The sequence below is a fragment of the Acidimicrobiia bacterium genome (genome assembly GCA_030584185.1).
GTDB lineage: Bacteria > Actinomycetota > Acidimicrobiia > Spongiisociales > UBA11373.
Map to the genome: position 1 here is coordinate 1,817,790 of CP129495.1, position 112,687 is coordinate 1,930,476.

The following is a 112,687-nucleotide window of genomic DNA, read 5'->3' on the forward strand; positions in this document are numbered from 1 at the left end:
CGCGATCGCAGACCGGCTCGTCTCGCTGGGCAGTACTCGTGACTGACGAAGTCGCTCCGGACGAGGGCAACGCCGCAAGATCTTCGAGCGAATCGAAAACCGCCTACAGCCCTTCGGTGGTGATGCGGTTGAATCGCTCTCTGAGCCCAGTGTTCGGCCTGTGCCGGTCTTTCTGGTTCAACTCGAGGATCCGGATTCCTGAACGGGAGACCCTCGTGGCCGATTGGTCGACTGCGCTCGACACCAAGGAGGCTCAGGCCAGGCGAGCCGTCACAATCGGACGCGCCTACGACGACGCGGTAACCAGAGGTATCCGCGTCGAGGCAAAGGCAGTCGGCCTCCTCCAGGTCATTGCGATCGCCTTCGCCGTGGTCACCCTCGTGTTGAGTCGGCAGGACCTCGTGATCCGCGGTGTAGCGCTAGCAGCGCTCGTCTTTCTCACCTCAGCCACGTGGGGCGCACTGGAGGCACTCCGCGCTCGACCGCGACCGCAGGCCCTGGTGCGGACTGCGCTAACAGCCTCCGACGGACTCGTGGAGACAGCGGCCGCGGCCGAGCAACTCGAGTCCCTTCACCTGTACTCATCCAACTTCCTCGCGGGCGTGGTACGAGATCTGGCCGTCGGTGGAGCAATCGCCCTACTGGCGTTGGTACTCGTCGGACTTGGGAGAGGAGATGCGGAACCCGTGCCGCTGCCAGCACAGACGACGACGATTCCAACCTCTACGACGGAGGCCGGTGCTCTTGGCGGCGACCATGGCGAGGTCGGCCAGCTCGGCCCCCTGGAACTCGCCGGAGAGGCTCAACCCGTGTTGGCGGTCACGGTTCGGTGAGCCACGACCAGACGAACTCGCAACGCCATGATCTCCATCCAGGTGATGGGCCGTAGGATTCGGTGCCCCGCGTGACAGGTCCATTCGACATGGCTCATGGGTTGAACGAGTTCTCAATCGCCGGAAAGCGCTACCTGCTCGTCGGTGTTTCCGCCAGCCACCTTGCGGGTCTCGCCGGTGGCGACGTGCCGGGGCGTGGCGCACTGGCGGAATGGCGCACCGGGGTGGAACCCTGGGCCGCCTCGTACAATCTCGATTCGCTCCGGGATCCGATCTGGAACCTGAACCTCCCCGGGTTTCTTGGAGGCTCCGACCTTTGGGAGGATGGAGCCATGACACGGAGACAGCAGGGGAAGTATCCGAACGAGGTGCGCCGTCGGACGGTGCGTCTGGTGTTGGAGCATCGTGACGAGTACGCCTCGGAGTGGGCGGCGATCACGTCGATAGCGGCCAAGTCGGGGATGACGGCTGAGACGTTGCGCAAGTGGGTGCGCCAGGTCGAGGTCGATGAGGGCCGGCGGCCGGGGGTGACGTCGGAGGAGTCGGTGCGGGTCCGGGAGCTGCAGCGCGAGAACCGGGAGCTGCGTCGGGCGAATGAGATCCTCAAGGCGGCGTCGGCTTTCTTCGCGGCGGAGCTCGACCGCCCACAGCAGAGATGATCGGGTTCATCGACGCTCACAAGGGGCGTCGCACTGAGGGTCTTGTTTGGGGAGTCGAGCCGATCTGCGCGGTGTTGCCGATCGCTTCTCAGACCTACTACGCGGCCCGGTCCCGGCCGGCTTCGGCGAGACGGCTGCGCGACGAGGCCCTCGAGGCCGAGGTGCTGCGGGTATGGGAGCAGAACTACTCGGTGTATGGGGCCCCGAAGATCTGGGCGCAGCTGAACCGAGAAGGCATCATCGTGGCCCGTTGCACGGTGGAGCGTCTCATGCGCCGGTTGGGTATTCGCGGCGCCATCCGTGGCGGAGGACCCCGGACCACGAGAAGCGACCCGGCCGATGAGCGTCCCGCCGACCTGGTGGATCGGGACTTCACCGCCGAGGCTCCCGACACCAAGTGGGTGGCGGACTTCACCTATGTGCGCACCCGTTCGGGGTTCGTGTATGCGGCGTTTGTCATCGACTGCTACGCACGAGCCATCGTGGGCTGGAACGTGGCGCGGCGCATGACCACCGACCTGGTACTCACCGCACTCGAACAGGCCATCTGGGACCGACTCGGAGCCGGCGTCGTGGCCGGTCTCGTCTGCCACACCGACGCCGGAGCGCAGTACTTGTCGATTCGTCACACCGAACGACTCGCTCAAGCCGGCATCGACCCGTCGGTGGGATCCATCGGCGACAGCTATGACAATGCCCTGGCGGAGTCGATCATCGGGCTCTACAAGACCGAGCTCGTCTCGAACCTAGGACCCTGGCACGGCTGCGACGATCTCGAACTCGAGACCCTGCTCTGGGTCGACTGGTGGAACCACCGTCGACTCATGGGCACCTCCACCCCCGACGAAAAGGAGGCCACCTACTACCTTCAGAACACCACCATCGAAGCGATGACACTCAAGACATGAAGCCTCTACCAAACCCGGGGAGGTTCATCGAGGCTCGGCAGTGCCCACCCCTCCGATTCCCCTCCATCGCACATCCATCGCACAAGAGAGTGTGATGGGACGGTGGAGAACGCGAAATGACGCGAACCAAGAACGCCGTCTGAGCAGGCATTTCGCCCGTTTCCCCAGGTCGGCGGCTAACCCGGACTCGGGCTCATAATTCGAAGAGGTGCTGTTGGGGTCACCCGGCTGCGCGGGGCGCGTACATGATGACGGCGACACCGATGAGACAGATGCCCGCTCCGATGATGTCGTATCGGTCGGGCCGGAATCCGTCGAAGATGATCCCCCAGGCGAGGCTGCCAGCGACGAAGACTCCGCCGTAGGCGGCAAGGATCCGCCCGAAGTGGGGGCTGGGCTGGAGGGTGGCGACGAACCCGTACAGGCCGAGAGCGATCACGCCGGCCCCGACGAACACGAGGCCCCGTTTCTCGCGCACTCCCTGCCAGACGAGCCAGGCACCGCCAATCTCGGCGATGGCGGCGAGGACGAACAGGCCAATAGAGGTGAGGACGGTCATGATGTCGACTCTATGGTCGGGGCATCCTGTGCGTTCTGTTTAGATCATTTCGGGGGATTGGCCGTCGAGTAGGCTTTGTGCGTCCTCTCTGAGGACTACTCCGAGCAGGTTCCCTTGTGGTGTTGCGGCGATGACCATTTGTGTCGGACGGGGCTCCATCCGTTGCACAAGCTTGTCGAGGGCACCGTTTGGTCCTCCGGTATCTTGGAGGACGACGTCACCTGTCGAGCCGGTAGTTGGGGCACAGCTCGATCTTCTGACCTGATAGGGCCAGCAGCTCTTCGGCGGACCGTAACGCTGCCACCACTTCGGGGGCGGAGATCCGGTAGAAGATTTGTCGCCCTTCGGGGCGGTCATCCACTAGCCCACAGTCCTTGAGGCAGGCCACATGTCCCGAGATGTTCGACTGTGATCCGCCCAGCCGGTCGACTAGGTCCTTGACCCGCAGTTCGCCCGCTTCGGCTAGTTCTTCGAGGATTGACAGACGTGTCGGGTCGCCAAAGCCCCGGAACAGTTTCGCGGCGAGCTGCACTTCCATCCTGGTCTCAACACCCACGGTGTGACGTCTCCTCTTCTGAACGGCCGGGAGCGATAATAGCTGTGGTCGGCGATATCGGGCTGGGCTGCGTGTCCACTCTCTGTTGTCGAATGCGACTCGGTGGCATCTGCCTACACATTGCTGAGAGCCTTGATTGATGCGGGTTCAGAGGTCGGCTTCATAAGTGTGACTCGTGATGGGTTGGTGGGGGTGGGGCCGGGTTTCGGGCGCGGAGTCCGTTGAGGACGGCGATGATTTCGGAGACTTCGTGGACGAGAACGGCTCCGGCGATGGAGAGCCACCCGGTGACGGCGGATGGTATGAGGACTGCGAGGATGAGCACGGAGAACACGATGTTCTGACGGCTGATGTGCCGCGTTTTGCGTCCGAGGGCTACGGCGTATGGAAGGGTGCGGAGGTCGTCTCCCATCAGTGCCACGTCGGCGGCTTCGATGGCGGCGTCGGTGCCGGCCGTTCCCATGGCGATCCCGACGGTGGCGGTCGCCAGGGCGGGTGCGTCGTTGATTCCGTCGCCAACCATCGCCACTGGGCCGAGGGTGGTCTGTAGTTCGGTGACGGCCCGGCTCTTGTCGGCTGGTTTCAGTTCGGCGCGGACCTGGTCGATGCCGAGATGACCGGCGATGGCGGCGGCGGTGCGGGTGTTGTCGCCGGTGAGCATCACGATGTCGCGGATCCCGCTGTGGTGGAGACCCTGTATGGCTTGGGGTGCCTCGGGGCGGTATTCGTCGCGGAGGGCGACGAGGCCGATCACCTGGTCGGGGTGCCCGACCAGGACCACGGTCTTGCCTTCTTCTTGCAGCCCATCGATGATCCCGCGTTTGTCTTCGATGGCGGCTCCAATGTCTGCGAACAGGGTGGCACTGCCCACGTAGACGTCCTTTCCGTTGAGTTGGGCGCGGGCGCCGGCGCCGGTGAGGGCTTCGAAGGTGTCGGCCCGGCGCACCACGATGCCGTCGGCTTCGGCCCGCCGCACGATGGCTTGGGCCAGGGGATGTTCCGAGGAGGCCTCCACCGCGGCCGCGACGCGCAGCAACTCTTCTGGGTCGCTTGTGGCGAATGGGATCAGGTCGGTGACTTGGGGTGTCCCCCGGGTCAGGGTGCCGGTCTTGTCCATCGCCAGAACATGGACCAGGCCCAGGTTCTCGAGGTGGATCCCTCCTTTGATTAGCACCCCTCGCTTGCCGGCGGAACCGATTGCTGCGGCGACCGCGACCGGGGTGGACATGACCAAGGCACAGGGGGCGCCGGCCACCGCCAGGGTGACGGCCCGCCGAACCCACACCGACGGGTCACCACCAAGCAGCGTCGGCACTACCGCCAGCAGGGCGGCGCCGGCGAGGATGGCGGGGCTGTAGTAGGCGCCGAAACGGTCGATGAGCCGTTGTGTCTGGGTCTTTTCCTCTTGGGCTTCATCGACCAGGTGGATGATTTGGGACAGGGTGTTGTCGGCGAATGTCCGGGTCACGGTGACCTCGACCGCTCCGGTCAGGTTCAGTGTGCCGGCGAACACGTCGCTACCGGGTCCCTTCTCCACCGGTACCGATTCGCCGGTTACCGGGGATTCGTCCAGGCTCGTTGCACCGGAGAGGATCGTTCCGTCGGTGGCCAGGCTCTCACCTGGTCGCACCAGCATCACATCGCCAACGGCGAGCTCTTCTGCGGGCACGATGGTCTCGACACCGTTGCGGACCACGGTGGCTTCCTTGGGGGCCAGGTCGAGCAACGCTCGGATCGCGCCTCGGGTGCGGTCGTAGGTGAACTCTTCCAGACCCTCGGCGGCCCCGTACAGGAACGCCAAGAACGCGGCCTCCTCCCACAGACCCAACGCGGCAGAGCCAACGGTGGCGACTGCCATCAGCACGTCGATGTTGACCCGGGGTCTGGCAATCGCCTCGACCGCCTCGCGGCCCCAATGCGACGCCCCCAACAACGCAGCCACCACATACAGGCCGATCGCGATTCCCACCGGGATGACCTCGATGCGCTCCAGCACAAACGCCGTCGCCAGTACCAGACCAGAGATCAGAGCGTTGCGCAACGGCGGGAAGGCCCACCACCGACCCCGATACGGCTCCTCGTGCTCTGCGGTGTCGTCGTGTCCGGCTGCGTCCGGTTGCGTCATCACGTGGTCCTCGCCGATCGGCTCGCCAATATCAAACTGTCAGAAGCGATGATATCGGAAACTGCCGAACAATCGTGTCCTTCGCCGGACCGCCAGGGGCGAGATCGTCGACGGAGCGGAAGGGGAGTACGCCGACTCGACTCCGCTACTTCGGACCCGACCACGGCGCCAAGTTCCGCGACCACGCCAATGCCAACTTCAAAGGCATGGCCCGCATCAGGGTCAAACCCGACTGGGTCGAACTCATCGACCTTCAAACCGATATCCCAGCACCTAATGAGGCCCAGAAGCCAGGGTCGGCCGAGAGGATATCCGAATATCTGAGCTTGTATTCAGATGTTCGAAGTCATACTCTGGACAAGGTGGAATCTCGAGCTCCCGACTCTCATGGGCATGGCCCCCTGCCGGAAAGGCTGTTGGGTCTGGATGAGGCGCAACACCTCGCTGAGCGGTTCAAGCTGTTGGCGGATCCGAGCCGGCTGCGGATGATCTACGCGCTCTTGGAGGCGGGGGAGGTGTGTGTCAGCGACCTGGCCCGCCTGGTGGAGGTGAGCGAGTCGGCCACCAGCCACCAGCTTCGGCAGCTGCGGTTGGCGGGGCTGGTCCGGGCCCGCAAGCAGGGCAGGGAGGTGTTCTATCGGGTGGCCGACACCCACGTGCGGCTTCTTCTGGATGTGGCGGTCGAGCACTACCTCCACGGCCACGGCACAGACAGATGACCGCGGCTCACACCCATGTGCCCCGGGCGGGGCGTCGTCATCTCCGACCACTCGCCATCGCCTTCGGGCTGGTAGTCGTGTTCATGGTGGTCGAAGCCGTGGCCGGGTTCCTCACCGGGTCGTTGGCGTTGGTCTCCGACGCCGGGCACATGGCAACCGACGCACTCGGCCTTGGTATGGCGTTGGCGGCGATCGTCGCCGCCGACCGGACTTCAGCAGGGAACGGACGCACCTACGGTCTCTACCGGTTGGAGATCCTCGCCGCACTGGCCAACGCGGTGCTGCTGTTCGCCGTCGCCGGGTACGTCCTCTACGAGGCCGTCCAGCGCTTTCGGGAGCCGCCCGATGTAGCGACTGTGCCGATGCTGGCAGTGGCGGTCGCCGGGCTCGTCGTCAACATCATCGGATGGCGGCTCCTCCGCACCGGTGCCCAAGAGTCGCTCAACGTCAAGGGCGCCTACCTCGAGGTGCTGGCCGACCTAGCAGGGTCGGTCGGAGTCATCGCCGCCGCGCTGATCATGATCTCCACCGGCTGGGCATACGCCGATCCGCTCTTCGCTGCTCTCATCGGCCTCTTCATCCTTCCCCGGGCCTGGCGGCTCGGACACCAAGCCCTCCGCATCCTCGTCCAGGCTGCACCGCCCGGCCTCGATCTCGACCGGCTCCAATCCGAACTCGGCTCAATCCCAGGAGTGGTCGACGTGCACGACCTCCACGTGTGGACACTCACCTCCGAGATGGATGTCGCCACCGTCCACCTCATGACTACCGCCACCACAGATCCCCACTCGGTTCTCGACCAAGCCCGCGGCCTCCTTCAAGACGACTACCGGATCGACCACGCCACCCTCCAGGTGGAACCCGACACCCATCAAGGCTGCTCCGAAGTCAGCTGGTAGAGGGGGGCGAAACACACGGACCCTGATTGGGCAGGCGAACCTTGGCTATCAGTCGTGGTTGCCTTGCAGGCCTCTCTGCCTTCTCGAAGCACCAGATAGGCGATGCCCAGCGCGGCTATGGGATCGGCCCACAACCAGCCGAGCGTCGTTTTGAGAACCAACCGTCCCGGGAGGACCGCGGACAGCCAGGCGCAAAGAAACGTCTCGGCCGAGTCGGCGTCAGGGTCGCTCCTCGATCAGTTCGGTGTCGGGTCGGAAGGTCGACCAGGAGAACCAAAAGGTCCTGAGGTGGGTGATCGGCTCCAGAGTCTCACCGGTGAGAGGGCCGTCTGTGGCTTCACCGAGAATGTTCCAGGTGCTGCCGGTCTCCTCGTCGATGAAGCTGTCGCCTTCTGCCTGGAAGGTGAGCGTCTGGTCCTCGACGACGGGCGAGAAGACTCCTACGGTTCCCACTTCGCGTCCGCTCGCCACCGATGAGGTTTCGAGGGCGGACGCTTGTCCGGGCTTCCAGAATATGACGATCGGTTCACCGGCGAACTCGCCGACCGTCACGGTGGCCGTGTCTTCGTCTTCCCGGAGCGAGTCGAGGGTCCAAGCGACAGCGTCGTCTCCTTTCTCCATCGCCACCACTCGTTGCATTGCCTTCGCCCGCACGTCGACGTCACCGCGGAAGAGGAAGGGTTGGCCGTCGGGGTCGTCGAGCCCGGTGTATGGGTTGGTTCCGTAGGCCCGTTGAGCTCCGGTGCGGTTTCTGTCGAGGACCTTGGCATCGGGTTTCGACTCTTTGAAGTCGCCCCAGGCGACCATTCCCGATGGGATGAATGAACCTCCCCGGGTTTGGTAGAGGCTTCATGTCTTGAGTGTCATCGCTTCGATGGTGGTGTTCTGAAGGTAGTAGGTGGCCTCCTTCTCGGTGGGGGTGGAGGTGCCCATGAGTCGACGGTGGTTCCACCAGTCGACCCAGAGCAGGGTCTCGAGTTCGAGATCGTCGCAGCCGTGCCAGGGTCCTAGGTTCGAGACGAGCTCGGTCTTGTAGAGCCCGATGATCGACTCCGCCAGGGCATTGTCATAGCTGTCGCCGATGGATCCCACCGACGGGTCGATGCCGGCTTGAGCGAGTCGTTCGGTGTGACGAATCGACAAGTACTGCGCTCCGGCGTCGGTGTGGCAGACGAGACCGGCCACGACGCCGGCTCCGAGTCGGTCCCAGATGGCCTGTTCGAGTGCGGTGAGTACCAGGTCGGTGGTCATGCGCCGCGCCACGTTCCAGCCCACGATGGCTCGTGCGTAGCAGTCGATGACAAACGCCGCATACACGAACCCCGAACGGGTGCGCACATAGGTGAAGTCCGCCACCCACTTGGTGTCGGGAGCCTCGGCGGTGAAGTCCCGATCCACCAGGTCGGCGGGACGCTCATCGGCCGGGTCGCTTCTCGTGGTCCGGGGTCCTCCGCCACGGATGGCGCCGCGAATACCCAACCGGCGCATGAGACGCTCCACCGTGCAACGGGCCACGATGATGCCTTCTCGGTTCAGCTGCGCCCAGATCTTCGGGGCCCCATACACCGAGTAGTTCTGCTCCCATACCCGCAGCACCTCGGCCTCGAGGGCCTCGTCGCGCAGCCGTCTCGCCGAAGCCGGCCGGGACCGGGCCGCGTAGTAGGTCTGAGAAGCGATCGGCAACACCGCGCAGATCGGCTCGACTCCCCAAACAAGACCCTCAGTGCGACGCCCCTTGTGAGCGTCGATGAACCCGATCATCTCTGCTGTGGGCGGTCGAGCTCCGCCGCGAAGAAAGCCGACGCCGCCTTGAGGATCTCATTCGCCCGACGCAGCTCCCGGTTCTCGCGCTGCAGCTCCCGGACCCGCACCGACTCCTCCGACGTCACCCCCGGCCGCCGGCCCTCATCGACCTCGGCCTGGCGCACCCACTTGCGCAACGTCTCAGCCGTCATCCCCGACTTGGCCGCTATCGACGTGATCGCCGCCCACTCCGAGGCGTACTCGTCACGATGCTCCAACACCAGACGCACCGTCCGACGGCGCACCTCGTTCGGGTACTTCCCCTGCTGTCTCCGTGTCATGGCTCCATCCTCCCAAAGGTCGGAGCCTCCAAGAAACCCGGGGAGGTTCACTGCTTCAGCCTGCATCCCGGGGAGGATGTGCTGATAGGTGGCCATGGTGAAGGCGGGACTGGAGTGCCCGAGTCGTTCCGATACCACCTTGAGTGGCACTCCGGCCTTGAGGAGGAGACTGGCGTGGGTGTGTCTGAGGTCGTGGAGGCTGATCCGGGGCAGCGTGGTCTTTGCGACCGCCCGTTCGAACGCCTGGGACAGTGAGTGGGGATGCATGACGGTCCCGTCCGGTTTGGTGAACACGGGCCCTTCCTGGTCGTGGCCTCCGGTTTCGTTCTGCTGGTGGTGTTGCCACCTCACAAGCATTTCGATGGTGTTCGGATCCAGGTCGACGGTGCGCCGCGAGCTCCGGGTCTTGCCGGGACTCTCATGGACCTCGTATCCGATGGAGACGACGGACCGGCAAACCGACAGGCGACCGGCGTCGAAGTCGACCTGACCCCACCGCAAGCCGAGGATCTCGGATCGTCGCATACCAGTGTGGGAGGCGAGCCAGAACGTGGGGTGGTGCCGTAGCCCAGAGGTCTGTTGGAGGAAGCAGCGGAGTTGTGCGGCGGTCCACACCCGGTGTGCTCTGTTCGTGTTGCGTCGGTGTTTGGGGGCGTTGGCGGCAGAGGCCGGGTTGTCCCGCAGTAGGTGTTTGCGTACCGCGTCCCCGAAGGCGGCTCGCAGGATGACGTGGATTTCGAGGACTGTCTTCGGTGAGAGTCCTCCTCTGTGGTCGGACCGTCCCTCTTCGAGGAGCAGGTTGTAGAGCTGTTCGAGCTGGTCGGGTTGCAGCTTCCGTAGCACCACGTCTCCGATGTGGGGGATCACGTGGAGGCGAACCATCCGCTGGTATCCGGCGAAGGTGACCGGTGCGAGTTGGAGCTGTTTGGCGGGCAGCCAGTAACGGAGGAGGAACCCGGCGACGGTCATCTGCGATCTGCGACCCGATCTCCGTTCCTCCTCTCTGGCTCCGAGTTGTGCCGCAAGCGCTTCAGCCTCGGCGCGGTCGGTGCCGGCCGGCACCCAGCGTCGACGCTCCTTGCCGGTCTCGGGATCGACACCTTCGTAGACCACCGCATACCAGCGGTGACCTTTTCGAGCTATGTAGCCGTTCATCCCTGTCTCCTTTCCTTGTTGATGGGGAAGGCGGCGACGCTATGAGGCGCCGGGCGTCTTCGGGTTGGTGACCGCGTCACTCTTGATGCGACGCGTGTCCTCGACCGAGGCTGAGTGGATGCGGCCCGGAGGCATCTGGAGGCGGTGGCCCGGTCTCGATGGTGGGCGTGTTCTGAGGGGCGGCTAGTGGATCTTCTCCAACAGCTCGAGGAGAGCGACTACCGGGTCGGAGAACTGTGTGACTCGATACAGATCGTGGTGGGCGTGGAGGTGGCTACGGATGAAAAGGGCCGTGTCCCCAAGATGGATCGTCAGTGCTCGTGTCTCGTGTCCGTGTCCGGCGAAGACGACCAGCCGTACTCGAGCAGTCGGGGTGGTCGATGACCCCTCGGCGATCAGCTGGTCGACCACTTGGTCGAGAGGTGTGGTGTAGAGGTCCCCGGTGCGGCGGAGGGCGGCGTGGAGGGCCCCGGGGGTGCGTAGCGCGGGGTTGAGTTCGGCTTCGGCGGTCTTGACTTCGCCGACAATGACGTCGAATCGGCTGGTGTCGACGTCGAGCCCGGTGTCGACGTCGGTGACGATGAGGCATTCCTCGACTCCCTGACCGAGACGATGGTGGTCCGGTCCGGGAGCTGTGGGTGGTCGTAGGGCGAGGATGTCGATATCGGTGAGGGTCCGGTACCCGGCGGACTCCCGGATGTGGAGTTCTTGTTCGGTGAGGAGGAAATACCCGTTGAGACGCAGGTAGGCGACGGCCAGGGCGAGGGCGGGATCAGCGGACATCGTTGATCATGCGTTCCGTGGCGCCGAGGCGCGGTGGAAGATGGCTGCGGCGGCGGCACCGAGACCAAGGAGCCACACCAGGGCGAGCGCGAGGCCGCCGAACTCGTCGAAGGTGGGAGTGAAGGCTCCGTCGATCAGGACCCGGACCGCGCCGTGGGCGGGCATCCAGACCGCCCAGGCGGGTGGAGCGGCGTCGAACATGATGTTCTGGGCGAGGCCGACGTCGAGGAAGGGGAGGAGGAACATCAGGTAGAGGCCGCCGAGTCTTCCGACGAGTGGCCCCAGGATCACCCCGATCATGGCATACGTGATCGCGATGGTCAGGGTCGCTGCAGCGAAGGTGACCCACACCGATGGACTGAAGCTGAAGGCAGTGACGGCGAGGGAGACGGCACTGACCAGTACGGCGGCGAGGGTGATGACGCCGAGGCGGGAGGCGAGGACTTCCCTCGGTTTGAACCCGGCGAGGACGAGGCGGCGGTCGGCTTCGGCGGAGCCGAGGACGACGAACAGTCCGGCGAGGCCGGCGAGGAAGGCGACGGTGATGGCGACCATGATCGCCCCGTGGACGTCGGTCATCGACAGGATGGAGATGCCTGCCTTTCCGCTCTCGACCAGCTCGACGGGCGCCGGGTCGTCGGGGGTGACCGCGATGGACAGGGTGATGAAGAAGAGGGGGAGCCCGACCAGCAGGACCCAGAGGGCGATGTTGCGCCGGTACTCCTTCCAGGCGTAGTCCAGCCCGGTCCGGGTTCGACCCCAACCGCCGATCGCCCCGGTGTGGTGCCCGTTTCGGACGGGCCGGGTGGTCACTAGAAGTGACAGGGCGGCGACGGCGAGCACACCGACCGTCCACGCCAGCGACGCTCCCATGTCGCCGAGAGGTCCGGCGTGGGTGGTGGTGGCGTCCAGCATGACCAGCGTGGGGAAATGGGAAGGGAAGAACCGGGTGAGGAGTGACTCGGTGCGTCCCATGGCCGGACCGAGGAACACGTCGAACATCCAGATGAAGATGATCAGCAGCGACCCGTTGACTTCGGAACGGACCCAGGCGCCGACGGTGACCCCGATCGCCAGGTAGATGACGGCGAACATGATGGTTGAGCCGACGGCTCTCCCCGGGTCGGTGAGGTCGGTGCGGACTGCGAGGGCGAGCAGAGCTCCGGCCGACGCCACGACGGCCAGTACGGCTGAGGACGACATGCGGGCGGCAACCACCCGGATGGTGTTCGACCCGGCGGCGGCGAGACGCCGGTCGGGGTCCCGGGAGCCGGTGACGTGGAAGAACCCGGCGACGCCGGCGAGGAACGCCGCGGCCCACCCGGCGGTGGCGGCTTCGAGCTGGCCAAGGCTGGATTCGCCGCCGAGGATGCGGGCGAAGTCTGCGATGGCACCGGCCGACAGGGCGACGAAGACGACGGGTACAACGGCGAGCAGCACGAGGTTGAGGGGCCGCCGGGCGTACTCGGTCAGGTAGCGCCAGGTGAGCACGCCGGTCATCGCGGCACCGTCCTGCCGTCGACCAGGTCGTAGATCCGGTCGAACCGGTCGGCGTCGGTGATGAAATGACTGATGATCAACAGACTCCTGCCGCGATCGCGCCGTTCCCGGGTCAGCTCCCAGAACCGCTGGTAGGTGTCCCAGTCGAACCCGGCGTACGGCTCGTCGAGGAGGAGCAGGTCGGGGTCGGGCAGCAGCGCCAGACCGAGGTTGAGTTTGGCTCGGGTACCCCCGGACAGTTCCTCGACCCGCGCATCCCGCCATTCGCCGAACCCGAGCGTCTCATAGATCTCGTCCCGGGCATCGGCAACCCTTTGATCGGTCATGCCGTAGGCCCGGCCGAACAGCTCGAAATGCTCGTCGCAGGTGAGCCGTTCGTAGAGGATCGGGTCCTGGGGGCAGTAGCCGACGGAGCCCGACTTGGTGATTGAGCCTTGGTCACGATCGATGCTTCCGACGAGGATCTTCATCAGCGTCGACTTTCCCGAGCCGTTCTCCCCGACGAGTCCCACGATCTCCCCGGGTTGGAGTACCAGGGCGGCGCCGCGGAGGACGGGCAGGGAGCGTCTACGGGGCCACAGTCCCCGCCGGTACGTCTTGGCGATCTCGGAGGCGGCCAGGAGGTGGCCTACCGGATCGTGGACAACCTCTCTTCCGGGTCCGTCGTCGACGGCCTGGCTGGAGCCATCGGGCTGTTGGGTGATCGTCTCCATCGTCGACCTCGATTCCGATGCTGGTCTCATGTCACCAACGTACGCCTTCCAGTCGGCTGGAAGGTCAATAGGGTCAAAGGTCCCGATCGGTCAGGGCACCTGCCGGTGAGCGGAGGGCCCCGATCTGGCCGGGCGGGGGGAGGAGGGGCCAGATCGGGGCTGACGTTTCAGCGGCTCGGCCGACGCCTCACCTGGTCGATGAGCCGGTCGGTGGTGCGTGCGGTGTGTGCGTCGAGCCAGAAGGCGGCTCCGCACACTGCCAGACAGACCACGACCAGGGCACCGATGGTGTATCCGGCGATGCGAGGGTCGAGGCGGTAGACGGCGACTATGGCGAGGACCATGAAGGCGACTCCGATCGCCGCCCACATCACCGGGCTGAACCGGCGGTGCTGCGAATCCGGGTTCATGACACGACGACCTTGCCTCGAAGCATTCCCATCTGGCAGGCGAACTCGTATTCACCTGGCTCGGTGGGGGTGAACTCGATTGGGACGTTGGAGCCTTCGGGGAGGTCGGCGGAGACGCCGAAGGCGTCGAAGACGACCTTCTCCGAGCAGGGATCGGCCTCCTGGCGGTTGAAGACCAGCTTGACCGGTCTGCCGGCTTCGACCCTGATGGTGTCGGGGGTATAACCGCCCTTGACGACGATGAACGCTTCCTGCTTGCCCCCGGCACCGACCGCAGCCGGCGCTCCTTGGGGTTTGGAGAGCCAGAAGTACCACACGATGAGCCCGATGAGGGCCAGACCGACCAGGTTGACGATGAGGACGGTCATGCGGTTCCTCCTTTTCCACCAGACGGTTTCCAGCGGCGAAGCCGGTTGGCGTTGGAGACGACGGTGACCGAGGAGAAGGCCATCGCCGCCCCGGCGAGCATCGGGGAGAGCAGGATCCCGAAGAACGGGTAGAGAATCCCGGCGGCGACGGGGATACCGAGGGTGTTGTAGGCGAAGGCGCCCACCAGGTTCTGGTGGACGTTTCTGATGGTTGCGTTGGACAGCTCGATGGCAGTGACGATCCCGCTGAGGCTGCCTTTGACCAGGGTGACGTCGCCGGATTCCATGGCGACGTCGGTGCCGGTGCCCATCGCCATCCCGACGTCGGCTTGGGCGAGGGCGGGGGCGTCGTTGATCCCGTCCCCGACCATGGCCACCTTCTTGCCTTCCGCTTGGAGCAGTCTGACCTGGGTTGCCTTGTCTTCGGGGAGGACCTCGGCGAGGACCCGGTCGATGCCGACCTGGCGGGCGATGGCTTCGGCGGTGCGTTGGTTGTCGCCGGTGATCATCACCACCTGGAGGTCGAGTTCGTGGAGACGGCGGATGGCGGCGGCGGAGTCGTCTTTGACGGTGTCGGCGACGGCGATGGCTCCGGCCAGCTCGCCGTCGATACCGATGACCATGGCGGTCTTGCCTTCGTCGGCGAGTCGCGCCAGGGTCTCCTCTGAGGGGCCGGCGGCGATGCCGCGGTCGGCCATGAACTTCAGGTTGCCCAACACCACGTGCCGGCTGTTCACGGTGGCTTCGATGCCGTGGCCGGGAACCGCATCGAAGTCAGCGGCTTCGGCCACCTCGAGGTTCCGGGTTCGAGCGCCGGTGACGATCGCCTCACCGAGCGGGTGCTCAGAACCGGACTCGGCCGCCGCAGCGAGGGACAGCACCTCGCCTTCATCGAAGCCGTTGAAGGCGACGACGTCGGTGAGCGCCGGTTCACCCTTGGTGACGGTGCCGGTCTTGTCCAAAACCACGGTGTCTATCCGGTGGGCGGTTTCCAGGGCGTCGCCCGACTTGATCAGGATCCCGTTCTCAGCTCCTTTGCCGATGCCGACCATGAGCGAGGTGGGAGTGGCCAGGCCGAGAGCGCATGGGCAGGCGATGACGAGGACGGTCACCGCGGTGATCACTGCATACACCAACGCCGGGGTCGGCCCGAAGGTGAACCACACCATGAAGGTGAGCACGGCGGCGATCATCACGGCTGGCACGAAGTAGGCGGCCACCTTGTCCACGGTCCGCTGGATCGGCGCCTTCGACCCTTGCGCGTCCCGCACCATTTCGATGATCTGGGCCAACATGGTGTCCCGACCCACCCGGGTGGCTCGGAAACGGAAGAAGCCGGTCTTGTTGATGGTGGCGCCGATGACGGTGTCACCTTCGGACTTCTCCGACGGGATCGGTTCCCCGGTGACCATCGACTCGTCCACCGCGGACACTCCGGAGACGACGATGCCGTCGACAGGGATCTTCTCCCCAGGCCGAACCACCACGATGTCGTCGACTGCGACCTGTTCGAAGGGGAGCTCCACTTCGGAGCCGTCGCGGAGCACCCGGGCGGTCTTTGCCTGGAGTCCGATGAGCTTCTTCAGCGCCTCCGAGGTGCGGGCCCGAGCCCGGATCTCCAGCGCCGATCCCAGGACGACGAAAGCGGTGACCACGGTGGTGACGTCGAAGAACACGTCACGCAGCTGCGCTTCGGGGAAGAACCCGGGGAACAACAACGCCACCGTCGAGTACAGCCACGCTGCGGAGATGCCGATGGCGATCAGCGTGTACATGTTCGCCGCCCGATGCTTGAAGGCGGCCCAGGCGCCAGTAAAGAACTGCGAACCGGAATAGATCATCACCGCCAGGGAGGCCACCGCCATCGCACCCCAGATCAGATCCAACTCGGACGACCCCTTCTCCGGCACACCGGGGAAGATCTCCGGGTAGGAGAAGTAGATGATCGGCAGCGACACGATGGCGGCGAACCAGAACTTGCGGAGCAGACCGCGATACAGCCGCTCTCTCCCCTCCTGCTCGGCGTCGCCTGAATCGTCGGCGAGGGGGTGCGCCGAGTAGCCGGCCGCCGACACCGCTGTCATCAGAGCCTCAGAGGTGACCGGCCCTCCCACGTCGACGGTGGCCTCGTCGGTGGCCAGGTTGACCCGAGCGTCGACGACGCCGGGGACCGACGTCAGCGCCGACTCCACCCTGGAGACACAGGAGGCGCAGGTCATCCCCTCGACGCCGAGGCGTACCGTCGAAGTCGCCACTCCACCGGATCGGCCCGGCACCGCCAAGTGTTCGGCTTCTTCGTCGTCCTCGTCGCCCTCGCCGTCCGACGCTTCACCGCCGCCGGGGGTGGTGTAACGCTGCGGGTCGGCGAGGAAGCTCTGCCGGCAGTGCTCGGAACAGAACCCGAAGTCCGGGTACCCATCCACCCGTAGCGCGTCTGGTCCGACGGTCATCCCACATACCGGGTCTCGCATCTCGACTCCTTTCAGTAGCGGTGCCATGTCACAACACCACCGTACGCCTTCCAGTCGACTGGAATGTCAAGGGGGGTAGAGTCAGGGATATGCAGATCGGAGAACTGGCGCGACGCACCGGTGTTCCCACCAAGACGATCCGGTACTACGAGGAGATCGGTGTGCTCCCCGAACCCGAACGCGACCACAACGACTACCGGAACTACCCCGACGACGCGGTCGATCGGCTCGAGTTCATCCGGGAGGCTCAGGCCACGGGGCTGACGCTCACCGAGATCGGCTCCATCCTCGACCTGCGTAGCCAGGGTGAAGCTACCTGCCGACACGTCGTCGACCTGTTGGAGCGCCACCTCGACGCCCTCGACCGCCACATCACCTCCCTGCGGCGGACTCGCCGCAAACTGGCGTCGCTCACCGAACGGGCCCGCAACCTCGACCCGGCCGACTGTCGGGACCCGAACCGGTGCCAGACCATCTCTGGCGCCGATGTCGCCGAGCTGGGATCGGTGAAGACGGGACGCCACCTGCACGCCGCCCCATCCGGCCACCACCACTGACCATGGAGGTTCAGGCTCCGGCGGCGGCGTCGAGCTCGGCGAGCAGCGCATCGGCGGGGACGAACATCTCGGCATAGTGCCGTACCCACGCCACTTCGCCGTTCTGGCGGACTAGGGCGAAGCTGTGGCTGGGCCGGTCGCCGTGCCCGTAGATCCCCATCATCCCGTAAGCGTCGGACACGTCACGGTCGGAGTCGATGAGGATGGGACGGGTGATGCCGAAGCGGGCGGCTTCGGTGTCGACCGTCTGGGCCGGGTCGACCATGATCGGTACCAGGTTGATGCCGCGCTCGGCCAGCAACGGCTCCAGTTCGGGGATCTGGGCGAAACAACCGTCGCAGCCGACCCCCATCGAGAAGTACAAGAGGGCGTCACCTTGCGCCAGGGTCTGGTCAAGGGACACCGTGGACCCGTCGCTGGCGGCCAGTTGGAACGGTGGTGCTTGGCTGATGGTGGTTTCGTCGGTGGGGGTGAACGATCCGACGGTGACGACGGCGACGAGGACAGCGGGAACGGCGATGAATCCGATCCACTTCCACATCGAGCCGCGCCGCCGCTTACTGGCCTGGGCTCGCTGCGATGTTCGCTTGTTCGTGGCCGGTTTCTTGGTGGTGGTCATGGCAGGCAGGTTCTCCTTGTTGTTGAGATGCGGTGTGGTGTCGACGACGCACTGACAGGTAGATGGCCCCGGCGGCGACAGCGATGAGCAGCGCACCGATCACCGGGTCGGGGATCCATGCCAGACCGCTCACCAGTCCGGCCAGGCTGTCCTCGATGCGGGCCCCGACGCTGGCGGTGAAAGCGGGTGCCAGCGAGGAGCCGGTGACGGCGACGACGGCGAGCACGCCGGCCATGACGAGGAACATCAGGCCTGCCGCAGCGCCGGCGACGGTGGTGGCGACCCGGATCCGACCGATCCCGAACGACACCTTCCTCGATCCGAGCTGGGTCTTCTGCGGGCCGAGCCGGTCCCATGCCACGGTGAGCACGACGAGGGGGAACACCATCCCGAACACGTAGGCGAGGCCGATGCCGACGCCGCCGATCAGGCCCGGGGAGATGGCGGACAGGGTGAGGACCCCGGCGAGGACCGGCGCACAGCACGCCGATGCGGCGCCGGAGAAGACACCGAGGGCGTAGACCCCGGCTGAGTCGGTGCGGGAGATGTCCGGTGAACCCTGCAAGAACGGCAACGACCAGTTCCGTCCGGTCAGAGAGAGCACCGCCAAACCCAACAAAAGGGCAGCTCCGATCCCGTACACCGCGGTATGGAACCGGAGCAGGCTCTCGGTGAGCAAACCGAGCCCGAGGGTCACCGGGACGAGGACGGTGGCCACCCCCGCAGCGAAGATGAACGTCAGCGGGACCAGACGCCACCGATGGTTCCGCACCGCAGCGGCGAGGAACGACGGGAACATGACGACGATGCAACAGGGTGCGAACAGGGCGACCGCCCCGGCGACGAACGCCGCCAGCAGCGACCCTCCGAGGAATAGCCCCTCCACGTTCATCCCTCCCCGACCGAAGCGGCTCGTTGGGTGAGGCGACGCTCCAACTTCTTGAGGCTGATCCGACCGAACCCGAAGAACTCGCCGTCGACGATGACGAGCGGCGGGAACCCTGCCCGGTGGGTCACCATGAGCGCCAGACCTTCGTCTGATGACAGGTCCACGGTGGTCACCGCAAGCGGCACCGTTTCACCAAGCGTGTCGAGAACCTGTTGTGCGTGGTCGCAGTAGTGACAGCCGGCGGCGGTGACCACGACCACGCTGACCGGTTCGGATTCAGACACCAGCGGCGACTCCGGCATGCGTCGCCTCGTCGTGGCACCGATGTCCGGCTCGGCCGGAGGTCGGAGCGGACCCGAAGGTGGCGGCGAGCAGTTCGTCGACGACGTCGTCGACCCGGCCCTCAGCGACCGCTTCGGGGACGCAGCCTCGCAGGTGCGCTTCGAGGATCTGGCGGCGCACACTCTCGAGGGCGCCTTGCACCGCGGAGAGCTGGTGGAGCACGTCGATGCAGTAGCGGTCGTCGTCGACCATGCGGATCACCCCTTCGAGGTGACCGACGGCAGACCGGAGGCGGAACGCCACCGCGGTGGACTCCGCTCTCATCGCCTTATCTCCGGATCTTCGACGAGCAGGGCGCGCCGGGCCTCGAACTCGTCACGGTCGATCTCGCCTGCGGCGAAGCGACGCTCCAAGATGTCGAGCGCACCAGAGCGGCTCTCCGAGGGGCGGGTCCTCGTGGAGCGGATCGCCCACACCGCCAGGGCGACGACCGCACCCCAGAAGACGACCATCATCGTCCAACCGAAGAACCCCATCGTGTTCCAGTCACACCACATGACGTATCACCTCGACGGGATCTTCCCCCACCCCGGGTGGGGTGGGCCAGGGTCGAAAGACCCTGGCCTGTGGGGCGTCCGGCACGACCCGGCGCGCCGGTCAGTCGTCGCTCGGGGTCTCCTGCCAGGTGACCTGCCATTGGAACGCCCGTTCTTCGGGGCCCCACGTGGTCTTCAGGTACTCGACGATAGAGAGCACCTGCTCGACGCTGAGATCAGAGAACGTCGGCATCCGACTCTGCTCGAAGCCCGAACCGTTGCGGACGATGTCGACGAGCAGCCGGTCGGAGTGGTGCCAGGTGTGACCCGTCGAGTCGTGCGGCGGTGGCGGATATGACCCGTCCGGATTCGGGGTCTTCCAGTGGGGATCACCCGCCAGGTCGGCACCGTGGCAGGAGGCGCAGCGTTCGGCGTAGAGGACCTCTCCGACCGCGACACGGTCGCTGTCGAGGTCGGGCGGTGCCGGAGCGTTGCCGAGATCGCCGATCCTGGGCGGAGTCTGGCCGCTGCTGCTGGCAGCGTCCGAGCATGCCGAGCTCAGCGCCGCCAGCACGGCGATCAGGGCAACGCCCTTACGGAGCGCAGTCACGACCCGACTGTGACCGTGCCCTTCATCCCGGCCGCGTAGTGACCTGGCTGGTGGCATCCGATGAGAACCGGCCCCTCCTCGGTGAATCGCCATGTCAGCTCTTTGGTTTCGCCGGCGGCGATGGCGACAGCGTTGGCCTCGTCGTCCATCATCATCCCGCCCATCTCCGCCATTTCCTCGTCGTGTTCGTCTTGAGTGGCTTGGTCTCCTAGCGTGAAGTCGTGGGGAACCTGGCCCGCGTTGACGATCCTGAAGGTGATCGTCTCGCCGACGTCGACGGTCACGGCGTCCGGCGTGAACCGGAAGTCGTCGCTGGCGACGATCTCCACGACTCGGTCGGCGTCGCCGGCATCGGCCGGCTCCCCGAACCCGAACTCCATCGGATGGTCATCGCTGATTGTGGTGGTGGTGGCGGCCCCTGAATCGCTGCAGGCAGCCAGAAGTAATGCTGCTGCGACGGCGATCGGCGCAGCCTGACGAAGACTGAAAAACATGGGCGTCCTCCTGGACTCTCCGGTGAATGAACCGCGGGAGAAGGCCAGGCTCAGGTTCGAAGGACGCAGAGTTCGAAGAGTCGGAGCCTGCCCGACGAAACCCAGGCGGCGTCGATCGCTCCTGGGATCGTCGCGGACATCGCGGCTCGAGGGTGGTGTCGTGGCCGGGACCGGCGCCCGCCATCGACCATGGCGACGATGCTCATCACGAAGACACAAAGGCCGACCAGCCCGTGGATCCCCTCCGAATCCACGGGCGAGGCGTTGTGATGCGCCGACCCGACGATATCGGCGGCGGCAGCGTCGAGTCCGTGCATGAGGACCACACCGGCGACGGCGAGGGCTGCCAGAAAGGTCGTCCACGCAAGGCGTCGCGGTTCGGTGATCGTCCTCATCGCTTGGCGGCTCACTGTATCGACCGGCATAGGGCACCGCCATCGCCTGGCGACCAGTGCGGTCGGCTGTCCGACGGCCGGCAGCGACCGCGCTAGGACCGCTGCGGGCGCGATCCTTGAGGAACCGTCAGGACGAACGTCGAACCGTGCCCGATGCCAGGGGAGGATGCAGTGACATCACCGCCTTGGAGACGGGCGAGGCTGCGGGCAATGGTGAGCCCGATCCCGGTGCCGCCGACGGCGGTGCGGTCGACCCGGTAGAAACGATCGAACACCAGCTCGAGCTGGTCCGCGGAGAGGCCGCGACCGGTGTCGCTCACCTCGATATGAGCGGTATCCGCCGCCCGAGCCGCCGTGATCCGGACTCGACCTCCCGGCGGGGTGTAGGTCAGGGCGTTGCCTACGAGGTTGGTCAACACCTGCGCCATCCTGTCCCGGTCCACCAACACCGGCAATGACGGGCCCGCTTCGATGTCGAGGTGGACTTCCTGAGCATTGAACTGGGGGCGAAGCCGTTCGGCGGCGTCGCGGGCCAGCTGCGCCAGATCGGCTTCTTCGAGGTGGAGCTCGACCCGGCCTTCCTCGGCCCGGGACAGTGCCGAGAGGTCGTCGGCGAGTCGTTCCATGCGACGCGCTTCGCCGATGGCGGAGGCCAACGTTTCGGTGTCGGGTTCGAACACGCCGTCGAGGAGACCCTCCAGGTAGCCCGTGAGTGTGGCCACCGGCGTGCGCAGTTCATGAGCCACCTCGGAGACGAGGCGAAGGCGGCGCTGCTCGGTCGCCTCGAGGGCGGCGGCGAGCTCGTTGACGTCGCTGGCGAGCGCGGCGAGTTCCTCCTCCTCGGGCAAGGGGACCCGCTCGTGGTAGGAGCCGCCGGCGAGCCGTCGAGCCACGCGTCTCACGTCTTCCAGGGGCCGCAGCAGCCGCAGAGCGGCGAAGGTCGAGACGGCCACGGCCACCGCACCGCTGATGATGGCCGCCACCACCAGTGCCCGGTTGAACGCTGCGGTGATCCCCTCCTCGAGCTGGCCCGCTTCTGCTGCCGACATGCCACCCATCATGTGGTTCATGGAACGCAGGTGATCGTGGATGAAGACATCCCCGAGGCTGCGACCGGCGACGAGCAACACCACCACCCCAACCGCGACCACGGCCAGGTGTGAGAGGAGGAGCCGACTTCGAAGCGTGCCGAACGGTCGTCTCATCGTGGTTCTGCCACGAACTTGTATCCGACTCCGCGGACCGTAGCGATGAACCGCGGGTTGGAGGCGTCGTCACTTAGCGCCTTGCGAAGGTTTCCGACGTGGACGTCGACCACGCGATCGGCTCCGAAGTAATCCCAGCCCCACACCCGCTCCAACAGCTGAGCACGAGTGAACACTCGTCCCGGCGCTGACGCCAGTGCGGCGAGGAGGTCGAACTCGAGGGTGCTCACCCCGACGGTCCCCGATTCGGTGACGACCTGGCGACCCGCCAGGTCGACGCTGATCCCGTCGAATTCCAGCACATCGGCAGCGCTGCGGGTCTGTCCGCCACGTCGCAGCACCGCACGGATCCGTGCGACCAGCTCCCGGGGACTGAACGGCTTGGTGACGTAGTCGTCGGCGCCGATACTGAGACCCACGACGCGGTCCACCTCCTCGGTACGTGCGGTGAGCATGATCACTGGAACGTCGGAGTGGCGGCGGATCTCTTGGAGCACCTCGAATCCGTCGATGCCCGGCATGGCGACGTCGAGCACGACCAGATCAGGGGTCGAACCGCCCAATCGGGACAACGCATCGCGTCCATCGCTCGCCTCGACGACCTCGAAGCCCTCGGCTTGCAGATAGCGGCGAACCATCCGCCTCAGTTCAGGCTCGTCGTCGACAAGGAGAATCCGTCGCAGATCCACCTCAGCCATGGTAAAGAGGCACCCGGCCGGCACACGTGTCCGGCCGTCGCACGGCGATCACCTACCTGGCGATCCGCCCATCATCCCGTTGCCGCCCATCATGTTCCCTGAGCCCATCATGTTCCCTGAGCCCATCATCCCAAGGTGAGCCGACATCGAGCTGTGCATGGCCGATTGGTCCGCAGACGCCATCCAGTCATGGTGCTGCGCCGAACCCATCCCGTCGGCCATGTCGTCGTGCGGCATAACCGCGGAGTCGTGGTACGGGCATGCCACCTCCGGGCCGGGTTGCGGGTCTTGCGCCAAGGCCGGGACGGCAGCCAGGACGGCCACCCCGAGCGCAGCAGCGACCACAGCGATCGTGATTCGTTTCATTATCAGTCCTTTCCCATCGCGCACCGTCATCGACCGGCCAGTTCTCTGCGGCGCGCAGTGAACTCGTCGGCGTCGACCTCGCCGCGGGCAAAGCGCTCTTCGAGGATGCTCAACGCGCTGGGTGGGCTCTGCGGTCGGTCGCTGCCCTCTCGCACAGCCCAGACCACGAGCAGGATCACTCCGACCCAGAACAACGCCATCCACAGAAATCCGAATCCTTCGAAACCCCACATCATGGGGACTATCTCCTTTCCTTACCTGAGCACAGTCAACGACAGCGGCATCAAGGCTGGTTGCTCGCCCATATCAAGCTTCTGTGAAGATCACACACCCCTGTACCGGTCCGGGGCTTGACATTCCACCCGACTGGAAGGAGTAGAAGTCTCCTGAACAAGCAGGAGACGACCGGAGGAGTGAGTCGATGACCAATACAACAGGGAAGCGCCGCCGATGACCCACACCCACACCCACACCCAGGAACGCCACGACACGGTGGTCCTCCAGGTCGGAGGGATGCAGTTCGCTTCCGAGAAGAACAAGGTCGAGTCGTTCCTCGGCCGCATGAACGGGGTGGTCGCCGTCGACGCCAACCCGGTGGCGCAGACAGCGACGGTCACGTTCGATCCTTCTGTCGCGACCGCCGAGCAGCTGCGGGAGTGTGTCATCGAATGCGGATACCACTGCGCCGGCGAGTCGGTCCCCGCCCACGTCTGCTACGAGGAGGCGCCCCAGGCCCATCCCGGCGAGGAACGATCACCCCATGCGGTGATGGGCCACGGCAGCCACGGCGAGATGTCGATGGACGCCATGGTCACCGACATGCGCAACCGCTTCCTGGTGGCGTTGCTCTTCACCATCCCCATCGTCTTGTACTCACCATTGGGACGCGACACCCTCGGCTTCACTCTGGGCACCCCGTTCGGACTGCGCGACGACGTGTTCGCCCTGCTCCTCAGCCTTCCGGTGGTCTTCTGGGCGGGATGGATCTTCTTCGACGGCGCTGCCGCCGCGCTGCGTCGTCGCACCCTCGACATGATGGTTCTCGTCGCCGTCGCCATCGGCGCCGGATGGCTCTACTCCCTGGCGGTCACCCTCACCGGAGGGGGCGAGGTGTTCTACGAGGCGGCGGCGATGCTCGCCGTGTTCGTCCTCCTCGGCCACTGGTTCGAGATGCGGGCCCGGGGCGGCGCCAACGACGCCATCCGAACCCTGATGAGCCTGGCACCACCAATGGCCCTCGTGATCCGCGACGGAGCCGAGGTCGAGATCCCGACTGCCGACGTCGTCGTGGGTGACCTGCTGTTGATCCGACCCGGTGCCCGCATCCCGGTTGACGGCGCTGTCGTCGAAGGCGAATCCGAGGTCGACGAGTCGATGGTCACCGGCGAGAGCCTCCCCGTGGCCAAACGTACCGGGAGCGAGGTGGTTGGCGCGACCATCAACACCACAGGCACCCTTCGAGTCGAAGCCACCCGGGTTGGTGCGGACACCGCCCTCGCCCAGATCGTCGATCTCGTCCAGGAGGCACAGAACTCCAAAGCGCCCGGACAGCGCCTCGCCGACCGCGCCGCCTTCTGGCTCGTCCTCGTCGCCCTGCTCGGTGGTGCCCTCACCCTCGCCGGCTGGATGATCGCCGGCGAGGACTTCTCCACCGCGCTCCTGTTTGCCATCACCGTGGTGGTGATCACCTGCCCAGACGCCCTCGGCCTGGCCACCCCCACCGCGGTCATGGTCGGGACCGGCATGGGCGCCCGCCGCGGGGTGCTGTTCAAGAACGCCACCGCCATCGAGACCGCCGCCCGCATCGACACCGTGGTCATGGACAAGACCGGCACCCTCACCAAAGGCGAACCGGAGGTGACCGACTTCATCACCATCGGCCAACCATCTGATGCGTTGCGGCTCGTCGCAGCAGTAGAACGAGAGTCGGAACACCCGCTCGCCCGGGCCGTCGTCCGCTACGCCGAAACCCAGGGCGTCGACGCCGCCGCGGCGGAACGTTTCGAAAACGTCCCCGGTCACGGTGCCATCGCCACCGTCGACGGACACCGAGTGGCGGTGGGCAACGTCCGGTTCATGGAGCGAGAAGGCGTCCACCTCGGCAGCCTCGGTACGAGCCGCGCGGAGATCGCCGCCGGTGGCCGCACCGCGGTGCTCGCCGCCGTCGACGGGGCGGCAGTCGCGGTGATCGGCCTCGCCGACGCGCCCCGGGACACGTCCGCTGAGGCGATTCGCGACCTCCACGATCTCGGTATCGAGGTGGTCATGCTCACCGGCGACAACCAGGCCACCGCCGACCGTATCGCCGCCCAGCTCGGCATCGACACCGTCATCGCCGAGGTCCTTCCCGAAGACAAGGCCGCGAAGATCAGCGAGCTCCAAGCCCAGGGCAAGACGGTGGCCATGGTCGGGGACGGAGTCAACGATGCACCGGCCCTGGCCACGGCCGACCTCGGTATCGCCATCGGAGCCGGGACCGACGTCGCCATCGAGACCGCCGACCTCGTCCTGATGAGATCCGACCCGCTCGATGTGCCCATCGCCATCCGTATCGGCCGAGGCACCCTGCGCAAGATGCGTCAGAACCTGGGATGGGCCGTCGGTTACAACAGCCTGGCTCTTCCTATCGCCGCCGGCCTCCTCTACCCGTCCCTCGGTGTGGTGCTCCGACCCGAGTGGGCCGCCCTCTCCATGTCCGGCTCCAGCTTCCTCGTCGCCACCAACGCCGTACTCCTCAAACGACTCCGTCTCCCCAGCGAGGGAGACAGCGCGAAACCAACCAGTGGCGGCCCAACGTGACGATCGGGCAGCCGACGACGAACACACGGCCGGTACTCTCGCCGACGGTGCCTAGCTTGCTCACTACGAGGACAGGGAGACGGCAACCCGTGCGGACAAGCCGTATGGCTGCTGTCGTCGTGCTGACGTTGTCCGTGGTGCTGGCGGCGTGTGGGGGCGACAGCTCAGAAGGAGGCATTCCGACCCAGGATCCCGACCTGGTGGCCGCCGGTGCCGACCTCTACGCCGCCAACTGCGCCGAATGCCACGGAACGGACCTGCGAGGCACCGACAAGGGCCCGTCACATCTCTCCGAGGTGTACGAACCAAACCACCACGCCGACGGGGCCTTCCTCTTTGCCGTCCAGGCCGGTTCTCGCGCCCACCATTGGCGTTTCGGCGACATGCCCCCCGTCGAAGGGCTCTCCACCGAAGACGTCGAGGCCATCGTCGCCTTCGTCCGTGAACAGCAACGCATCGAAGGCTTCGAGCCATATCCACCCTGAACTCGCGGAGACGCCGCACCGAACCGCGACCCACGGTCAATGGGCCCGGCCCAGCTCCTTCGAGACTCCAAGCTGGATTGTGTTGAGATGGGTCAGCGCATTGGCGTACAGCGGCATCCGCAGCGGGGCACAACACCCCACCTGGAGGCGACCGATCGCCGCACCGACCTCCTCGGCGCCCCGCAGCGCCCGACCGAGCGATCCCTGGTCCTCGGAGTCGAGGTCGCGACGAACCTCGATCAACGCCTGCTCGATGGCGGCCATGCGCGGACTGCGTTCGGGGTCACAGCACATCTTGTGCAAGCGGTCAACCACGGTCTGGCACTGGGCGATAGCCGATCGTGCGTCGACGAGCGCTGAATCTGACACGCTGCGAGGGTACGACACGCGGAGGCTCACCGGATCGCAGGTTCCACTCGGCATCGCGGCAGGACGAGCTGCTCCATCGCGCGAGAGGGTGCGATGGGATGGTCAAGACGCGAGATGACGCGAACCAGGGCGGTCGGCTTCGGAACCACCACGCCCTCTTTCTCGTAGAAACGCAGCGCTGACACCGTGAACCCGGTGTCTCGGGCCGCTTCGGAGATCTTCAAACCATCCATACCAGCCACCCTAAACTCTCGACTCGGGTCGAAGGTCAAGTGGCTTTCTCAACGGTCGCCCATCGCCCAGGGCAGCAGTCACAGTCCCGCCAGATCCGCTGGGGCGGCTCACCAGCGAGCAGTCGGTCCGCCTCGTCTCGGACCAGTATCCCGATAAGTCTGCCCTGCGGTGTTGTGACGATCACATTGGGTGCGTTTCGTCGGTGCATGCGTTCCACCAGTGGCTGTAGCTGCTGGTCTGGTCGGACGGTGCTCGGACCGGGCTCCATCACCTCGACGGCCCGCATGTCTCCGTCGGTGTCGAGTTCTTTCCCGCGGATGCGGCCGACGGCCATCCCGTCACAGTCGAGGACCACACACACATCCCAGCCTGCGTCGACCACGGTGGATCTGATCTGACCGATGGTGTCGTCGAGCTGGCAAGTGGGCACGTCGGATCGGGTGGCGTCGATGACACGCTGGCCGAGCTCCGCGTTGCCTTCGATAGCCAGTCCGGCTGCCTTCCAGTCTGCGATGCCATCCACATAGTCGAAAACCCGAAAGCCGATAGCTTCGAGCCGGCACGCGGCTCGTGGTGACATGTCTCACAATCCGTCGTGGCAGTAGACCACCACCGGTCGGGATATGTCGAGGACGCCTGCAGCCTTGGCGGTGAGCTGTTTCAACGGAATATTCACCGCATCAGGGAGGTGAGCCTCGGTGTAATCGGGTTCGGGGAGAACGTCGACGATCTGGGCGTCCTCAGCTTCGATGAGATCCAGCAGTTCGGTGCGGTCGATACCGGTGACCATGGTTCAGCTCCTCTGTTCTGCGGAGGCGATGACGGCTCGTAGCTGGTCGAGGGACGGCGACCCGGCGTAACCGTCTTCGGTCTGATATACCCGACAGGCCAGCCCCACTGGCGCGTCGTCTTCGGAGAAGGCGTCGACGCCGTCGATGAGAACGGTGGGTGACCCGTGAAAGTTTCGGGCGACGGCCAGCTCGTGGGTGTCGATCAGCTCGTAGTCGATGGTGGCGTCCAACCCCTCGCCGACCAGGGTGTTGAGGTGTGCGGCTGTGGTCTTCCAGTTGGGACAGTCGTCGAAGTACTGGATCGTGATCTCCATCAGCGTCGACCTCCGTCGACATCGTCCAGAATCGCTCCCATACGGAGACGGTTGGTGACCTGGCCCAGATGGAACGCCTCGTCAACGGTGACGTGAAACAGTCCCGGTCGGCCGTCGATCCACGGTTCGGCTGACTCGGGTGAGGCGAAGAAGTGGACCTTGTGGCAGAACCGTTGGATGGCGTCGTCGGTGAGACCATCCTCGGGGAGCAGCAGCGAGACCACGACGTCGGGTGGGTCGATTCTGACCACTCCCTCGGGCGTGACGGTAAGACTGATCGGCGTTTCTTGGTGGGGGTCGGTGGAGTTGATCTCTGTCTGTCGGCCGAGGATCTCTGTGATGAACAGGGTGTCCCAGGCGCACCGGGCGTAGACCGTGGTCCCGTCCATTTCGATAGCGTGGGTGGGCGCGATGTGGTTGGCGTGGATCCCCCAGAACCCGACCACACGATCCTGGTCGTCCCAGAGCACCAGCGGCCAGGAGTGGAGACTCTCCTCGACCCTGTCCGGAGAGACGCCGGTGGTGTCGGCGATCTGGGCGGCGGTCACCGGCTCTGCGTTGGCGGCTATCAGGTGATAGATCTGTAGAGCGATCCGCTGCTGATCGTGGTCCAGGCTCGGCGTCGCTGCGGCGAGTTGGTTGGCCCAGTCCTCGATCTTGGCGTCGATGGTCATGTCTTCTCCTGGGTGGAACGGTTGTGACAGGAACGTACAGCTTCAAGTACGGTTGAAGGTCAAGTGGTAATCTGGCCTCATGCAGATAGGTGAAGTCGCCCAAAAGATCGGTATGGCCACTTCGGCGATCCGCTTCTACGAAGAGAAAGGTCTCATCCCTGAACCGGATCGCACCGATTCCGGCTATCGGGACTATGACCCGGCAGTAGTGGACCGGATCCGCTTCATCCGAGCCGGTCAGACAGTCGGTCTCACTCTCCGCGAACTGAACCAGGTTCTGCAGATCCGAGACCGAGGCGAGTCGCCTTGTCGACATGTCGCAGACTTGTTGGACACCAGAATTCACGACGTTGACCAGCGGATCGAAGAGCTTCGACGTCTGCGGCGCGACTTGACCGCCATGCGACGAAGCGCCAGCCGCCTCGACCCGGCCGACTGTCCACCCGAGGGCGTTTGTCGGATCGTCACTGAGACCGGGTGATCGGGACGCGCCGAGAACGAGAAGGATGCACCCGTGATCCCGTTCGCCGGCGGGCGAAGGCGGCATAGTGATGACAACGAGATTCTCGGTATCACCGGAACCCTGTTCGACGGCCTCTACGCCTGGCTGCACCGACGGCACGGGTGACAGACACGCTTGATTGACAAATGCGAGCCGGTGGCAACTTCTCTGCGCCATTGGCCGTAGTTACCGTCCGTCTCATGAGCGACGGCGCGCAACCCGACCATGGTGGAGAACGTAGGTCGCATGGTCTGTGGCATCGACTCGTCCATCTGTTGAGCCACGACCATGACCACGGTTCGGCGCACAAGGTGTTGGATGCGGGAGCCGAAGGCATCCGCGCCACCAAGATCTCGCTGGTTGGTCTCGGACTTACGGCTCTCTTGCAGGCGCTCGTTGTTGTTCTCAGCGGCTCGGTTGCCCTGGCTTCCGACACCCTCCACAATCTCGGCGACGCCCTAACCGCAATCCCCCTCTGGATCGCCTTCTCCCTGGGCAGACGCAGCCCCACCCGCAGCTACACCTACGGCTACCACCGCGCCGAAGATGTCGCCGGAGTCGTCATCGTCCTCGCCATCGGCGCCTCCGCCGCGCTCATCATCTGGGAATCGGTGCAGCGTCTCCTCGAGCCGCGACTCATCGATTACATCCCCTGGGTGATCGCAGCCGGTCTCATCGGCGCCGCCGGAAACGAGCTTGTAGCCCGATACAGGATCCGAGTGGGCAGACGGATCGGATCAGAGGCGCTGGTCGCCGACGGTCAGCACGCCCGCACCGACGCCCTCACCTCGCTCACCGTCGTGGTCGCCGGAATCGGCGCCGCCTTCGGAGCAGCCTGGGTGGACCCTGTTGCCGGGCTCGTTGTCGCCCTGGTGATCCTGCGGCTGTTGTTCCGATCGGCACGGTCGATCACGCGGCGTCTCCTCGATGCTGTCGACCCGGAGCTGGTCGACGGGACCGAGAAGATCATCGCCGGGGTGGATGGGGTGCTAGCCGTTACCGATCTGAGGCTTCGTTGGCACGGACACCAGCTTCACGTTTCCGCGTGTGTGGCCGTCGATGCCGACCTCACCGTGGCCGCCTGGCCACGAAACCGCTCACGAAGTCGAACACGCACTCCACCACGCCTACAGCTTCCCGGTAATCACAATGATCCACATCGACCCAGAGGGCCAGACGAGCGCCCACGACGCCACCGCCCACCACCGGCATTGAGTAGGTTCCATCGCACATCCATCGCACAAGAGAGTGCGATGGGACCGTCAAGAACGCGAAATGACGCGAAGCGAAAATGCCGTCTGAACAGGCGTTTCGCGGATTTGCCCTGGTCAGTGGACACCCCGGACTCGGGCTCATAACCCGAAGGTCGCGGGTTCAAATCCCGCCCCCGCTACTACCGAAGGTCCTGGTCAGAGCGATTTCTGGCCAGGGCCTTGTCGCGCTGACGGCCATTCTTCTAACGGATCTTCTAACGGACGCGTCCGAAGGAGTCCGTCCTGGAGATGCGACCGGGATCGTCCCCTGCTGCGAGATCACAACGGACGACCCAACCGAGTCGGCGCGCAGGATCGCCCGTCGATATGGCCAGGCGGAGATGCCCCTTGACGACGACGCGCCAAAGGAGCTGCCTCAAGACGCATCCTGTCCGGGTCGCTATATATCACCTTCGCGCCGGCGACTGGGGCTCGTTGGTCGATCGCCATCCCGAGGGCACTGGTCACCAGCGTGGCAGTGGCCGATGAGTCGATCGACCATCCGACGACGCGGCGGCTGAACGTGTCCAACACGACGGCGCAGTAGACCTTGCCTTCGCGCGTGCGCCGCTCGTCATTCGGACTACCTCGGTTCGCTCCGGGCGCTGGCCCAGAACGCTCGGAGGATGATCATCGCCTGGTCGACGGTGGCTTCGGCAAGCCCGAGTTCGTCGGCGAAGGCGGGATAGTCCTCGGTCCAGAAGAGGGGCGGATCGGGCAGCTCGTCCGGAACCGGGTGGGTGGCCCGTACCGAGAAGACGTGTTGGGTCGCACTCATGGCTCTTCCTGCGTCGAGGCCTCCATGGATGAAGGCGACCATGTCGGCCAGGTCTTTGACCCTGGTGTTGTCTCGAGCGTCCCATGGTCGAGTCATGGCGTGGACCTTCTCGGCGAACTGCTGGGCGACGTCGGTCGCTTCGACTTCGAAGTCCTCGAACCCGGCGAAGGACAGGAGAGAGGTCAGCGGCAGCATCTCGGTGCTGGTCAGCTCATCGGTCCTGGCGACCACGTCGACCCGAACCGTGGCGAAGTTCCTGCCCGCCAGGTCGGCGGAGACACTGAAGCGCCACCCTGGCCGACCTGCCTGGTCTGTCTCGAGAGCGGTCGGTTCCGACACGTCGAACAGGAAGCCGTCACCTGCCGGATCGATCGAAACGGCAGCGGTAAGGCGCTCATGGGCTTCGATCGCACCTTCCGCGTCGGTGCGAAGGTTGAGGTCGAGGTCCTTGGTCATCCGGGCCGAGTCACCGATGCGAAGCTCGACGGCCATGCCGCCCTTGACCACCCACATCCCCGGCTGACTGGTGATCAGGCGGAGCAGGATTCGTTCGAACACCACCCGACGGCGGAGCCGATTGAGGTCCGTGCCCGTCTCGCGGGCCTGGTTGAGCAGTCGTTGCTCCAGGGCCTGGCGGAAGGCGCCGACGGACTCATAGGTCACAGCACACCTGCTTGGCGGAGAGCTCGTTCCATTCGCAGGGCCTCGCGGTGTCCTCGGTGTTCGGCCTCCCGTCGTAGTTGCTGCGGGGCAGTGTGAGGAGCAAGGTTGGAGACGTTCTTCACCACCTCGGTGAGTTGTTCCAAGCTGAGATCGCTCGCTGCGGAATCGATGGCGGTTCGGAATGGGGTTGTGATCCGATACCCCTCACGATCCCACACGTCGCCGTCGGCCAGCTCCCCGTGGTGGAGGACGACCCCCTTTGCTCTGGCGCGGAAGCCCGGCGGAACCGTGAGGTGCACCCGGCTGGGGTTCACGTCGGCGAGGTCGTGGATCGAGATGGCGGTGTCGTGGGAGACCACCCCGAGACCTCGGCTCCAGAGCGTCCACCTGACGAGGTCGTCGTGATCACCGACCGGCCACTCGGGGAGCCGGTAGATGCCGCGGGCGACACGCTGCCAGTTGCCTCTTTGCGTGTGATAGCTCTGGGCGGGGTAGGAGTAACCGAGGTCGAGCGCCTGGCCGGCGGAGAAGTAGCCGCTCTGGATGGCGGCCAGACGACGAAGCTTGTGCTGGACATCACGGCGATCGGTCGACATCCCGGGTCACCTTCGTTGAAGTTTGGTGCGTCATTATTGCACAAACCTTCAACTCTTTTGAAGGATTCTGCGGTTCAGACCGCCTGCCGGGTGGCGACCTCAGGCGCCACCAGGCATAGTGCCGAGAAACCGATCGATCCCGGACTTCTAACGGATCTTCTAACGGATGGGACGTCACGAGGGGTTACCCACAGGCATCAGCCATCACGCCGATTCCGCGAAAGCCCAGGTAGTGAGCACCATTGAGCATCAGCGAGAACCAACCAGAACCCCCGGCGAGGAACTCATAACCCGAAGGTCGCGGGTTCAAATCCCGCCCCCGCTACGGAGCAAGGACCCAGGCCGTGCCTGGGTCCTTGCTCCGTCGACACCGGTCAGTCAATCTCACCGGCTCCGCCGAACCGGCAAGACCTCCCCCTATCCGGTGCCGGTTGACCAGTCTCCTCACCTCGCGTCAGGACTTCCTTGGCCGTTGCCCCCACGTCCACGCTCGCGGCGGGTGTCGGCGCCCCCGCCCAGACCGGCGGCGTCGCGGCACATGATCGAACCGAGCAGCAGCTTGGCCGCGTAGCATGCGCCACGACCTGGAACGCCTCCAACCGTGGCGGCTGGGGCGAGCCTGGATCGGCGCCGACCAGGAGGGCACCTCATCGGCGCGGTCGTCGTGCGCTCCCCGTCATCGTGTCGTAGAGGTACTCGAAGCTCTCGTAGAGCCGAGGGTCGTCTGAACGGGCACGCGCCTCCGCCACGACGGGGGCAACCTTCTCCCAGAGCTGGCGCGCCGAGTTCCCCAGGAGCATCTCGACCAGATCCCGCTCGATCAGACCTCGTCGCAGGAGGATGCCGACCTGATCGTAGAAGGTGAAGAGATAGGTCCCGATGTGTCTCTGACCCCCTAGGACCTTCATGAGGGAGTCGTAGCCGTCGAAATCGGCCCAGTAGACCCGGTGGAACGCCTCCTGGAATTCGAGTGAGTCGAACGTCGCGTACAGTCGCATGACCAGGTCGGCCCGGCGCACCCTGGTCTGGTTCCAGATCTGGAAGCTGTAGAAGATGCTCGCCGCGATGACGCTCGCCGCGGCGATGATCACCGAGACGGTCGCCACGCTCACTCGAGCGGCTCCGGCGGTCGGCTGGCACGGGTACCGTCGCTCATGCCGCGCGACTCTAGATCGACGACCACGCCCTGGCCTGCCAGGACACTCCCGTCGACCCTCACCCTCCAGGGTCTTGTCGCTCTCGACCAACACCGACCCCGGGCGCCGGCGCGGGCCCGCCCGATGGCGGCGAACCAAACGATCCTTCTGCTCAGGCCTGCTCCTCTAGCCTTGCACCGGGTCGCAATCGGGGGTGGCCGGTGATCGTGGACGGGAGGGGTGTTGCTCCGGGGACGGTGATCGCAACCGGAGTCTGCATCGTGGGCGGTGGGGCGGCGGGGATCGCCATCGCCATGCACCTGGCGGGGCGCGGACACCAGGTGACCATTCTCGAAAGCGGGGGCCTCGACTTCGACGCCCGCACCAACGCCCTCAACCAGGGGGAACTGGCCGGCGAGGACATGACCTTCCTCGGCACCCCGCGCCCCCTGGATGCCACCAGGCAGCGGTTCCTCGGTGGCTCCACCAACTGCTGGTTTGGATGGTGCCGTCCCCTCGATCCGTGGGACTTCGTGGAGCGCCCCTGGGTGGCCCACAGCGGATGGCCGATACCCCGCAGCGAGATCGAGCCCTGGTTCCCCGATGCCGCCGCCCTGGTGCAGATCGGCCCTCCCGACTTCGGCGCCCAGTCGTGGGAGGCGCTCGGTGGAGGTCCGGTGATCGTCGACACCCCACTGATGACCACCACGATGTTCCAGTTCAGCGCTCCCACGCGGTTCGGTTCCGTCTACCGCGACGCCCTGGAGTCGAACCCCGGGATCGAGGTCTACCTGTGGTCGAACGCCGTCAACCTAGATGCCGCCCCGGCGGGCGAGCGTGTCACCGGGGTCGACGTCGCCACGCTCGACGGGGGCCGATTCCGGGTCGAGGCCGACACGGTGATCCTCGCCACGGGCGGGGTGGAGGTGCCGCGCTTGTTGCTCGCCTCCAACAACGTCGCCACGGCAGGCCTGGGAAACCAGAACGGGCTCGTGGGGCGGTTCTTCATGGAGCACCCGTACATGGTGGCGGGATACGCCCTCTTCGACCGTCCCGCCGATGCGTTGCGGCTCTATGCCATCAGCCCCTACGGCCTACCGGGTTCGGATCGAGAGGTGGCAGCCGTCGGATCGATCGTTCCCACCCTGGAGGGCCAGGCCCAGGTCGGCAGCCTCAACGTGGGGGCCATGCTCTACGAGGTCGATCCCGACACACCGGTCGACCGGGATGGTGACCTGGTGAGCCCGGCGCAGATGCGTGCCATGCTCGGCGCCCTCGAGGGTGCCGGCGACTTCACCCTGGTCGCCATCCACCTTGCCGCCGAGCAGGTGCCCAACCCCGAGTCACGGGTGATGCTGCTGTCGGACACCGACGAGCTGGGGATGCCCCGCGTCGCCGTGGATTGGCGCCACTCGGCCCTGGACCGCGACAGCCTGGCGTCGTGCCTGGGGCTGCTCGGCGGGGAGCTCGGCCGCCTCGGCCTGGGGAGGGTCCTCGTCGAGCCCGAGGGTGTGGGGCCGTGGGGGCGAGACTTCAGCGTCTCCAGCCATCACATGGGAACGGCGCGGATGTCCGCCGATCCTTCGTCGGGAGTGGTCGATGCCAACTGCCGGGTGCACGGCGTGGAGAACCTCTATGTGGCCGGGAGCGCCGTGTTTCCGACGGTGGGGAGCGCCAACCCCACATTCACGATCCTGGCGCTGGCTCTTCGTCTCGCCGAGCACCTCCACGCGGAGGTCCTCTGATGATCGACCGTCGTCAGTTCATCCGCAGCGCATCGGCCACGATCGGCTTCACCCTGCTCTGGCTCGCCGGGTGTGGCAGGAGTTCGAGCGCGCCGGACACCACCGCGACCTCCGCCACCCCCGGGTCGACGACCACGGGTGGGGGCACCACCGCCGGCACGACCACCACCGAGGGGCCCACATGGCGTCGGGTACCGGCTGGTGGCCTCGACCCGCTCCACGCAGTCGGCCAGGCGTACCTGACCGCAGTCCCCGGGGAAGGCTCGACCGAGACCCTCGCCGGGCACCTGGGCATCGCCTCCGAGGGCATCCCCGGCCTACGCGAGCGCCTCGGAGGGTTCGCCACGGCCGCCCGGGACGATCTCGGCAGTGGGCGTGTGGTCACGGCGGATGGGTGGCTGATCTCGATCACCGAGGGCCGCCTCTGCGCGTTGATCCTGCTCACGGAGTGAGCCGCGGGGAGAGCACCGCTCCCCGCTCAGGCTGGGCGTAATCGCCATGGGGCATGACACATCGCCCGACCCCGATCGTCGCCATGGCTCCCCCGAGGGCGGGCGGCGTGCGATCTCAGGGCTGCAGGACGAACTCGAACGTCGCCTGTTCCACACCGTCGTCGCCGACGAACCACGACCCCGGTGTGAAGCGGAGGGTGTACCCGCCCGAAGAACCCTCGTCGACTAGGAACCGGACGAAGAGGCCCTCGGTCCTCACTCCATCGGCCGAGCCGGAGATGTTCGGGAGGTCGGATCCGTCAGGGGCGACCAAGGTCCCGTCGGGGAGCATGAGAGCGAAGTCGTCCTCGAAGATGCTCCAACTGCCCTGCTTGCGGCTCACGACATCGAATCGCAGCATGAGCGCCTGCTTGCCGGATTCGACCTGGGTGTGGCGCTCCACGACGTCGTAACGGAGATCCCCGCCGCCGATGACGACGTCGATCAGCTGCATGTTCAGCGTGCCGCTCACGGCGATTTCGCTCGGCTCCAGCCTGACCGCCGCATCACCGCCGGCGCCGAGGGGCGCCACGGCGCGGTTCTCGTCCGCATCGCCGAAGATGATCGTGGCGGTGGCCGGGTCGAATCCCTCGTCGACCCTCAGTTCGAGCTCGATGGTGTCGCTGAGTCCACCCGGGATGTCACCGGCCTGGCTGAAGCCGGAGTCCCAGACGTAGGCGCCGGTGTTGGCGGTCACCGTCGCCGCCGGGCCGAAGAACGCCGGCTCGCTGCCGAGGTTCTCCACGGAGAGCTGCAGCGTCAGGGTGTGGACGATCTTGCCGGAGAGGAGGTTCTCTTCGGGGGTCACCGCCCCTTCGACGATCTCGACGCGGAAACCTGAGTGCCACACCTCTTCGCCGACGGTGAACTCGATCGGTCCCGCATCGGAGCCCCCCGGAGCCTGGGTCGTGGCCGTCGAACCGGCCGAGGCCAGGGTGGTGGTGACGGGATCTTCGCGCTCGACCTCGACATCACCACCACACGCCGTCGCCACCACGGCGACCACGAGTGCGATCAGTCCGATCCGGTACATTTGGCGTGACGACTCCATCGTGATCCCTCCCTCGGTGCACCTGTCACCGGTGAGGATGCACCGTTCGTCTCTGAGGCCATGGTCGACGCTAGCCGTCGCACCGATCGCCTGCAGGCTCCGATGCGTTCACCGAACCACGGCCGGGGCCACCCGTGAACGGCCCCGGCGCCGTCCGCCCGGCTCTGGCTGGCGCACCCGTCGGTCCGAGCAGAACACCCACTCGCCCGCCCCCACATCTCTGCGGCGGGGGGCACTACCGTTGGCCCGGCGGGGCGCCCCGTGCTCACCCGCAGTCGGCGGCCATGGACGCCATCAGTCGAGGAGGCGGTGTGGTGATCCACCGGAGATCCCGAAGCCACCGGGACCATCCCGAGAACGGCCGGCACTCGCCATCTCGTCTCCGCCACCCACCCCTCGCCGCCCTGTGCATCGTGCTCGCCCTCCTCGCCGCAGGGTGCTCCAACGGCGGCACCGAGACCACCTCCAGCTCCACCTCGGCGCCGTCCCAGGGCGGGATCCTCGACGACGTGGTGGCCCCGGAGTGGGAGCCTGCGACCCGCACCGAGGGGATCGCCGAACGGCTCTCGTCGGGGGAGGTCACCGCGCAGTCCGCCATCGACGCCCTTGCCCTGATCGCCGACGACGTGCCGGGCGCCACACCGAGCGACCTGCCGGTGGGGGAAGGTTTCGGCGGGTACTACACCCGGCTGCTGATCGATGCGGTGCGCCCCGACCTCACGCCCGCCCAGGCCACCTTCGTCGAGGCCTACTACATGCAGGGTCGCCTGGTGGGACGGATCGGCACCGACGGCACCATCGAGCCGGGAGACTCCCCGTCGGCGGCCGGGGTAGAGGCCGTCGCCGGTGCGAACCGGTCGACGTTCGTGGCACCGGTGGCGGTCCTGGCGGCTGCCAAGATCGGTGACCTCGAGTACCTGGAGCTGGTGGCCGAGGTGCAGCAGCGCTGGAAGGCGCACCTGGCAGACATGCCTGCGTTCGAGATCGAGCTGCACATGAGCGACAAGCCGGGCGGGATGGAGGCCTGGAACGACGGGGTGTGCCACATCGAGGTGCAGGCCGGGTTCACCAAGGAGGAGGCCTCGGCCGACCAGGTCAGGTGGTTCTTCGCCCACGAGATCTTCCACTGCATCCAGAGCACGTGGGAGGGGTCCGCCAGCCCTCCGCCCTGGGTGGTGGAGGGCGCCGCCGACTTCGCCGCCTACGACCTGTTCCGAAACGAGAAGCTGGACTTCGAGGGCGGGTCGTCCGACTGGTTCGTCAACGCCTACACCCCCCTGAAGGTCCGGGCCTACAGCGCCTGGCCGCTCTTCGAGAACGCCCGTCGCTCCGGGATCGACGTCTACGCCTCGATCCGGAAGATGATGGCCTCACCTGGCAACTCGGTGGCGGCCAACCTGGCGGTGGGCGGGCTCGACGGGAAGGTGTTCCGCCGCGACTGGTCGACCCGGACCCTGCGGAACCCGGCGTTCGACGGCGTGTGGTGGCTCCCCTGGCCCACCCACGACCCGCAGGCCGGACCGCAGACCAACGCCTACGCCCTGGAAAGGGGGCTCGGCTCCTACAACGTCGTCGGCGCCGGCGGGTTCGCCCAACCACAGATGGCGGTCCTGGTCACACCCGACGTCGGCATGATCACCGCCAGCCCGCTAGGCGGGCCGCTCACCACCTGGACCGCACTCGGCACCAGGACCGTCGCCGACGGGAGCAGCGGGAAGTTCTGCTTCTCGCCCGACGGATGCCAGTGTCCGGGAGGAACCTCGTCGTCGGCCATCCCCATGAGTGGCAGCTCCATGGTCTTCTCCTACCCCGCCTCGGAGGAGGCGGTGAAGGCGGCGGTCGTCGCCGAGCCCTGGGACCCTGACGATGAGTGCAAGGAGGACCCGCCGCACGACGACGCCGAGTCCAACGGCGATCCGCACCTGCTCACCTTCGACGGACTCGCCTACGACGTGATCACCCTGGGCGAGTTCATCACCGCCCGCGACCCGAACGGCGACTTCGAGGTGCAAACGCGGCACGAGGCTTTCCGGTTCGGAGCCGGGACCAGCGCAGTCGCCCTGGGGACGGGGTCGAGCCGGATCACGATCACCTCGCCCGACCTGATGACCCCCGAGGCGGTGATCCGCGTCGATGGGTCGGCGGTCACCGGGGCGTCGTTCGAGGCCGGCGGCGTGGCCGTGGAGGTGGGAGACCTCGAGATCACCGCCACCTGGCCCGACGGGAGCACCGTCGAGCTCCGCTGGTTCCTGGGGTGGTTCGTCGAGATGTCGGTCCCGCCAGAGCGCTCCGCCCGCATGGTGGGCCTGGTCGGATCCGCCGACGGCGACTTCGGCAACGACCTCCGCTTCCCCGACGGCACCATCGTCGACACCACCGACGCCCAGGTCGACGAGTCGCCGTTCGTAGTCGCCTGGGCCGTGGACGAAGAGACGACCCTCTTCGACTACGAGCCGGGCGAGACCCCGGCCACCTTCCGGGTGCCGCACCCCAACCCGATCCCGCCCCAGATCGAAGAGGATGCCCTGGCGGAGTGCTCGGCCGCCCTCGGCGATCAGGCGACCTCGCACGAGGTGTGGTGGTGCGCCTACGACGTCTCCGCAACGGGGGAGTCGGGCTTCGTAGACGAGTACGTGAGGGAGGTGGAGGACCGGGTCGGCGGCGGCAGCGACGGCCCACCGCCGACTGCGACCACCACCACCGGCGAACCCCCCGCCGGCAGCGTCAGTGGTGAGCCGACCCTGGTCCTCGACGCCACCCAGCCGTCCGGGCTGGTGAGCGTGGCCGCTGGCACGGTGCTGGTCGCCATCGCCACCGACTGCCCGGAGGAGCTGTATCTCGACATCTCCGTGTACGCCGTGGACGACGACTCGCTGCTGGCCCGTGCCTCACTGTGCGACCCGTCCGGGCTGGGGGGCATCACCGCCGACGAGGGGGAGTGGTACGACGGCGAGGCCTACCTCTGGCTGCCGGAGACTGCCGAGTACGAGATCTTCCTCGAGGAGATCCTCGGCGACGCCGCCGCGGCCGGCGCAGTGGCCATCTACACCGACCCGACACCGGCGGTGCTCACCGCGGCGGACCTCGCCGACGGCGACACCCGGACCCTCGGCGGGATCGCCGACAGCGTGGTCTATCTGCCCGATCCTGCCATGACCTTCGACCTCGTCGGGTTCGAGGTGGCCTGCGGTGTCGAGATCTACTGGCTCGACACCTTCCCCCGCCTCGAGCCATGGAACCTGGCCAAGTGCGGGCACGCCGACCGGTTCGATCTGCCTCCGACCGACCAGGTGTTCCCGTTCGTCGTCTTCAGCCGGACGCCCGACCCGATCGAGATCACGCTGACTCCCACGGGGTGACGGCAGCGGTTCCGTCGTCTAGTGGTGATGTTCGTCGGCCTCGGCGTCCGCCTTGGTGGGGTGGATGGTGCCTGCAGGATGTTCCGGCGGGCTGTAGATCGAGTACAGCTTCACCGGCTTGTCGCCGGTGTTGACCAGGTTGTGCCACACCCCGGCCGGCACGATGATCGCCCAGTCGTCGGAGACTTCGAAGCTCTCATCCACCTGGTCTTCACTGCGGCCGAAGTCGACCCGGCCCTGCCCCTGCTCCAGGCGGAGGAACTGGTCGAGGCCGTCGTGCGCCTCCCACCCGATTTCCTCGCCTGGGGCGATGCTCATCAAGGTGAGCTGGGCGTGTGCGCCGGTGTGCTCCACCTTGCGGAAGTGGTCGTTGGCGACCGACAGGGCCTCGATGTCGCCGATCCAGCCGAGTGACGAGTCTGCCTTGAAATCGGTCATCTTCTCGTTCTCCTTTCGCCGTACTTCTTGATTATCGGACGCTCGCCGGTGAATCGAGAACCCCGGGGGTCTCCGCCCCGATGCTTGCAGAAGGCACCTCGGCGGGGAGGCCTGTCGATCCAACTCCGGTCGTTCGGACTCGATCTGCAACCACTGGCGATGAGCGAGCCTTCATGCTCTCGCCGCCGTCTCCGCCTCGACCCTCCGCGGCTCCACCACCAGGTTGGGGAGCACCCGGTCGAGCCACTTCGGGATCCACCGGTTCTTGTCGCCGAGCAGCACCATGGTCGGCAAGGACAGGGGCTACCCTCGGCGGGCGGGGCTCGCCTGCGTCACCTCCCGATGTCGGTGACCGAAGTCGCCGGCCACCGTTGTGCGGATCGTCGAGGAGGTGGTGCGGCTCCGGCGGCTCATCGAGGGCGCCCACGGTCTCGACTCCTGACCGCGGGGTCTGCTGGGGCGGTGGTATCAGGGCCCGTCCTGCCAGGTCACCTGCCACTGGAAGGCGCGCTCCTCCGTTCCCCACCTCGACTTGAAGAACTCGATCACTGCCCGGATCTCCTCGTCGCCGAGGACTCCGGCGAAGATCGGCATCCGGGTCTGTTCGAACCCGGTGCCGTCCCTGATGATCTCGAACAGCAGCCCGTCGGGGTGGTGCCAGGTGTGCCCCGACGAGTCGTGAGGGGGAGGTGGGTACGACCCGTCCGGGTTGGGCGTCGTCCAGTCGGGATCACCCGACAGGTCGGGACGATGGCAGGCGGCGCAGTTGTCCGCATAGACCCGTTCGCCCAGGGCGACCAGGGCAGGGTCCAGGCCTGGCGGCGGTGGCGCCTCGGGGGTGTCCAGCGGGTTCCCCAGCCGGGGCTCGTCATCGGCACACGCCGCCAGAGCCAGGGCGGAGAGGATCGCCACCACCCCCAACCACTTCGATCGCCTCATGGTTCGTCCTCCGATCACGATCTGCCCGCCCATCCCGGCGGGGCGGCGGCCCTGCCGATGGCGCCTCATCGGGACGGTGCCCGGCGGCGTCGGCTGGCGGTTCGGCTCTCGGTCCACCCAGGGGCGAGCACCACGGCGCTCCGCTCGTCGTGCATCATCATGCCTTCCGAACCGGCCGTACGCACCCCAAGATCCCTCCCCTTGGCATGGCCTGTTCTGGCCCACCGAGTGCGTTTGGTCGACGGGCCTCGTCGCACCTGTTGACTCTGGACCGGCTACATCGCCTGGGCCTGGCGGTCTTGCCTCTGGAGACGTCGGGAGACATGGCATCCTCAAGAGGGGATTGACTCCCGTCAACGAGGAACATACGATACCCCCCCGGAGTATAGGGAGGGTCATGCGCGGCTATGAGATCGTCAAAGACGACCACCTGCGGCGCCTCGCCCGAATCGAGGGCCAGGTGCGTGGCCTGCAGCGGATGATCACCGAGGACCGCTACTGCATCGATGTGCTCACCCAGGTCAACGCCGTTTCCGGGGCGCTGAAGGGGGTGGCGATCGGCCTGCTCGACGAGCACGTCCGGCACTGCGTGCGCCAGGCCGCCGAGTCCGGCGACGGGGCGGCTGCCGACCGGATGGTGGGTGAAGCCACCATGGCGATCGAGCGGCTCGTTCGCGCCTGATGCCCATGGGGGCGACGAGATGACCGAACCCCATTCGCACCCATCCCCGCCACCTGCGGGGGCCGAGCATGCCGATCACCGGCATCCGGTCGCCACCGATCGGCATGCGGCCGCCGCGCATACCCCGTCGGGCGGCACGAGAGGCGGGCACGACAAGCACGCCGGCCACGACCTGGCCATGTTCCGCAACCGGTTCTGGGCATCCCTGGCCCTCTCCCTCCCGGTCGTGTTCTTCTCGGAGATGATCCAGGACTGGTTCGGGTACACCGCACCCTCGTTCGCCGGCTCCGAGTGGGTGGCCCCGCTGCTGGGAACTGCGATCTTCCTGTACGGAGGGTCACCCTTCCTGGTGGGAGCCGTGCAAGAGGCCCGCGACCGGCGGCCGGGGATGATGCTGCTCATAGGGATGGCGATCACGGTCTCCTTCGGGGCGTCCGCCGCCACCAGCCTCGGTTGGTTCGACCTCGACTTCTGGTGGGAGTTGGCGGCGCTGATCACCATCATGCTGCTCGGCCATTGGATGGAGATGCGGGCCATCGGCCAGGCGCGGGGCGCCCTGGCCGCATTGGCTGAGCTGCTGCCCGACGGAGCGGAGCTGATCACCGACGCCGGCACCGAAGAGGTGCCCATCGCCGACCTCAGGGTGGGTGACCTCGTCCTGGTGAGGCCGGGTGGCCGGATCCCGGCCGACGGGGAAGTCGTCGACGGGGACGCCGAGGTGGACGAGTCGATGGTCACCGGTGAGTCCAAGCCGGCTTCCAAGCGTCCCGGGGACGGCGTGGTGGCCGGGACGGTCGCCACCGCCGATGCGATCCGGGTGAGGGTCACCGCCGTCGGCGACGACACCGCCCTGGCGGGGATCCGGCGGCTGGTCGCCCAGGCCCAGGAGTCACGGTCACGCGCCCAGGTCCTCGCCGACCGGGCGGCGGCGCTCCTGTTCTTCGTGGCGGTGGCGGCGGCGGCCGTCACCACCGTCGGCTGGCTGCTCGCCGACCGCCCCGATCAGGCCGTGGTCCGCACGGTGGCCGTGCTGGTGATCGCCTGCCCGCATGCCCTGGGCCTCGCCATCCCCCTGGTGATCGCCAACTCCACCGGGGTGGCCGCCCGCAACGGCATCCTGGTGAAGGATCGGCTCGCCCTTGAGCGGATGCGAAGCGTCGATGTCGTCCTGTTCGACAAGACGGGCACCCTCACCAGGGGCAGCCACCTGGTCACCGCCGTGGAGGCCGTCGATGGCGACGAGGGTCGTCTGCTGAGGCTGGCCGCCGCCGCAGAGTCCGACTCGGAGCATCCCCTGGCTCGCGCCATCATCGCCGCCGCAGAACACGGGGCGATCCCTTCTGCCCAGGGGTTCGCCTCGATGAGCGGCCGCGGCGTGCAGGCACGGGTCGAGGGCATGAGCGTCATGGTGGGCGGTCCGACCCTCCTCAGGGAGCGTGGCCTCGCAGTCCCGCCTTCGGTGGAGGAGGCGGCCGAGAGATGGCGCGCCAGGGGGGCCGCCGTCCTCCACGTCATCGTGGACGATCAGGTGGTCGGGGCGCTGTCCCTGGAGGACGAGGTCCGGCCCGAGTCGAGGGAGGCGGTCGATCGGCTCCACCAGTTGGGGGTGCAGGTCGGCATGATCACCGGTGATGCCCGTCAGGTCGCCGAGGCCGTCGGTGCGACGCTCGGGATCGACCGCCTTCTCGCCGAGGTCCTTCCCGAGGACAAGCACGCCGAGGTCGCCGCCCTGCAGAGCCAGGGCCTGCGGGTGGCCATGGTCGGGGACGGGGTCAACGATGCCCCGGCGCTCGCCCAGGCCGACGTGGGGATCGCCATCGGAGCGGGGACCGACGTCGCCATCGAATCCGCCGGGATCGTGCTCGCCTCCGACGACCCTCGCGGCGTGGTGGCGATCCGCCGGCTCTCCCGGGCCGGCTACCGCAAGATGGTGCAGAACCTCGCCTGGGCCACCGGGTACAACGTGGTGGCGATACCCCTCGCCGCAGGGGTCCTGGCCTGGGCCGGGATCGTCCTTGCCCCCGCCATGGCGGCAGTCCTGATGAGTGCCTCCACCGTGATCGTCGCCGTCAACGCCCAGCTGCTGCGACGGATCGATCTGCAGCCGTCCGCCTGATCGGTTGGCATCCGACCGGGATCGGCCACTCTCACTCCACCGGCGCCATCTCCGCCTCGACCCTCCGCGGCTCCACCACCAGGTTGGGGAGCACCCGGTCGAGCCACTTCGGGATCCACCAGTTCCGGTCGCCGAGCAGCTCCATGGTCGGCAGGGACAGGGGCTACCCTCGGCGGGCGTGGCTCGCCTGCGTCACCTTCCGATGTCGGCGGTCGAGGTCGGGGGAGGCCATCATCCGGATCGTCGAGGAGGTGGTGCGGTGATCGAGGAAGACACCCTGCCTCGACCGAATGGCTCCGAAGGTGGCCGACGCCGCCTCCGCCTTCTCGCCATGCTCCTCACGCTTGGCGTTCTGGCCTGGGTGATCAGCAGCAATCGCGATGCCCTGCGGAGCCTCGCCGCCGTGCCGGTGACAACCCTGCTCGTCCTGGCCATCCTTCAGGTTGGCGTGCTGGCGGCGACGAGCTGGCGGCACCTGGTGGCTCTGCGGGCGTCCGGGCCGGGAACGATCGGGGCGTGGCGCTGGTACCGGATCTTCGTGTTGGGGCGCTTCTTCAACCTCGTTGCGCCCCAGGTGGGCAACGTCTATCGGGCCGTCGTTCTCAAGCGAGATGTCGGCGTGTCGTACACGAGTTTCGCCGCCGCACTGTTCCTCTTTCTCTGGGCGAGCACGGTCCTCAACCTCTTCGCCGGTGCGGCGATTCTGGCCGTCTCCGAGACGGGGCTCGACCTGGCCGGCGTGCCAGCTTCGCTCTTCCTCCTGGTGGCCGGTTTCGCGCTCATCGCTCTCGTACCGGCTGCTCTCGCCGTTACCTCTCGTTTGGGCGGTTCGCGCATGAAGTGGTTCCGATCGCGGCTTGCCGCGGCTCTCGACATCGCACACAACGCCGTGCGCTCGCCATCCTTCTCCCTCCATTTCACCCTGACCTGGCTGGTGGGTCTGGCGATCAGTGCGGTCGTGTACCTGGTCTCGTTCGAGGCGGTTGGAATCGGGATCTCGCTCGCTTCTGCGGTTGCCATGTATGCGTTGGTACAGATCAGCACGATCGTCGTGATCACACCAGGGAACTTGGGGATACAGGAGTTGGGTCTGGCCGCCATCGCCGCGCTCTTCGGCCATGACTTCGCAGGCGCCGCCCTGGCAGCGGTTCTCTTCCGCACAGTCGGACTGACGGTCCTCGCCCTCCAGGCCGTCCCTTTCGGGGCGATGCACACGATCCGGCGCGTCCCGAGTGGGACCCCCTGATCCGTGGATCTCAGAACCGTATCCTCGGGCGTCCACGACCGGCGATGTTGGTCCTGAACTCCGGACCACCGGAGTCATCGGCTGTCGGTCGGGGTCGGTATGGGATGGCTCCCAACTTGGCTCCCAGGCTGAGGTGCTGACCCCGGTGCCCGATCGGCGGCCGTAGACTGCGGGACATGCGCTTCACTGCCGCGGTCACCCAAGAACCGCCCTGGTACGTTGCCCGCTGCCTGGAAGTCGAAGTCACTAGTCAGGGCGAGAGCGTCGAGGACTCACTGAAGAACCTACGCGAGGCTCTCGAGCTCTACTTCGAGGACCAGTCGTTTCCTGATCACATCGATACGCCGATCATTGCGCCGGTCGACATCCCGGCGTGAGTGCGAACCTTCCGATCGTCTCCGGCCGTGAGGTAGTGCGCGCACTGACCAAGGCTGGGTTCGGCGAGGTGAGCCAGCGCGGGAGCCACCTGAAACTGCGGAACGAGACGGGGAGGACGGTGATCGTTCCGATGCATGGCGAGTTGGCCCGCGGGACGCTGCGCTCGATCCTGCGTCAGGCAGATCTCTCGGTGGGAGCTTTCATCGAGCTGTTGTAGTCGACCCCTCTTGGAGTCTCCACGAGCAGACTGGACGCGCCCACCGAGATTCCTTCATGTGGAGACCGCGGTGAGCAGGGGGTTCGAGCAACACGGCCGGAGATGACCGGACCCCCAGCCTCGTGATCCGGTCCTACTGTCTCATTGCGGCCCGGCCACGGCAGCCCGATGGGCATCCCCGGTGAGGGCGATGAACGCCTCGGCATGCCCGTGGCCGCCAAGTCCGAACGCCGAGCGGTACCGGCTGAGCGCAGCCAGCGCGGCGAGGTCGACGGCCGCGGCTGCCGTCGGATAGCAGTCGATGGCGGCGAGCTTCTTGTCCATGAAGTTCGTCACGTCGACCACCCGATTCGGGACGAGGGGCCCCCAGACTTCGCCGGACCACACCTCCGTGGCGTCGTCGACCGTCATCGCTATCGCCTCTGCCACCGCCTCGTGGTCCGGGTGGCCATCGAGCCACCATGGTGCGAGGATCGATCCGGGCCCGAACTCGATCAGAAACCGGGCCAGCTCGGCCGACAGGTCGGAGACGTGTTGCCGAAGCAAGCCGTCCGGGAGGCCAAGCCTGATCGTCTCCCGAATCCCCAGCACGGCGGCGGCGTGAACCTGTTCGTCGCGTCGTCTCGACGCCACCGTGGCGCGAGACAGTCGCGGATCGCCGCCGGCTTCGCCGTCGCTCACGGCTACGAGGGCCACTGTGACGCCTCGATCCACCAGGGCGGCGACGGTTCCTCCGCACATGATCGTCTCGTCATCTGGGTGTGGTGCCACCACGACGACGCGATTGCCGGCGGGTAGCCCGACCACAGGTCCTTGGCCGGATGCACGGGCCAGGCGACGAACCCGACGACGGAGCGCCCCCGGCAATGCCCGATCGGCGTGTCCGCGTAGGCGCCGCCAAGTCCGGTCCCCAGGTAGACGCATTCGCACTCCGATCAGAATCGACTCCAAATGCTTCGACACGGAATGGGAATCGGACTTGGAGATCGCTCTCGCCGATCCGTCAGACCTGCCGCCGCAGCCGCCATTGAAACACGGCGGGTTCGGGGTCGGGAGTCAAGCCTGCCGGGCATCGCCCCGGCTCGCCATCGGGTAGGACCCTGGCGCTGGGCCGAATCGAGCGATCGTCGGGGTTTGGTCGGCGCCCCCTGCTCGGGGGACCCGACACGCACAATCCCACCGGCCGGCGGCACAAGCGACCACGATGGGCTCGACTCATGAGTGAATCCGATGGCTGAGCCAGCCCTTCTCTACCGGCTTTACGCGCCGGACGACGCCCCGGCGCTCACTCGTCTCTACGAGAGGGTGTGGCCCGGTCGAGAGGGACATCAGGAGTACATCGACTGGGCGTTCACCGACCCACGCGGGGGATCCTCGACGGTCCTCGCCGTCGAACCGGCGACGGGTCGAATAGTCGGGTGCAGGGGAGCGACGCGGTGGCCATTCTCAGTGGGCGGAGAGAGCCTGCTCGTTCGCCAGTTCCACGGGACATGTGTCGACCCCGAGTCGCGACGGCTCGGGATCTTCACCGAGATGAACCGCCGTTCGCTTGCACTGTTCGAGGAAGAGGGCGGCGACCTCATTTACAACGTCTCGGTGGATGAGTCGCGAAGCGGCTACGAGAGGCTCGGCTGGGTGTACCGGCCCGGGCTCCGCCGCCTGATCAAGCCCGTCAGACGCCTTCGCTTCATCCGTGCCCTCATGGGCGGACGCAAGCGCATCGGTGGTCGTCCTGTCGTCGAACCGGCCACCGAACCGATCCCGTACCTCGACACTCTCGGGTCATGCCTGCAAGGGCGGCGGGAGCTCCTTGCCGATTCGCTCGCCGTCGATTACACGGAGGCGTCTACTACCTGGCGGTTTTCCAAGCGAGGGAGCGGGCACCGGATCCACGTCTCGTCGGCCGGCGCGGTCGTCTATCGCTTCGGTCGGCGCGGTCCTCTTCGGGAGGCCTACATCGGTGACGTCTGGCCGCGGAGTGCCGATCCAAGCCTGATGCGTGATGTGCTGACGGAACTCATCGACATCGAACGACCCGACATGATCACCTTCGTCATCACGCGCGAGCACCCGCTCTATGGCGCATGCCGACGGTTCGGATTCTTGCCCGACCCGGGAGGCGACCTGAATCTGGGCACGAAGGCGGTGTCGGGGCGCGGCGAGCGGCTTCTCGACTCCCAGCCGCTCGCCATCACCGCCCTCGACATCGACACCTTCTAGGACCACTGTCCGGTGCGGCTCGTCATGCACCTGGACCTGTGCCGACATCCGGGATCGCAGGTGTCGGTCTGATCCCCGCCGGCGTCCGACCGGGATCGGCCACTCTCACTCCACCGGCGCCATCTCCGCCTCGACCCTCCGCGGCTCCACCACCAGGTTGGGGAGCACCCGGTCGAGCCACTTCGGGATCCACCAGTTCCGGTCGCCGAGCAGCTCCATGGTCGCCGGGACCAGCAGCATGCGGATGACCGTGGCGTCGATGGCCACCGCCGCCGCCAACCCGAGCCCGAGGACCTTCACCGTGCGCATGTCCTCGAGGACGAAGGAGGCGAACACGAACACCATGATCAGGGCGGCGGCGGTGATCACCCGGGCGGTGGCCGCCAACCCGTCGGCGACGGCGCTGGTGTTGTCGGCGGTCCGGTCGTACTCCTCCCGGATCCGGGTGAGGAGGAACACCTCGTAGTCCATGGAGAGCCCGAAGACGATGGCGAACAGCATCATCGGGACGAACGGCTCGATCGGGCCCGGCTCGATCCCGAGCAGCGAGCCTCCCCAGCCCCACTGGAACACCGCCACCACCACCCCGTAGGCGGCACCGATCGCCAGCAGGTTCATGGAGACCGCCTTTAGCGGCACCAGCACCGAACGGAACACCGCCATCAGGAACAGGAACGAGATCAACAGCACCGCCCCGTAGAAATACCAGATGCGTTCCGCCAGGTAGTCGGAGAAGTCGATGTTGGCCGCCACCGACCCGGCCACCAGGATCTCCGTGCCCAGGTCGGCGTCGATCCCGGGGATCGCCTCGTCGCGCAGCCGGTGGACCAGGTCGGACGTCGCCTCGTCCTGCGGCCCGGTCTCGGGGGTGAGGCGCCAGAGCATCGCCGTCGGCTGCTGCGGATCGTTGGGGATGCCCACAGACACCTGGGCGACACCCTCCACATCCCCCAGGGTGGCCGTCACACCCTGGAGCGCCATCGGGTCGGCACCCTCGGGGAGGGTGGTGATCAGGACCAGGGGCCCGTTGGCGCCGGCGCCGAACCCGGCCTCCAGCAGGTCGTACGCCTCCCGGGTGGTGGTGCCCTCAGGGTCGTTGCCGGCGTCGGTGAACCCGAGCTGGATCGAGAACAGGGGGAGGGCGGCGATTGCCAGCACCACCGACGCCGAGACGGTGATGATGGTCGCTCGCCGTTGCACGAAGCGGCTCCATCGGTAGGCGCCTGTGGCCTCGACCGGCCTCTCCTTGCGCAGGGTGATCGTCTTGGAGAGCGGGCCGCCGAACCTTCCGGCGATCAGCACCACCACTGCGGGGATGAGGGCGAAGCGAAGCACCGGAACCCCCAGGGCGACGCCGATCAGGGCGATGGCGACCAGGAGCGAGGCGATCATGCCGCTCCACCTGGTGATCTGGATGCGCTGGCCCGCCAGCCCGATCAGGGCAGGGAGCAGTGTCACCGAAGCCGCCATGGTGAGCAGCACCGTGGTGGCGGCGGCGAAGGCCAGGCCGGTGACGAAGCCGACCCCCATCAGCACCATTCCCAGGAGCGACACCACCACGGTCACGCCGGCGAAGAGCACCGCCCGCCCGGCGCTGTCGAGCGATGCCGCCATCGACTCGGTGATCGACTCGCCGGCCCCGAGGTGCTGTTGGTACCGGGTGACGATGAAGAGGGCGTAGTCGATTCCGACGCCGAGGCCGATCATGATCCCGATCGTTGCTGCGAAGTCGGGCATCTCGACCAGGTTGCTGAGCAGGGCGGTGGCCGCCACCCCGGTGCCGACCCCGGCCAGGGCGGTGGCAATGGGCAGCCCCATGGCCAGCACCGATCCGAACGAGAGGATGAGCACGAAGATGGCGAAGGCCAGGCCCAGCATCTCCGAGCTGGGAGGTTCCCGGTCGCGGAACATGTCGCCGCCGAGGGCGATCTCCAGCCCGGCGATGTCGGGGGAGAGGGCGGCGATCTCGTCGGAGATCCTCGCCCCGTCGTCGGTGGTGGTGCCCGGTTCGAGCACCAGCTGGGCGTACGCCACCTTGCCGGCGGAGTCGCCCAGGGCCGAGATCTGGCCGGCGCCCATCGGGGAGTAGGGACTGAGGACGTTGACCACCCCGTCGATATCCGTCACCGCCTCGAAGAGGCCGGCCATGGCGGATGCCACCTCGGAGTCCTCGACCCCCTGGTCGGCGGCGAACACGATCGTGCCCGAGTCGCCGCCGGCGTCGGGGAACTCACTCGCCAGCAGGTCGAGCCCGGCACTGCTCTCCGATGCCGGGGCGGTGATCTTGGAGGTGAATGCCGGACCGACGATCGCCACGCTCCCCACGAGCAGGGCGGCGGCGAGCATCCAGGCGGCGACGTATCGCCAGGGGTGGGCGGCTGCGAAGCGACCGAGTCGGGCGAGCACTTGTGGTTCCTCGTGTAGGGGATGTGCACTCTAGGCAAAGTTGCAGGAAACGCAAAAATGCGGACCATGCAGTGAAGTGGTGGTAGCCTGCTCCCCATGTCCGGTGACACCACCCTGCGGGAGCGCAAGAAGCTGCGCACCCGGCGCGCCATCGAAGGCGCCGCCCTCGATCTCTTCGAGAAGCAGGGATTCGACGGCACCACGGTCGAGGATGTCGCCGCTGCAGCCGAGATCGCCCCCCGGACCTTCTTTCACTACTTCCCGTCCAAGGAGGACGTGGTCCTCGCCGACTACGCCGCTCGCCTCGACCGGCTGGTTGCGGAGTTGGAGGGAGGGCCCGCCGATGCCTCTGCGTGGCGGGCGCTGCGGGCGGCGTTCGTCGCCGTGTCGGCCGACTACGAGAGCGAGCGGGCGCAGATGCTGCGCCGGTTCCAGATAATCACCACGGCTCCCTCCGTCGGAGCCCGCAGCCTGCAGCTCCAGGCGGATTGGGAGACCACCGTGGCCGGGATCGTCGCCGGCTGGCTGGGGACGGATCCCGACCGCTTGATCGCGCCCCGGCTGCTCGCCGGAGCCGCCCTCTCCGCCATGCGGGCCTCGATGGCCCTGTGGCTGGCCGGAGGCGGCAAGGAGTCCCTGCCCGAACTGATGGCCAGGTGCTTCGACCTCCTCGACACCGGCCTGGGGGAGATCAACGACCACGGAACCGCCCGGCCGTGACCACCAGGCTGCGCGGCCTGCGCAAGTGGGTGTGGTTCGTCGCCCCGCAACGGATCGACCATGCCGGCCTTCACGGGGCGCAGAGCGTGGCCGCCCCCAACGCCATCGGCCTTCCCGAGGAGGAGTTGTGGCTGCAGGCTCCGGGCGGTCCCCGGCTCCATGCCTGGTTCATCCCGGTCGAGGGGACCGCTCCCGCCGTGGTCGTACTCCACGGCTGGGGTGGGAACGCCTCCCTGATGCTCCCGCTGGCCCCGCACCTGCATCGGGCCGGGTTCCACTCGCTGTTCCTCGACGTGTCCAACCACGGCCGGTCGGACCGTCGCCGGTTCGTGTCGATGCCCCGTTTCGCCGACGACCTCGAGGTGGCCCTCGGGTGGCTCTCGGGGCGCGACGAGGTGTCCACCCTCGGTGTCGTCGGCCACTCGGTCGGCGGCGGTGCGGCGATCCTCAGCGCCTCGCGCGGGTGTGCACTGCAGGCCCTGGTGTCGGTGGCGTCGCCGGCCGACCCCGGCGCTCTGATGCGTCAGCAGATGGCTTCGGCGCCGCGACCGGTGCGCGCTGCCGCCCTGGGGATCATCCAGAAGGCCATCGGGCAGCCCTTCGACGACTTCGCCCCCCGCAACCGGATCGCACTTGTGCAGGCACCGACCCTGCTGGTGCACGGAGCCGCCGACCAGGTGGTGCCCTTGGAGAACCTCCACCAATTGGCGGCGGCGAGTCCCGACGCCGAGGTGCTGATCGTCGACGACGCCGGCCACAGCGACCTGGACCGCTTCCTTCCCCACGTCGATCGAATCACCGGATTCCTGGGTCGGCACCTGCTTCGTTAGCGGGTGGATCTCGGCCGTTGGCTGCCGAGGCCGCTACTTGGGCGGCAGGCCTGCGGCGAAGGCGATCCCCTGTTCGATCCAAGCCTCGAGGGCGGCGTCGTTCGAGGTCCCCTCGGGCGCCACCACCACCCAGCCCTCCATCGGACGACCGGTGAAGTCCATGGTGCGCGCCCCGGGTCGGGCGATCGCCTCCTCGTGATCGTCCTTCCCCACCCTCACCATCAGGTCGGCTCCGTTCACACCGACTGCCATGTTTCCGCCGATGAGGAAGGCGAGCCCGCCGAACATGGTCTTCTCTGTGACGTCGGCCCGGGTGCCGATGTGGGCGCGGACGTCTTCTGCGAGGCCCAGGTCGTATGCCATCGGGAAATCGTAGGTGGCGACCATCGGCGGGGCGATGGCCCTGGGTCGTCAAGCGATCACCGGCCCGGCTTCGCCCGCCCGGTCTCAGTGGTCGTCGACGACCGTCGCCGTCGATGGAGACTCCCTCTCGCCGTCGGCGGGGCAGGAAGCGGCCTGGCCGCTCGCGATCTTCGCCAGCAGTTCGGCGAGCGCCTCCGCCTGCTCCTGGGTCAGGTGCCGGCCGAGATGTTGTTGAAGCCCCCGCAGGGCCGTGGGGGCGGCACTTCGCTGGACCTTGCGGCCCTGTTCGGTGAGGAGAACCTCCATGCCCCTTCGGTCCTCGGGGCAAACCCGCCGCTCGACCAGGCCGGCACCCTCGATCCGGTCCACGAGGCGGGTGGTGGCCGAGCGGCTCAGCGTCGCCGTCTCTGCCAGGCGGTGCATCCGCATCGACCCTCCGGCGAGCCGCAGCTCGACGAGCACCTGGTACCAGGAGAGGGGAAGCCGGTGCCCACCCATGAGGGCCGCGTCGAGGGCGGCCGTCACATCGGCATGGACCCGCATCAGGCCCTGCCACACCCGGATCCGGGCATCATCGGGGAGGCGGTCCATGCCGGTGATGGTATCCGGGAATACTCCCCACTCACAATTGTTGTGTTGAGCAACTATTGTGTGTCGCACACGACAAGGAGATCAGATGACCACCCGCACCGAGACCACCCTTCCCGCAGCAGGCACCTGGACGCTGGACAAGAGCCACACCAGTGTCGCCTTCGTCGCCCGCCACCTCATGGTGACCAAGGTGCGCGGTACCTTCGACGACTTCGACGGCACTGTGATCGTCGGCGAGAACCCCGAGGATTCGACAGTGGATGTGACCATCGGACTGGCCTCGGTGGACACCGGGGCGCCCGATCGTGACAACCACCTGCGCAGCGCCGACTTCTTCGATGTGGAGAAGTTCCCGCAGATGAGGTTCGTGAGCACCTCGGTGGAATCGGCCGGCGACAACTGGCTGCTGACCGGGGATCTCACCATCCGCGACGTCACCCGTCCCGTGGTCCTGGAGATGTCGTACGAGGGGATGGCCACCGATCCGTGGGGCACCCAGCACGCCGCATTCTCGGCCTCCGCCGAGATCGACCGCGAGGACTGGGGCCTCACCTGGAACGTGGCCCTCGAGGCCGGAGGTTGGCTGGTCTCGCGCAAGGTGAAGATCGAGATCGACGCCCAGCTGATCCCCGCATCCTGACCCGAACCCGACCGTGCGATGGGCCCGTCCGACGGGCCCCATCGTCGTCTGGGCGATCTTGCGGGCGTAGGCGAACGATCGAGATCACAATGAGGCGCCAGGAGGTGCGTGCGATGGTGACGAGCGAAGTCGACACCGCCCGGCCGATGCCTGCGCTGTTCCTCTCCCACGGCGCCCCGCCGCTGGCCGACGACCCGGTGTGGACCGACCAGCTGGCAGCGTGGTCGGCGGCCATCCCTCGCCCGACTTCGATACTCGTCGTCTCCGCCCACTGGGAGGCGGCGCCGGCGACGATCGGTGCCACCACGACCGTCCCCCTCGTCTACGACTTCTGGGGCTTCCCCGAGCGTTACTACCAGGTCACCTACCCGGCCCCGGGTGCACCCGGGCTCGCCGACGACGTGGAGGCGATACTCGGTGCAGGCGTGCGGCGTGATCCGACCCGCGGGCTGGACCACGGCGCCTATGTCCCCCTGGTCGAGATGTACCCCGACGCCGACGTGCCGGTGCTCCAGTTGTCGATGCCGACCCTGGATCCAGCCGCCCTGTTCGAGATGGGGCGGCGCCTGGCGCCGCTGCGCCAGGCCGGCGTGTTGATCGTGGGCAGCGGGTTCACCACCCACAACCTTCGGGAGATGAACTGGCACGCCGGCCCGGACTCGGAACCACCCTCGTGGTCGGCCGAGTTCGACGCCTGGATGGACCGGGCCGTGGCGGCGGGCGACGTCGATTCCCTGCTCGACTTCCAGGGGAGGGCCCCGGCGGCGCCGATCGCCCATCCCCGCACCGAGCACTTCGCCCCGCTGTTCGTGGCCCTGGGTGCTGCGGCCGAATCGGACCCCGTCGGCAGCACCGCCCTCTCCGGATTCTGGTTCGGTCTGTCGAAGCGTTCGGTTCAGTTCGGCTGAGGGGAGGGGCGAGTGGTCGACCAGGTCTCGGTGAAGCGGGTCTACGACCCGCCCGGCGACGAAGACGGCACCCGCATGCTGATCGATCGGATGTGGCCGCGTGGGGTGCGCCGGGCCTACTGGCCGGGGAACGCCTGGAGGCCGGACCTGGCCCCTTCGACCGAACTGCGTCGCACATTCCACGGGGACGATGTGGACTTCGAGCGGTTCGCCACCCAGTACCGGGACGAGCTCGACGCCAACCCCGCCATCGAGGGGGTGCTCGCCATCGAGGGCACCCTGACCCTGGTCACGGCTGCGCGCAACCCGCAGCGGTCACATGCCGCCGTCCTCGCCGCCTACCTGGTGGAGCGGGCGGGCCGGTAGGTCCCGGACTCAGGCTGTCCGGCCTCCCAACTCCTGATCGATGAGTATCAGTGCGCCGGCGTCGTTGCCGGCCAGGCGGAGCCGCTCCAGGATCGTCTCCACGGTCGCCTCCTCCTCGGTCTGCTCCGAGATGAAGGCCTGCAGGAACGGGATACTCGCCAGGTCCCCCTGGGTGTCGGCGAGGCGATAGAGGTCGTGGATCGCCTTGGTCACCGCTCGCTCCTGTTCGAGTGCGGCGGCGAAGGCGTCGGCGGGCGTGTCGAACGACTCCAACGGGGCGGGGAGCGCCCCGATCAGCGCCCGGTTGCCTCGATCGAGTACGAAGTCGAGGAAACGGTCGGCGTGGGCGCGCTCCTCCTCTGCCTGGAGTCGCATCCAGCGGCTCATTCCGGTGAGGTTGCGGGCTGCGAAGTGAGCCGACATCTGCAGGTAGGCGTTGGCCGAGGCCAGCTCCATCGTCACCTGGTCGTTGAACCTCGTCTCCAGTTCGGCGGGCATCCTCATCCTCTTCCCCCTTCGAGATGGCGTGCGGGCATCGTATTCGTCGTCCCGTTGCAACCGGTGGTGCCGCTCAGATCGGCTGGGGGAGGCGCATCAAGAAGGTGCAGCGGCCCTGATCCCTCTCCAGTGTCAGCTCGCCGCCGAGAAGAGACACCAGCACGTGGGCGTGGGGCAGGCCGAGGGCGGTGCCGGCGTCGGGGTCGGTTCCGGGGTCGGCGCCGTTTCCCCACGGTGTGAACGGGTCGGTCGAGGCCGGACCCGACCCACAGTCCGAGACGGTGATGGTGACCTCGCCGTGCTCCTCCGACCAGGCCAGGCGACGCGGAGCCACCCCGTACTTGCGCCCGTTGTCCAGCAGTTCGAACAGGGCGGTGGCGGCGGTCGGCTCGTGGGTGAGCACCTGGATCTCCGGGTCGCCCTCCACGTCGACGCCCTCCACGATGCTCGGCTCGATCGCCCGCAGCGCCCGAAGCACCGCAGCCATCTTCGATGGAGCCAGCATGTGATGGCGCTCCTCCTGCACCTGGACGATGCTCGCCATCCGGGTGAACAGGCGGTTGAGCCTGCGGGCGGCGCCGATGATCTCGGCGACGGCCCGTTCCGCCTCTGCGCGCTCCAACTCGCCTGCTGCGAGCAGCTCCGAATAGGCCATGATGGGGGTGAGGGGCGTGCGCAACTGATGGTTGAGCATCTGCAGGAAGCGCCGCCGTTCCTCGTGCATCTCCACCCGGTCGGTGACGTCCTCTGTGGTGAGGATCACGGTCGCCGTGGTGCGAACCTCCGGGGTCCCGGCGATGACGCGTATGTGGCGGATCGTGCCGTCGGGCTCGGGACGGTCGAGCACCAGCGCCTCCCCGCCGACCTGGGCCAGGTGGGCCCTTGCGGCGGCATCCCTGACCTCGTCGTCGTTCAGGCCCAGCCCGGTGAAGTCCTCGTTGGCAAAGGCGACTTCGCCGGTCTCCTCGTCGGCGACCGCCAACCCCACCGGCGCCCGGTCGAGCACCTCGCGCAGCAACCGGGTCAGCTCGGCGCTGTGACGCCCCTGGGTCCGGAGCCGAAGTATCCCCACCTGCAGGACGCCGCAGAAGATCACCAGCAACCCGAACCGGGCCATCGAGGTCGCCGTGTAGTCCCGGACCAGCGCCACCACCGCGATGTAGGTCGCCAGGGTGACGGCGATGAGGATCCCGAAGTCGTCCACCGAGTGCACCAGGGCGTTCCAGGCGAGGATGATCAGCGGCCAGAAGAAGAACGGGCTCTCGGTGCCGCCATCGGACGCCACCAACCCTGCCGCCAGCAGCAGGCTTCCCACCGCCCGGATCATCTCGATGCGATGCGCGCTCAGCGGATCTCTGGTTCTCAGGCGCCAGAACCGCATTGCGGCGCGCCAGGCCACGAATCCGGCGACGATGCCCGCTCCCAGCGCAGGCCGCGTCATCTCGTCCAGGAGGAACAGCGCCACACCGTGGGCACCGAGGCCGACGGTCAGTGCGTCCCAGCGAAACAGCGGTCGCATCCAGCCTGGCGCCGTCCAGCGCCCTCCGAGGATCTCGAACGCCGACGGACCATGTCCGTTCATGGTGGGACATTCAACTCGTTTCGCCCGGCGATTGCTGGCGCCGGGATCGGCGCGCCCTACTCTTTGCCCTTCACCGGGCGGGGGCGCGAGACGAGGAGTGTCCGGAATGCTCGATCGCAGGCTCGCCGCGGTGGCGGGATTGCTGCTGGCGATCGCCGCCTGCGGCGACGACGCCACCGTCACCACAACGGTTCCTCCCACCACGACGGCGAGCGTGACCTCCGTCACCACCACCGCCACGACGACCACCGTCGCCGCCACCACCACGACCACCACCGAGCCGGTGGCCACCACGACGACCGTCCCCTTCGTCGACGTCCTCGCCATCCCCGAGGCGCTCGCCGAGATGGGATCTGACTGGATGGAGGAGGTGTTCATCCCCTACGGCTCGGCCGAGACGGACCTGGGCACTTCTCCTGGCGGGGAGGGGGGCCTGCTCGATCTCGGGCCCGAGTATGGGGCTCAGGGCCCCGACGGCACCTGGTGGTTCCTAGACGTCGCCAAGACGCGTCTCGCCCGGTACGCGGCGGACGGCGCCTTCCTCGATGCTCTGCCCATCCCCGTCGAGCTGCTCTCCCAGGGGGTGTACGCGCAGTTCCAGCTGCCCCGGGTGCTCGCCGGGGGCGAGTTCGTGGCCTTCCGGCTGGGTCAGGGCTCGACGGCGATGATGCTGGTCACCGAAGCCGGCTTCGAAGAGATCGAGATCCCCGGGTATGTCGTCCCCCGGGTCGACGACGGCGCCACGCTGTACGGGTTCGACGACCAGGGGGCCATGGTCGGAGTCGACCCAGCGGCCGCGGTCACCTTCTCCGTCGAGTGGTTCATGACCCAGTCGGGCTCCCGTTACCGGATCACTCTGGTCGAGGGCGGCCTGCGCATCGAGCTCCCCGATGCGCCGCAACCGGTCGATCGCATCCTGCCCATGGTGTACGCCGCCGATTCCTCGGTGGGGGCGTTCGCCGGCATCCAGGTGGCCACGACCGCCGACGGGAGGATCCATCTGTTGCTGACCGGTGCCCCCGAGTCCGACGAATCGGTGCAGCTCGCCGGGTACGCCACCATCCTCCCCGACGGGTCGGTCACGCCGGTCACCCCGGTGCGCAACCCGTTCACTCCGTCCGATCCGGGCAGCCCCGGCCAGCTCGGCGCCGCGTTCGGCACCGACCTGCCCTGGTTGATGGTGGTCGACGTCGACGGGATCCGAATCTACCGCCCGACGGGAGGCTGAGCAGGCCGGTCGTCATGGGCGCTCAGTTGGCTTCCCGCCGGCGATCGACCGGGATGCCGGCGCTCGTCGATCGCCGGTCGCTACGGCGTCTCCCCGCGCTCCACCAGCAGCCGTCGGTACCGCAGCGGCCAGACGCCGGCCCGCTCCACGGCGACCAGGCGGTGCCCCGCCTTCTCCGCCCACAGCCGGACCTCGGCCGGGGCGAAACGGTCCCGGGTTAGGATGGCCAGGACCTCCCCGGGCCCTAGCCGGTCAATGGCCGCGTCGGCTCGGATCAGGCCGGTGGCACAACCCGACCGGCGGTTGTCGAGCACCGCCGAAGGCTTCTGATCACTCACCGGGGCGGCCGATGCGCACCCGCCACACCTCGGGCCCGGACTCCAGGTGATCCCAGGTGAACTCGCCCGGCTTGGTCGCCTGGAACTGATAGAACAGCGGCACCGGGTCGTGGTCGTTCACCAGCACGAACCCCTCACCGGGGGCGAGTGCCTCCCACTCCGAGAAGATCAAGGGGTGGCGATCCCTTGGCGCGATCGGTCGGATGTCTAGCGTCGTTTCTTCCACTCTCATGCCTCCTGTCGGCTGGTCGTCGTTGCTTGGTTCGAGTGTGTCGTTCCCGGTGTGGCACCCCACAGGGCGCCGGCCCAGGCCAGGCCGGCAAGCCAGGTGAGGAGTGCCCCCCAGGCGGCCAGGTCCATGGCGATGGTGGGTGTGGTCCCCACCCACGGGAGCGCCACCCCGGTGAGCATCAGGGCGACCCCCGCCTGGTGGCCGGCGATCGCCGGTCCCGTTCTCGCCTGGAACAGCCTCCCCAGGTGCCACATGGCCACGGTGGTGACGAAGCCGAGGAGAAGAGTGTGCAGGTACACCACCACCCCGGCCCGCCCCGCCGCCTCGAGCAGGGCGGTGCCGCCGATGCCGGTGGCGGCGAGGCCGGTGGCGGCGAGGCCGAACCAGGCGGCGGCGAGCCTCAGGGGCAACTCGGTGGTACGCCACAGTGCAACCATCCAAAGAGCGGCCGGGTACAGGAGCAGTACGCCTGCGATCCGCGCCATAGGTCCGAGCACGGCCACTTCCGGGCCGCCGGCCACCCCGAGCGGGAAGGTGATCCAGGCGAGCACCAACCACCAGGTGGTCAGCCGGCGACCGCCGTCGGGGTCGAGGGGGTGCCACCGGGCGACCAGGGCGGCGGCGCCGAACACGAACGACCAGGCGAAGGTCCCGAGGAATCCGTGGATCGCCAGGTCCTCGGCCAGGGCGTTCCCGGCCTCCGTCGCCTTGAGCACCGCCAGCACCCACACACCGACGCTGGCGAGGAGCATGTAGGCGAGCGAGCGGCGCAGCAAGCTGTCTTCCGAACGCTGTGGCCGCCGCCACCACGAGCCGATGGCGGCGTACCAGGCGAACATCACCAGCGTGGATGCAACGATCGCCGCCGGTTCGTAACCTCCGGCGAGGAAGGCGGCCCCCATGACCGTCACCAGGAACCCCGCCCACCTCAGGTACGGCGCATCGGCAGCCACCAGGATCAACAGTCCGGCCCAGCCGAAGTAGAGGGTGTGAGAGTGGGCGTGCAGCAGATGGTCGAACGGGATCGGAGACCTCCATCCCGCCAGCACCAGCCGCATCCAGAGCCCGACGAGGGTGGCCCCCAGGTAGAAGCCGACCGGCATGCGGGCGGTACCGGTCGCCATGTCCTCTTCAGGGGCCATGTGCACCTCCCGACCGTCCGACTCGGGCGGCAACCGCCGAACCTGCCACGACGACCAGGAAACCGCCCAGCGCAACCACGTTCAGGGTTCCGCCCCAGGACCTTGCGAAGTAGGAGTCACCGAACGCTCCTCCGATCCGAAGCGCCAGCGAGGCATGGAGCAGCACCAGGGGCGCCCACCACACGGCGTGGAACGGCAGTTCGATCCGGGCCACGGCGGGGACGATGACCGGGGCATGGGCGAACACCATGGAGAGCACGAACCCCACGAAGACGGCGTGAAGGGCGGCATCGTAGGTGATCGGGCCCGGGGCGAGGCGCCCTCCCACCCACAGGATCCCCGCAAGGGCCAGCCAGGCGTATCCGACGAGCAGCGCCACCGCCATGAACCGAGTGACGCCGGGACGACGGATCGTGCGCCTGGCCACGTCGCCGAATGCCAGCGTGACGGCGAGCACCACCATGGCGAAGCCACCGATCGAGGACGCCGGGCTCATGGCGAGTGATCCGATGACGGCCGCCAGTGCCATGGCAAGAGAGGCTCCGAGGACCGCCGGGAGCCACCAGGCGGGCCGGGGCGGGGCCATGCGCGACAGCTCGAGGCGCTCGCCGGCAATGGTGAGGACCAGGAACCCGGCCAGAGCAGGGACCACCTCGGGGACCGGCGTGCTCACCGTGATGCCCGCAGCCGCCACCAGCCAGGAGACCGCTCCCAGGCCCATCACCAGGAGGTGCGGTTCGGGCCCCGAGATTCGAATCCCGGCGAGGTAGGCGGCGCAGAGAGCGACGGCGGCAACCGTGAGGGTGGCGGATCCGGCACCTTCGGCGCCGAGGAGCAGCATCACCACTGCGGCTGCCGACACCAGTGGCGCCGCCCAGGCCCAGGGCCGCCCCAGGGCGACGGCTCGTTCCACCGCGATCACCGTTCCGAGGAAGCCGAGGACCATGAGCGGGCCGTGGAGAGCCGCAGGAGGGGATCCGACAGACATCCCGAACCTGGCGAGGCCCGCCCAGGCGCCGGCGATCAGCGCCGCCACGCCCGCGGCGAGAACCGGCACCACCAGGCGTCTACGCTTGGCCGACCCGGCCTGCGATGGTCGCGACATCGCCCCGACGGTAGTTAATGAGGCGGTCACTGTAAAAAAGGAGCCCTGACCATGATCGAGACGACCATGCGGCGGCTGGCAGGGCCCGGCACCGATCTCGCCGAGTTCAGTGCCGACGCTGCCGCCAAGCGGGTACTTGGAGTGTCGCCGGGGATGCGGGTCGTGTTGGTGGGGCTCGAGGCCGGGCAGGAGATCCCGGCCCACGCCCCCGACACCGACCTGGCGGTGGCCATCCTCCACGGCGACGCCCGAGTGCTGATCGGCGACGACCTCCACGAGCTCCGGGCCGGCGACGTGGCCACCGTTCCTGCCGGCGACGTTCGCGGGATGGAGGCGGGACCGGTCGGGATGGTCGCCATGTTCGCCTCCTCGCCGCCCCCGTCCGAGACCCACTTCGACTCGGTTCGTCCCGACCTGGAGTGGCCGCAGCGCGACGAGGTGGGGGAGGCGATCTCGATGGCCGTGTCCGCCGAGCACGCCCATCTGCGCCCGGCGGTGGAGGGCCTCGGGGAGCTCGCATCCGAGATCGTCACCATGGACGAGGCCGAGCGCCAGGTCCGACTCGCCGAGGCGATCGCCTTCCTTCGGGACGACCTGCTGGAGCACTCGGTCACCGAGGAGGAGGTCCTCTACCCCCCGGCCGAGCTGGTCCTACGGGCCCGGGGCGGAGCTGCTCGAGCACTGGCCTTGGGCCACGATCGGATCGCCCAGATGGTGGCCGACCTCGAATCGGCCGTCGAGCGGGACGACGTCGCCCACCTTCCGTGCATTCTCTACTCGCTGCGGGCGGTGGTGCTGCTCCACCTCGACCAGGAGGAGCGTGTCTACGTGCCTGCTCTCGCCGGCGCCACCACCGCCGAGGCGACGGTGATGGGTGCCGCCCTCGGGCTGACCCTGTCTGGTGGCGATCGCCGTGTGTGAGTACTGCGGCTGTCGCCGGGTGCCCGAAATCGCTCGCCTGGGGGCGGAGCACGATGTCATCGACGGCGTCATCGCCGAGGTTCGCAAGGCCGATCCGGAAGAGATCGCTCCGCTTCTCGATCGCCTCGCCACGCTGCTCCGACCCCACGTGGAGCGTGAGGAGGAGGGGTTGTTCGCAGAGGCCCGCAGCGCCGGGCTCGGGTCGTACTTCGTCGACGATCTCGAAGACGACCACCGCAGGTTCGCCGCCGCCTTGGAACACCGGGAGGACCTGCGCGGCGCCCCGCTGGAGCGACTCCTCGACGACCTCGATCACCACATCGCCATCGAGGAGTACGACCTCTTCCCGGCCTGCTCGGAGACCCTGCGCGACGAGCACTGGCAGGCGATCGAAGCCCTCTGAGCCCAACCATCCCTGGCCGCCCGGTCCACATCTGGCTACCGTTCCCGGCCCGCCGAGGAGGAAGGAAGGGCCATGGGATCGCAGCGGCAGACCGCCACCAGATTCGACCTGACCGAGCGGGAGATGCCGGGGCACTGGTACAACGTCATCGCCGACCTGCCCACGCCTCCTCCACCGCCCCTTCACCCGGGCACGCACGAGCCGATCGGCCCGGAGGCCCTGGCGCCTCTGTTCCCGATGGCCCTCATCGAGCAGGAGGTCTCTGCGGAGCGGTACATCGAGATCCCGGACCCGGTACGGGAGATCTATGCGCTGTGGAGACCGAGCCCTCTGTTCCGGGCTCGCAACCTGGAACGCCGCCTCGACACCCCGGCACGGATCTACTTCAAGTACGAGGGGGTGTCGCCCGCCGGGAGCCACAAGCCGAACACGGCAGTGCCTCAGGCCTACTACGGCGCCCGAGAAGGAGCCAAGCGGCTCACCACCGAGACCGGTGCCGGGCAGTGGGGTTCGGCTCTCGCCTTCGCCTGTGCCCAGTTCGGCCTGGACTGCGAGATCTGGCAGGTGGCGGCCTCGTTCCGGCAGAAGCCGTATCGGGCCTCGATGATGCGGCTGTGGGGCGCCACGGTCCACCCGTCACCTTCGCCGCTGACCTCGGCGGGGCGCGCCATCCTCGATCAGGATCCGGAATCTCCCGGCTCGCTCGGCATCGCCATCTCAGAGGCGGTGGAGGCGGCGATGGAGGACGATTCGACCAGGTACGCGCTGGGCAGCGTGCTCAACCACGTGCTGCTCCATCAGACCGTGATCGGCGAGGAGACGCTGCGCCAGATGGCGTTGGCCGGCGACACCCCGGACCTGATCGTCGGATGCACCGGCGGAGGGTCCAACTTCGCCGGGCTGTTCTTCCCGTTCCTGAGGGAGAAGCTGGCGGGGCGGATCGATCCCAGGATCCTGGCGGTGGAGCCGGCGGCATGCCCTTCGTTCACCAAGGGTGAGTACCGCTACGACTTCGGCGATGTCGCCGGGATGACGCCGCTGCTCAAGATGCACACGCTGGGCCACGACTTCATCCCCGACCCGATCCACGCCGGCGGCTTGCGATACCACGGGATGTCGCCGCTGCTCTCCCACATCCACGAGCTGGGGATGTTCGAGGCGGTGGCGATCGGACAGTCGGAGTGCTTCGCAGCGGCGGTCGAGTTCGCCCGGACGCAGGGGATCGTTCCCGCTCCGGAGCCGACCCACGCCCTGGCGGCGGCGATCCGCGAGGCCGAGGCCTGCCGGGAGGCGGGGGAGGAGAAGGTGATCCTCACCGCCCTGTGCGGGCATGGGCACTTCGACATGTCGGCGTACGACGCCTACCTCGCCGGAGACTTGAGCGACTTCGAGTACCCGGAGGAGAAGGTGGCCCAGGCCATGGCGCGGGTGCCGGTGGTGGGCTGAGCCGTCTCGATCAGACCTGCCATCCCAGCATGCGGCGGGCGGTGTCGGTCATCATCTCGGGCGACCACGGCGGGGTGAACACCTGGCGGACGTCGACCTCCTCGATGCCCTCAACCGCCAGCAGTCGCCGCTCGATCTCGCCTTCGAGATAGGAGCCGAGCGGGCACACCGGTGTCGTGGTGGTCATCTCGACGCTCGCCTTGCCGTCGGCGATTTCGACGCGGTAGATCAGTCCCAGCTCGGTGATGGGGACGCCCAACTCGGGGTCGATCACCTCGCCCAGGGCGGTTCGGATCGCCGTCTCCTCGATCACGCCGACCTCAGGACCAGGTGGCAGCGCGAAGGTTCCACGAAGGGGTCGAGCCTCTCGACGGTCTCGGCTCCGGGGAGGGCGTCGGCGGCTCCCTGCATCAATCCGCGGTGGATGGAGCACACCACGTTGGCGTGCTCCCGCGTCATCTGGCGAAACGGGCAGTCGCGCAGGTTGATGGTGTCTGGCGCATCGCCTTCCTCCGGATCGAATCCGAGTTTCTCGAGGAGTTCGACGATCACTCCCCGGGAGTCTCCGGGGCGAAGGTGGGTCATCGGGGTGACCAGGCGGGCGCCCCACTCCCGTCCCGCCACCTCGGCGGCGAACGCCGGATCAGGGGCTGATGCCTCCAGCGATGTGGCCAGGACACCGGCGAGAAGGCGGTAGCCATCACCGTCCGACTCGCCGGCACCCGGAGTCGCCGAGTACAGCACGCGAGGCCTTCCCGGCCCGCTGCGGCCCTCCCGGGTGCGCATCACCAGGCCGGCTCCTTCCAACACGGCGAGATGCCCCCGCACCGTGTTGGGATGAAGGCCCACGGCATCGGCGAGCCCGGTGGCGTGTCGCGGCTCGGCATCCACCCTCATCAGGTCGAGCAGACGCCTGCGAACCGGATCGGCGAGCGCCCGGTGCCGCCGGTCGGAGGCGGACGAAGGCAACTTCATGTGGGGATTTTACACGCCGAATACAGGAAAAAAGCCGGTGCCGGGTGGTCGATGGTTGCGCTTGGCGGAGAGGCGTCGACGGCATACACTCCGACCCGGCCGAGCAGGGGAGTGGACGATGCGCCGGGAGGAGACATGACCCGGGCACGCCGTTCTCCTGAACCCTTCATCGGGACCCCTGCGGGGGTCCTTTTTCTTGGGCCATGAGCGGTCTGCGGCTCCCCGGGCTCGTCGAGGTCCACGCCCACACGCGTGATCCTGGCCAGACCCACAAGGAGGACTGGGACACCGTCTCTGCAGCAGCCCTCGCCGGTGGCTTCACCACGCTGCTGGCGATGCCCAACACCTCACCGCCGGTGGTCGACAGCCCCTCCCTCGTCGTGGCTTCCCTGGCCGCCCGAGACTCCCGGGTCGACTACGGGCTCTTCGCCGGTGCCACCGACGGCAACGCCGAATCGGTCCCCACCCTTGCCCCTGCGACCGTGGGCCTGAAGATGTATCTCGACCATACCTACGGCGACATGCGCCTGGGCGATCTCGAGGTCTGGTGGCGCCATCTGGAGAACTGGCCGCAGCACGCTCCGGTGGCGGTCCATGCCGAGGGGCCATCGCTGGGCACCGCCATCCTCATGGCCGAGATGCTCGAGAGGCCGGTCCACCTGTGTCATGTATCGCGCCGGGACGAGATCCGTCTGGTTGCCCGAGCCAAGGAGCGGGGGATCCCGGTGACCTGCGAGGTGACGCCTCACCACTTGTTCCTCGATGCCTCCAATGCCTCCGAGTCCGGCGGACGATGGTCGGTGCGCCCGCCACTGGGGAGTCCCGAGGATCGAGCGGCCCTGTGGGATCACCTCGACGCGATCGACTGTTTCGCCACCGACCACGCTCCGCACACCGTCGAGGAGAAGGACTCGGACGATCCGCCTCCCGGCTTCCCCGGACTGGAGACCGCCCTGGGGCTCCTCTTGGGGGCGGTCCACGAAGGGCGCCTAGAGGTGGAGGACCTCGTGGTGCGGCTTCACGAGCGGCCTCGCTCCATCTTCGGACTTCCCGAGCAGCCCGACACCTGGATCGAGGTCGATCCGGATGAGCGCTGGACGGTACGGGCCACCGACCTGCGTTCCCGGGCGGGGTGGTCCCCCTTCGAAGGGCAGCGGCTGAAGGGACGGGTCACCCTGGTGGTGATCCGAGGAGAAAAGGCGTTCGACGGCGGCGAGGTGATCGCCCCGATCGGGGCGGGAGGCGACGTGAAGGAGGGCGCTTGAGCCAGGACATGACCACGATCAACCACCTGCCGTTCGGAGACCGGCGCGACTCGCGCTTCTACAACCGCGATGTGATCTCGGTCCGGCAGTTCGATCAGGCCGACCTGGACCACGTGTTCGGAGTGGCCAGGGAGATGCAGGAGATGGTGGCCCGGGTCGGCGCCTTCGACCTGCTCAAGGGAAAGGTGCTGGCCAACCTGTTCTACGAGCCATCGACCCGCACCTCGTCGTCGTTCGCCGCGGCGATGCAGCGACTCGGGGGGAGCGTGATCGCCATCAACGAGGTCCGCTACTCGTCGGTCTCCAAAGGCGAGTCGCTCCCGGACACGGTTCGCACCCTGGAGCGTTACGCCGACGTCATCGTGCTGCGTCATCCCGAGGTCGGGGCGTCGGCCCTGGCCGCCGAGTACGCCACCAAGCCGATCATCAACGCAGGCGACGGCGTCGGGGAGCACCCCACGCAGGCGTTGCTCGACCTCCACACCATCCGTCAGGAGCTCGGGGCCGTGGACGGGTTGAAGGTGGCGATGGTGGGGGACCTCAAGTACGGGCGGACGGTGCATTCACTGGCCCGCCTGCTCTCCATGTACCGGGTGACCCTGGCGCTGGTGTCGCCCGAGATCCTGCGCATGCCCGAGGAGATCCTCACCGACCTCTCCGCAGCCGGGATGTCGGTGACGGTCCACGATCGGATCGAGGACGCCCTTGGCGATGCCGACGTGCTCTACGTGACACGGGTCCAGAAGGAGCGGTTCGCCGACGAGTCCGAGTTCGAATCGGTCAAGGGCGCCTACGTGGTGGCGCCCGACACATTGAACGAGGCGAAGGAGCGGATGATCGTGATGCACCCACTTCCCCGCGTGAGCGAGATAACGATGGAGGTGGACTCCGATCCCCGGGCGGCTTACTTCAGGCAGATGGAGTACGGGATGTACGTCCGAATGGCGTTGCTGGCGATGGTCCTGGGCAAGGCATGAGCGGGTTCTTCACACGGCTCGAGGAGCGCTCCCGAGATGCCGGTACCCGTCTTTGCGTCGGAATCGACCCCCGGGAGGCGACCACAGGGGAGGCCCGGAGCCGGGCGCGCCGGATCATCGCCGCCACCGCCCCGAGCGCCGCCGCATTCAAGTTCAACAGTGCCTACTTCGAGGCCCTGGGCCCCGAGGGGATCGAGTCGTTGATCGACCTGGTGGCGGAGGTGCCCGAAGAGATTCCGGTGATCCTCGATGCCAAGCGGGGAGACATCCCAGAGAGCGGCGCCGCCTACGCCCGGGCGTGTCTCGAGGTCGTGCGAGCCGGTTCGGTGACCATCAGCCCCTACCTGGGGATCGATTCGATCCGGCCATTCCTGGACCACGACGGGGCTGGCGTCTGGGTGCTGGCCCGCACCTCGAACCCTTCTGCGGCGGCGGTACAGGATCTCGCCCTGACCGGGGGAGGCGTGCTTCATGAGGAGGTGGTGCGCCAGGCGACCACCTGGGCCGGTCCGGATCGGCTGGGCCTGGTGGCCGGCGCCACCGATCCGGGAGCGTTGGCGCGGGTGCGTGCCGCGGCACCCGGTCACTGGATCCTGGCTCCGGGTGTCGGAGCGCAGGGGGCTGATCCCGCCTCGCTGGGTGTGGGCCTGAGGGAGGATGGAAGCGGGCTCCTGGTGACCGCCTCGCGCTCCATCGCCGCCGCCGGCGATCCAGGGGCGGCGGCGGCCGACATACGCAGCACCCTGGCGCGGCTGCGGCCCGTCGGGCCCGCATCCAACGATTCCCTGCTCGCAGTCGATCTCCATGCCGCCGGGTGCGTTCGCTTCGGCCGCTTCACCCTGCGCTCTGGCAATGAGTCGCCGGTGTACCTGGATCTGCGTCGGCTGGTCTCCCATCCCGGGTCGCTGCGCCGGGTGGCGGCGGTGCTCTCGGCCTCGGTCTCTCGCCTCGGGGGCGAGGCGATCGGCGCCGTCCCGTACGGCGGTCTCCCCCTGGCGACGGCGGCGGCGCTGCAGGGCGGGATTCCGATGGTCTGGGCCCGGCCGCGGCCCAAGGAGCACGGCTCCGGTGACGCCGTCGAAGGGGAGTGGCACCCGGGCCAGCGCCTCGTGCTCGTGGACGACGTCGTCACCTCGGGAGTCAGTGCCTTGGAATCGGCTCGGGCGCTTCGCCACCACGGCCTCGTCGTGGAGCACCTGGTGGTCGTGGTCGAACGGTCGCAGGCGGGGCGGTCGGCGCTGGCGGCCGAGGGGATCGCCCTGCACTCCCTGACGACCCTCCGAGGGCTGGCCGAGGACCTGGCGGCGGCCGGGCTCATCGACGAGGAGCAGCGGCGGCAGGTGGACGCCATGTCGTGAGCTACCGGCTGGCGCGCGCCATCGGGTTCCGGATGGATCCGGAGCGGGCCCATCGCCTCGCCTTGGCTGTCGCAAGGCTTTCCCGTCCGGTGTGGGCCATCGGCCGCCGGCGGCGCGAGGCGTCCCCGGTGGAGGTGATGGGGCTGCGATTCCGCAACCCGCTGGGTCTCGCCGCCGGGTACGACAAGGATGCCGTGGCGTGGCGGGCCCTGGGCGCCATGGGCTTCGGGCACGTCGAGGTGGGAACGGTGACGCCACAGCCGCAGCCGGGCAACCGTCGCCCCCGGCTGCATCGGCTGGTCGATGACCGGGCGCTGGTCAACCGCATGGGGTTCCCGGGAGCGGGAGCGGAGGCCGTGGCCGGGCGGCTGCGGGGAGGACGCCCCGGCGGGCTGATCCTGGGGGTGTCCATCGGTCCCAACGCCGCCACTCCCCCGGAGCGGCGGCTCGACGACTACCGGGTGCTGGTTGCCCGCTTCGCCCCGCTCGCCGACTACCTGGCGGTGAATGTCTCCTCTCCCAACACGCAGGGCCTTCGCTCTCTGGAGCGGCCCGAGGAGATCTCGGGGCTGCTCGGTGCGCTGCGGGCAGAGCGCGATGTCTGGGTAGGGCGCATCGGGAGGCGGGTGCCGCTGGTGGTGAAGCTGTCGCCCGACCTCTCGGACGCACCCGGCGTCGCCGCCTCCGCCGAGGAGGCGGGCGCCGACGGCATCGTGATGGGCAACACCACCATCGAGCGACCGGGTATCGAGAGACCGACCCCGGAAGGGGGACTCAGCGGGGAGCCGCTGGCTCCGCTGGCGCTGCAGCGGCTCCATGAGGTGGTCGCCGCCTCCAGGCTCCCGGTGATCTCATGCGGGGGGATCATGTCGCCCCGGGACGTGGCCGAGCGGTTGGCCGCCGGGGCAGCCCTGGTGCAGATCTACACGGGGTTGGTGTACGCCGGTCCGGGTCTGGTCGGGTCCACGCTTCGGGAGCTGCGCGGCGACGACTGATCGTCAGCCGAAGCAGGTCGCCAACGAGGTGACCACGACTTCGACCTCGGCTGTCGTCCGATTGCCGGCACCGTCGTCGGCCGTGATGATGACGGTGACCGCCGTGGTCGGTGGATCCTCCGGGACGGTGCCCGCCGGGAACGATCCGAACGTGGCCGAATGGGTGTCGCCCGATCGGGTCATCGTGATCACCACCGGAAGACCGCCGGGAAGCGTCCAAGAGGCGGTGGCAACGACCGGTCCCCGATCGTCGGTGACGATGGCGGTGATCGTCGCCTGACGGGGGTTGCCCGCCGGGCAGGCCAGCGATTCGGAGTCCAGCTCCCAGATCACCCCTGGAGTGACCGCCTCCTTCTCCACGACCGGTGCCGTCACGTCGGGAGTCGTGGTGGAGGTCGTGGCGGCCGGGTTCGTCGTCGCAGCGGCCATCGAGGTCGAGGTGATCGGGGTGGTCGTCTCCGTGGTGGGGGCGGCGGTCGTGGTGGTGGTGGCCAGGCTCGTCGTCGACACGGTGAGGGTCGGCTCGTCTTGAGGGCAGCCGACCTCGGGGAGTCCGGCGGCGTCTCCCTCCAAGACCACCGCCCCTTGTTCCACGAAGACGATCTGCCCACCATCGACCGCCCGTATCGCCAGCCACCCGTCGAGTCTTCCGACCACCTGCACCCGGTCTCCCTGGTGCAGGGTGGCCACCTCGTCGCCACCGGGACAGGCGTAGGCGACGACCTGCCGGTTGCTGATGTCGCCGGGGGTGGCCGGTTCGTCGCCGCCGAGGAGCAGACCGATCACGGCGCCGGCGATGAGCGCCGCCACCACGATGAGGACCCCGGGGCCCGGTCCGCGGCGACCCCGCCGGCCCCTGCGAGGTGGCTGCTTCTTCGCCGCCTCGACACGGGCACTCAGCTCGGCGACCAGGGCGTCGGCGTCTACCACCGGCTCCGGTGCCAGGGCCTCTCCGAGGAGGCGGCGCAGACGCTCGTCGAAGGTCATGGCTCTTCTCCCAATGCCGCCGCCAGGGATGCCCGTCCCCGATGCAGCTGGGTCTTGACGGTCCCCTCGGTCACTCCGAGCGACCCGGCGATCTCCGTGACGGGCACGTCGAGGTAGTAGTGGAGGAGGATCACCGTGCGCTGGCCGTCCGGGAGTCGGCCCACGGCGTCGAGGATGGTGATCCGATCGGTCACGACCTCCTGGCCAGGGTCGGCGGTGGGGAGCGCGCTGCGCGTCAGGGCCCTCTCCTCCGAGCGGGAGCGCCGCTGCCGACCCCGGGCGGCGTTGATGGCCACCACGGTGACCCAGGCGGCGAGGTTGTCGGGGTGGTGGTCCCCGGCCAGGGTCTTCACCACGGCGTCCTGAACCGCGTCCTCGGCGCCGTCGCGGTCGCCGGTGGCGAGGGCGACCGCCGCCACCACCCGGGGATACTCGGTGGCGACGAACTCGCGGATCGCCTCGTCGCCCATCCCCTCCTCTCCAGGAGCCGGGAACGGTAGCGGGAGCCGGGTTGCCGAGGCGACCAGCGTCATGACCATCGACGCGTGGTGAGCGGCTACGGGTTGACGGGCCCCCGGAACAGGGAAGGGAAGGTGAGCAGCGACAGCCCCATGATCAGCTCGCCGCTCTGGAGGGTGCTGTGGAGGCCGATCCCGCCGGCGAGTACCAGGAGGACACCGGCTACGGCGGCGTCGTCACCGGCGAGGTGCGATCGCACGCCGGCGTAGGTCAGCGCCCCGCAGGCGGCGGCGTAGAAGAGGGGATGAAAGTAGCCGGCCACGCCCAGATTCCACAGCAGCAAGATCTCGGTCGTCGCCTCGGCCCGCATCAGGGCGGCAGCCACCAGGACTGCCACGGCCACGCCCGCGAGCACAGCCCTGCGCACCGCCGGCCGCGGCGCCAAGAGGGCCAGCGACGTCGCCCCGAGCAGTGCCAGTGCCTCAGAACCCTGGATCAGGGCGGCCGTGGGAAGGCTGACACCGGGTGCCGCCGAGCCGAGGACATCGACGGCGGCGGTGATCGCAAACGCCACCGCCATGGCGATCAGCGGCAGGCGGCGGGCGGTGTTCCATCCGGGTGGCGCGGCCACGGCCGCCAGCACCAGGACGGCGGTTGCGGTTCCGGAGATGGTCTCGCCGACGATGCCGAGGCGAACGCCGGCGGCCACCACCAGGAACCCGAGCAGCACCACGGTCACCGGCCGCCCGCCGCGGTCCCACGCCCTGACCGCCGCCAGCACCATCAGCACAACGAGGAGAACCGCCGCCAGATAGAGGGCGAATCGTCCCGCCTCGGTCACGATCCGGTACGGCGACCGGAACCAGTCGAGGCCGGGGATGTGGATCACGGTGCGGGTGAGGACCCGCAGCAGGGCCATCTCCACGGTGGCGACGACGGCGGTGGCGAGCGCCAGCCACCTCAGGTCGATGAGAGATGGAGACTGCGCCGTACGGGACTCGGCCCCGCTGCTCACCCGTTTGGCTTCGGCTTGCGCGTGATCCCGACGAGGAAGAGAACGGTGGCCAGGGCCCCGAGGACGTAGAGGGCTTGCATCCAGAGGGCGGTGCCGTCACCGCCGGAGGCGGTGTTTCCGTAGGTCGAGTCCGAGATCTGCATGCGGGCGAAGCTGGAGACCGACTTCTGACCGTTTCGGTCGGCCTGGGCACCATCCCACACCGCAAAGGCGACGTCGATGGCGGCGCCGGCCACGAACGACGGCTGGTCGGCCCCGGGGGCGGCGAAGGTGCGGGCCATGGTGACCGACCAGGTGAGGGCGTCGTACGCCCCCGCCCCTTCCACCGCCTGCTGATCGAGCGGGGTGAGCGAGCCGAACCCACCGGCGATGAGGTTCTGTACGGTCTGGGTGCCGGTGAGCACGTTCCCGGCAGCCTGCGGCGGGTAGTGGGTCGCATCCTCCGCCAGGTAGTAGTCGACGTAGCCGTCATAGGGGAGCACCGACCCTCCACCGTCGGCGCGCCAGTACCAGATGTTGACCGCTCCGTCGGCCTGGCCCATGCAGATGGCGGGGACGGTGGCCGCGGCCAGCCCGGGGAACTGGACTGCAACCGCGTCGACGAACCGGTCCACGGCCCGGGCATCGGTGTTGGCGGTGCTGTCGGCCCACTGCAGGTTCACATAGAGGGTTCCCTCGTGGTGCAGTGCCCGGACGCTCACCAGGGGGATGGAGCCGCCACCCATCGGAGTGGTGACGTTCTGGGCGGTCAGCCGGAGCTGGACCGGAGGGATCTGCTGCCAGGCCTCCGATGCGGAGTCGAGTCCTGGAGCGATCTCGGAGCGCCACGCCGTGATCGACTGGGTCTGGGCCGCCGCCGGGTTGGCGTCCAGAACCCGAAGACCCGCGGCGGCGACCAGGGCCACCAGCAGCAGCATCCAGCGCCGGTTGCCGAAGACCTTCGTCATCCGTGTGCCTCCCCTCCGCATCCGCATCCGCCTGCGCCGCAGGCCGGCGTCGGGCCGCAGTCCTCCTCCGCCGGATGGGACACCGGCTCGGGTGCCGGCCCCATCGCCGCCGGTACCACACCGCGTCGATCCAGTTCCTCCTCCAGCCAGGCGGCGATGAAAGCGCCCAGGGCCCGGTAGAAGGGGTGGTCGCCGGTGAGCGCCAGGCGGCGTCCGAACTCGGACCCCCACACCCCCAGGTGCTCGCGAAGGAACTTCTGCTGGGTGTCGTCGCAGGTCTCGGCCAGGTCGTCCATCCCCGACTCGATGGCGGCCGCCTCCTTGAAGGCGAGGAAGCCCATGAACTCCAGCTGGGGTCCGATGGCGTCGGGCCGCTCCTTCACCTTCCCGCCCACCTTCAGGCCATGGGCCCGGTAGAAGGCGGCGACGTCTGCCATCCGGTTGGTCTGCTGGAAGACGTCCTTGCCCACGTAGGCGGTCTCAAAAGTGGGGGAGTCCTGCGACTCGATCGGCGGGAATGTCCGGGTGTGTCCCCGCCTCAGGTCGTCCAGATCGGAGGCTGCGGCCTCGGCCACCAGCGTCAGTCGTGCCATGTCCAGTGGCGGATCCTCGAACTCGAGGTCGCGCAGCAGGCCGGGATCGATTGCGGCCGTCGGGTGGCGCAGGGCCTCGCCGAGCAGGCAGTAGATCCCGGCGCGGATGCGTCCCTCGTCCACCCGCGGTTCGGTCAGCGTGGTCAAGATACGGTCCTCATATCGAGTTCAGCTTGGTAGGACGCTCCACCAGCGGGTCCTCGACCCGCACCCGGACGATCTCCTTGCCGTTGCGGTCGAAACCGACGACCACGTCGTCGAAGATCTCCAGGGGCTCTCCGCCGACGTTGATCTCTCCCAGCTTGGAGCCCTCTTCGACGTCGAAGGAGAACACGATCTGCTGCGTGGCGCGGAACAGCTGGAGGACGGCCAGCAGGCGCCGTGACGGGCGGGTGTACGCATCGATGGCATGATCCACTCCGGGCCCGAACATCTGGTGCAGGTAGTTGCGGGGCACCCACCGGGGTGGGATGTAGTACACGTTGGGCTGGGTTCCGAACTGTGGATAGAGGGGGAGGGCGACTCGCTCCTCGTGGACCAGGTAGTAGAGAGGGTGGTTGGGGTCCTCGATCCAGACGCCGTCGTCGCCCACCTCGACGAGCCCCTGGAGCCGGATCTTGCCGACGCAGGCCGTCATGCAGCGGGTCTCCATCGGCTCACCGTTGGTGAGGGGATCGGTTCCCTCGATGCGGGGGTAGCAGGCGATGCACTTCTCGGTGACCCTGGTGGTAGGTCGGTACATCGTCTTCTTGTACGGGCAGGCCTCTACGCACTTGCGGTATCCCCGGCAGCGCTCCTGATCCACCAGCACGATCCCGTCCTCGGGCCTCTTGTAGATGGCGTTGCGGGGGCAGGCGGCGAGACAAGCCGGGTAGGAGCAGTGGTTGCAGATGCGGGCCAGGTAGAAGAACCAGCCTGTGTGCTCGGGGAGGCTGACGCCGGCGGCGGGGGCTGCGGTGGCGTGGTCCTCGTAGCGGTTGGGTGCCTTCCAGTCGGCCTCTTCGGGGATGAACCCGAGGACACGCTCGCCGGCGGGCGCCGCCTCGAACACGGTCTGCCCGTCGAAGCGACCGTAGGGGGCGGAGTCGTCACCGGGGGCGGCCTGCCACACCTGACCGGCAGGGTTGGCCTGCTCCAGCAGGGCCAGGGTGCGGACGTCCCAGCCGCTGGGATAGCCACCGTACGGCTTGGTCTCGACGTTGTTCCACCACATCAGTTCCTGGCCCGGGGAGTGGGTCCAGGTGGACTTGCAGGCCATGGTGCAGGTCTGGCAGGCGATGCAGCGGTTGATGTTGAACACGGCGGCGAACTGGCGCTCGTAGGCGCCACCCGGGTGCTGGTACTCCATATCCCGTCCGAGATGCCAGTTGTGGACGGTCGCCATCAGTTCCCCTCTCCGAAAACTGCCGACACTGCACGCTCCACGAACTCGTCGCCCCGGCGCCGGTACACGTCGTGAGGCCCGGCGTACAGGGGCGTGGTGAAGAGGCGGCCCACCTGCTCCCGGCCCCAGCCCATCAGGGCGTACTCCTCGACGATGCAGCGGGCCATCTCGAAGTCGGCCGCCTCGTCCACGGGGTAGGTGACCGCCACCAGCTCGAACGGGTCATCCTGCTCCAGCTCCTTGTCGGCGGCGGGGCCTCGGGGGGCGATGTCGACGGGTTGCCAGGTCATGCCTGCCCCCGCACCGTGACGAACCCGCCCTCTAGGTACTGCTGCATGGTGAAGCTCTCCCCGCCCGGGCTGCGCCCGGTGGTCCCCGGCTCCCAGTCGCTCTTGCCGTCGACACCACCCGGCTCGGCCTTGGTGACCCGGATCAGGGTCTCCTTTGGCGTCGTGTTCACGGCGTGGTTGTCCACGTCGAAGCCGAAGATGAACCCCATCGCCGCCGCCCGCTTGTGGAACAGGGTGTCGGTCTGGTGCATCGGAGGCGCCCAGCCGCGGGTGATGCTCTGCTGGCTGCCGTGGCGGAACGAGGCCTGGTACCCGGTCGGCGACAGCGCCCGGCCGTCGGTCCGCTCCCGCTGGGCGCGCACGGTGCGGGTCGTCGCCATGTAGAAGGCGTGCTTGAGCATGGTGACGCCCCTGGGGTAGGCGTGGTTGTAGGAGACCCGGGCCATCAGACGGGCAACGTCGTAGAACTCGTCGGCCTCGGATGCCCCCACGTAGGGACGGTCGGCCGGGTTGGCGTCCACCCACACGTAGTCGCCGTTTGCGATCCCGAGCGCCCTGGCGTCATCGGGGTTCATGTGGAGTTGGGCGTCGCCCACACCGGGGAGCCGCTTGTCGGCCCGATAGGGGTCGGAGAACCCGTTGTTCCAGATCCAGTGCCAGTCGGTGACCGCCCACGAGGAGTGCACCGAGTGGCGCGACTTGGGGGTGAGGCAGAGGAACTGGTAGCCGTCTTCGAACAGCGGGTTGACCGTGTTCTTCACCTGCGACCAGGGCATCATCACGTTGCGTACCTGGCGCCGGTCGGCGTCCATGTCGTCCAGCGGGATCCCGTAGTCGTTGGGGCGTAGGAACGGACTGGTGGAGACGATCACGTTGGGCAGGTAGGGGGTGGCCTCCACCGCCTCGCGGTGAACGATCAGGTTCTCGCCGTACTCGATCGCCTCGGGAAGGTCGACATAGGAGTTCATGCGGCCGGTGTCGGTGTAGAAGGGGAGCGAGTCGACGATCTGCTCCCGGAACGGGAAGCGGGGGTAGGTGCGGTACTGCATCAGGGCCCCGCCCGGCTCCCCGTACTTGCCAGCCATGATGTCGGCCACCGTGTAGCCCTCGGTGGTGAACGAACCCGCCAGGACCCGGTCGAGGTACACCTCGGGGGTATCGGCGTACCGGAAGTAGTCGGTGAAGCGGCGGTCGCCGGTGAGGTCGGTGAGGGCCTTGGCGATCCCGGCGAACACGGCGATGTCGTCGCGGGTCTCGTAGAGCGGGTCGATCCCGCCTTTCCACAGCTGCAGGAACGGGTTGGAGCAGGACCCGGCCATCTCCAGCGTCTGGAACTCCATCCACGAGTTGACCGGCAGCAGCACGTCGGCGTGCTCGGCAGAGCCGGTCCACTCGATCTGCTGATCCACGATCATGTCGACCTTCGGGTTGACGTTGTGGATCAGGTGGTAGTGCCACTTGGCCTGGTTGATCAGGTTGGCGTTGTTGTACCAGAAGGCCTTGGTGGGGGTGGGGAGGTGGGTCTTCCCGGTGAACACCTTGCGACCCTCGGCGGGGGTGTCGACCACGAGGGGGCGATCGCCGTACCCCCAGTACATCTCCTCGCCGTGGATGGTGTGGCGCAGGGTCCCCTCGATGTATCGGGCATCGGGGTCGAGCAGCGGCGAGAAGGGGTCCTCGTTGACGAAGCCGCCGACTCCGGGCCCGAACCACGGGGCGCCGTGCCAGATGCCGCCCTTGTAGTTGCCCGCCCAGGTGCTGACCGTGGCCCCCGGCTTGCCCACGTTGCCGGTGAGCATCGCCACCAGGTACACGGCCCGGTTGTGCAAGGTGGCGTGGAAGTAGTGGTTGATGCCCTCACCGACGTGGATCCCGACCGGCTTGATGGTGGCCAGATCCTCGATCAGGCGCTCCACCAGGTCCCGGGGGGCGCCGGTGATGTCGACCACGGTGTCCAGGTCGTAGTCGGTGAGGTGCTCCCGGTACATGGTCATCGCCGTGGCGACCTCGACGCTGGAGCCGTCGGCCAGCGTCAGCGTCCCCCGGAAGTCGAGCATCGGATCGATGCCCTTGTCGACCATGCGGTCACCCACGTCCTCGCGGTTGATCGCAACCGGGGTCCCGTCGGCGCCCATGACCACGCGGTCCCCGATCGCCTCGTGCTGCTCCTGGGTCATGGCATGCACCGTGAACGACGGGCCCTCGGGGTCGAGGTCGGACACGTGGCCAGGGAACAGCTCGTCGGCCCGCAGCCTGGTCAGCGTGTCCAGGCGCACCAGCAGTGGAAGGTCGGTGAAGCGCTTCAAGAAGTCGTGGTCCACCAGGTCGCGATCGATGAGTGCCTTGGCGATCCCGAGGAAGAGGGCGGTGTCGGAGAGGCCGGCCCGGATCGGGATCCAGTAGTCGGACTTGGACGACTGCGGCCCGTACTCGGGGACGATGGAGACGATCTTGCCGCCGCGTTCGATGATCTCCTGGAAGAAGTGGCTCTCCGGCATCTTGTTCTCCACCAGGTTCTTGCCCACCTGGATGAGCAGCCGTGAGGAGCGGAGGTCGTTGAAGTCGGTCTCGGTGGTCTGCAGTCCGTGCACGAACGGGAAGCCGGGGGCCTGGTCGCCGCGCCAGGTGTACTCCGACCAGTCGCGCGTGCCCTGGGCCTCGTCGGGGCCGACGCCGCGCACCTTGGCATCGAGCAGCGAGAGCATGTTGGCGAAGCGGAACAGGCCGAACTTGCCGGCCACGCCGTGGATCGGCAGCGAGGACCCCATCTTGATGGTGCGCACTCCGGAGTGCTCCCAGAACTCGAGCATCTCCGGGTCGTACCCGTCCTTGTCGATGAGCCGCTTGCGTCCCTCCTCGCCGCTGTAGGTGCGGGCGATGGCCTCGAGGCCGCGCGCCACGTAGGCGTCGGCCTCCTCCGTGGTCACCGGGACGAAATCGTCGTCGCCGCGGGCGTCGAACCTGTAGACGGTTCGCAGCGAGGGGTCGTCGGAGAGCGAGGGGAAGCCGTCGTCGGCCCACTGCTTCCATCCCGCCCGCAGCATCGGCTGCTTGAGCCGGTACGGGCCGTACACCCGACGGTGGACCGTGTAGCCCTTGAGGCAGCCACGGGGGTTCCAGGCCCGGCTCGACGAGTTGCCCTCGGCGTCGCGGTAGTTGCCCCCGTCGTAGTTCTGCTCGGTGCGGATCACCACCCCGTTGCGCACGAAGGCTCGCAGCCGGCACATGTGGGTGTCGTTTGGGGCGCAGATGAAGGTGAAGGAGTCGTCGTACCGGTACTGGTCGCGGTAGATCGTCTCCCAGTCGCGGTTCGGGTAGTGGAGCAGCGGGTTCTCGATCGCCTCGGCCGCCTGGAAGTAGGCGAGCGCCGGCTTCCAGCCGCGCGCCGCGGCGTATGCGGCGGCAGTGCCTGCCGTCGCCTTCAGAAACGCCCTTCTCGAGATTCCAGGCACCGCGGATCCCTCCTGCCCGTGAACGCCGTGGCAGTTTGGCGGTTGGTGCGCCGGGCGGTGTCGCCGCGGCTAGGGACTTCCGGCCCTAAGAACCCTCAGAGCTGGCCGGTGGCCTCGAGGGCGGCGACCTCGACCAGGTAGCCGGCGTCGAGATACCGCTGCGGGGAGAAGCCTGCGGCGTGGTCCGGGAGCGTGCCACCGGTTACGTGGAGGGCGGCGATCTCGGCCAGCCCGCAGGCCGCCATGATCCCGAACCCGGAGAGTGCTCCGGCGACGAAGGCGCCCGGTGTCTCCATCGGTCCGGCCAGGGGACGGTTCTCCGGCGTCTTCGTGTAGTACCCGCCGTCGACGACGCTGCGAGGAAGGCGGTCCCGGTAGGAGGCCATCGCCGGGAGCATGGCCTCCATGCCGCGCAGCACCACCTCGGCGAACAACGGGTCGTCGGGAAGGGGCCACGATGGCTCCTGCACTCGCTTGTGGTACTCCCAGAGGGCCAGCGCCCAGTTGGAGTCGGGGCCGCCTTCGGGCCTCCCGTGGCAGAACCGGGGCAGTTCCCCGAGGAGATCGACGCGGCGTTCCGACTCGAGGAGCACGCGCTCCTCTTGAGACCATCCGAGTGCCTGCGGGTCCGACCAGATCACCATCGGAGCCTGGCGGGGCATCGCACCGGCGACGTCGGCGAAGGAGACCTTGAGGTGCACCTCCGACTGGACGGGAAGTGTCTCTCCCAGCAGGCCGGCGACCTCACCCAGCATGGGCCCGGCGGCGATCACCAAGGCGCCGCATGGGAGGTGGCTGCCGTCGTCGAGGTCGACTCCGGTCACCCTGCCCGACCCGAGGCGCACACCGGTCAACGCCCGCTGCTGCAGGGTCAGCCCGTGGCGGCGTCCCTCGTCGAGGAGCCAGGCACCCAGCTGCTGTGCCGACAGCCATCCGGCCCTGCGGACGTGCAGTGCTCCGACGGCGCTCGGGCCCAGCCAGGGGAACAGATCGTGGAGCAGTCCGGGGGAGGTGATCAGGTCGGTCCCGGCCGGAACTCCCTCCCAGCCCGAGGGCGGCGACGCAAGGTACGGGGGGTCGGCGGCGGCGCCGCCGTGCACCCGGAGCGGCCCCACCCCGAGCGTGGCGCCGGCCTCCGCCTCGGCCCGCATCGCCTCCAGGCGGTCCGGGTCGGCGGTCGCGTACAGGTACCCGCGTCGGTTGAGCCCGAAGGCGTTGCCGCTCGCCCGGGCGAACTCCTCCATCAGGTCGATAGATCGGTTCATCAGGGCCACCATCGAAGCGTTGGGCCACAGGTTGCGATAACACTCGGTCGACTTGTCGGAGGTCAGCGTCAACGGAGGCCGGGGGTCGCAGAGCACGACGTCGGGCACCCCGAGGATGGCGGTTAGATGGTGAGCGACGGCGACGCCGGCGATCCCGGCACCGCAGACCACGACGTCGGCGGATCGCCCCATCGGCCCAGGATAGGGAGTCGGCGGTGCCGTCAGTCGATCGGCGGCAGCGAGGCGCCGAGCACCCTCTCCCGATCGGCCTCGAGAACCTCGGCCATCCGCTGCGCCACCTCGGGGTGCCGCCCGGCGAGGATGCGAGCGCACAGGTAGGCGGCGTTGCGGGCACCGGCGGCTCCGATCCCGAGGGTGGCCACCGGCACCCCGGGGGGCATCTGCACCGTGGAGAGGAGGGCGTCGATCCCCTGTAGCGCTCCAGATGACATGGGAACCCCCAGGACCGGCAGGGTGGTATGGGCGGCGACGACTCCTGCCAGGTGGGCGGCCATGCCGGCTCCCGCCACCACGATCTCTACGCCGCGCTCCCGAAGCCCGGTCACGTACTCGACCAGGTCGTCCGGGGTTCGATGCGCCGAGAGCACCCTTGCCTCGTGGGGGATGCCGAAACGCTGCAGCGCCTGGCGGCACGGCCGGATCTGCTCTTCGTCGGAGGCCGACCCGACCAACACCGCCACCAGTGGCGTCTCTTCACCCACCGTTCACCTCCGCTCCCACGTCGCGTCGATATGTCATGCCCTCCCATCGTACGAGGCGCACTCCGTCGTAGGCGAGGCGGCGGGCGGTGGTGGCGTCTCCGCCGCGAGCGACCACCGCCCCGACCCTGCCACCTGCGGTGATCAGCCCTCCGCCGCCGGCGGCGGTCCCGGCATGGATGAACCAGCGGTCGGGGCGCTCCACGGCGGGGTCGATCTCGATCGGATCGCCGCGCCGGGGCGACTCGGGGTAGCCAGCCGCCGCCAGCACCACTGCACAGGTGGGATCGGGGTCGATCCCGAAGTGGGGCGGGTCCTCACCTTGGCCGGCCACCCAGGAGCAGACCTCGAGGAATCGCCCCTGCTCGATCCGGGGAAGGATCGCCTGGGCCTCGGGGTCGCCGAGGCGGACGTTGAACTCGAGAAGCGCCGGGCCGGAGGTGGTGAGCATCAGGCCGGCGAACAAGAAGCCGTGGAAGGGGGTCCCCCGGTCCACCATCACCCTGAGCACCGGGCGGATGATCTCGTCGGCCACCTGCCGTTCCAGGTCGGTGCCGACTGCCGGGTTCGGGCTCACCGCACCCATACCACCGGTGTTCGGGCCCTGGTCTCCCTCGAGGAGGCGCTTGTGGTCGCGGGCATGGGGAAGGGCCACGAAGGCGGTACCGCGACAGGCGTAGAACAGGGACGCCTCGATCCCGAAGAGGCGCTCTTCGAGCACGATGCGTCTCCCCGCCTCGCCCAGGCCTCCACCGAGCAGCTCCCTTCCGAGGCGACGACACTCGTCGAAGTCGTCGGGGAGCATCACCCCCTTGCCGGCCGCCAGGCCGTCTGCCTTCACCACGGGAGGGTCGGCGAACCCGGCGAGGGCTGCCTCGATCTCGGCCGGGTCGGACACGAGGCGGTGGACGGGGGAGCGGACGCCGGCTTCGGCCGCCACCTGGCGGGTGAAGGCCTTGGATGCCTCCAGCCTGGCGGCGGCGCGGCCGGGGCCGGCGCAACGGATCCCGGCCGCGACCAGGGCGTCGGCGAGACCCGCCACCAGCGGGCCCTCCGGTCCGGGGACGACCAGTTCGACCCGGTGATCCCGGGCGGTGGCCACGAGGGCGGGAACGTCATCGGCCGGGAGGTCGAGGTTGGTCCCGAGGGCTGCGGTTCCCGGGTTGCCCGGGGCGGTGAGAATCTCCACTCCCGGACCCGATGCGAGGGCTCTGGCCATGGCGTGCTCCCGGCCGCCGGAACCGACGATCATCACCCGCAATGCGGCTCCCCTCTCAATGGCGGAAATGCCTGCGTCCGGTGAGCACCATGACCAGGCCGAGCTCGTCGCAGGCCGCCACCACCTCGTCGTCACGCTTGGAGCCCCCCGGCTGGACCACGGCGGCGATGCCGGCGACGGCGGCCACCCGCACCGAGTCGTCGAACGGGAAGAATCCATCCGAGGCGAGCACTGCACCCCTTGCGGCCGGCCCGGCCTTCTCCAGGGCGAGCCGGGTGGCGTCGACCCGGCTCATCAGGCCTGCGCCGGCCCCGCGCAGGGTTCGCCCGGATGTGACGCACACGGCGTTCGACTTGAGCAGCGCCACCGCCCGCATGGCGAACGACATCTCGGCGAGCATCTCCGGGTCGGCCGGGCGGCGGGTCACCGTCTTCCACTCGGTGGTCGGAGCCGGCCCCGGGTCGGCCTCCTGGACCAGCAGTCCGCCCCCGATGGTGTGGAAGGTGCGACCGGGGGAAGGATCCCCAGGAGGGACCTCGAGCAGTCGGAGGTTGGTCCTTCCCGCCAGCATGGCGATCGCCTCGGCGGTGAAGGCGGGGGCGGCGATGCACTCCACGAACAACCCGGACTCCTTGATCGCCGCCGCCGTGGCCCCCTCCAGTGCCGAGTTGAAGCCGATCACCCCGCCGAAGGCGGCCATCGGATCGCCGGAGAGCGCCGCGGTGAAGGCGTCGGCCTGCATCTCCGCCTCCGCCAGCCCGCAGGTGTTGGTGTGCTTGACCACGGCGCAGCGGTGCCCTCCTTCGCCGTGGGCCGCCCGGTAGGCGGCATCGAGGTCGAGGAGGTTGTTGAACGAGAGCGCCTTCCCCTGCAGCAGGGTTCCGGCGGCAACCCCCCGGCCGCCATCCTCGACGAGCAACTCGGCGCGCTGATGGGGGTTCTCGCCGTAGCGAAGGGGGGCGCCGGCGACGAAGTGAGGGAGGCCGGGGTCGACCTCGGCACCCTCCTGTGACCACATGGCGATGGCCCGGTCGTAGGCGGCGACCCGGGCGAACGCCGTCGCTGCCAGGTCGCGGCGCACGGCCTGGGGGATCCGACCCGCTGCCTCGACCCAGCTCAGGACACGGGCGTGGTCGGCGTGGTTCACGACCACGGCGACGCCTCCGTCGGCGTTCTTTGCCGCCGCCCGCAGCATCGTGGGGCCGCCGATGTCGATCTCCTCCACCAGGCGGTCGCGGGCGGCCCCGCCGGCCAGTGCCGCCTCGAAGGGATACAGGTTGCACACCACCAGGTCGATGGGAAGGTGGCCGTGGCGATCGAGGTCGGCGAGATGGTCGGGACGCCGGCGGTCGGCGAGGATCCCGGCGTGGATAGCCGGATGGAGGGTCTTCACCCGGCCGCCCAGGACCTCGGGTGCTCCGGTGATCGACTCCACGGGGGTGACCGGCACCCCGGCATCGGCCAGGGTGGCGGCGGTGCCCCCCGAGGCGATCAGTTCGACCCCGCAGGCGACCAGTCGCCTTCCCATCTCGGCGACTCCGGCCTTGTCGGACACGCTGATCAGGGCGCGCCGGACATTTCCCGGATCGGGCGCCTCGTCGCACAGTTCATCCACCAGCAGCCGCACGGCTCGCGGATAGATGCGGTGCTCGACCTCGGTGAGTATCCGGTGGGCGAGCCCGTGGGGCCCTTCATCGCCTCTCACCTCGATGCGGCCCTGGAGAAGGATGGGACCGCTGTCCACCCCGCCGTCGACCAGGTGGACGGTGGCTCCGGCCACCGTCACCCCGGCCTCCCACTGCCGCGCCGGAGCATCGAGCCCCGGAAACTCGGGGAGGAGGGAGGGGTGGATGTTGAGGATCCGGCCCGGCCAGGCCTCGAGGAACCCGGCGCCCAGGATCCTCATGTAGCCGGCGAGGAGGAGGTGCTCCGCCCCGGCCTCGTGCAGTACCTCCAACATCCTGGTCTCGTGCTCCCGTCTGGAGCCGTCGAAGGCGACCACGGCGGTTGGAATGCCCCGCCGCCCCGCCTCCTCGAGCACCGGCGCCCCGGGGTTGTCGGTGGCCACCAGCACCAGATCGGCGGGGATGGTGCCGGCAGCGAAGGCGTCGATCAGCCGGGCGGCGTTGGAACCCCGCCCCGAAGCCAGGATGGCGAAGCGGGGCCGGTCATCAGACGGCGACATCACCGAACACGACCCGTCTCTTGCCGTCGGTCACCTCGCCGACGAGCCGCCATCCGAGCTCGACGGCGGCGGCGGTGTCGTCGGCGGCGATCACGGCCAGGAAGCCCAACCCCATGTTGAAGGTGGCGGCGAGCTCCGCCTCCTCGACGCCGCCGTGGGTCGCCACCAGGTCGATCACGGGCGGCCGGGTGAAGCCGGCCGGGTCGATCCGGACCTCCAGCCCGGTGGGAAGCATGGCACCGGCCCGCCCCAGCAGGCCGCCACCGGTCACGTGCGCCGCCGCCTTGAATCCGATCGTTGCCGCCAGGTCGAGCACGGGACGCACGTAGATGGCGGTCGGGGTGAGGAGTTCGTCGCCGAGGGTCATCCCTGGACGGACCTCATGGTCGAGGTCGAGGCCGCCCCTCTCGAGGAGTGCGGCGCGGGCCAGCGAGAATCCATTGGAGTGGAGCCCGGTCGACGGGAGTCCGACTACGGCATCGCCCGGCCTCGCCGTCGTCGGGTCGGGGAGCAGTTCGGCGTCGACCATGCCCACGGCGAACCCGACCATCTCCAACTCGCCGTCGGGGTACATGCCGGGCATCTCGGCCGTCTCTCCGCCGAGGAGCGCGCAGCCCGCCTCACGGCAGCCGGCGGCGATCCCCCGGATCGCCGCCTCGATCCGTTCCGGGTCCAGCCTTGCAGTCGCCAGGTAGTCGAGGAACAGGATGGGCCGGGCCGCGAGGGGAAGCAGGTCGTTGACGCTCATCGCCACCAGGTCGACCCCCAGGCCCTCGAAGTCGGCGGGTCCTCGCGCCAGCAGCAGCTTGGTGCCCACGCCGTCGCAGGTGGCGGCGATGAGCGGATCTGCCATCGTGCCGGTCTCGGGCCGGATCAGGCCGGCGTACGGGGAGGGGTGGTCGACCCACTCCGGCCCGCGCGTGGCCCCGATCACCGGGCTGAGCCGATCCAACAGCCTGGCGGCGGCCGACACGTCGACTCCGGCCTTGCCGTATGTGAGCGGCCCCCCCTCACGGGTCATATCGGGTACTCGCCGGTCATGCACGCCATGCAGTGCTCCCCGCCGCCGGCGGCCCGGCGCAAGGCCTCGGCGGAGAGGTAGGCGAGGTCGTCCACCCCGATCGCCGCCGCCACCCCGGCAGGCGATCCCTCGCGGTTGATGGCCAGTTCCTCGCGCCGCGGGGTGTCGATCCCCATGAAACAGGGCCATGCGATAGGAGGGCTCGCCACCCGCAGGGCGACGCCGGACGCCCCGGCCTCGCGAATCATCTTGACGATCTGCATCGAGGTGTTGCCCCGCACGATCGAGTCGTCCACCAGCACCACCCGCTTGCCGGCGACCGCCTGTCGCACCACCGACAGCTTGAGCTCGATCTGGGAGGTGCGGGCATCCTGGTCGGGGAGGATGAAGGTGCGCCCCACGTAGTGGCTGCGCAGGATCGCCTTCTCGTACGGAAGGCCGGAACCGCGCGAGTAGCCGATGGCCGCCGGGACGCCCGAGTCGGGCACCGGCACCACCACGTCGGCGCGGAATCCGGCGGCGGCGTCCGCCCTGGCCAGCTCCTCGCCCATCCGGGTGCGCGCCTCGTTGACGCCCTGGCCGAACACCGTCGAGTTGGGACGGGCGAAGTAGACCAGCTCGAACACGCACGGCGCCAGCGCCGCAGGTTTCAGCAGCTGCCTGGTCTCGACGCCCTCGGGGCCGATGGTCACCAGCTCTCCCGGCTCTATCTGGCGCACGTCGGCGGCGCGGAGCACCTCGAGGGCACAGGTCTCGGAGGCGATGACCCAGCCCCCCTTGATCTCACCCAGCACGAGCGGGCGCAGCCCGTTGGGATCGCGCAGGGCGTATATGCGGCCGTCGCAGAACATGGTCAGCGAGTAGGCCCCGACCGCCGCTGCCGCCATGTGCTGCAGCGCCGCGGCGAAGTCGGGCGCCCGCGATCGAGCGATGAGGTGCACCAGCAACTCGGTGTCGAGGGTGGTCGAGACCAGTGCCCCGTCGGCCTCCAGCTCGTCGCGCAGGTCGTCGGCGTTCTTGATGTTTCCGTTGTGGGCGATGGCCACCCGCCCATACGGGGTGTTCGCCAGGAACGGCTGGATGTTCTCGTCGAGGCCGACGGTCGAGTACCGACAGTGTCCGATCGCCCGGTCACCCGGCATCCCCTCGATGCGGTGGACCGGCAACGCCTCGGCGATCAGGCCCCGGCCCTTGGCGACGTGGTGGGTGCCGGCGTCGTCGATGGAGACGATTCCGGCGCCCTCCTGGCCGCGGTGTTGCAGCTCGAAGAGGGCGCGGTGGGCCAGGGGGACGGCGGCCGCCTCGTGGTACACCGCAACCACCCCGCACGCCTCGCGCAGCTCGTCGAAGGGAAGATGCGGGTTCATGGCGATCCCCGGAAAGCGGCGGCCACCTCGTCCATGGCGAGGTCGAGGATCCCGTCGACGACGAGCCCGTCGCCGCCCGCCGTCCCCGAGGCTTTGACCGCGAGGCCCGCAGCGGTGGCCGCATCAAGCACCGCCTGGTGGTGCTCCTCACCGATGGCCACCCAGGCCACCCCTGCCGGCTCACCGAACAGAGCCCAATCGGGGCGTCCATCGTGCTCCAGGCGTACGCGGACTCCGGTTCCCGAGCGCAGGCAGAGCTTGGCCAGGGCAACTGCCGGCCCGCCTCGGGCCGAGTCCTTCGCCGCCCGGATGCGGCCCGCCCGGATCTGCTCGAGGAGAAACCCGGCGAGGGCACGGTCGGTCTCCAGGTCTGGCGCGGGAGCGGGGCCACCGACCTCCTTCGTCCTCAGCCGGCCGTAGGCGGAGAGGTTGGGGCCGGAGGACGGGCTCCCGACCAGCAGCACTACGTCGCCCTCGGTGAAGCCGGGGGCGGGAACGAGCCTGCGGTCGGGGATCAGCCCGAGGGCGCCGATCATCGGAGTGGGCGGTATGGCGCCGATGGGGGACTCGTTGTACAGGGAGCAGTTCCCGCCGGTGACGGCCAGACCCAGGGCGCGCAGGCCGTCACCGAGCCCGGCGATGGTCTCCGCCAGACGGGTGAACTCGGCCGGATCCGATGGCGACCCGGCATTGATGCCGTCGGTGACCGCCACCGCCTCGGCACCGACACAGGCCAGATTGCGCACGGCCTCACCGAGGAGGCACTGAACCCCGAGCCTGGGATCCACGGCGCAGGCGTCGCCACCGCCCACCAGGGAGAGGGCGAAGGCGCGGTCCTCTCCGGGGAGCCGCAGCACCGCTGCCTCGCCCTGTCCCGGTCCGCGCATGGTGCGGTTTCCCACCGTCTGGTCGTAGCGTTCGTAGACGGGGGAGAGATCGCCGAGCCCGGGAAGGCGCAGCAGGGAGAGGAGCGTCTCGCCGAGGTCGGCGGGCGGCTCGATCGGCGGATACGGCACCGCCTTCGGCAGCGACTCCACCCCGGCCCACCGGCGGAGCGGAGCACCGTCGGCGACCAGTGCCGCCGGGAGGTCGGCCACCACCTCGCCGTTGTGACGCACCAGCATCCGGTCGTGATCGACCACACGACCGCACACCGCCGCCGCCACGCCTGCCGAGCGGAAGCGCCCCACGGCCGCCTCGGCGCCTCTCGCGTCGACCACCAGCATGAACCGCTCCTGCGACTCGGAGAGAAGTATCTCGAAGGGCTCCATGTCGGGCTCCCGCAGCGGCACCTTCTCCAGGTCGATCTCGATCCCGGCCCCTCCGGCGGCGGCCATCTCGGCAGTGGCGCAGGCGATCCCGCAGGCGCCCAGGTCCTGACCGGCCAGCAGCCCGTCGGCGGCGGTGAAGGCCAGCACCGCCTCCATCAGCTTCTTTCCCATGAACGGGTCGCCCACCTGCACATGGGAGCGGCGGCCACCGTGGTCGTCTTCATGGCCCAGCTCCTCGGAGGCGAAGGCGGCGCCGAGGATCCCGTCTCGACCCGTGGTCGCCCCCACGTAGATCACCGCCGCTCCGGGCACCGCTGCCGCCGAGCGCATCTCGTCGTGGCGAACCAGGCCGGCGGCAAGGGCGTTCACCAGAGGGTTTCCCTCGTAGCGGGCGTCGTGGATGGTGAGGCCCCCCACGTTGGGGACCCCGTAGGAGTTGCCGTATCCGCCGATCCCGGCCACCACGCCCTCGCGAATGAACTCGGCTCGAGGTGAGCCCGGATCGCCGAAGCAGAGGGCGTCGAGCACCGCCACCGGACGGGCTCCCTGGGCCACCACGTCGCGCAGGATCCCTCCCACTCCTGTGGCAGCCCCTTGGTAGGGCTCGACGGCACTGGGGTGGTTGTGGCTCTCGATCTTGAACGCCACCGCCCAGCCGTCACCGACGTCGACGCAGCCGGCGTGCGAGCCCGGCCCGGCGAGGATCCCGGGTCCGGTGGTGGGGAGTCCGGCTAGCAGTGCCCGGGTCGACTTGTAGGAGCAGTGCTCGGACCACATCCCGGCGAACACCGCCAGCTCGAGGTGGTTCGGCTCGCGACCCAGCGCCGACTCGATGGCGTCGTACTCGGTCTCGTCGAGCCCCATCGCCACCGCCAGGCGGCGGCCGGCGAGTGTCCCGGCGGTGGTCATGGTCGAGAGCTCCGGTGCCGGCGCGCTCCGAGGTTCCCGGGCATCATCCCCTCACCCCCTCCAGAATCGATCGGTGGGCCCCGGAGAGCAGAAGCAGTCCATCCGTGCTGCCGAGATCGGGATGGGATGCCCGCTCGGGGTGGGGCATGATGCCCAGGACCCGGCCGGTGTCGTCGAGGAGGGCGGCCAGGTCGCCCAGCGAGCCGTTGGGGTTCTCCTCGTACACCAGGGGCACCCGGTCGGCCACGGCATCGAAGCCATCGGGGTGGAACCAGTTGCCCTCGGCATGGGCGATGGGGAGGAGCATCCGGTCGCCCGGCTCGAGCGCCGAGAACCACGGGCCCGACGCCTGGTCCGTCACCTCGACGGTCACCCAACGATGCCGGAACCCTGCCGGGTCGTTGTAGCCGAGGGCGCCCGGGAGCAGGCCCCCTTCGACCAGGATCTGAAACCCGTTGCAGACCCCGATCACCAGCCCGCCAGAGGCCACGAACCCGGGAAGATCCACTACGGACGGCTCCTGGCTGGCGAGCATCCCAGCCCTCCAGTAGTCCCCATACGAGAAGCCACCGGGAAGTCCGGCGAGCTGGATCCCGTCGGGAAGAGGGCGGTCGGAGGGATGCAAGAAGGCGTCGAAGCCGGCCGCCAGGAGCCCTTCGAGGAGGTCGCGGTCCCCATTGGACCCGGGAAAGACGATCACCGCCGCCCGGGGCCCGGTCATGACTCCTCCGTCACGGCGATCTCGTATGACTCCAGGTTCGGATTGACCAGCAGCCGGTCGCACAGGTCCGCGGTGATGCGATGCGCCTCGTTTGCGTCGTCGCAGTCGATGAGCATGGACAGCACCCGGCCCACCGCCGACACCGACACACCGCCCCGGCCGAGCCGCTGCAGGCTCTCCTGGACCGCCTCCGCCTGAGGATCCTTGACCCCAGGACGAGGGCGAACCGTCAGGTCAACCCGATACACGGTCGGTGGCGTCCAGTGCCGCCTCGAGGCGTTCCAGCAACTTGCGGTAGCCGGCGAGGAGGTCTCCCTGATCGAACCGGAACAGGTCCTTGTCGAGGATCTCGCCGGTCTCCAGGTCGCGGAACCGGCAGGTGTCGGGTGAGATCTCGTCGGCGAGGAGCATGTCGCCGTCTCCGGAACGACCGAACTCGAACTTGAGATCGACCAGGTCGATCCCGGCTCCACTGAACAGGTCCCGAAGCAGCAGCGCCGCCGTCCTGGCGGCTTCCCGGATCTCGTCGGCCTCGCCCTGCGTGGCCAGTCCGAGCAAGGCGACATGCTCGTCGTTGATCATGGGGTCACCCAGGTCGTCTCGTTTGAAGTAGAACTCGACTATCGGTGGTTCGCAGACCGTCAGGTAGTCGAGGCCGGTCCGCTTCTCCAGCGACCCGGCGACCTTGAATCTGACCACCGCCTCGATGGGAACGATCTCGACCAGACGGGCGGACAGGGTCCGCTCGTCGACGCGGCCCAGATGATGGGTGGCGATCCCCCGATCGGCGAGGTACTCGAACAGCATCTCGGTGATCCGGCTGTTGAGGGCGCCCTTGCCGGAGAACTGCTCGTGGCGCTGGCCGTTGAAGGCGGTGGCGTCATCCTTGTAGAGGATGTGTGCGGTCCCGTCGGGCTGCGGCACCACCCGCTTCGCCTTGCCCTCGTAGGCCTCCTGCTGCACCTTCGGGTCCCCGCTTCGGCTGGCGCGCATGGTGCCCTGCCGGACGGGTGCTGTCAAAAGGATCTCACCGGGTGGTCAGCGGCCGGCATCCGTCGACCGGAGTATGGGCAATCGGCCCTATTCAGGAGGCGGGGCCGTTGCTGAACTCGTCGGCGTGTTCGTCCAGTACTACGGAATGGTCGAGAGACCCTTCGCCGAGGTCGAAGCCGACCTGGTGGCGCTCGGCGACGGGCTCGACAGGTCGGCCGACGTCGCCTACCGCCGCGGGGAGGACCTCGTGGCGCGTGTTGGCGGGTCGGGGATCGCCAAGACCGTCCTACTCGACATGGGCTCACCCAACCGGGGCGAGGCTTCCACCTCGATCCCGCTCGTCTGGTGGGCCACCGGCACGCCAGCCCTGTTCCCCACGATGGAGGCCGAGCTCACCGTCGCCCCGATGGGCGACAACCTCACCCAGGTGCTCTTCCAAGGGACCTACAAGCCGCCGCTGGGGGCGGTTGGCCGCGCCATCGATCGTGCGGTGCTGCATCGCTTTGCCGAGATGAGCGTCAAGGACTTCGTGGATCGCGTGGTCGGCCTACTCTCGGGTGGCGTGAGTGAAGTCGAGGCCGGCCCCCCGGGGTGATGGGGTCGCCGTCCGTCGATCCGTCGCTGCCTTACCGGCGTGTGCAGCGGGCGCGATGGCCGTTGCTGATCATGGTTCCCTCGTCGGGCTTGTCCTTGGCCCTGGGCGTGTTCGGGTCCGATGTCCCATGGGTGGTGCGATCGGCGGCCGTAGCCTTCGCGCTCGTACTGGCGTGGATGGCGGTCACCTTCACCGTGCTCACAGTCGAGGTCGACGGCCGCATCGAGGTGCGTTTCGGTGGCGGCTGGCCGCGACGCAGCGTCTCGCTGGACTCGGTGATGGCTGCCGACACGGTGAGAAATCGCTGGTGGTACGGCTGGGGAATCAGGTACATGGGTGCGGGGTGGCTGTGGAACGTCTCCGGATTGGATGCGGTGCGCCTCGAACTTGACACCGGCCGAGAGCTGCGGATCGGCACCGATGACCCTCAGGGGCTCCTCAAGGCGGTGCGCCGGGCGTGCGGCCTCGGTTAGCGCATCGCTCGACGCTACGGTGGATGCATGACGAGCAACGACGACCTTCGACCCTTCGAGCGACGCGTCCTCGCCATGCGCGACGCCGGGCACGACATCGCCGACATCGCCGCCGCATTCAAGCGGAGCGCGGGCCACATCGAGCGGGTGCTGCGCTGGGTGCACATTCCGCGCTCGGCAGATGCCGAGCGGCGATACCCCAAGGCCTTCGAGGACCGGGTGCTCGCCTGGCGAGCCGCCGGAGAGCCGTACGACGCCATCGCAAGGCGGTTTCGCGCATCGCCCGGATTCATCAGGCGGGTGGAGGGCATGGCCCATTACCGGCGTGCCCTGAGGCTGCTCACCTCGGGATGACGGCCCGGCGGTGAGAGGCCGGGTACGACCGGCGGGGGTCACCGCTGCAGTCCTCCTGGTGCTCCTGTCCGGATGTGTCGGGTCTCCTTCGACCCCGACGGAGATCACCGGCGTCGCCGTGTCGGCCCCACCACGGGCCGCAGGACCCCTCAGGGGATTCTCACTGTCGCCGAGAGACTTCGGTGCCGAAGGCCTTGTCGGATTCTTCGACACCGCCGCCGCGCATGCCGATCTGATCGAACACGTCGCCGACGCCCTGGAGTGGGAGGAGGCGCCCGGCTCGGCTCTCGCCGTCGTCCACGCCTTGGCCGAGGAGCGCGGCGATCTGGTGGTGAGTGTCGGGGGCACATTTCATACCTCCGACGGGACCCTCTTGCGGCCCATCGATCAGGAGGTCTTCGATCGATACGTCGCCGCTGCCGCTCGGTACGCCGCAGCCCATCGGCCGCCGTTCCTCGGATTCGGCGTCGAGGTGGACACGCTGTGGCGTGTCGATCCTGACGGGTTCGATCGGTTCGTCGACCTGTTCGCCGCCGTCGCGACGGCGGTCGCCGATGTTTCGCCGGAGACGCTCGTCTTTCCTGTGTTCCAACTGGAGCGGCTGTCGGGACTCCAAGGGGGTCTGTTCGGCGGAACCAACGACACCGAAGCGGCTGCCTGGGATCTGATCGACATGTTCCCCGATGCCGGCGTGATCGGGTTCACGTCGTATCCCGGCTTGGTGTTCGCCGAACCCGAGGACGTTCCCGACGACTACTACACCCGCCTCGGCGAGCTCGCCGGCGGCAGACCTGTGGTGATCACGGAGTTGGGATGGCAGTCGGGCGGGAGCCTCGGCGAACACTCGGGGTCTCCCGACCTGCAGCATCGTTTCGTGAGCCGGTTGCCCGACCTGCTGCCGGCTCCCGAGATGGCCTTCTACGTGTGGTCTTTCCTGTACGACCAGGATGCACCACAGCCTTTCGGATCGATGGGGATGATCTCCAGGCAGGGCTCGGAGCGCCCCGCATGGCGGGAGTGGGTGGAGCAGCGGCCCTAGGGATTGCGCCGGAGGAGCCGGCGGCACCGTTCCACCTCGTCCACCGCCCCGATTCGTTCGAAGAAGGAGCAGGTGGCATCGAGGTCGACGGTCGCTCCGGTCTCCGCCAGGGTCAGGGCGGTCCTCTCCGACTCCCAGGCGTCGCCGAGCCTGGCGAAACCCTCTCTCGCCCGGGTCAGAAGTGTCCGCCCGCCGGTGGCATCGCCGGCGGCCACCGAGGCGAGGCCCTCCAGACGATCGGCGTATGCATGGAGTGCCCGCATCCCATAGGCCTGTCCGGCGGCCCTCGCCTCGGCGATCGCCTCGTCGGCATGCGTCCACTGGCGTCGGGCGGCGATCAGGTCGCAGCGGAGCGCCAGCCGGTCACCCTCGCGGCGCACCTGGGCGGGAGGCACCGGGATCACCATCTCCGCCACGGAGTCGAACTCCCCCCGTCGCAGGAAGATGGGTCCCACCTGGCGGCACCACAGCGCCTGAGGGTGGGGATGGGTCGCCGACAGATAGGTGGTGCGCCAGGTCTCGGTGAGCACGTCGAGAAGGCGGTCCGCCTGGCTTCGCCTCCCTCTGAACTCGGCGACCATTGCGGCGGCTGCGTACAACCGGGCGACTATCAGCGGCGGCCGGGAGCGGCGCTCGTCGTCGAGGAGCGACTGGGCGGTCTTGAGCGCTTCGGCGACACCGTCCCAGTCTCCCGTGTGGACGCGCGCCTGGGCGGCCCAGGAAAGAGTGCGGAGTGCCACGTTGGGGGCCTCGTCGATGGTTCGGGCAAAACCCCGATCGGCACGGCTCACCGCCTCGGCGTACTCGCCGAGGTCGAAGGCGAGGGCGGCGGCCATGGCGTACGTGTCGCCGACTTCATATGGATCGGATACGGCGTCGGCGAGTGCCAGCCTCCTCTCCACCAGATCGGCAGCCTGCTGGATTCGCCCGGTGGCGAGCGCCAGGTTCATCGAGGCGTCCAGCGCGGCCGACTCTGCGTGGGGCAGGCCGAGCCGCACCGCCATCTCCCGGGCCTGCCGTGCCGCCGCCTCTGCCTCGGCGATCGAGACATCACCGGTTCCGTCGGCGATGGCCAGCGGGATGAAGGCGACGGCGGTGAGGAGGGCCGATAGGGCCTCGCTGTCGGCGGTGCCGGCGTTGGCAAGGCCCAGCCTCACCATGTCGCCCACCTCTTTGGCCGGCGGCTTCTTGCGCATCGTTCCGGCCCAGCGCAGAGGAGACTCGACGGTGGCGGCCGCCAGGCGCGCCAGAACGGCCGGGTCGGGCGCCTGCAGCCTGCGGTACGCCTCCACCGCCCTGGTGAGCGAGTCCCAGGCGGCGTCGCCGTCGTTGTCTGCGAGGTGGGTCAGACCCATCTGTTCCATGGCCCGCCATTGGTCGTCCGAGCCCCCGGCGATCTGCTGTGCCTGCCGGGCCAACTCCAGGGAACGGCCGAAGGCGGCCCGCTCCCGGGCGCGGGCCGAAGCGGCCACCAGTCGCGTCACTGCCAGGGTGCGCAGTCGGGCGACCTCGCCTGGAGGGAAGCCTTCGGTCGCCTCGGCAGCGAGCAGGGCGCTCGCCGTGTGATGGGCCAGCCGTTCGGAGAAGTCGGGGCGGTCGAGCGAGACACTCTGCTCCAGCCACTCGGCCATGGCACCATGAAGGCGGGCGAGATCGCCGCGTGAGAGGCGGCCGTAGGCGGTCTCGCCGATGAGGCTGTGCTGGAAGAGGTACTCCGGCTCACCCGGGAGCGAAGAACGCAGGCTCGCCCTGACCAGGTGAAGCTCCTCGAGCCGCCCCAGTGAAGCGGCCACCTCGTCGGGGGTAAGCCCGGTGAGATGGGCGACCGCTGCCGGCCAGAAGAAGCGGCCCATGATCGAAGCCGCTCTGAGCACCCGCCGCTCTTGGGGCCCGAGCAGGTCGATGCGGGCGGCGATCACCCCCTGGATCGTGGCCGGCAGCTCAGGCTCGTGGTCGTGGGCGGCGTCGCGATGGTGAGCCACCAGCTGTCGGACCAGTTCCTCGAGGAAGAATGGGTTGCCGTCGGCGCGGTCGGCAACCTGGTCGGCGTCGCGCGCCGGGAGGTGGGCATCGACCAGCAATCGGGTGGCGAGCTTGCGGGCGTCTTCGGGCTCCAGCGGCGGGACCAATACGGTCTCGACCGCCCCTTCCGACCACCGCGCGTACCGGGTGAGCACCTCGGGTCGGGCCGGCGTCAGCAGCAGCAGCGGCCCGCTCCCGCGACGGACGACGTGCTCCAGCAGGTCGATGAGGGCGTCCCCGGCCCAGTGGACGTCCTCGATCACCACCAGGAGGGGCCCGTCGTCGGCGATCGCCGAGAAGAGGCTGCGCCAGGTCGAGCGCAGCTGCTCCCGCAGGCGTCTCGGAGAGACTGTGGGGTCCGGTTCGGCGAGGCCGGCCAACGCCAGCAGGACATCCACCGACGGCTCCTCGTCCCCCGGCTCTCGCGACCGATCCAGTATCTGCTCGAGACGGGTTCGAGTGGACTCGGGGTCGGTGGTGGCGGTGGCACCCACCAGATCGCCGAGCACGTCGGCGAGCGGGCGGTAGGCGACGTCTTCGCCGTAGGGGAGGCAGCGGCCGGTGAGTGTGGTGACAGTGGGGTCGCCCCCCATCGCCCAGTCGACGAACTCGCGCACCAGTCGGCTCTTCCCCACACCCGGGTCGCCCACGATCACCACGTGGTGTGGCTTGCCCTCCGCGGTCACGCGTTTGAAGGCGCCACGCAGTGCCTCCAGCGCCTCGCCGCGCCCCAGGAACGGGCCATGGAGCGCCAGGCGCGGATGGTCGACCTCTCCGGACACCCGGTAGGCGTGGACCGGGCGCGCCCTTCCCCTGACGTCCACCACCCCGAGGTCGTCGAACCGGAACCGGGGGGCGGACCGTGCCGTGCGCTCCGAGACCACGATCTCGCCGGGGCGCGCCATCTCCTGGAGACGGGCGGCGACGTTGAGCACATCGCCGGCGAGCGTGCCCAGGTCGGGGTCGGAAGATATCGGCGCCAAGAGGTCTCCTGTGTTGATGCCGACCCTGGCCGCGATCTCCACATCGAAGCGTCTGCCCAAACCACGGTTCACTTCCCCGAGGCGCTCCAGGATCGCCTGCGCCGCCCGTAGCGCCCGGTCGGGATCGTCGTCGTGTGCGGAAGGCAGTCCGAACACCCCGAGCACGCCGTCGCCGATGAACGCCCCCACCGACCCTTCTCGCTCGTGCACCTCCACCCGTACCGCTTCGTGGAGCGCCCCCACCACCGCCGCCAGATTCTCGGCGTCGAGCGACTCGGCGAGGGCCGTCGAGCCGACCAGATCCACATAGATGGCGGTCACCAGTCGGTGCTCGACGCCGGCCGCGGCCCCCCTGCGGGGAGCGCCGCAGGTGGGGCAGATCCGGTCGCCGGGGGTGAGCAGTGTCCCGCACAAGGCGCAGACCAGCTGCAGGGCTGCGCCGCACGCCCGGCAGTAGCGATCACCCTCCTCGCGGGGCGCGCCGCAGGCCGGACAGGTCGGCAGCGGATCCAGGGCCATTGCGCCCCGCCTCAGCGCACCGGTACCAGGCGAGCGAGCGTGCCGTTGGAGGTCACGAACAGAAGCTCACCGTCGGCGTCGACCCCGAAGGAGGCGAGCTGGCCCACGTTGCCCAGGTCGCCGCTCCAGTCGGTGATCTCGCCGGCCACACCTTCCTCGAGACGGAACGAGCGGATCCAGCCGTTGCACCAGTCTCCGAAGAAGTAGTGGCCGATCAGCTCGGGGATGGCGGTGCCGCGGTACACGTATCCACCCGACACCGAACACCCCTCCTCGTGGCTGTACTGAGCCACCGGCATCACCATGCCCGCCGTCGTGCAGCCCGTGGCCGGCGACCAGCACGAGCGTCCCTCCATCTCGGGCCATCCGAAGTTGTAGCCGACAGGCTCCAGGGCCACGGCGTTGACCTCCTCCCAAGTGCTCTGACCCACGTCGGCGACGTACATCGTGTTCTCGGGGGTGTCGATGGTGAAGCGCCACGGGTTGCGCAGGCCGATCGCCCACACCTCGGGAGCACCGCTGCCATCGGCCCACGGGTTGTCGGGTGGCGTGCCGTATGGGGTGCCCGAATCGACGTCGATGCGCATGATCACCCCGAGGAGGATGTCGGGGTCCTGCGGGTTGACGTCGTACTGGCCGTTGTCGCCGGAGGCGATGTACAGGTACCCGTCGGGCCCGAACTGCATCATCCCTGCGTTGTGACGCAGCCCGTTGGCGAGCCGGTCGATCTCCATGATCCGGTTCTCGGAGGCGAGGTCGGGCAGGCCATCGGGACCCATCAGGTACTCGACGACGGCGGAGTCGTGCTCCACGTCGGTGTAGTAGATGAAGAAGCGGCGGTTGGTCTCGAAGTCGGGATGGAACGCCATCCCCAGCAGCCCGAGCTCGATTCCCTTGTCGGCGTTCGTCTTGGAGATTATGTCCAGGAACGGGCTCACCGCACCGGTCTCGGGATCGACTGCGCGAATCGTCCCCCGGCGTTCCAGGACGTAGATGGTTTCCGAGCCGGGTGCCACCACGGCGAAGGTCGGGGCGGCCAGTTGGTCGGTGATGATCTCGGCGGCCAGGCCCTGCAGCGGCTGGCCGGGCAGGGGCACGCTGGCCGAGGTGGTTGTCTCCCCGGCAAGGGTGGTGCCCGGATCACCGGCCTGGGTGGTGTCGGTGCCGGAGGGCTGCGTGGTGGTCGATGCGGTGGCTTCGTCCGTTGCGAACGGATCCTGGGTGAGCATGAACCATGTCAAGAGGGAGATCGAGACGACGATGGCGACCCAGTAGGGCAGGTTGGGTCCCGAGAACACCGAAGGCGGTCGCCGGTAGGTCACGGGCGGCATTCTCCCATCCTTCGGAGGCGGAGCGCATGTTTGCGGCGGCGGCGTCCGCTGGAGGTGCCGCGACTGCGGCGACGGAACCATCGGTAGCCTGGGAGCGTCACAGCGACATGGGGTGCAGGTCCTGGCTATGAAAAGCGAAGCCGGTCCGATCGCAGCCGATGGCACCCCGGGATGGAAGATCCTCGTGGGCTCCATCCTGTCGATCCTCGTTCCCGGCGCCGGCCACTTCCTGGTGGGAAGGCGTCGGCGCGCCCTGGTGTTCTTCGCCGCCGATCTCGTGGTGATCGCCTTCGCCGTCTGGCTGTGGCGCAAGGGCGAGATCGGCCTGGTCCGGTTGCTGGTGCAGCCGAGATGGGTGCGCGCCGTCGTCGCCGGGAACCTGCTCCTGGGCTTGTGGCGACTCGTTGCCGTGGTCGACCTCCTCATCCTGGAGCGGCCCCCGATGAGGATCCTGGCAGTCGTTCCCCTGGGGTCACTGCTGGCGCTGGTGCTGGTGGTGCCCCACCTGCTGGTCATGACCCGGGCGCTCTCCCTGCTCGGGGTTTTGGAGACCGTCTTCCCGTCGCAGGCCGTGGTGACCGAGGCGTTCGAGCGGTATCGGCCGCCCCAGACCACGACGACCACGACCGAACCCATGACGACCACCCGCCCCACCATCCCCGGGCTGCCACCCGAGATCGAGCCCTTCGAGCCCACCGAGCAGCTGGTCGGGCTCGAAGGGCCCGGCCGGGAGCTCGCCGCCGAGCTCGGCACCAACCGGGTGACGGTCCTTCTCGCCGGCGGCGACGCCGGACCGGGAAGGGGCGGATTGAGAACCGACACGATGATCGTGGCATCGATCGATCTCCAGACCGGTAGGGGCGTGCTGATCACGATCTCGCGTGAGATCACCGGGGTGCCACTGCCGCCGTTCCTGCGCACCTCTCAGGGGATCCTCGAACGCCAACAGAGCATCTTCGACCTGGCCAAGGCGGCCGAGGAGGGCGGCTACTCGAAGGCCACCGATCCTCTGCCCGAGGAGTTCGACCCCTGCTGCTGGCTGGATCGGATCAACGCCATCTATCCGTTCACCAGGGAGTACACCCGGACCTATCCCAACACCTCCCGGCCCGGGATGGCGGCGCTGCGCGACACCCTCTCCTACGCACTCGGGGTACCGATCCATTACTACGTCCTGGTGGACATGGCCGGGTTCGTCGACCTCGTCGATGCCCTCGGGGGAGTCTCGGTCACATCGCGTGAGTCGATGCACGTTCGCATGTCGCCCGCCAAGGAGGGGGACGAGGAGATCGTCATCGAGATCTCGCCCGGCCGGTACCGGTTCGACGGGCGCACCGCCCTCGCCTACGTGCGCAATCGCACCGACAGCAACGACATCGTTCGCACGCGGCGGCAGCGTTGCTTCGTGAGAGAGGTCGTCGGTCAGATGGACCTGAAGACGGTGATCATTCGCTTCGACCGGATCGCCTCGGCGATCCAACGCCACACCCGGACCGACATTCCCGTCGAGATCCTTCCCGACCTGGTACAGGTGGTGGCCGAGATGGACCGCAGCAACATCGGGACCGCCGCCATCCAGCCCGGCTACTACGCCGACAAGGTCGACTATCGGGGCCTTCCGGTGTTCAACCAGCAGCGGGTGAAGGCGGAGGTGAAACGGCTCATGGAGGGTCGATCGTCGTCCCCGACCGCCATCGACGGTTCGGAGTGCGGATAGGCCGGCCTGCTCAGGCGGGGCGGTAGGGGAGGTACACCGGGTCCCACATGGCCCGGTCCACCGATCGTTCCGGGTCGGAGAGCGCCGGCGCCACCCCGTCTTCGGTCGCCTGCTCGGCCACCGCCAGGGCGACCGTGCGCGAGACCTGGCGGACGTCCGTCATCGACGGGTAGAGGGCGCCCGCCTTGGATCGCTCCCTGGAGACCGAATCCGCCAGCGCTCGGGCGGCGGCGAGCAGCATGCCGTCGGTGATGCTCCGGGCCCGGGCGACGATCGCTCCCAGACCGAGTCCGGGGAACACGAACACGTTGTTCGCCTGCCCCACCAGGCGCTCGTCGGAGCCGGAGCCGACAGAAGGGAACGGGCTGCCGGTCGCCACCAGGCACCTTCCATCCGACCAGCGGATCACCGCTTCGGGGGTCGCCTCTACCGAGGCCGTCGGGTTGGACAGCGGCATCACCACCGGGTGCCGGTGGGCGGCCGCCATGTCGCGGATCATCTCCTCGGTGAAGGTTCCCGGCCTTCCGGTGACGCCGATGAGCACCGACGGGCCGTGATTGCGGACCACCGTCGCCAGGTCGAGGCGGCCCCGTGTCGTGTCCCATCCCGAGACCAGAGCCGGGTCGGCCGCCACCTCCACCTTGTGCTCCCGGGCCTCGCCGGCCATCACCAGGCCGTTGCTGTCGGTGACGAGGATGCGGCTGCGGGCCTCTGCCTCGCCGAGGCCGTCGCTCACCATCGCGCTACGCAGCAGCATTGCGATTCCGGCCCCTGCCGAACCGGCGCCGGCGACGACGACTCGCTGGTCGCGCAGCCGGGCCCGCTGCAGCCGCATGGCGACGTGGAGCCCCCCCACCACCATCGCCGCCGTTCCCTGGATGTCGTCGTTGAACGACGGAATCGTCTGGCGATGGGCCTCGAGGTGACGGAAGGATGTCTGGTTGCCGAAGTCCTCCCACTGCAGGATGGCTCCGGGGTAGACGGTTCGCACGGCATCCACGAGCTCGTCCACCAGATCCCAGTAGGCGTCGCCCCGAAGCCGGGGAGCGCGATACCCCAGGTACAGGGGGTCGTCGAGCAGCTCGGCGTTGTCGGTGCCCACATCGAGTGACACCGGCAGGCACAGCGAGGGGTGGATGCCTGCTGCCGCCGAGTACAGCGCCAGCTTCCCGATCGGGATCCCCATCCCGCCCGCTCCCTGATCCCCGATCCCGAGGATCCTCTCGTTGTCGGTGACCACGATCACGGCCGCTTCCGGCATCTGGTAGTTGAGCAACAGGCGCTCCACGTCGCCGCGATCGTCGGGCGTCACATACAGCCCGCGCGCCCTCCTGAAGATCCGACTCCAGTGACGGCAGGCCTCGGCCACGGTGGGCGTGTAGATGATCGGCACCGTCGCCTCGACGTGGTCGAGCAGCAGCCGGTGGAACAGGATCTCGTTGCGGTCGTGGAGCCCGGCGAGGTAGATGTGGCGTTGCAGGTCGTCGGCCTTGTCGGTGAGCTGATCGAGGGTTCGCTCCACCTGCTCCTCCAGGGTCGACACGTGGCGCGGCAACAACCCGGCCAGTCCCAGCGAGTGTCGTTCGGCATCGGTGAAGGCGGTCCCCTTGTTGAGGAGCGGCTCCTCGAGGAGCGCCCGGCCGCGCTGCACGACCGGGAGATACGGCTGTCCGGTGACCGAGTCGAACGCTGGTTGGTACCTCACGCAACCCCTTCCACGAGCCGCCCGAGAGCATCGGCCAGGCCGTCATGGACCATGGTCACGGCATCCGGGTCCCACGAGGACGGATCGTCGCGCAGGAACGAGGTGCGGTCCACACGGTTGTCGAAGCGAGCGATCGGGATCAAGAAGGTGTCGTCCCCTGATGCGATGGCGATGGTGCCCGGTACCGGCGACGTCTCTTGCAGCCAGTTCATGTCGTCCATCCCGTAGTCGAGCAGCATCACCTCTTCGGGTACCCCGTGGTGGAGGATCGAGGCGTCCCCCTCCGCGCCGGGCAGAGCGCGCTCTCGATTGCGGCGCCGACTCTCTTCGGGTGTCACCCATACGTACAGGATCGATGCGCGGCCGAGGGCCTCGGGACCGAGAATCGGCAACGAGTGGGCGTATCCCAGCGGAGCGGGGAGCGGGGGGCGGGCGCCGTGTGGTCCGCCCCGTGCGAGCTCGACGATCGTGGTCGCCCCGTCCGAGCCGTCCGGTCCGAGTCGGGGAAGGTTCGCCGTCAGCACTGCTGCCTCCGGGGCGATGGCCTCTGCCAGTTCCGGCCCTCCTCGGAGCTCGGGATCGTCGATCCCGACAGCCTGGCGGGCGGCGGTCAGCCGCCGGATCAGGTGCTCTGGCTCCCGGCGATGAGGGGCATCGTCGGTGAGCGAGGCGATGTCCTCTCCGATGAGGCGGGTGAGGGTCAGCCAATCCCTGCGGTCGCGAAAGGACGAATCGGGATCGTCGAAGAAGGCGGGCTCGTGGCCGAGGCGTCGCTGCTCTTCGGAGATGCGTCGCATCAGGTGCACGTAGGGGTAGTCGTCCACCTGCACGGTCGGTCCCAGGTAGAGCTCCGCGCAACGATCGGGTCCGAGGTGTTCCAGGTAACGGCGAATCTCCGACTTCCCGGATGCGGGAAGGGCGAGCATCAGGAGCAGGTCGATGGTCACGCCCCACATGTTCCCACGCCGACCGGGTGTCGGCTCCGCCTAGATTCTGCGGGCCGTGTCCGACACGATTCGAAGAGGAGAGCGAAGGTGATCGTCGGTCGCCGCCTGTTCGCCAGGGTGTCCGTGCTCCTCGTCGGAGCCTTGATTCTCCGGGTGGCGGTGGTCCCCGCCGAGGTGTGCCCTCCGGTCACGGTGGAGGCGGTGCGCGGTTCGGCCGAGGCAGCGGTGGCCTGGCTGGCCGGGAACCAGGCGGTCGATGGGCGCTTCGTCTACGGCTATGACCGCTCCGGCGACGTGGTCAACGGGGACTACAACGCGGCGCGTCACGGCGGAGTCGTGATGTCGCTGTACCAGGCCTACGACGCCCTCGGCTCGGAAGAGGCCCTGGAGGCAGCCGATCGAGGCGTCGACTTCGCCCTTGGCGACATCCTGGAGGTGGACGACTGGCTCGCATGGAACCCGCTGGGAAGGGTGCCCGTGGGGCCCAACTCTCTGCTGCTCGCCGCCTTGGCCTTGCGCCGGATGGCCACCGGCGATCCCGTCCACGACGACCTGATGCGGGGAGTGGGGAGGTTCCTGCTGGTGCAGCAGCAGCCCGATGGCAGCGTGTTCGACTCGTGGGACCACGCCGAGCAGGCGCCCTGGCCGACCTACTCGCTGTATTCGACGGGGGAGGCGGCCTGGGCGCTGGCCCTTCTCGACCGGGCTTTTCCCGGCGAGGGCTGGGGCGAGGCGGCGGCGCGCACCGTCGATCACATGGCCACCTCCCGTGATCGGGTCGAAGGGCGGATCACCCGGCTTCCCGATCACTGGGCTGCCTACACCCTGGCCGACCTCGATCCCTCGCTGCTCAACGGCGTTCGGGTCGACTACGCCAGGAGGCTCGCCGGCTACTTCGGGATTCGCCTCCGGTTCGAGGCTCAGCGGCGAGGAGAGGGGATCAACCTCCTTCTGCGCTGGTATCCGGGACCGCCTGCCGGGGTCGGCACCGCCGCCGAGGGCATCGGTGCCCTCTGGCGGCTGGCCCGCTCCGACGCCCGCCTCGCCGATCTGCTCCCCAACGTCGAGACCCGGATGCTGTGCACGGCAGGAATCATGGTGCTGCGTCAGGTGGGGTCGCAGGAGGCGCTCGCCTGGGATCGGCCGGAACTGGTGGCAGGCGCCTGGTTCTACCGTGACTACACACAGATGGACGATCAGCAGCATGTGCTCTCGGGTCTCTTGGCGGTGCTGCCCCTGCTGGAGGAGGAATCGAGGTGAGTGGAGCCCTGCTCGTGTTGCTCGTGGTGGCGGCGGTCAACCCGCCTCGCACTCGCATCGCTCTTCCCGACCAGTTGGGCGGGCCGGCAGCCGGCGTCGGCCTCGGGCTCTCGGTTGCGGTGGTGGCGGCGATCGCCGCTTCGTCCGGAACTGTGCTCGACATCCTTGAGATCTCCCCGGAGACCTTCCTCATCGCCACCGGCCTGGTGGCGGTGATAGCCGGGACGGTGATGTCCTTCTCGCCGGAGCCGCGGGTCGAGCCCCCACTCGCCGGCTGGCGCGTCGGCGTCTGGCCTGTGGCGTTTCCTCTGCTGCTCAGCCCTCAGGTGTTGCTGCTGGCCGTCGCCCTTCCCGGGCAGGTGGGTGTGTGGGCGACCGTGGTCGCCCACGCCGTGGCCTTCGGGCTGGCGATCGGGCTGGCGCTCTTCCCGGGTCGGGATCTCGGCAGGCGGCTGCTCGCATCCCTCGGGGTGGCGCTCGGAGCAGTGCTGGTGGTGGGGGGCATCTGGGCGATGATCGAGGGAATCCGGGACGTCTAGTCGGCCCGGATCGACGCCCAAACCCACTCGAACAGCCTGGCCGAGTACCCGGGAGCGACCTCCCCGGAGTGGAGGGCGCGCATCAGGATCGGTCCGGTGAGGAGGTCCACCACCAGGTCGGGATCGACTCCGCCACGAACCAGGCCGAGTCGTCGGCCCTCCTTGATCGCCTCGGCGGCGAGCAACCGTCGCGGCCTGGTCACTGCGGTCCGAAACGCCTCGATCAGTTCGGGATGCCTGGACATCTCCACCATCAGGGTTCCGATGACCCCGAGCCCGATCCCCTCGATCAGGGCGCGTTGGAACCGTTCACACATCTCCCGCAGCAAGGACTCCGGGTCATCGCCTCTCGGTGGCTCGATTCCGGCCAGCCGCACCACCAAGGCTGCGGCGGCAAGCGACGCCTTGTCCGGGTACAGCCGGTACAGGGTGGCCTTACCGACGCCGGCTGCCGCTGCGACCGCCTCGACCGACATGCGGGCGTACCCCGCCTCGCGTAGGGACCGGTAGGCGGCGTCGAGGATCATCCGATCGGTGTCGGCATCTCCCGGCCGCCCGGGGCGCCGGCCGGGATCTCTCGGCGCTCCATGACCGTCGCCTGTCTCCGCATTCGGGCTGAGGCTCATCGAGTCTCCGGGTGCAGGTTGGGAGGGATGACGGATCGTAACCAGGCGTCTGCGCCGGATGCCCTCGGGGCGGGTCACTAGCCTGCGCTGCGTGCTGCGGTCGAGGATCACAGGGGTGGGGGCGTTCCTGCCTGAAGGCGTGGTGACCAATCGCGCGCTCGAGAAGGTGATGGAGACCTCCGACGCCTGGATCGTGCAGCGCACCGGCATCAGGGAGCGGCGTTGGGTGGACCCCGAGGTGGCCACCAGCGACCTGGCCCTCGAGGCGGGATCGGCGGCACTGCTCGATGCCGGCCTGCAGCCCGGCGATCTGGATGCCATCTTCGTCGCGACGCTCACTCCCGATCACTTCTTCCCGGGCACGGCCTGTTTTCTCCAGGCCAAGCTCGACGCCCCGGTCGGGATCCCTGCCATCGATGTGCGCCAGCAGTGCAGTGGGTTCGTCTACGCCGCAGCCATCGCCGATCAGTTCATTCGCTCAGCGGCGATGCAGCGCGTCCTGGTGGTGGGTGCCGAGATCCACTCCAAGGCGCTGCACCTCGACACGCAGAGCAGGGACGTTTCGGTGATCTTCGGCGACGGTGCCGGCGCCGTGATTCTCGAGGGGTGCGACGTGGTCGGAGCCGGAGAGTCGCAGATCCTCTCCACCCATCTGCACTCGGACGGGCGGTTCGCCGATCAGCTGTGGCTCCCGGCGCCGGGAATGGCCTTCCCTCGTTTCATCGATCACGACCTGATCGACGCCGGTGCCCACCATCCCAAGATGAACGGCCGGCTCACCTTCGTCCATGCGGTGGCCCGCATGGACGAGGCGGTACACGAGGCCGTCGCCGCCAACGGGCACACCCTCGACGAGGTCGACCTGTTCCTGTTCCACCAGGCCAACCTGAGGATCAACGAGGCGGTGGCCAAGGACCTCGGAATCCCTGCGAGCAAGGTGTTCAACACCATCGAGTGGACCGGCAACACCAGCGCTGCCACCATCCCGATCGGAATGCACGAGGCCCGCAAAGCCGGCGTGCTGCAGCCAGGGATGCTGGTGGCGGTGGCAGTGTTCGGCAGCGGGCTCACCTGGGGATCGATGCTGCTGCGATGGTGAAGCCCCTCGCCCTGCTCGGCGTGCCCTTCGATGGTGCCGCCACCCTGGGGTGGCCCGGGGCGCGATACGCCCCCGACGAGGTGCGCCGCAACCTCGGCTGGATGAAGATGCGGGTCGAAGACGGCGCCATCTACTGGATCGACCGGGACCAGGTGATTCCGTTCGATCCCGCTCGGCTCGAGGACGCCGGTGATGTGGCGGTGGTTCCCCACGACCTGATGGCGACCCTTGCCGCCACCAGGGAGCGCGTCTGTGAGCTGGTGTCAGGCGGGCGGGTTCCGGTCGTCGTCGGTGGGGACGACTCGGTTCTGTTTGCGGCGGTCGCCGGGGTCCATGACGCCGTTGCGGGGCGGGTGGCCGTGATCCACTTCGATGCCCACCTCGACCTGACGGCGGGAAACCCGCTTCAGGGGATGCACAGCCAGTCGAGCGGGATGCGCCGGGCCCTGGAGTTGGAACGGGTCGATCCACGATGCAGCGCCCAGGTGGGGACTCGGAACTTCAACTTTCCGTCATCCAAGGCATTCATCGACTCGGTCGGGTTGACCGAGATCCCTGCGACGCGCGTGGACGCCATCGGGGTGAATGGGGTGCTCGAGGTGCTCGACCCGCTGATCTCGGCGGCCGACCACCTGTTCGTCGGAGTCGACATCGACGTGCTCGACCCGGCACACGCCCCGGGTGTCGGGTGGCACGAGCCGGGCGGCCTCACCAGCAGGCAGCTGCTCGATCTCCTGGTGGCTCTGGCCCCGGGCGTCGATGGGTGGTGCTTCGACGAGGTGAACCCGATGACCGACCACCGGTCGCAGACCTCGATCCTCGCCGCCAACCTCATCTTCCAGGTGGCGGTGGCATCCGGCCTCTGACTACGGCACCGTGGTGGTGGTCGTGGTCGTCTCGGGAGGGGCACACGTCGGATCGGCTTCGTCCCACTCGAGGATCTTCCACATGCCGGCGTAGCGGTGCGGCCAGGACTCGGTGGTCTTGGTGCCGTCGGGGTAGGTGATGTAGCGGTACACGGTGACCGACCAGCCGCCGGCGCCGTTCTGCGCCACCTTCGCCGTCTCCTCGGAGCAGTACGGGGCCGCCAGCTCCGGGTTCTGCCTCTTCACCGTCGTGATCGAGGTGTGGTTGTAGCGGCCGGAGAGCCCGGCCTCGACCAGCAGGCCGCCGTTGTCGCCGTAGATCTTCACCGTGATCGAGGTGTCGGTGTGGGAGGTGCGGATCACGACGGCGTTCTCGGTGTTGTTGCGGAAGATGAGCTCGGGTGAGCGCCATCCCATGGTGGCCTCGCGTCCCTCCGGGTAGCGGCTGAACCAGGCCGAGTGCGGGGTGTGGGAGACGTCCTCGAGCCCGGCGAAGAACACGGCGTTGTACAGCGTCGTGGCGAACTGGCTGGTGCCGCCTCCGATGCAGATCTCACCCTCCTCGACCAGCTCGCCGCCCTGCAGGGCGCCGGCGCAGACATAGCCCTTGTCCACGGTGCGCTTGCCCACATGGTCGTTGACCGAGAAGAGCTCCCCGGGCATCACCAGCGCCCCGTCGACGGCGTCGGCGATGCGCTGGATGTTGATCACCCGCTTGGCGCAGCATGGATGGTTGGTGGTGAACTCACCGATCACGCCCTTGATGCCCAGGGCCTCGGCATCTGCGGTGGAGAACTCGGCCTCGCGCACTACGGTGTACGGGAGGTCGCCCTGCCTGCCTTCGGCGTCGATGGCAGCGAGGATCGCATCGACGAGCCGGTCGGTGTCTGGCGCCGTCACCGGGATGCTGGGAACGATCTCGACGGTCTCGGCCTCGTCGTCGATGACGATCTCGGCGTCGACGGCTTCGGTCTCCAGGGCCGGCCCCATCGACTCGATGTGGGCGATCAGCGGCGCCGGATCGAACGAGAGGGAGAACCCGACCCCGCCGTCGGGATCCTCGGTTCGAGTGATGATCAGCGCCTCGATGAGCAGCGTGGGATCGAACGTGACCTCGGTCCCCAGGTCGCCGTTGGTCAGCCTCACCCGCTCGTCGACCATGGCATGGGCCTCGGCGGCGACCGCATCGATCTGCTCGGCGGTGGTGGTCGGCTCCAGGAAGCGGGTGGGGAGGGTCACCGGGGAGCGGTTGGGGTCTTGCAGAGCGGCGGCGATGAGCGGGATCGCCTGGTCGGTGTCGATTCCCGTGCCCTGGGCCGGGTACTCGACGACGATCGCGCCGTCCTCGACGCGGACGTCACCGGCGTATGCGGGCTCGTCGATGCCCTCGATCTCCCATTGGCGCATGATCTCGGCGAGCAGGGCCTCGTCGTAGGAGAATCCGGCTTCCAGCGTCTCGTTCCCGGCGACGAAGTTGCGCACCCACCAGCCGAACTGGGCGAGCACCGTCCCGTCGCGTCCGTTGCGCATCGCCTCGGCGACTGCGGCGTCCTCGTCCAGGTCGAAGACGATGGCCTTGGGATCGAGCTCGAAGGTCCTGCCGGCGACCTCCACCACGACCGGGAGGTCCCGCAGGGAGTCCTCGTACAGGCGAAGCGTTTCGGCGGCGTCGGAGGCGTTCAGTCCGCCGATGTCCACCCCTTCCACGACCACGGTTCCCAGGATCTCTCCTCCGTTGGTGGCGCGGTCGGCGGCGAAGGCGAGTCCGACGGCGCCGGCTGTCGCCGCCGCGGCGAGCAGCCCGATGCGCAGCGCACGCGGCAAGCGGGGAAGCCACTTGGGACGCGTCAACCGGAGCTTGGGGAAACGGGGCATGGACCGGCGGCGATTGTATAGGGGGCTGCCGGTTATCCGACTGCATCCCCGATTGCGGCCAGGAGGCGGTCGGCATGGCCGCCGGAGCGCACGTTCTTCCACGCTTCGAGGATGCGCCCGTCGGGACCGATCACGAACGTCGACCTGATGATTCCCTCGTGCTCCTTCCCGAAGCTGCGCTTGGTGCCCCAGGCACCGTATGCCTTGGCGGCTGTGTGGTGCTGGTCGGAGAGGACCGGGAAGGGCAGGTCGTGCTTGTCCCGGAACCGGGCCAGGCGCGAGACCGGATCCGGGCTGATGCCGACCACCGAGTATCCCGCGGCGGTGAACAGATCGTGCCGGTCGCGCAGGTCGCAGGCCTGAAGTGTGCAGCCGGGGGTGAAGGCGCGCGGGTAGAAGTAGATCACCAGTCCGCCGCCTGCGAAGTCGCTCAGCGACACCGGGACACCGGTCTCGTCGGGCAGGGTGAACTGTGGGGCCTCGTCTCCGGGCTGCATCGGTGCTCCTGTGGTCGTCATGTCGAGGATGGCAGGGAGCCGGTGCCGGTCAAGCCGGGGCCTTGGCCCGCAGCTGGCCGCAGGCGGCGTCGATCTCGGCGCCGCGCGTGTCGCGCAGCGTGCACTTGGCGCCATGGCGGCGGACATCGGCCACGAACGCGGCCACCCGTTCCTCGGACGGCGGCCGTTGCGGGGCGAGCGGCGTCGGATTGAGCGGGATGACATTCACGTGGGCCTGCAGCTCTCGAGCGATCGATGCCAGCGATCGCGCCTGCTCCGGGGTGTCGTTGATCCCGTCCATGAGTGCCCACTCCAGGCTGACCCTTCGGCCATGGGAGCGGCGGAAGCGCTCCGCAGCCTCGATGAGGCCGTCCAGTGGATACCGGGCTGCGATGGGCACCAGCTGCTGGCGGAGGTGGTCGTCGGCGGCATGGAGGCTGATCGCCAGGGTCACCGGCCACGGCTCGGCCGCGAGGCGGTCGATGGCCGGTGTGATGCCGACCGTGGACACGGTCACCGACCGCCCCGACATCCCGGCCACGTCGACCATGCGGCGGATCGCCTCGCGAACGTTCGGGTAGTTGGCCAGCGGCTCACCCATGCCCATGAACACCACATTGGTCACCCTCGGCGGCGAACCGGGCAGTGGCTCGGTCGCCAGCCTGGCGTTGGCCCATGCGACCTGGGCGAAGATCTCCCCGGCGTCGAGGTGCCGCTCGAAACCGAACTGGCCGGTGGCGCAGAAGGTGCATCTCATGGCACATCCCGCCTGGCTCGAGATGCACAGCGTGGTGCGGCGCGGATACCCCATGAGCACCGACTCCCAGGCGGTCCCGTCCGGGGAGCGGAACAGCCACTTGACGGTCGAGCCATCGTCGCCGGCTCGCTCCGCCTCGACGGTCATCGGCCACAGGCGGTCGCCGATGGCGGTGCGCACCGACTGCGGGAGGTTGGTCATCTCGTCGGTGGTCATGACGGGACGGCGGTACAGCCATTGCCGCAGCTGATCGACGCGGAAGGCAGGCTCTCCTTCGATGAGGACGCCGAGGTCCTCGGGGGTGGTGAGGTAGGGCAAGGCTTCAGCGGCGACGGGCCAGGGCGATCCAATCGCTCGCCCTGGCCTCGGTGACGCCGGCGGCTTCGGCGACTGCGTTCGCATCGGCGGCGGCGAGCTCGTCGAACCGAGAGATTCCGGCGGCGGCGAGACGACCCTTGAACACCGGGCCGATCCCCTTGATCTCACTCAGGTCGTCGGCGTCGGCCCGTGTCGCAGTCGGAGGTGGGGCAACCCGGAATGCCGGTGCCTCGGCGGGGGTCACCGGACTGGTCTCTGGCCGGAAGATGCGGTCTCGAAGCATCCACAGAGCAGCCACGACTCCGGCTCCGACGCCGACGATGGCACTTCCTATCTTGGCTGAACGGCGCACCCGGCAATTGTACGCCCCTAGGGTCTTCTGGGGGCGGTGGGGCGATTCCCTCTTGGGCCGTGGCGGTCGTACCATCGCCCAACATGAACCGGGCTCGGATCCTCGCCGTCGTTCCCGCCTTGGTGGCGGTCCTCCTGCCGACAACGGCGGGCGCCAAGGGGCCGGTCGGCTGTGCGGGGCGGTTCCCCGAAACCACGTTCGTGGAGGAGCGCACCGAAGGGCCATTGAGGCTGCTCGGCGCCGGCATCGGGGACGCCTTGATGGATCGCTACGCAACCGAGTTCGGCGGGCTGGCCGGGATGCTCGAGGCCGACCTGGGGTCGGTGGGCGGTATCGAAGTCTGCATCTTTCCCAACGCCGTTCCGTGGGATGCCCAGGCCCTGGGCTGGCCCGAGTTCCATCGGCTCCACGCTGCCGCCTTCGGATCCGAGGGCGTGGTGGTGGTGTCCGCCTACCTGATCACGCCCTCCATCGACGCCGGTCGCAACGGGCTGGTGCACGTCTGGCTGTGGCGTCTGGGCGAGGGCCTCTATCCCCAGGTCCTGGCCGAAGACGTGAAGGGCCTCTACCGCAACCGCCTCGACTCCACCGTGGACAGCGTGCACAACGCCCTGGTCCGGCAGAACATCGGCCTGGCCGAGCCGTGGCCACCGTTCAACTGGATGGCCGGGGCGATGACCGACCCGCTCCTGTTCGACCCCGAGAAGCCGTACGGGGGGATGGGCGACTTCGCCGGGTTCGTCATGGACGCCGGGGACGCCACGATCCTGGCTGACCCTGAACCGGCAGCCGTGGCAGACCTCGACGAGCAGTGGCGCCAGGCGCTGTACGACGAGTCGGGGTCCACCCTGGGCGGTTCCAAGGAATGGATTGTCGGTGCGGTGATGATCTTTGGCCTGTTGCTGCTTGCGGCGGCCCTGGCCTACCTCACCCGGCGCGCCCGGCTGCGGGCCCATCAGCAGCGGCGGGCCGCCGCCCTGAGGATGCTCTCCGGCCAGTCGGCGGTGGGCCGCTCAGGTTCCCCCGGCGCTGGCCGTCCCGACGCGGGGGTCGGCAGCGGCCCACCTGGTGCCGTCGGGCGCCACGGCGACGACCGAGACCGGCCCCCAGCCCGGTCGCAGTCCGGGGCCGGACTCGACGGCGTGCCCTCGGGCGCGCAGGCCGGCGACGACCTCTTCAGGCACCCCGAGTTCACAGGAGAGGACTGAGCGATATCGGTTGCGGCCTTCGGCATGCCAGCGCCAGGAGCGCTGCGCCTCGGGTGGCGACAACCCGGCGGCCAGGATGAGGGCCGCCATCTGCAGGAGGTACTGAGGTTGCTGGTCGCCACCCCTGGTGCCGAGCAGCATGGCCACCGAATCGCAGCGGGTCCACAGGGTCGGCGAGAGCGTGTGCATCGGCCGCTTTCCCGGTGTCGCCTCGTTGGGGTGTCCCTGCTCGAGCGTGAACCCGGCGCCACGATTGTGGAGGAACACCCCGGTGCCGGTGGCTCCGATCCCGCTTCCGATTCCGGTGAAGTTGCTCTGGATGCACGACACCGCCATCCCCGAAGGGTCAACGGCGCAGAAGTAGGCGGTTCCTCCGGGTAGGCGACGGGGGGCAGCCCATCGGGACACCCCGTGGTCGGAGATTCGCCGGATCCGGGGGAGCAGCCGGGCGCGGTCGAGCAGTTCGCTCGGGTCCATGGGGGCGGTGGACGGATCGGAGACCAGGAGGTCGCGCTCCCAGGCCACGGCCCGGTACGCCTCGATGAGGGCGTGATGGAAGGCGGGATCGGCGGGGTCCGGATCGGCGTCGAGCGCCTCGAAGAGGGTCGCCGCCGCCAGCGTCAGGTAGCCCTGGCTGTTGGGCGGGACCG

General features: G+C 68.3%; 116 protein-coding genes, 1 pseudogene and 2 other annotated features (2 of these 119 only partly in view). Of the genes and pseudogenes, 41 read left to right on the forward strand and 76 right to left on the reverse strand.

Translation table 11 applies throughout. From position 1 onward, the window contains the following. From QY307_09400 to QY307_09410, 3 genes are all read left to right on the forward strand, one after another. Positions 1-46: the final stretch of a hypothetical protein gene (locus QY307_09400; protein WKZ82285.1), read on the forward strand. It extends 710 nt beyond the left edge of the window; the window shows 46 of its 756 coding nt (coding positions 711-756); the start codon falls outside the window, past its left edge; the stop codon is at positions 44-46. Then, a complete protein-coding gene (locus QY307_09405) occupies positions 39-833 on the forward strand; it encodes a hypothetical protein (GenBank protein ID WKZ82286.1) in 795 nt (264 codons plus the stop codon). The genes QY307_09400 and QY307_09405 overlap by 8 nt, the downstream gene beginning before the upstream one ends. A gap of 332 nt (positions 834-1,165) precedes the next feature. Then, a protein-coding gene (locus QY307_09410; GenBank protein WKZ83789.1) for an IS3 family transposase occupies positions 1,166-2,400 on the forward strand; the annotation gives its coding sequence in 2 pieces (ribosomal slippage) (positions 1,166-1,451 and positions 1,451-2,400; 1,236 coding nt in all). Continuing rightward, positions 1,450-1,581, forward strand: a sequence feature (AL1L pseudoknot). It overlaps the preceding gene by 132 nt. 220 nt (positions 2,401-2,620) lie before the next feature. On the opposite strand, the gene QY307_09415 is transcribed toward QY307_09410, so the two are convergent. The 3 genes from QY307_09415 to QY307_09425 all read right to left on the reverse strand — a co-directional run bounded on the left by QY307_09415 (position 2,621) and on the right by QY307_09425 (position 5,640). Next, the gene (locus QY307_09415) at positions 2,621-2,962 is read right to left on the reverse strand and encodes a YnfA family protein (protein WKZ83790.1); all 342 of its coding nucleotides are present in this window, start codon (positions 2,960-2,962) and stop codon (positions 2,621-2,623) included. Between the two features lie 214 nt (positions 2,963-3,176). Further along, entirely contained in the window at positions 3,177-3,497 is a 321-nt protein-coding gene (locus QY307_09420; protein ID WKZ82287.1) for a metalloregulator ArsR/SmtB family transcription factor, read from the reverse strand. Positions 3,498-3,675: 178 nt separating this feature from the next. Beyond that, positions 3,676-5,640 carry a cation-translocating P-type ATPase gene (locus QY307_09425; protein WKZ82288.1) on the reverse strand — a complete coding sequence of 655 codons (1,965 nt, stop codon included), beginning with the start codon at positions 5,638-5,640 and terminating at the stop codon, positions 3,676-3,678. Positions 5,641-6,002: 362 nt separating this feature from the next. On the opposite strand from QY307_09425, the gene QY307_09430 reads away from it, so the two are divergent. Together QY307_09430 and QY307_09435 are read left to right on the forward strand one after the other, a co-directional pair. Continuing rightward, positions 6,003-6,359, forward strand: a complete 357-nt coding sequence (locus tag QY307_09430) for a metalloregulator ArsR/SmtB family transcription factor (GenBank protein ID WKZ82289.1) — start codon at positions 6,003-6,005, stop codon at positions 6,357-6,359. Next, a complete protein-coding gene (locus tag QY307_09435; GenBank protein ID WKZ82290.1) occupies positions 6,356-7,258 on the forward strand; it encodes a cation diffusion facilitator family transporter in 903 nt (300 codons plus the stop codon). Before QY307_09430 ends, QY307_09435 begins: the two co-directional genes overlap by 4 nt. A gap of 219 nt (positions 7,259-7,477) precedes the next feature. On the opposite strand, the gene QY307_09440 is transcribed toward QY307_09435, so the two are convergent. The 9 genes and pseudogenes from QY307_09440 to QY307_09480 all read right to left on the reverse strand — a co-directional run bounded on the left by QY307_09440 (position 7,478) and on the right by QY307_09480 (position 16,721). Further along, entirely contained in the window at positions 7,478-8,065 is a 588-nt protein-coding gene (locus tag QY307_09440) for a DUF3179 domain-containing (seleno)protein (protein WKZ82291.1), read from the reverse strand. Between the two features lie 42 nt (positions 8,066-8,107). Beyond that, a protein-coding gene (locus QY307_09445; protein WKZ83791.1) for an IS3 family transposase occupies positions 8,108-9,342 on the reverse strand; the annotation gives its coding sequence in 2 pieces (ribosomal slippage) (positions 8,108-9,057 and positions 9,057-9,342; 1,236 coding nt in all). Next, positions 8,927-9,058, reverse strand: a sequence feature (AL1L pseudoknot). (Overlaps the previous gene by 132 nt.) Before the next feature lie 135 nt (positions 9,343-9,477). Beyond that, positions 9,478-10,311: pseudogene (locus QY307_09450) on the reverse strand (tyrosine-type recombinase/integrase). Positions 10,312-10,680: 369 nt separating this feature from the next. Beyond that, the gene (locus QY307_09455; protein ID WKZ82292.1) at positions 10,681-11,280 is read right to left on the reverse strand and encodes a hypothetical protein; all 600 of its coding nucleotides are present in this window, start codon (positions 11,278-11,280) and stop codon (positions 10,681-10,683) included. A gap of 6 nt (positions 11,281-11,286) precedes the next feature. Beyond that, the gene (locus QY307_09460; GenBank protein ID WKZ82293.1) at positions 11,287-12,780 is read right to left on the reverse strand and encodes an ABC transporter permease; all 1,494 of its coding nucleotides are present in this window, start codon (positions 12,778-12,780) and stop codon (positions 11,287-11,289) included. Then, on the reverse strand, positions 12,777-13,523 hold the full coding sequence (locus QY307_09465; GenBank protein ID WKZ82294.1) for an ATP-binding cassette domain-containing protein: 747 nt from the start codon (positions 13,521-13,523) through the stop codon (positions 12,777-12,779). Before QY307_09465 ends, QY307_09460 begins: the two co-directional genes overlap by 4 nt. A 137-nt stretch (positions 13,524-13,660) precedes the next feature. Continuing rightward, positions 13,661-13,903: a hypothetical protein gene (locus QY307_09470; protein WKZ82295.1), complete on the reverse strand. Its 243-nt coding sequence runs from the start codon at positions 13,901-13,903 to the stop codon at positions 13,661-13,663. After that, positions 13,900-14,271, reverse strand: coding sequence for a cupredoxin domain-containing protein (locus QY307_09475; GenBank protein WKZ82296.1), 372 nt, complete (start codon positions 14,269-14,271; stop codon positions 13,900-13,902). The genes QY307_09470 and QY307_09475 overlap by 4 nt, the downstream gene beginning before the upstream one ends. Next, positions 14,268-16,721 carry a heavy metal translocating P-type ATPase gene (locus QY307_09480; protein WKZ82297.1) on the reverse strand — a complete coding sequence of 818 codons (2,454 nt, stop codon included), beginning with the start codon at positions 16,719-16,721 and terminating at the stop codon, positions 14,268-14,270. Before QY307_09480 ends, QY307_09475 begins: the two co-directional genes overlap by 4 nt. A gap of 110 nt (positions 16,722-16,831) precedes the next feature. Between QY307_09480 and QY307_09485 the strand changes: the two genes are divergently transcribed. After that, positions 16,832-17,299: a heavy metal-responsive transcriptional regulator gene (locus tag QY307_09485; protein WKZ82298.1), complete on the forward strand. Its 468-nt coding sequence runs from the start codon at positions 16,832-16,834 to the stop codon at positions 17,297-17,299. Between the two features lie 10 nt (positions 17,300-17,309). Here the strand turns inward: QY307_09485 and QY307_09490 are convergent, their stop codons facing one another. The 12 genes from QY307_09490 to QY307_09545 all read right to left on the reverse strand — a co-directional run bounded on the left by QY307_09490 (position 17,310) and on the right by QY307_09545 (position 23,593). Next, positions 17,310-17,918, reverse strand: coding sequence for a redoxin family protein (locus tag QY307_09490; GenBank protein WKZ82299.1), 609 nt, complete (start codon positions 17,916-17,918; stop codon positions 17,310-17,312). Next, positions 17,857-18,810, reverse strand: coding sequence for a cytochrome c biogenesis protein CcdA (locus tag QY307_09495; GenBank protein ID WKZ82300.1), 954 nt, complete (start codon positions 18,808-18,810; stop codon positions 17,857-17,859). Before QY307_09495 ends, QY307_09490 begins: the two co-directional genes overlap by 62 nt. Further along, the gene (locus QY307_09500; GenBank protein WKZ82301.1) at positions 18,807-19,091 is read right to left on the reverse strand and encodes a glutaredoxin domain-containing protein; all 285 of its coding nucleotides are present in this window, start codon (positions 19,089-19,091) and stop codon (positions 18,807-18,809) included. The genes QY307_09495 and QY307_09500 overlap by 4 nt, the downstream gene beginning before the upstream one ends. Beyond that, positions 19,084-19,392, reverse strand: coding sequence for a metal-sensitive transcriptional regulator (locus QY307_09505; GenBank protein WKZ82302.1), 309 nt, complete (start codon positions 19,390-19,392; stop codon positions 19,084-19,086). The genes QY307_09500 and QY307_09505 overlap by 8 nt, the downstream gene beginning before the upstream one ends. A gap of 17 nt (positions 19,393-19,409) precedes the next feature. Then, positions 19,410-19,646, reverse strand: coding sequence for an SHOCT domain-containing protein (locus tag QY307_09510; protein ID WKZ82303.1), 237 nt, complete (start codon positions 19,644-19,646; stop codon positions 19,410-19,412). A 100-nt stretch (positions 19,647-19,746) separates the two neighbouring features. Beyond that, positions 19,747-20,235 carry a cytochrome c gene (locus QY307_09515; protein ID WKZ82304.1) on the reverse strand — a complete coding sequence of 163 codons (489 nt, stop codon included), beginning with the start codon at positions 20,233-20,235 and terminating at the stop codon, positions 19,747-19,749. Then, on the reverse strand, positions 20,232-20,729 hold the full coding sequence (locus QY307_09520) for a plastocyanin/azurin family copper-binding protein (protein WKZ82305.1): 498 nt from the start codon (positions 20,727-20,729) through the stop codon (positions 20,232-20,234). Before QY307_09520 ends, QY307_09515 begins: the two co-directional genes overlap by 4 nt. A gap of 50 nt (positions 20,730-20,779) precedes the next feature. Beyond that, positions 20,780-21,124, reverse strand: a complete 345-nt coding sequence (locus QY307_09525; GenBank protein ID WKZ82306.1) for a hypothetical protein — start codon at positions 21,122-21,124, stop codon at positions 20,780-20,782. A 92-nt stretch (positions 21,125-21,216) separates the two neighbouring features. Continuing rightward, on the reverse strand, positions 21,217-22,329 hold the full coding sequence (locus QY307_09530) for a HAMP domain-containing sensor histidine kinase (protein ID WKZ82307.1): 1,113 nt from the start codon (positions 22,327-22,329) through the stop codon (positions 21,217-21,219). Next, positions 22,326-23,018 carry a response regulator transcription factor gene (locus QY307_09535; GenBank protein ID WKZ82308.1) on the reverse strand — a complete coding sequence of 231 codons (693 nt, stop codon included), beginning with the start codon at positions 23,016-23,018 and terminating at the stop codon, positions 22,326-22,328. Before QY307_09535 ends, QY307_09530 begins: the two co-directional genes overlap by 4 nt. A 57-nt stretch (positions 23,019-23,075) precedes the next feature. Further along, positions 23,076-23,393: a hypothetical protein gene (locus QY307_09540; GenBank protein WKZ82309.1), complete on the reverse strand. Its 318-nt coding sequence runs from the start codon at positions 23,391-23,393 to the stop codon at positions 23,076-23,078. Positions 23,394-23,419: 26 nt separating this feature from the next. Next, positions 23,420-23,593, reverse strand: a complete 174-nt coding sequence (locus QY307_09545) for an SHOCT domain-containing protein (GenBank protein WKZ82310.1) — start codon at positions 23,591-23,593, stop codon at positions 23,420-23,422. Positions 23,594-23,843: 250 nt separating this feature from the next. On the opposite strand from QY307_09545, the gene QY307_09550 reads away from it, so the two are divergent. After that, positions 23,844-26,192 (forward strand): heavy metal translocating P-type ATPase, encoded by a 2,349-nt coding sequence (locus tag QY307_09550; protein ID WKZ82311.1) that lies wholly within the window; start codon positions 23,844-23,846, stop codon positions 26,190-26,192. A 104-nt stretch (positions 26,193-26,296) separates the two neighbouring features. After that, positions 26,297-26,677: a cytochrome c gene (locus tag QY307_09555; GenBank protein WKZ82312.1), complete on the forward strand. Its 381-nt coding sequence runs from the start codon at positions 26,297-26,299 to the stop codon at positions 26,675-26,677. 36 nt (positions 26,678-26,713) lie between these two features. Here QY307_09555 and QY307_09560 read toward each other — a convergent pair whose 3' ends face one another. The 5 genes from QY307_09560 to merB all read right to left on the reverse strand — a co-directional run bounded on the left by QY307_09560 (position 26,714) and on the right by merB (position 29,059). Beyond that, positions 26,714-27,046 (reverse strand): hypothetical protein, encoded by a 333-nt coding sequence (locus tag QY307_09560; GenBank protein WKZ82313.1) that lies wholly within the window; start codon positions 27,044-27,046, stop codon positions 26,714-26,716. 268 nt (positions 27,047-27,314) lie between these two features. Then, on the reverse strand, positions 27,315-27,860 hold the full coding sequence (locus QY307_09565; protein ID WKZ82314.1) for a hypothetical protein: 546 nt from the start codon (positions 27,858-27,860) through the stop codon (positions 27,315-27,317). Positions 27,861-27,863: 3 nt separating this feature from the next. Beyond that, the gene (locus tag QY307_09570; protein WKZ82315.1) at positions 27,864-28,070 is read right to left on the reverse strand and encodes a rhodanese-like domain-containing protein; all 207 of its coding nucleotides are present in this window, start codon (positions 28,068-28,070) and stop codon (positions 27,864-27,866) included. Between the two features lie 3 nt (positions 28,071-28,073). After that, a complete protein-coding gene (locus QY307_09575) occupies positions 28,074-28,385 on the reverse strand; it encodes a thioredoxin family protein (protein WKZ82316.1) in 312 nt (103 codons plus the stop codon). Next, positions 28,385-29,059: an organomercurial lyase gene (merB, locus tag QY307_09580; protein WKZ82317.1), complete on the reverse strand. Its 675-nt coding sequence runs from the start codon at positions 29,057-29,059 to the stop codon at positions 28,385-28,387. The genes QY307_09575 and merB overlap by 1 nt, the downstream gene beginning before the upstream one ends. A 79-nt stretch (positions 29,060-29,138) precedes the next feature. On the opposite strand from merB, the gene QY307_09585 reads away from it, so the two are divergent. Continuing rightward, positions 29,139-29,540, forward strand: coding sequence for a heavy metal-responsive transcriptional regulator (locus tag QY307_09585; GenBank protein ID WKZ82318.1), 402 nt, complete (start codon positions 29,139-29,141; stop codon positions 29,538-29,540). Between the two features lie 221 nt (positions 29,541-29,761). Further along, positions 29,762-30,919: a cation diffusion facilitator family transporter gene (locus QY307_09590; protein WKZ82319.1), complete on the forward strand. Its 1,158-nt coding sequence runs from the start codon at positions 29,762-29,764 to the stop codon at positions 30,917-30,919. A 478-nt stretch (positions 30,920-31,397) separates the two neighbouring features. On the opposite strand, the gene QY307_09595 is transcribed toward QY307_09590, so the two are convergent. The 3 genes from QY307_09595 to QY307_09605 all read right to left on the reverse strand — a co-directional run bounded on the left by QY307_09595 (position 31,398) and on the right by QY307_09605 (position 33,963). Then, positions 31,398-32,255 carry a nucleotidyl transferase AbiEii/AbiGii toxin family protein gene (locus tag QY307_09595; GenBank protein WKZ82320.1) on the reverse strand — a complete coding sequence of 286 codons (858 nt, stop codon included), beginning with the start codon at positions 32,253-32,255 and terminating at the stop codon, positions 31,398-31,400. After that, entirely contained in the window at positions 32,252-32,851 is a 600-nt protein-coding gene (locus tag QY307_09600; protein ID WKZ82321.1) for a type IV toxin-antitoxin system AbiEi family antitoxin domain-containing protein, read from the reverse strand. The genes QY307_09595 and QY307_09600 overlap by 4 nt, the downstream gene beginning before the upstream one ends. A 647-nt stretch (positions 32,852-33,498) precedes the next feature. Next, positions 33,499-33,963 carry a hypothetical protein gene (locus QY307_09605; protein ID WKZ82322.1) on the reverse strand — a complete coding sequence of 155 codons (465 nt, stop codon included), beginning with the start codon at positions 33,961-33,963 and terminating at the stop codon, positions 33,499-33,501. Positions 33,964-34,208: 245 nt separating this feature from the next. Here QY307_09605 and QY307_09610 point away from each other — a divergent pair, with 245 nt between their 5' ends. Further along, positions 34,209-35,732, forward strand: a complete 1,524-nt coding sequence (locus QY307_09610) for a GMC family oxidoreductase (GenBank protein WKZ82323.1) — start codon at positions 34,209-34,211, stop codon at positions 35,730-35,732. Continuing rightward, positions 35,732-36,184, forward strand: a complete 453-nt coding sequence (locus QY307_09615; protein ID WKZ82324.1) for a hypothetical protein — start codon at positions 35,732-35,734, stop codon at positions 36,182-36,184. The genes QY307_09610 and QY307_09615 overlap by 1 nt, the downstream gene beginning before the upstream one ends. A 115-nt stretch (positions 36,185-36,299) precedes the next feature. Here the strand turns inward: QY307_09615 and QY307_09620 are convergent, their stop codons facing one another. After that, the gene (locus QY307_09620) at positions 36,300-37,256 is read right to left on the reverse strand and encodes a hypothetical protein (GenBank protein WKZ82325.1); all 957 of its coding nucleotides are present in this window, start codon (positions 37,254-37,256) and stop codon (positions 36,300-36,302) included. A gap of 332 nt (positions 37,257-37,588) precedes the next feature. On the opposite strand from QY307_09620, the gene QY307_09625 reads away from it, so the two are divergent. Beyond that, the gene (locus QY307_09625; GenBank protein ID WKZ82326.1) at positions 37,589-40,633 is read left to right on the forward strand and encodes a VWD domain-containing protein; all 3,045 of its coding nucleotides are present in this window, start codon (positions 37,589-37,591) and stop codon (positions 40,631-40,633) included. Positions 40,634-40,651: 18 nt separating this feature from the next. On the opposite strand, the gene QY307_09630 is transcribed toward QY307_09625, so the two are convergent. From QY307_09630 to QY307_09640, 3 genes are all read right to left on the reverse strand, one after another. Then, positions 40,652-41,071, reverse strand: coding sequence for a cupin domain-containing protein (locus tag QY307_09630; protein ID WKZ82327.1), 420 nt, complete (start codon positions 41,069-41,071; stop codon positions 40,652-40,654). A gap of 171 nt (positions 41,072-41,242) precedes the next feature. Further along, a complete protein-coding gene (locus tag QY307_09635; GenBank protein ID WKZ82328.1) occupies positions 41,243-41,365 on the reverse strand; it encodes a hypothetical protein in 123 nt (40 codons plus the stop codon). Between the two features lie 174 nt (positions 41,366-41,539). After that, entirely contained in the window at positions 41,540-42,010 is a 471-nt protein-coding gene (locus tag QY307_09640; GenBank protein ID WKZ82329.1) for a cytochrome c, read from the reverse strand. A 397-nt stretch (positions 42,011-42,407) separates the two neighbouring features. Between QY307_09640 and QY307_09645 the strand changes: the two genes are divergently transcribed. The 5 genes from QY307_09645 (at position 42,408) to QY307_09665 (ending at position 46,649) form a co-directional block, all read left to right on the forward strand. Further along, positions 42,408-42,692 (forward strand): metal-sensitive transcriptional regulator, encoded by a 285-nt coding sequence (locus QY307_09645; protein ID WKZ82330.1) that lies wholly within the window; start codon positions 42,408-42,410, stop codon positions 42,690-42,692. 19 nt (positions 42,693-42,711) lie between these two features. Beyond that, a complete protein-coding gene (locus tag QY307_09650) occupies positions 42,712-44,808 on the forward strand; it encodes a copper-translocating P-type ATPase (protein ID WKZ82331.1) in 2,097 nt (698 codons plus the stop codon). A 178-nt stretch (positions 44,809-44,986) separates the two neighbouring features. Next, the gene (locus QY307_09655) at positions 44,987-46,054 is read left to right on the forward strand and encodes a lysylphosphatidylglycerol synthase transmembrane domain-containing protein (GenBank protein ID WKZ82332.1); all 1,068 of its coding nucleotides are present in this window, start codon (positions 44,987-44,989) and stop codon (positions 46,052-46,054) included. A 176-nt stretch (positions 46,055-46,230) separates the two neighbouring features. Beyond that, positions 46,231-46,431 (forward strand): type II toxin-antitoxin system HicB family antitoxin, encoded by a 201-nt coding sequence (locus QY307_09660; protein ID WKZ82333.1) that lies wholly within the window; start codon positions 46,231-46,233, stop codon positions 46,429-46,431. Then, a complete protein-coding gene (locus QY307_09665; protein WKZ82334.1) occupies positions 46,428-46,649 on the forward strand; it encodes a type II toxin-antitoxin system HicA family toxin in 222 nt (73 codons plus the stop codon). The genes QY307_09660 and QY307_09665 overlap by 4 nt, the downstream gene beginning before the upstream one ends. A 141-nt stretch (positions 46,650-46,790) precedes the next feature. Here QY307_09665 and QY307_09670 read toward each other — a convergent pair whose 3' ends face one another. After that, positions 46,791-47,456 (reverse strand): PIG-L deacetylase family protein, encoded by a 666-nt coding sequence (locus QY307_09670; protein ID WKZ82335.1) that lies wholly within the window; start codon positions 47,454-47,456, stop codon positions 46,791-46,793. A 423-nt stretch (positions 47,457-47,879) separates the two neighbouring features. Here QY307_09670 and QY307_09675 point away from each other — a divergent pair, with 423 nt between their 5' ends. Beyond that, positions 47,880-48,869 carry a GNAT family N-acetyltransferase gene (locus QY307_09675; GenBank protein WKZ82336.1) on the forward strand — a complete coding sequence of 330 codons (990 nt, stop codon included), beginning with the start codon at positions 47,880-47,882 and terminating at the stop codon, positions 48,867-48,869. A 105-nt stretch (positions 48,870-48,974) separates the two neighbouring features. On the opposite strand, the gene QY307_09680 is transcribed toward QY307_09675, so the two are convergent. Then, complete coding sequence (locus QY307_09680; GenBank protein ID WKZ82337.1) at positions 48,975-51,275, reverse strand: MMPL family transporter; 2,301 nt, start codon at positions 51,273-51,275, stop codon at positions 48,975-48,977. A gap of 96 nt (positions 51,276-51,371) precedes the next feature. Here QY307_09680 and QY307_09685 point away from each other — a divergent pair, with 96 nt between their 5' ends. Both QY307_09685 and QY307_09690 read left to right on the forward strand, forming a co-directional pair. Further along, positions 51,372-51,995, forward strand: coding sequence for a TetR family transcriptional regulator (locus tag QY307_09685; protein ID WKZ82338.1), 624 nt, complete (start codon positions 51,372-51,374; stop codon positions 51,993-51,995). Next, on the forward strand, positions 51,992-52,825 hold the full coding sequence (locus QY307_09690; GenBank protein WKZ82339.1) for an alpha/beta fold hydrolase: 834 nt from the start codon (positions 51,992-51,994) through the stop codon (positions 52,823-52,825). Before QY307_09685 ends, QY307_09690 begins: the two co-directional genes overlap by 4 nt. A gap of 33 nt (positions 52,826-52,858) precedes the next feature. Here the strand turns inward: QY307_09690 and QY307_09695 are convergent, their stop codons facing one another. Both QY307_09695 and QY307_09700 read right to left on the reverse strand, forming a co-directional pair. Beyond that, positions 52,859-53,188 carry a TfoX/Sxy family protein gene (locus QY307_09695; protein ID WKZ82340.1) on the reverse strand — a complete coding sequence of 110 codons (330 nt, stop codon included), beginning with the start codon at positions 53,186-53,188 and terminating at the stop codon, positions 52,859-52,861. An 84-nt stretch (positions 53,189-53,272) separates the two neighbouring features. Further along, positions 53,273-53,779, reverse strand: coding sequence for a MarR family transcriptional regulator (locus QY307_09700; GenBank protein WKZ82341.1), 507 nt, complete (start codon positions 53,777-53,779; stop codon positions 53,273-53,275). A gap of 85 nt (positions 53,780-53,864) precedes the next feature. On the opposite strand from QY307_09700, the gene QY307_09705 reads away from it, so the two are divergent. The 3 genes from QY307_09705 to QY307_09715 all read left to right on the forward strand — a co-directional run bounded on the left by QY307_09705 (position 53,865) and on the right by QY307_09715 (position 55,693). Beyond that, complete coding sequence (locus tag QY307_09705) at positions 53,865-54,419, forward strand: YceI family protein (protein ID WKZ82342.1); 555 nt, start codon at positions 53,865-53,867, stop codon at positions 54,417-54,419. 113 nt (positions 54,420-54,532) lie between these two features. After that, a complete protein-coding gene (locus tag QY307_09710) occupies positions 54,533-55,327 on the forward strand; it encodes a class III extradiol ring-cleavage dioxygenase (protein WKZ82343.1) in 795 nt (264 codons plus the stop codon). A gap of 12 nt (positions 55,328-55,339) precedes the next feature. After that, a complete protein-coding gene (locus tag QY307_09715; GenBank protein ID WKZ82344.1) occupies positions 55,340-55,693 on the forward strand; it encodes a DUF488 family protein in 354 nt (117 codons plus the stop codon). 9 nt (positions 55,694-55,702) lie between these two features. On the opposite strand, the gene QY307_09720 is transcribed toward QY307_09715, so the two are convergent. After that, positions 55,703-56,191, reverse strand: a complete 489-nt coding sequence (locus QY307_09720) for a ferritin (GenBank protein WKZ82345.1) — start codon at positions 56,189-56,191, stop codon at positions 55,703-55,705. A gap of 73 nt (positions 56,192-56,264) precedes the next feature. After that, positions 56,265-57,773 carry a HAMP domain-containing sensor histidine kinase gene (locus QY307_09725; GenBank protein ID WKZ82346.1) on the reverse strand — a complete coding sequence of 503 codons (1,509 nt, stop codon included), beginning with the start codon at positions 57,771-57,773 and terminating at the stop codon, positions 56,265-56,267. Positions 57,774-57,879: 106 nt separating this feature from the next. Between QY307_09725 and QY307_09730 the strand changes: the two genes are divergently transcribed. After that, positions 57,880-59,001 carry a hypothetical protein gene (locus QY307_09730; GenBank protein ID WKZ82347.1) on the forward strand — a complete coding sequence of 374 codons (1,122 nt, stop codon included), beginning with the start codon at positions 57,880-57,882 and terminating at the stop codon, positions 58,999-59,001. A gap of 80 nt (positions 59,002-59,081) precedes the next feature. Here the strand turns inward: QY307_09730 and QY307_09735 are convergent, their stop codons facing one another. The 4 genes from QY307_09735 to QY307_09750 are packed head-to-tail and all read right to left on the reverse strand — an operon-like array spanning position 59,082 to position 61,818. Continuing rightward, positions 59,082-59,339, reverse strand: a complete 258-nt coding sequence (locus QY307_09735) for a sulfurtransferase TusA family protein (protein WKZ82348.1) — start codon at positions 59,337-59,339, stop codon at positions 59,082-59,084. Beyond that, a complete protein-coding gene (locus tag QY307_09740) occupies positions 59,332-59,571 on the reverse strand; it encodes a DUF2249 domain-containing protein (protein ID WKZ82349.1) in 240 nt (79 codons plus the stop codon). The genes QY307_09735 and QY307_09740 overlap by 8 nt, the downstream gene beginning before the upstream one ends. Then, positions 59,568-60,713, reverse strand: coding sequence for a hypothetical protein (locus QY307_09745; protein ID WKZ82350.1), 1,146 nt, complete (start codon positions 60,711-60,713; stop codon positions 59,568-59,570). The genes QY307_09740 and QY307_09745 overlap by 4 nt, the downstream gene beginning before the upstream one ends. Next, positions 60,703-61,818, reverse strand: a complete 1,116-nt coding sequence (locus tag QY307_09750; protein ID WKZ82351.1) for a hypothetical protein — start codon at positions 61,816-61,818, stop codon at positions 60,703-60,705. Before QY307_09750 ends, QY307_09745 begins: the two co-directional genes overlap by 11 nt. Before the next feature lie 51 nt (positions 61,819-61,869). Here QY307_09750 and QY307_09755 point away from each other — a divergent pair, with 51 nt between their 5' ends. From QY307_09755 to QY307_09765, 3 genes are all read left to right on the forward strand, one after another. Then, entirely contained in the window at positions 61,870-62,739 is an 870-nt protein-coding gene (locus QY307_09755; protein ID WKZ82352.1) for a hemerythrin domain-containing protein, read from the forward strand. Then, positions 62,720-63,142, forward strand: coding sequence for a hemerythrin domain-containing protein (locus QY307_09760; GenBank protein WKZ82353.1), 423 nt, complete (start codon positions 62,720-62,722; stop codon positions 63,140-63,142). Before QY307_09755 ends, QY307_09760 begins: the two co-directional genes overlap by 20 nt. A gap of 72 nt (positions 63,143-63,214) precedes the next feature. After that, positions 63,215-64,588, forward strand: coding sequence for a TrpB-like pyridoxal phosphate-dependent enzyme (locus QY307_09765; GenBank protein ID WKZ82354.1), 1,374 nt, complete (start codon positions 63,215-63,217; stop codon positions 64,586-64,588). Between the two features lie 10 nt (positions 64,589-64,598). Here QY307_09765 and QY307_09770 read toward each other — a convergent pair whose 3' ends face one another. Both QY307_09770 and QY307_09775 read right to left on the reverse strand, forming a co-directional pair. Further along, complete coding sequence (locus QY307_09770) at positions 64,599-64,901, reverse strand: metal-sulfur cluster assembly factor (protein WKZ82355.1); 303 nt, start codon at positions 64,899-64,901, stop codon at positions 64,599-64,601. Continuing rightward, positions 64,898-65,563 carry a helix-turn-helix domain-containing protein gene (locus QY307_09775; protein ID WKZ82356.1) on the reverse strand — a complete coding sequence of 222 codons (666 nt, stop codon included), beginning with the start codon at positions 65,561-65,563 and terminating at the stop codon, positions 64,898-64,900. Before QY307_09775 ends, QY307_09770 begins: the two co-directional genes overlap by 4 nt. Before the next feature lie 203 nt (positions 65,564-65,766). On the opposite strand from QY307_09775, the gene QY307_09780 reads away from it, so the two are divergent. Genes QY307_09780 through QY307_09795 form a run of 4 tightly spaced genes read left to right on the forward strand, consistent with a single transcriptional unit; the run spans position 65,767 to position 70,158 of the window. Continuing rightward, positions 65,767-66,828, forward strand: a complete 1,062-nt coding sequence (locus QY307_09780; protein WKZ82357.1) for an amidohydrolase family protein — start codon at positions 65,767-65,769, stop codon at positions 66,826-66,828. 8 nt (positions 66,829-66,836) lie between these two features. Beyond that, positions 66,837-67,805 (forward strand): aspartate carbamoyltransferase, encoded by a 969-nt coding sequence (pyrB, locus tag QY307_09785; GenBank protein ID WKZ83792.1) that lies wholly within the window; start codon positions 66,837-66,839, stop codon positions 67,803-67,805. Then, positions 67,802-69,163 (forward strand): orotidine-5'-phosphate decarboxylase, encoded by a 1,362-nt coding sequence (pyrF, locus tag QY307_09790; GenBank protein WKZ82358.1) that lies wholly within the window; start codon positions 67,802-67,804, stop codon positions 69,161-69,163. Before pyrB ends, pyrF begins: the two co-directional genes overlap by 4 nt. Beyond that, positions 69,160-70,158, forward strand: a complete 999-nt coding sequence (locus QY307_09795; protein ID WKZ82359.1) for a quinone-dependent dihydroorotate dehydrogenase — start codon at positions 69,160-69,162, stop codon at positions 70,156-70,158. The genes pyrF and QY307_09795 overlap by 4 nt, the downstream gene beginning before the upstream one ends. 3 nt (positions 70,159-70,161) lie before the next feature. Here the strand turns inward: QY307_09795 and QY307_09800 are convergent, their stop codons facing one another. The 18 genes from QY307_09800 to QY307_09885 form a co-directional block, all read right to left on the reverse strand. Continuing rightward, a complete protein-coding gene (locus QY307_09800) occupies positions 70,162-71,145 on the reverse strand; it encodes a hypothetical protein (GenBank protein ID WKZ82360.1) in 984 nt (327 codons plus the stop codon). Next, on the reverse strand, positions 71,142-71,678 hold the full coding sequence (locus QY307_09805) for a sigma-70 family RNA polymerase sigma factor (protein WKZ82361.1): 537 nt from the start codon (positions 71,676-71,678) through the stop codon (positions 71,142-71,144). Before QY307_09805 ends, QY307_09800 begins: the two co-directional genes overlap by 4 nt. 23 nt (positions 71,679-71,701) lie before the next feature. Then, positions 71,702-72,619 (reverse strand): hypothetical protein, encoded by a 918-nt coding sequence (locus QY307_09810; GenBank protein ID WKZ82362.1) that lies wholly within the window; start codon positions 72,617-72,619, stop codon positions 71,702-71,704. Further along, positions 72,616-73,566, reverse strand: coding sequence for an ethylbenzene dehydrogenase-related protein (locus QY307_09815; protein ID WKZ82363.1), 951 nt, complete (start codon positions 73,564-73,566; stop codon positions 72,616-72,618). The genes QY307_09810 and QY307_09815 overlap by 4 nt, the downstream gene beginning before the upstream one ends. Continuing rightward, a complete protein-coding gene (locus QY307_09820) occupies positions 73,563-74,306 on the reverse strand; it encodes a molecular chaperone TorD family protein (GenBank protein WKZ82364.1) in 744 nt (247 codons plus the stop codon). The genes QY307_09815 and QY307_09820 overlap by 4 nt, the downstream gene beginning before the upstream one ends. A gap of 10 nt (positions 74,307-74,316) precedes the next feature. Beyond that, the gene (locus tag QY307_09825) at positions 74,317-75,543 is read right to left on the reverse strand and encodes a 4Fe-4S dicluster domain-containing protein (protein ID WKZ82365.1); all 1,227 of its coding nucleotides are present in this window, start codon (positions 75,541-75,543) and stop codon (positions 74,317-74,319) included. Continuing rightward, positions 75,543-75,833: a hypothetical protein gene (locus tag QY307_09830; protein WKZ82366.1), complete on the reverse strand. Its 291-nt coding sequence runs from the start codon at positions 75,831-75,833 to the stop codon at positions 75,543-75,545. The genes QY307_09825 and QY307_09830 overlap by 1 nt, the downstream gene beginning before the upstream one ends. Beyond that, complete coding sequence (locus tag QY307_09835) at positions 75,830-79,285, reverse strand: molybdopterin-dependent oxidoreductase (GenBank protein ID WKZ82367.1); 3,456 nt, start codon at positions 79,283-79,285, stop codon at positions 75,830-75,832. The genes QY307_09830 and QY307_09835 overlap by 4 nt, the downstream gene beginning before the upstream one ends. Before the next feature lie 95 nt (positions 79,286-79,380). After that, on the reverse strand, positions 79,381-80,742 hold the full coding sequence (locus tag QY307_09840) for an FAD-dependent oxidoreductase (protein ID WKZ82368.1): 1,362 nt from the start codon (positions 80,740-80,742) through the stop codon (positions 79,381-79,383). A gap of 29 nt (positions 80,743-80,771) precedes the next feature. Continuing rightward, positions 80,772-81,272: a 5-(carboxyamino)imidazole ribonucleotide mutase gene (gene purE, locus QY307_09845; GenBank protein WKZ82369.1), complete on the reverse strand. Its 501-nt coding sequence runs from the start codon at positions 81,270-81,272 to the stop codon at positions 80,772-80,774. Then, positions 81,265-82,521, reverse strand: a complete 1,257-nt coding sequence (purD, locus tag QY307_09850; GenBank protein ID WKZ82370.1) for a phosphoribosylamine--glycine ligase — start codon at positions 82,519-82,521, stop codon at positions 81,265-81,267. The genes purE and purD overlap by 8 nt, the downstream gene beginning before the upstream one ends. Before the next feature lie 22 nt (positions 82,522-82,543). Continuing rightward, on the reverse strand, positions 82,544-84,673 hold the full coding sequence (gene purH / locus QY307_09855; GenBank protein ID WKZ82371.1) for a bifunctional phosphoribosylaminoimidazolecarboxamide formyltransferase/IMP cyclohydrolase: 2,130 nt from the start codon (positions 84,671-84,673) through the stop codon (positions 82,544-82,546). After that, the gene (gene purM, locus QY307_09860; GenBank protein WKZ82372.1) at positions 84,660-85,694 is read right to left on the reverse strand and encodes a phosphoribosylformylglycinamidine cyclo-ligase; all 1,035 of its coding nucleotides are present in this window, start codon (positions 85,692-85,694) and stop codon (positions 84,660-84,662) included. The genes purH and purM overlap by 14 nt, the downstream gene beginning before the upstream one ends. Then, positions 85,691-87,061, reverse strand: coding sequence for an amidophosphoribosyltransferase (gene purF / locus QY307_09865; protein ID WKZ82373.1), 1,371 nt, complete (start codon positions 87,059-87,061; stop codon positions 85,691-85,693). The genes purM and purF overlap by 4 nt, the downstream gene beginning before the upstream one ends. Then, positions 87,058-89,241, reverse strand: coding sequence for a phosphoribosylformylglycinamidine synthase subunit PurL (gene purL, locus QY307_09870; GenBank protein WKZ82374.1), 2,184 nt, complete (start codon positions 89,239-89,241; stop codon positions 87,058-87,060). Before purL ends, purF begins: the two co-directional genes overlap by 4 nt. 43 nt (positions 89,242-89,284) lie before the next feature. After that, positions 89,285-89,962 carry a phosphoribosylformylglycinamidine synthase I gene (purQ, locus tag QY307_09875; protein WKZ82375.1) on the reverse strand — a complete coding sequence of 226 codons (678 nt, stop codon included), beginning with the start codon at positions 89,960-89,962 and terminating at the stop codon, positions 89,285-89,287. After that, entirely contained in the window at positions 89,959-90,210 is a 252-nt protein-coding gene (gene purS / locus QY307_09880) for a phosphoribosylformylglycinamidine synthase subunit PurS (protein ID WKZ82376.1), read from the reverse strand. The genes purQ and purS overlap by 4 nt, the downstream gene beginning before the upstream one ends. Then, positions 90,197-90,955 carry a phosphoribosylaminoimidazolesuccinocarboxamide synthase gene (locus QY307_09885; protein WKZ82377.1) on the reverse strand — a complete coding sequence of 253 codons (759 nt, stop codon included), beginning with the start codon at positions 90,953-90,955 and terminating at the stop codon, positions 90,197-90,199. Before QY307_09885 ends, purS begins: the two co-directional genes overlap by 14 nt. A gap of 124 nt (positions 90,956-91,079) precedes the next feature. On the opposite strand from QY307_09885, the gene QY307_09890 reads away from it, so the two are divergent. The 4 genes from QY307_09890 to QY307_09905 are packed head-to-tail and all read left to right on the forward strand — an operon-like array spanning position 91,080 to position 93,416. Continuing rightward, positions 91,080-91,550, forward strand: a complete 471-nt coding sequence (locus tag QY307_09890) for a hypothetical protein (protein ID WKZ82378.1) — start codon at positions 91,080-91,082, stop codon at positions 91,548-91,550. Continuing rightward, positions 91,550-92,023, forward strand: a complete 474-nt coding sequence (locus tag QY307_09895; GenBank protein WKZ82379.1) for a hypothetical protein — start codon at positions 91,550-91,552, stop codon at positions 92,021-92,023. Before QY307_09890 ends, QY307_09895 begins: the two co-directional genes overlap by 1 nt. Positions 92,024-92,050: 27 nt before the next feature. Beyond that, the gene (locus QY307_09900; protein WKZ82380.1) at positions 92,051-92,377 is read left to right on the forward strand and encodes a hypothetical protein; all 327 of its coding nucleotides are present in this window, start codon (positions 92,051-92,053) and stop codon (positions 92,375-92,377) included. A 10-nt stretch (positions 92,378-92,387) separates the two neighbouring features. Continuing rightward, entirely contained in the window at positions 92,388-93,416 is a 1,029-nt protein-coding gene (locus tag QY307_09905) for a hypothetical protein (protein ID WKZ82381.1), read from the forward strand. On the opposite strand, the gene QY307_09910 is transcribed toward QY307_09905, so the two are convergent. Next, positions 93,413-96,940, reverse strand: coding sequence for an AAA family ATPase (locus tag QY307_09910; GenBank protein WKZ82382.1), 3,528 nt, complete (start codon positions 96,938-96,940; stop codon positions 93,413-93,415). The genes QY307_09905 and QY307_09910 overlap by 4 nt on opposite strands. Before the next feature lie 11 nt (positions 96,941-96,951). After that, positions 96,952-98,271: a PQQ-dependent sugar dehydrogenase gene (locus QY307_09915; protein ID WKZ82383.1), complete on the reverse strand. Its 1,320-nt coding sequence runs from the start codon at positions 98,269-98,271 to the stop codon at positions 96,952-96,954. 127 nt (positions 98,272-98,398) lie between these two features. Between QY307_09915 and QY307_09920 the strand changes: the two genes are divergently transcribed. Beyond that, positions 98,399-99,988: an LCP family protein gene (locus QY307_09920; protein ID WKZ82384.1), complete on the forward strand. Its 1,590-nt coding sequence runs from the start codon at positions 98,399-98,401 to the stop codon at positions 99,986-99,988. 10 nt (positions 99,989-99,998) lie between these two features. On the opposite strand, the gene QY307_09925 is transcribed toward QY307_09920, so the two are convergent. Both QY307_09925 and QY307_09930 read right to left on the reverse strand, forming a co-directional pair. Beyond that, a complete protein-coding gene (locus QY307_09925) occupies positions 99,999-101,693 on the reverse strand; it encodes an NAD-dependent malic enzyme (GenBank protein WKZ82385.1) in 1,695 nt (564 codons plus the stop codon). Continuing rightward, positions 101,690-102,640: a hypothetical protein gene (locus QY307_09930; GenBank protein WKZ82386.1), complete on the reverse strand. Its 951-nt coding sequence runs from the start codon at positions 102,638-102,640 to the stop codon at positions 101,690-101,692. The genes QY307_09925 and QY307_09930 overlap by 4 nt, the downstream gene beginning before the upstream one ends. 87 nt (positions 102,641-102,727) lie before the next feature. Between QY307_09930 and QY307_09935 the strand changes: the two genes are divergently transcribed. Together QY307_09935 and QY307_09940 are read left to right on the forward strand one after the other, a co-directional pair. After that, positions 102,728-103,900, forward strand: coding sequence for a hypothetical protein (locus QY307_09935; protein ID WKZ82387.1), 1,173 nt, complete (start codon positions 102,728-102,730; stop codon positions 103,898-103,900). Beyond that, positions 103,897-104,439: a hypothetical protein gene (locus QY307_09940; GenBank protein ID WKZ82388.1), complete on the forward strand. Its 543-nt coding sequence runs from the start codon at positions 103,897-103,899 to the stop codon at positions 104,437-104,439. Before QY307_09935 ends, QY307_09940 begins: the two co-directional genes overlap by 4 nt. On the opposite strand, the gene QY307_09945 is transcribed toward QY307_09940, so the two are convergent. Continuing rightward, a complete protein-coding gene (locus QY307_09945; GenBank protein ID WKZ82389.1) occupies positions 104,436-105,065 on the reverse strand; it encodes a TetR-like C-terminal domain-containing protein in 630 nt (209 codons plus the stop codon). The genes QY307_09940 and QY307_09945 overlap by 4 nt on opposite strands. A 91-nt stretch (positions 105,066-105,156) precedes the next feature. Between QY307_09945 and QY307_09950 the strand changes: the two genes are divergently transcribed. Then, positions 105,157-106,164 (forward strand): beta-ketoacyl-ACP synthase III, encoded by a 1,008-nt coding sequence (locus tag QY307_09950; protein WKZ82390.1) that lies wholly within the window; start codon positions 105,157-105,159, stop codon positions 106,162-106,164. Further along, positions 106,158-107,030, forward strand: coding sequence for an arginase family protein (locus QY307_09955; GenBank protein WKZ82391.1), 873 nt, complete (start codon positions 106,158-106,160; stop codon positions 107,028-107,030). The genes QY307_09950 and QY307_09955 overlap by 7 nt, the downstream gene beginning before the upstream one ends. Here the strand turns inward: QY307_09955 and QY307_09960 are convergent, their stop codons facing one another. From QY307_09960 to QY307_09980, 5 genes are all read right to left on the reverse strand, one after another. Continuing rightward, entirely contained in the window at positions 107,031-108,905 is a 1,875-nt protein-coding gene (locus QY307_09960) for a VanW family protein (GenBank protein WKZ82392.1), read from the reverse strand. Positions 108,906-108,937: 32 nt separating this feature from the next. Next, on the reverse strand, positions 108,938-109,402 hold the full coding sequence (gene bcp / locus QY307_09965) for a thioredoxin-dependent thiol peroxidase (GenBank protein ID WKZ82393.1): 465 nt from the start codon (positions 109,400-109,402) through the stop codon (positions 108,938-108,940). Between the two features lie 49 nt (positions 109,403-109,451). Next, entirely contained in the window at positions 109,452-110,477 is a 1,026-nt protein-coding gene (gene rlmN / locus QY307_09970; protein WKZ82394.1) for a 23S rRNA (adenine(2503)-C(2))-methyltransferase RlmN, read from the reverse strand. Between the two features lie 4 nt (positions 110,478-110,481). Further along, entirely contained in the window at positions 110,482-110,829 is a 348-nt protein-coding gene (locus QY307_09975) for a helix-hairpin-helix domain-containing protein (protein WKZ82395.1), read from the reverse strand. A 1,013-nt stretch (positions 110,830-111,842) separates the two neighbouring features. Continuing rightward, on the reverse strand, positions 111,843-112,687 hold the 3' portion of the coding sequence (locus tag QY307_09980; protein WKZ82396.1) for a gamma-glutamyltransferase. The gene runs 739 nt beyond the window's last position; the window shows 845 of its 1,584 coding nt (coding positions 740-1,584); its start codon lies beyond the right edge, outside the window; it ends in the stop codon at positions 111,843-111,845.

What these genes read in the sequence shown, in the direction of transcription:
- QY307_09420 (WKZ82287.1), bottom strand. Translation starts at nt 3,497, where the DNA reads ATGGAAGTGCAGCTCGCCGCGAAACTGTTCCGGGGCTTTGGCGACCCG.
- QY307_09425 (WKZ82288.1), bottom strand. Translation starts at nt 5,640, where the DNA reads ATGACGCAACCGGACGCAGCCGGACACGACGACACCGCAGAGCACGAG.
- QY307_09435 (WKZ82290.1), top strand. Translation starts at nt 6,356, where the DNA reads ATGACCGCGGCTCACACCCATGTGCCCCGGGCGGGGCGTCGTCATCTC.
- QY307_09440 (WKZ82291.1), bottom strand. Translation starts at nt 8,065, where the DNA reads ATGGTCGCCTGGGGCGACTTCAAAGAGTCGAAACCCGATGCCAAGGTC.
- QY307_09455 (WKZ82292.1), bottom strand. Translation starts at nt 11,280, where the DNA reads ATGTCCGCTGATCCCGCCCTCGCCCTGGCCGTCGCCTACCTGCGTCTC.
- QY307_09460 (WKZ82293.1), bottom strand. Translation starts at nt 12,780, where the DNA reads ATGACCGGCGTGCTCACCTGGCGCTACCTGACCGAGTACGCCCGGCGG.
- QY307_09465 (WKZ82294.1), bottom strand. Translation starts at nt 13,523, where the DNA reads ATGAGACCAGCATCGGAATCGAGGTCGACGATGGAGACGATCACCCAA.
- QY307_09470 (WKZ82295.1), bottom strand. Translation starts at nt 13,903, where the DNA reads ATGAACCCGGATTCGCAGCACCGCCGGTTCAGCCCGGTGATGTGGGCG.
- QY307_09475 (WKZ82296.1), bottom strand. Translation starts at nt 14,271, where the DNA reads ATGACCGTCCTCATCGTCAACCTGGTCGGTCTGGCCCTCATCGGGCTC.
- QY307_09480 (WKZ82297.1), bottom strand. Translation starts at nt 16,721, where the DNA reads ATGACCGTCGGACCAGACGCGCTACGGGTGGATGGGTACCCGGACTTC.
- QY307_09485 (WKZ82298.1), top strand. Translation starts at nt 16,832, where the DNA reads ATGCAGATCGGAGAACTGGCGCGACGCACCGGTGTTCCCACCAAGACG.
- QY307_09490 (WKZ82299.1), bottom strand. Translation starts at nt 17,918, where the DNA reads ATGACCACCACCAAGAAACCGGCCACGAACAAGCGAACATCGCAGCGA.
- QY307_09495 (WKZ82300.1), bottom strand. Translation starts at nt 18,810, where the DNA reads ATGAACGTGGAGGGGCTATTCCTCGGAGGGTCGCTGCTGGCGGCGTTC.
- QY307_09510 (WKZ82303.1), bottom strand. Translation starts at nt 19,646, where the DNA reads ATGTGGTGTGACTGGAACACGATGGGGTTCTTCGGTTGGACGATGATG.
- QY307_09520 (WKZ82305.1), bottom strand. Translation starts at nt 20,729, where the DNA reads ATGTTTTTCAGTCTTCGTCAGGCTGCGCCGATCGCCGTCGCAGCAGCA.
- QY307_09525 (WKZ82306.1), bottom strand. Translation starts at nt 21,124, where the DNA reads ATGAGGACGATCACCGAACCGCGACGCCTTGCGTGGACGACCTTTCTG.
- QY307_09530 (WKZ82307.1), bottom strand. Translation starts at nt 22,329, where the DNA reads ATGAGACGACCGTTCGGCACGCTTCGAAGTCGGCTCCTCCTCTCACAC.
- QY307_09540 (WKZ82309.1), bottom strand. Translation starts at nt 23,393, where the DNA reads ATGAAACGAATCACGATCGCTGTGGTCGCTGCTGCGCTCGGGGTGGCC.
- QY307_09545 (WKZ82310.1), bottom strand. Translation starts at nt 23,593, where the DNA reads ATGGCGTTGTTCTGGGTCGGAGTGATCCTGCTCGTGGTCTGGGCTGTG.
- QY307_09550 (WKZ82311.1), top strand. Translation starts at nt 23,844, where the DNA reads ATGACCCACACCCACACCCACACCCAGGAACGCCACGACACGGTGGTC.
- QY307_09555 (WKZ82312.1), top strand. Translation starts at nt 26,297, where the DNA reads ATGGCTGCTGTCGTCGTGCTGACGTTGTCCGTGGTGCTGGCGGCGTGT.
- QY307_09565 (WKZ82314.1), bottom strand. Translation starts at nt 27,860, where the DNA reads ATGTCACCACGAGCCGCGTGCCGGCTCGAAGCTATCGGCTTTCGGGTT.
- QY307_09570 (WKZ82315.1), bottom strand. Translation starts at nt 28,070, where the DNA reads ATGGTCACCGGTATCGACCGCACCGAACTGCTGGATCTCATCGAAGCT.
- QY307_09575 (WKZ82316.1), bottom strand. Translation starts at nt 28,385, where the DNA reads ATGGAGATCACGATCCAGTACTTCGACGACTGTCCCAACTGGAAGACC.
- merB (WKZ82317.1), bottom strand. Translation starts at nt 29,059, where the DNA reads ATGACCATCGACGCCAAGATCGAGGACTGGGCCAACCAACTCGCCGCA.
- QY307_09585 (WKZ82318.1), top strand. Translation starts at nt 29,139, where the DNA reads ATGCAGATAGGTGAAGTCGCCCAAAAGATCGGTATGGCCACTTCGGCG.
- QY307_09590 (WKZ82319.1), top strand. Translation starts at nt 29,762, where the DNA reads ATGAGCGACGGCGCGCAACCCGACCATGGTGGAGAACGTAGGTCGCAT.
- QY307_09600 (WKZ82321.1), bottom strand. Translation starts at nt 32,851, where the DNA reads ATGTCGACCGATCGCCGTGATGTCCAGCACAAGCTTCGTCGTCTGGCC.
- QY307_09615 (WKZ82324.1), top strand. Translation starts at nt 35,732, where the DNA reads ATGATCGACCGTCGTCAGTTCATCCGCAGCGCATCGGCCACGATCGGC.
- QY307_09620 (WKZ82325.1), bottom strand. Translation starts at nt 37,256, where the DNA reads ATGTACCGGATCGGACTGATCGCACTCGTGGTCGCCGTGGTGGCGACG.
- QY307_09630 (WKZ82327.1), bottom strand. Translation starts at nt 41,071, where the DNA reads ATGACCGATTTCAAGGCAGACTCGTCACTCGGCTGGATCGGCGACATC.
- QY307_09640 (WKZ82329.1), bottom strand. Translation starts at nt 42,010, where the DNA reads ATGAGGCGATCGAAGTGGTTGGGGGTGGTGGCGATCCTCTCCGCCCTG.
- QY307_09645 (WKZ82330.1), top strand. Translation starts at nt 42,408, where the DNA reads ATGCGCGGCTATGAGATCGTCAAAGACGACCACCTGCGGCGCCTCGCC.
- QY307_09650 (WKZ82331.1), top strand. Translation starts at nt 42,712, where the DNA reads ATGACCGAACCCCATTCGCACCCATCCCCGCCACCTGCGGGGGCCGAG.
- QY307_09660 (WKZ82333.1), top strand. Translation starts at nt 46,231, where the DNA reads ATGCGCTTCACTGCCGCGGTCACCCAAGAACCGCCCTGGTACGTTGCC.
- QY307_09675 (WKZ82336.1), top strand. Translation starts at nt 47,880, where the DNA reads ATGGCTGAGCCAGCCCTTCTCTACCGGCTTTACGCGCCGGACGACGCC.
- QY307_09685 (WKZ82338.1), top strand. Translation starts at nt 51,372, where the DNA reads ATGTCCGGTGACACCACCCTGCGGGAGCGCAAGAAGCTGCGCACCCGG.
- QY307_09695 (WKZ82340.1), bottom strand. Translation starts at nt 53,188, where the DNA reads ATGGCATACGACCTGGGCCTCGCAGAAGACGTCCGCGCCCACATCGGC.
- QY307_09700 (WKZ82341.1), bottom strand. Translation starts at nt 53,779, where the DNA reads ATGGACCGCCTCCCCGATGATGCCCGGATCCGGGTGTGGCAGGGCCTG.
- QY307_09705 (WKZ82342.1), top strand. Translation starts at nt 53,865, where the DNA reads ATGACCACCCGCACCGAGACCACCCTTCCCGCAGCAGGCACCTGGACG.
- QY307_09710 (WKZ82343.1), top strand. Translation starts at nt 54,533, where the DNA reads ATGGTGACGAGCGAAGTCGACACCGCCCGGCCGATGCCTGCGCTGTTC.
- QY307_09720 (WKZ82345.1), bottom strand. Translation starts at nt 56,191, where the DNA reads ATGCCCGCCGAACTGGAGACGAGGTTCAACGACCAGGTGACGATGGAG.
- QY307_09725 (WKZ82346.1), bottom strand. Translation starts at nt 57,773, where the DNA reads ATGAACGGACATGGTCCGTCGGCGTTCGAGATCCTCGGAGGGCGCTGG.
- QY307_09730 (WKZ82347.1), top strand. Translation starts at nt 57,880, where the DNA reads ATGCTCGATCGCAGGCTCGCCGCGGTGGCGGGATTGCTGCTGGCGATC.
- QY307_09740 (WKZ82349.1), bottom strand. Translation starts at nt 59,571, where the DNA reads ATGAGAGTGGAAGAAACGACGCTAGACATCCGACCGATCGCGCCAAGG.
- QY307_09745 (WKZ82350.1), bottom strand. Translation starts at nt 60,713, where the DNA reads ATGGCCCCTGAAGAGGACATGGCGACCGGTACCGCCCGCATGCCGGTC.
- QY307_09750 (WKZ82351.1), bottom strand. Translation starts at nt 61,818, where the DNA reads ATGTCGCGACCATCGCAGGCCGGGTCGGCCAAGCGTAGACGCCTGGTG.
- QY307_09755 (WKZ82352.1), top strand. Translation starts at nt 61,870, where the DNA reads ATGATCGAGACGACCATGCGGCGGCTGGCAGGGCCCGGCACCGATCTC.
- QY307_09765 (WKZ82354.1), top strand. Translation starts at nt 63,215, where the DNA reads ATGGGATCGCAGCGGCAGACCGCCACCAGATTCGACCTGACCGAGCGG.
- QY307_09775 (WKZ82356.1), bottom strand. Translation starts at nt 65,563, where the DNA reads ATGAAGTTGCCTTCGTCCGCCTCCGACCGGCGGCACCGGGCGCTCGCC.
- QY307_09780 (WKZ82357.1), top strand. Translation starts at nt 65,767, where the DNA reads ATGAGCGGTCTGCGGCTCCCCGGGCTCGTCGAGGTCCACGCCCACACG.
- pyrB (WKZ83792.1), top strand. Translation starts at nt 66,837, where the DNA reads ATGACCACGATCAACCACCTGCCGTTCGGAGACCGGCGCGACTCGCGC.
- pyrF (WKZ82358.1), top strand. Translation starts at nt 67,802, where the DNA reads ATGAGCGGGTTCTTCACACGGCTCGAGGAGCGCTCCCGAGATGCCGGT.
- QY307_09800 (WKZ82360.1), bottom strand. Translation starts at nt 71,145, where the DNA reads ATGACCTTCGACGAGCGTCTGCGCCGCCTCCTCGGAGAGGCCCTGGCA.
- QY307_09805 (WKZ82361.1), bottom strand. Translation starts at nt 71,678, where the DNA reads ATGACGCTGGTCGCCTCGGCAACCCGGCTCCCGCTACCGTTCCCGGCT.
- QY307_09815 (WKZ82363.1), bottom strand. Translation starts at nt 73,566, where the DNA reads ATGACGAAGGTCTTCGGCAACCGGCGCTGGATGCTGCTGCTGGTGGCC.
- QY307_09825 (WKZ82365.1), bottom strand. Translation starts at nt 75,543, where the DNA reads ATGGCGACCGTCCACAACTGGCATCTCGGACGGGATATGGAGTACCAG.
- QY307_09830 (WKZ82366.1), bottom strand. Translation starts at nt 75,833, where the DNA reads ATGACCTGGCAACCCGTCGACATCGCCCCCCGAGGCCCCGCCGCCGAC.
- QY307_09840 (WKZ82368.1), bottom strand. Translation starts at nt 80,742, where the DNA reads ATGGGGCGATCCGCCGACGTCGTGGTCTGCGGTGCCGGGATCGCCGGC.
- purD (WKZ82370.1), bottom strand. Translation starts at nt 82,521, where the DNA reads ATGATCGTCGGTTCCGGCGGCCGGGAGCACGCCATGGCCAGAGCCCTC.
- purH (WKZ82371.1), bottom strand. Translation starts at nt 84,673, where the DNA reads ATGTCGCCGTCTGATGACCGGCCCCGCTTCGCCATCCTGGCTTCGGGG.
- purM (WKZ82372.1), bottom strand. Translation starts at nt 85,694, where the DNA reads ATGACCCGTGAGGGGGGGCCGCTCACATACGGCAAGGCCGGAGTCGAC.
- purF (WKZ82373.1), bottom strand. Translation starts at nt 87,061, where the DNA reads ATGAACCCGCATCTTCCCTTCGACGAGCTGCGCGAGGCGTGCGGGGTG.
- purL (WKZ82374.1), bottom strand. Translation starts at nt 89,241, where the DNA reads ATGACCACCGCCGGGACACTCGCCGGCCGCCGCCTGGCGGTGGCGATG.
- purQ (WKZ82375.1), bottom strand. Translation starts at nt 89,962, where the DNA reads ATGACCGGGCCCCGGGCGGCGGTGATCGTCTTTCCCGGGTCCAATGGG.
- QY307_09885 (WKZ82377.1), bottom strand. Translation starts at nt 90,955, where the DNA reads ATGCGCGCCAGCCGAAGCGGGGACCCGAAGGTGCAGCAGGAGGCCTAC.
- QY307_09895 (WKZ82379.1), top strand. Translation starts at nt 91,550, where the DNA reads ATGGGGTCGCCGTCCGTCGATCCGTCGCTGCCTTACCGGCGTGTGCAG.
- QY307_09900 (WKZ82380.1), top strand. Translation starts at nt 92,051, where the DNA reads ATGACGAGCAACGACGACCTTCGACCCTTCGAGCGACGCGTCCTCGCC.
- QY307_09910 (WKZ82382.1), bottom strand. Translation starts at nt 96,940, where the DNA reads ATGGCCCTGGATCCGCTGCCGACCTGTCCGGCCTGCGGCGCGCCCCGC.
- QY307_09915 (WKZ82383.1), bottom strand. Translation starts at nt 98,271, where the DNA reads ATGCCGCCCGTGACCTACCGGCGACCGCCTTCGGTGTTCTCGGGACCC.
- QY307_09920 (WKZ82384.1), top strand. Translation starts at nt 98,399, where the DNA reads ATGAAAAGCGAAGCCGGTCCGATCGCAGCCGATGGCACCCCGGGATGG.
- QY307_09945 (WKZ82389.1), bottom strand. Translation starts at nt 105,065, where the DNA reads ATGAGCCTCAGCCCGAATGCGGAGACAGGCGACGGTCATGGAGCGCCG.
- QY307_09955 (WKZ82391.1), top strand. Translation starts at nt 106,158, where the DNA reads ATGGTGAAGCCCCTCGCCCTGCTCGGCGTGCCCTTCGATGGTGCCGCC.
- QY307_09960 (WKZ82392.1), bottom strand. Translation starts at nt 108,905, where the DNA reads ATGCCCCGTTTCCCCAAGCTCCGGTTGACGCGTCCCAAGTGGCTTCCC.
- bcp (WKZ82393.1), bottom strand. Translation starts at nt 109,402, where the DNA reads ATGCAGCCCGGAGACGAGGCCCCACAGTTCACCCTGCCCGACGAGACC.